Here is a 115,343-nt window from a genome sequence, read left to right on the forward strand (position 1 = left end):
ATCACTTTTCCAAACACAAATGAATGCATACCGGCCCAACGGATGTAGCTGATAACGCCAGTTCAGGTATGCAAAGTCCCTTCGAACAACCCTTCCGTAGCCCGGCGCGCAACGCTCCCAAAGCGCATCAACCTGTTCTCTTGCAGGCAGACTTGAGCGCACTTTAATACTTATTCCGGAGATTCCCGGCGCGGCGGAGAAAGCACGCATCAGCCGATTCAGCCACTGGAGAGTACTCAGCAACCAGCTACGAAGCCCCTTGCGCCGGCGCAGCATTCTGTAGCTTCTCACCGTTTCATCGGGCACCCATCCAAGGTGACGGAGCACATCACTGGCCTGGTTGCTTATTCCAAAGGCCATTACCACAGGCGCTTTTTTGTGCAGCTCATGTTTGATGGCACTACCCAGTCCCTGCCCTCGCCACTGCTCAGCCAGGTAAAAATCACAGCTCCATAAAACTGGAATATCTTTGCCCCGGTCGGTGGTACGAACGCCCATCCCGCCGTTGAACCCAACTACCCTATCCTCTTCGTCAACCAGTACAATCGGCGTAAACGGCAAGCCAAATGGATTGGACTCAAACTGCCACTGCCACAATTCGGCCTTGTAAGGCACATCCCTGAAGAGCCTGAGCACCCCCTCCCGATATTTCGTCTGCCAGGGCACGCATCGGGGCATCCTGTCACCACCTGCCGCAGCACTTACCTTTGTAACCTGTGTCATCTTCGGGGCACCATAACGCGATACAGCGCTTTCCAGACTACTGAATCAAGCGGCTCATTACGCAGCGCCTTTGCAATGGCGCTCATCGCCTCGCCACGGTCACCAACGCTGGTGAAGTACCTTGCTTTGCGACAATAAAAACGCGCCAGCCCCCAGCGGCGTTCTGCCGGAGAAAGAACACCACCATACCGCGCCAGAAATGTCAGGATAATGCGCTCGTTCGCGGCGAACCGCCGGCGTTTATCGGATGAAATCTGATCCGCCATCACCCGGTAGGAAGCAACGATGCCCGGCTCATAATAAAAACAATACCGGGCAGAAAACCTCAACCAAAGCTCGTAGTCATCAGCAACCCCAACCGAAGTATCGAAACCACCCATCTCATCGAAGCATCGCCGTCTCACCAGCGCCGTGGTAATACTCACGCTATTGTCAGCCAACAGCCTCCGCGTGATTCGGCCGGAATAACGCTTCATGTTCTCCAGGCTGATAACGGCACCCTGCTCATCAATCATGGCCTCATCACCATGAACGATATCAACCTCAGGCCTTTCTCGCAGAACAGCCAGTTGCTTCTCCAGTTTATCTGGAGACCAGAGGTCATCAGAATCGAGAAACGCAATAAAATCCCCGTCCGCGTGCTCGAGAGCGAGATTACGGGCATGGCTCTGACCCTGGTTTTCCTGGTAGAAATAACGAACACGACCGTCAGCAAAAAAAGGCTCGAGAACTTTGCGGGTATCGTCTACCGATCCGTCATCGACAATGATCAGCTCAAGGTCGGAGTAGGTCTGGGCCAAAACACTCGCAACCGCCTCCGGCAGAAACCGGGCCCTGTTGTAGGTTGGCGTAACCACACTCACCCTGACCATAAGTTCACCTCTTATTTCTCGAGCCCCAAACGATCCAACATCCAACTAGCAGTTAACTATCATTTTTTAAAACCCAATAAAAAAACCAATGACTTCAAGGTTACCCTTTCAAGTGGTTTATTCTTAAAGGCTTTGAGGAACTCTTTGATAGCGAGCATCCTTTCCCTTTTCTTTGAATAGTCAATAGATTTCAATGCATGAATTCTGCAAAATGCTTGTCTAAACCTATCATCACCAACCCGATCACCATGTTTTAAACGAAAATCTTCAATAAGCCTTAGATTGACATCCAGTCTACCTAGCGTATTTGACGATAATTGGTTTTCCATTACCCGGTATTCGGCAAGATACTGGCTAATATACAGGAACTTATACTGTGTAGAGAAACGTAGCCACAGCTCGTAGTCATCTGAACGTTTGTAAGACACGTCCATCAGCCCGAGATCTTCAAAACAGCGCCTGGGGATTAATGCTGTATTTATACTAACACAATTATCATAAACCAATTGCTCGGAAATATTACCCGAATAACGGCGCATGTTTTTTCGATGAATTTCCTTTCCGGCTTCATTAATTGTGATGATATCACCGTACGAGATATCAAACTCTGGATTTTCCATAAGCGCAGTAACGCCAGCTTCGATTCGCTCTGGCTTATAGCGGTTATCTGAGTCCAAAATTGCAATAAACTGGCCCTTAGACATCTCAAAACCGAGATTAAACGCAGAGGCTCTTTTCCCATTTTCTTTATAGTAGTAAGAAACACGAAGCTCATTTTTATAGGTCTTATTTATTAGTTCATCAGTAGCGTCAGTAGAGCCATCATCTACGATTATAATTTCGATGTTACTATATGTCTGATCAAGCGCGCTCTCCACTGCCTCGATTATAAAATCTCGACGGTTAAATGTCGTTATTATTATGGAAACCAGTGGTTTCTTACAACCTGCTACTAAAACTTCCATTTTTTCAGACCACCTAATATTAACTCACCATCGCTTTCAAACGATCGCCTAAATGTCATATGGGTGCGTAGAGGTCAAAAACCAACTTTGAAACATCAGAATACCCCACAACTCAAAACTGTAGTCTTCCCGGCCTGAAAGATGTTCATGCCACAACTGCCGTACCATGTCTGCTTTCCAATAGCCTTGCTCACGTAGGAGGGACGGTTCCAGCAACTCTTCCGCCCACTCCCGTAAAGCCCCCCTCAACCAAGCTGCTACCGGAACGGCAAAACCCTGTTTCGGCCGATCAATCAAGTTCCTGGGCACATGGCGGTATAATACGGACCGAAGCACCTGCTTACCGACCCTCCCGTTCATATTCAGGGATGCAGGCAGTCCCATGGCAAACGACACTACCCGATGGTCCAGCATGGGAATTCGAGTTTCCAGGCTGCAGGCCATGGCAGCACGATCAACCTTAGTCAGTATATCGTCTGGCAGATACCAATTCAGGTCGCGCCACATCAGGGTTTTCAGATCATTGTCCGGCACCTGGCCCGGAAGTGGTGTGGTCAGCCCATAACTGCCCTCACCCCGCTCCACTAACGCCAAAGCCGGATCGGACCAGACAGACACAGATTGCCGGTAGAACTCAGACAGGCTCCTGGCAGAGGCGATAGCTCTCGCCCGTGCGAGACGGAACCGAATTGCTTCGATACTGCGCCCTTTCTGGGACGGCACCAGGGCACGGATTGCCTGAGCGGTCATGCCGGGCTTCAGCCGACCGGAGAGTGCTTTCAATTGGGAACCAAACGAATTGCGCTGCTGCCACCCACGAAGCATACTTGGGTAACGAGTATACCCGCAGAACAATTCATCACCACCATCACCGGACAGTGCAACGGTAACGTGTTTGCGGGTCATTTCACTGACCAGATACGTGGGCAGCTGAGAAGAATCCGCAAATGGCTCATCGTAGATCTGCGGCAAACGGGGTACCAGATCCCTTGCGCTCTGCTCTGTTACATATAACTCAGTATGGTCTGTGCCAAGATGGCTCGCCACAGTCGCCGCGTGCACGGCTTCATTAAACCCCTCTTCATTGAAACCAATACTGAAAGTCCTAACGGGCTGACTTGCCTGCTTTTGCATCAGTGCCACAATAGTGGAAGAATCCACTCCACCGGACAAAAAAGCACCCAAGGGGACGTCCGAAACCATCTGATCACCAACCACTTCAGCAAGCAACGTTTCGAGATGGGAAGAGGCACCGTCCAAAGTCCATTCCAGGCCATCACCGAACTGATCTTCCAGGCGCCAATAGCGAGAGGGTTCAGGCAATTCCCCGGGCACTAGATGATCCAGATCGAGACTAATGAATGACGCGGGGAGAAGTTTATGGATACTGGAGTAGATGGAATGGGGCGCTGGAATGAGGTTATGACGCAACAACAGCGGCAATGCGCTACGATTAATCTCCCCTTTCCACGAGGGATGGCATGCAAGGGCCTTGAGCTCTGAACCAAATAGAAGGGTATGCCCCTGCCAGCCATAATATAGCGGCTTTTCTCCCATTCGGTCTCGGGCGAGATAAAGCTTGCGCTGGCTCCTGTCCGCCAAGGCAAAGGCAAACATCCCATTAAAACGGGCCAGTGCCTGCGCCACACCCCAAGCCTCGAATGCGGCAAGCATGACTTCCGTATCGGAATGGCCGCGAAACCGGGCGCCGGAACGTTCCAGTTCCACTTTCAGGTTGCGAAAATTGTAGATCTCACCGTTGAAGGAAATAACGTAACGACCGGATTCGGATGCCATGGGCTGAGCACCAAGTTCCGACAGGTCGATAATGGAAAGACGGCGGTGGCTCAGCCCCAAACGTAATTCCCCATCAAACCAAACACCGCCGGCATCTGGCCCCCGGTGCAAAATGGCCTGCCCCATGCGATCCAGTACCGTTTCACACTGGTCTCTGGTACCAGGCAACTCCAGCCCGGCAAATCCTGCGAAACCACACATTCAGCAAACTCCCTCTGTCATACGTTCCATCTGAAACGTGCTGGCATAATACGCATCAGCAATTCACGCTCCTCCTTCTTGAGGGCCATCAGCCAATATAGAAGGCAATACACAGCTCCAGACACCACCACGGAAAGAATAATATCGAGGTAACCCGAGAACCCATGCTCAACGCGCCACCACATCAGGACGGAGCCCATAACAGTCACAGGAAGAAGCGCTGGCCAAATTACTTGTTTCATGTACTGAAGCATTGTGATCTCCAGATTATTGGCCACAACCTTCAAAAATATGGGCATAACAACAAATACGGGCAACACCGAACCCAGCGCAGCACCAACCACGCCATATTCAAATACCAGCCAAATACTAAGGCCCAGATTGACCAACGCTGCGGGCGGCGCAACCTTGGCAAAAATTACATGCTTGTTTATAGCGGTTAGATAACGGCTTGCAAAAGGATTTAGCTTGGGCACAAGCATATAGACAACAAGCAAAACAACAATCGCATCGACGAGCGAAGGGTCGAATTCCCCTTCCAACCAAATGGCGATAAACGGCCCTCCGATAAGACTGATACCGATGCCCATCGGTATCACCAGCCCAACCACCAGTTTACTGGCCACCATATACACTGCCTTTATTTTTGCCTGTTGGTTGCGGGCATTGAGATCACTAAACAGAGGCATGAAAACATGGGTGAGGGTCATGGTGATGGTGGCCATGTAGCCCACAAGCGTTGACGGAATGGTATACACCGGTAAAGCAGCGGGGCCGAGGATTGAGCCGATCACCAACTTATCAGAAATACTTTCCACTTTAGAAGCAGCCCCTTGTATAAAAGACTTAAAACCAAAAGAAAGCATTTCACGCAACTTTGCCCTCGAGAAATACCTAATATTTGGATAAATATTCCCCAGTGCTGGCCTCATTAATATTAACCCAAAAATTATCAGCTTAACAACAACACTACAAGCGACCAAACCAACCAGCAATATCAAACCATTCTCTGGGGTCATATAGTTATACGCAATAACAGCAATTGTAATCGTGCTTAAAATATTAACAACATTCTTAAAGTAATACTTTTGAAGACCTTCAAGATAACTTGCTGTTACAAATTTTGGAAATACGAAAAATAACTGCGCGCCAACCAAGAGAAGAAAGAGAACATATTTATTCCCGCTTTCGCTCTCATTCGGATATATAATCTCTGGAAAGGTAAATGACCATACCCAGAAAAAGCTTGCGAGAAAGGTTCCAACTATTCCCATAAAAACCAGGCTGCATGCATAGACTGTCAGCAATGACTCACGATCTCTGTGAGCGTTATGCATGGATGCAAAACGGCTTATTGTAGGACGCATTCCCAAATCGAGCATTCCCATATAGCCAACGAATGCAAAAACCATTTCGCGAAGACCATAATCATAATGCCCCATCATCTCCAAATAAATGGGAGCCATTATAAACGTTACCGCCATGCTGACCAGCAACTGCACCATACTTGAACTAGTATTAACCAGAACGCGCTTTAACATATATTTAAGGCCTCCCCATTAATAAATAAATTACCCATATATTATTCATAAAAGCGGGAGACAACGCGATTAAAGCCACGTTTTATAAGAGACCCTGACTTTAACAAATACCAGACAATAGCCGGCAACGGATCGGCCAATAACCAGAGTGCATCAATAACCTTCCCCTTATCACCTGTCCTTTGGCGAACAGAATCCTTGCTTGATCTCGTACGAAGTTTCCTCAAAATAACCAAGGAGGCGTCCATCCAAGTCACTTTCCTATAAGACAATGGTGCGTAAAGCCCTCCTAAGCAGACTGCCTCAAGATAGGTAATGACCGACAAATTAACTCCAGCGGCTTGCGCCATTGCGTGGGTATTTTCCGGTCTGAAATTCGCTTCAATAAAGTAAAAGTCTCCCGTCAAGTCATGGCGTTTAAACTCTACTCCAAGCACACCTCCTACCGAAAACCCACGAAATGCCTTCTCTGACTCAATTTCCAGCAGTCGGTCATATACCGTCTCACCAATTCCTATACAGCCTCTGCCATCATCCATCAGTTTTCGTCCGGCTATTTTGCTACAAACATTGCCGCCTCTACTGCAGGCAACCAAGGTAAAGAAAATATTGTCTTGAGACCCAGGAATGTATTCTTGAATCAAGACCAATGCATCCCCTTTAGAAACCAAGCACCCAATTCGTTGACGAAGCTCTACATCGTTTTCTACGATAAGGGTCTTGCCGATGAAGGCTCCCTTTTTTGCCAACTCCGTCGGTTTACAAATCACAGGAAAACTGAAATCTCGTATCACGGACTCAAGGCTGCCGTCGCCCTCTACCACCCGGCTCAAAGGCACTTTTACGCCTGACGCTTTCATTTTCTCGATTTGAACTGCTTTATTATTCAGTTGACTCGACAGCTTAGGGTCGTTGGGTGCTAAAACCAAATCCCTGACATCCTCCCAGATCCTAGCAAGTAAACCGATCTCAAGATCTCCCGCCGTGTAAACCACGGGCTTTGCCGGGGAGGCCTGCGAAATAGCCTTAATGCACTCCACCACATGATCGTCAGTACAATTGCGGCAGTCGAACACCTCTCGGACATAACGGCTGGATCGCGCAATAACCGGCATCTCATCTCTGGTCAAGATACAGTCAACCGGCACACCACATTCACCGAGAGCCCTGACCTGGGCGAGCAGATTGACATTGGCCCTACCAATTACTACGGCTGGAGGGATAGGCCCGTTTATGAAAAGATCTACAGGAAACGAGGCCCGGAGAGAGCTCTCTACCAAAGGCGCTTTCGCGTTTATTGATCCAACTACTATAAAGCCAGACTCGAGCCAGAAAGCCAGAGACTCGAGGTCCTGACTTACTCGAGCAAGAATGACAATAGACGAGAACCCTTTCTTTTCTCCATCAAAATTAAAGGGCAGGAATTCATCTTCTTTCGCCTGCTGTCGAGTACGAGCTACGAGTTCCGCGACCAAGATTTCGCTGGCGTCTTCTGGAAACGAAAAGCCAAAATCAGGTATCGGACGCAGACGAAATCCTCTTTCCAGATTTAGCTCAGAGAGTAACGCTTCAACCAAACAAAGCCTATTGTCGAGTCGTCGAGCTAACACTAGTTCCTTGCGAAACATCTTGGGTGCTCCATCGCAGCGTTCCAGAAGAGCTCTTGAAAAGTTATCGAGAAGAACCAGCTAGGATCCAATCGTAAAGCTCAGCTAATTCATTTGCTGGACGCCTGATATTGAACTTGCTTACAGCCGTGCCTTGGAAGTCCAGAAAGACAGGTTTCCGCGCCAACATGTTCTGCGTCTCAAGTACGATTGCTGACTCCAATGCAGAAACATCTCCCACTGCTACTTTTTGGGCTGGCGAGCCCTCAAGCACCTCCCGAAGGCCGATACAATCAGAGCCGATGATTGGCGTGCCTGAGGCAAGTGCTTCCATTGCCAGCAAGCCACAGGCCTCCCACCGGGATGGCATTATGACTACGTCGACGCCTTTGAGGGCCGCGGCCATATCATCTGTCTGCTCGCACTGATGGAAATAATCGCCTAAACCTTTCTCTGTAAGGTAGTCATAGTCCTCACGGATAAATCCACCCCATCCGAAGGTGACAACATGGGGCAGAGTCTCAAGGGAGCGGGTTTGGCGCATTTCTTCAACCGCATCCACCAATAATCGGAAGCCTTTCTGCCCCATGAAGCGACCAAAAAACCCTAACAATGGAGTTTGCTCATCAATCCCGAATTCTGCCTTTAGCGCCCTCGGTCTTCCGTCACGGAAGTACTCAGTATCCACCCCGTGAAGTATTCCATGTACGCGGCAAGGCTCTATGGCTGGAAAGAACGCCAGCAAGTTGTCCCTGGCATCTTCAGTAACAGTATGGATTGCTGTTATTCGGCGAAACAGCAGCGACATCGCCAGGTGTTTCGCCCTACCCTTCCATCCTGCAAACTGAGCGGGTAGAAAAACATCATGGGCTGTCATCAGGTGAGGTAAATCGTAACCAATTCCGGCGAGCTCGGTTAACAGACCAGCAGAGAATCCATGGGAATGAACAAGTTGGAAATCGTAATCAGCAATAAACTCCCGAAGCTGTCCGACGAACGCTAAAGTGCCCTTCCGGGCGGGAACAACGGTGATACGGTCACCAGGAATATACGCAGAAAGGAAATCAGAAAGCCCCCTGTCCGGCGCAACAAGCGTAAAAGTACACTTACTGAAACAAGGTTGGCTGTAAATATAACGAAAGAACGTGCGAATGCCCCCACCGGGCTGAAGAGCAGACATAAGAATGCGCATTGCTGTTTCCATCCTGGATTTAGCGACAAACTAGGCCCCCACTACCAAACCCGAAATGGGGGGAGCAGAGCCGCCAACCGAAACCGCATTATGAGGCAAGCACCGTGGAATGTCATACAGGCGACGATAAACATAGAAAAATACTGCCTGGCGGAGTGCACACGTCGACTCCCACAGGAGAGTGCTCTGCACTTTCAGTGATATCTGTATGCACAAAAAAGACCATCACGGGGGATTCCCCCACCTCGTTTAGCGGCAACATGATTTAGCCTAAGAGTTTTGAAAAGAAACAACGCTCAGAGCTTAAATAAGCTTAAATAGAGGGAATTCAAACTCACCAGGCGATGCAAACTTAAATCGCTTAGCCATACGCCCCCCTTGCAACTGTTGGTGAATCAGCCCTAAAGCGCCACCTAACAAAGGATCGCCATAAACCGAAATCCTTTTCTCAAGCCAGGTAGGAGGCTTGTTCTCTACACCAAAACGCCGCACCAGTTTTTTTCTACCAGCGCTATTACTACCACGTAATGTAGAAAACTGGCTGGTAAACCCATACTCTGAGGCCAATTCGAACGCCCGGTTACTGAACAGGCCCTTTGGCCAGCACCAATGAATCGGGCACACCCCGATTTTGTCTTTCATCGCACGACGTGATGCTTCCAGATCATTCTTCAGGCCCACCAAATTCTCTGCCCATGAGCTTCCTTCATTCCACCATCGGCCATGGGTATTAGAATGACATCCAATACCCACGAGCCCTGTGTCTCTCGCCGCTATTAACTCAGACCATCGCATGGACACTTCATCACCTCTGCCGGTGCCCGCTAGCTCCATCGAGACCGTATGGGATTTTGGCTCCCACGCTTCCTCTTGTAATAGGTGATCTCGGACTTTGCCATCTCCCGGCCAGGACGTGACTACAAAAAAAATAGCATTCGCCTGAAACTCCTGAAGAATCGGAAACGCATACACCCAGTTATCGAGCCATGCGTCGTCAAAAGTCAAAAGAACCGAAGGCTGCCGAATATCAAGTTTTCCCTCTCGCCAGCAAGAAAATTCGTCGATAGACAAGATCCTTATATCCCGCTCACGCAGGATACTCAGATGTTTATGAAACATGTCAGGAGAGACCGTGTGCGCACCGTCAACTGGGGAAATATGGTGGTACATCAGCACAGGGACAGAAGATATCAGAGATTTAGGCATAGCACCTTCAACTTAAATCAATGACGGGCACTCTTTCGCCATATACACTAAATATATAGGAAACCGGTTTTACGGACTCCATTTTAACCTCCTCGATCAAGTCATCAAAGGAAAATTCAGCATGCAGTTTATTTAGAATACAAAATCTTTCATCAATACTATCTGCTACCTGGCCTGACTTTTCACCAATCAGCGGATCCAATATTAAAACACTATTTTCCGATTGATCAAAAAAACTCAATGTGGTGGAATCAATATCTGAACAATTGGCCAAGACAACTTTTACAGTAAAACCGAACCTTCGAAGATAAGAAACAACATACTTAAGCCTTTCAGCATCGTAACCCACCAAAATAATATGAGGAAGAAAAACCAGCCCTCTCAAATCGACAAATCTATTGATATATGTTCTGTTAAATCCAAGCACATTTATACGCATCTTCTCCCCAGCAATTCTAGATCCGGTTGAGAGATTCATATTTATTGATGCCTTCCGAGACCGCCACACGTAGGAGATAACATGGGTATATCCTCTAGCAGCCATTTTTTTTATGGCAGAACTGCGCATATAAGAACCCAGACCACTCCCTCTCTTCGAGGGTATAATAAATGTATTAACGAGTTCGAAACAACTTTTTCCGTTACTATTTATTAAATCACTCTTAACAGGTAAAGCCCAGGTTCCACCGACTATATCACCAGACTTATCCAACAAAACAAAACCAATATATTTCGAATTAAATCTCGATCGAACAAGCTCACTTCTTTTCCTGCTCGGCATGTACTGGTAAAACTCCTTAGGATAGAGTTTCAATATATCATCTATGTCGCTATATGAAGACTCACGAACAATGTAGCCATCATCAACATGGGGCGCCCCTAGTGGGCATTCCGTGTCTTTCTCAATTGGCAAAACGAATACAATCCATCGATAGATAGAAAATACTCTTATCGCTGCTCTCTCAAAATAATACAACACCCAACGGATAAGTTCGGGCAAAACAATACCTCATCAGTGATTTTAGCGCAGTTTTTTAGCCAACGAATAGCCAGATCGCCTAGACGCGCTATCAAGTCGCCTATTGTTCACATGCTCCTTTTGCACAGATGTATTTTCAGGTTCGGAAAACCCACGGGTAACGATTCGCCCGAATGCGATCACCAACCCTCCCAACAGATACCAGTAATACTGCGACAGCCCCCAATAATTGATACTATAAACAGCGTACATCCAGAACACCGCAATAAAGGATTTATTTAGTCTTGAATAATAGGATTGCTCACCGATTTTCAGGGCTGCAAAGTGTGATCGTACTACGGAGAGCTTCCTAGCAATCTGATAGAGAAAACGAAGATAAATCACAAGGCCGATCAGGCCGAGTTCAATAATTAACTCAGCGTAAAGATTGTGGCTTGCCTGCGTTGATCCCCGCTTATGGAACTTTGCTTCTTGAGTGGTTCCAAGACCGTGGCCAACAACTGGTCGAGTTAGGCCCAGCTTTAACTCCCCAAGCATGCCTCGCCATCGCCCCTCCACAGAGGCTGCGCCTTTAGTATCGCTATCAACCAGCGACAAATACCGGTCCTTCTGAATAGGAGTCATCACGCTGAGCGCCCCCACGACAATCACAGAAGCCATCACAATGAGCCCCATCTTATGCCGCGACTCTTTGAACACAAGGAACGCAACAACCAACAGAGCAATAAATCCGCCTCTAGACATTGTCAGAATCAGCGCATACAGCATCGCTGGCATTACAGCCAGGTACAGAAATTTGGACTTCCATCCCAAGGGCCATAGTAGGTAATGAACAAACGGGGTTGCAGTAGCAATCACAAAACCTAGTTCATTCGGGTTGATCACATCTGCCGGCGCACCTGCGAGCCGATTCGCGAAATCTCCCCCCCCCAGATGAGTGGCGCTTCCCCAGTATCCTTGTGTGATATTAAGATACAGTGGTTCCAACACACGGAACACTTGGCAAAACACAAACACAGCAATGAACCATTTGAGGCGCTTTTCCGTGTCGATAATCAGGGCGGTGAAGAACAGGAACACAACGGCTTTAATGAAGGGGTCAATATTTTCGCGAATAACACTACCAGGCCATTCCACCAACGGCAGGCTGATGACAATGTAGCCAAACAACACAAAAATCGCTTTGAAAATAGGGTCCTCAAAACGGCCTTTCAGTTTGTCGCGCTGCAGAAACAATAAAAGGCTGATTGAGGCGACCGCCAGTAACGTAGGCCTGATGGCGCCGTACCCAGGAATTCGCGAGGAGAACCTAAGAAAAAAGTCCACAATAAAATACAGATACAGCACAAAGCTGAACTGGCTTACGATTTGGGTGTCCAGCTTTGCAAGAACGCTGTGTTTTGCCTGCTGACCTGAGGCCATCATTTCCTGTTTCATGCGGCAGAGACATCCGATTCAAGCCGATATTCACGCCGAACCCGGTGTCCCAACAATTCGACACCAGATACAGCCTTGTAAAACTGAAACATATCATCACCACTAACGTGCCTGCGCATCAGATATCTATCGCTGATACCTAGCGCATCGGGGAACGCGGTAACGGCCCCCCAAAAGCCCGCCTCCCGGACAAGGTCCGGGAGAAACTGCTGAAAGTCTGATGGTTGGCCGTTAGGGTAACAAAAGGTGCGTTCCCGCTGGCCCAGGTTCTGATTCAACGCATCACGGCACCCGAATATTTCATCCCTTGCCTGGCTTTTGGTAACGCGACCCAGGGATGGGTGGGTGACCGTGTGCCCGCCAACCTCAATGCCTGCCCGTTGCATTTCCTTCAGCTCATCCCAACTTAAAGGCGCAAAGGCTTCCGGAATTTCCGCAGGGATTGAAAGACCAAGCTCGCATGCTAAGGAAGATATGAATTCATGTTTGTCTTGATCTGGCAACGAAAGGCAGTGGTCAATCCATCGTTTCCAGAAATCACTTCGCCTACCGTCGTTAATTTCACCGGCTTTGACGGTAATCGATCCAAGACTGAATTCCCGGTTGATATGAGTTAGCTGTTCCAACATCCAGGTGATTTTGTCAGGCCAAAGCCACAGTCGTCTTTCTATAAACCCGGTTGTTGCGAATAAAGTTGCCGGCACGCCATAGCGTTGAAGAATTGGAAAGGCATGCTTATAAAAGTCTTGGTATCCATCATCCACAGTAATCACCACGGCGTGCGGAGGCATACGGCCATGCTCAAGATGATATTTCATCAGCTCAACCAGTGAATAAGAGTTGTAGCGCTCCCGAATATGCCTGACCTGCTGCTCAAAAAACTCGGGGCTCGCCCAGCCTTTCACCGGTGAGGCTGAAAAACGATGGTACATAAGAATACGGGGCTGATTTCTACATATCTGCCGCGCGAGCTCATATCCGCCCACAGGGCCGAGCTTACGGATTGATTTGGACAACAGCCCCATTACCTGAGACTCCCAGGCCGAATGAGCCCGTCATAAATATTCTGATGCTTTGCCACCATGCTCTCCATACTGAAACGCTCCCTGGCACTCCTTTGGGCATTTTCGCCGATAAACTGGCGCAAATAACTACTGTCACTCAGCGCCTCAAGGTGCTTTGTCAGCTCCGCAATATCTCCACAGCGATAAAGATACCCGGTTTCGCCATGCGCAATTGCCTCCGGGTTTCCTCCTACATTACTGCAAACGACCGGCAAGCCCGCCTGCATATATTCGATTATGGCATTAGAAAAGCCTTCGGACTCTGAACATAAAAGACCAATGTCCAGAGCTTTTAGGCAGGCTTGCACATCTGCTCTGGGACCCAGAAAATGAACCCTGTCAGCTATTCCCTGCTCCGAGGCCAGCAATTGAAGATCTGCCTGGTTGCCGCCTCCTATCAATGCCAGATGCAAATCGTGGCCTTTCTGATGAAGCCGACTGACAGCCAAAACGGCATCTTCCATGCGCTTGATTGGACGAATATTAGCCACGAGCCCGGCAAACACGGCCTTGGGATGCTTAAACCTAAGTGCTGCGAGGTCAGCCGGTAAACCGCCAGATGTTTCCGCCAATGCATAGCCATTATAAACTACATGGACCTGAGACGCGGAGAGCGGCTCGGCCTTTGTTGTCACCTGCCTCACCGCATTACTGTTTGTGATAGCAGCAGCAACAAACCGTCCGGATATGGCCAGCATTGCACGATAGACCGGTGTGTACCAGTAACCCATATCACGCCTGGAGATAATGGTTTTAATGCCATTCAACCGGAAGACGGGTGGGCAAACAACGGATGGATCGTTAAAAAACACGTGGGCAAGCCGGACGCCGGAAGTTCGAAACCTACGAGCCATTTTCCATAGTGCTGCCCACGTTGCAGGAGAAAATAACCGGGTCTGCCCCAGGACATGATAGTTGCAAGGAAAATCGTGTTCCTGAAGGTATTCAGAATCTCGAAATACCAGAAGAACGGGCTCAAACCTAGCCCTGTCCAAACCTTTAATCAGATTGAACATCTGGCCTTCCGTGCCTGCGTTAGGATTTCGGAAATGGTCAATAACAAAAAGTATTGGCTGGGGTACATCCTGTTGTGACATCAACTCTGCATCCTGCTAAAACACCACGCGCAAAGTTCGACTCTAAACCCGCTCACGGCCAAAAACAACAGACAGGGCACGAACCGGGTCCAAGGCGCCGGAGACGAAGAGATGGGGCAACGCCTTTGCTTTGCATCCATCTCTCCAATAGGTTTGCCCCAACCGAAAGTGGAGAACAGCTTTGCGCTTGCGGATAGTGCTACTTCGGTAGGGATATCGCAGACGAGCTCGATCTAGAATTTCCATGCCGGTTTTCCAGCGACGCTCTAAACCTTTAGCGCTAATGGAATCTCCATGCTTTCTATAATAAAAAGCCAGCTCAGGTAGATAAACGGTTTTGGTGGCCTCCATTATTCTTAACGCCATATCGTGATCTTGCCCTGCGCGGAAAGCTTCCTCAAAAAAACCAACCTTTTCCAATACCGATTTCCGAATCAGCGCTCCGCCCGGAAGTGCCATATAGCAATCCAGCAACAAAAAGTTCGGATCACCAGTCTCAGTGTGACCATTTGCAGGAACTTCAAACAAAAATGCACCACTCGCATCGACCGCATGCCCCTGCCCATAGACCATTCCAACGTCAGGGTTAGACTTGAGAAACCGGGCCTGATGTTGCAGCTTACCTTGAGCAAACATGTCATCACTGTCCAGGATTGCAACCAAATCTCCCTTTGCCTCGCGAAGGCCTAAATTCAAGGCAGCCGACTGGCCTCGATTGGCTCTTCCGGGGTGAGTCAGAAGTTTTATGGCTCCCAGATCGTGATGTTCTTTGAGAATCTCATAGGTGCCATCAGACGACCCATCGTCAACGACAAGCACCTCTGTATTCGGATAGTCCTGATTAAATACGGAAGCTAACGCCTCCCCAATATAAGATGCCCTGTTAAATGCAGGAATAATGACGGAAATTAGTGGAGGAGTTTCCATGTGAGTCGGTGCGATACCTCAATTACTAGTTACGGTAGCCAGATTTTAACGCCTTGATCCGCCAAGTACTCATAGTCGGGATTCAACCTGTCCATGGCGCCCTCATCAAAGTAATAAAAGCTAAGGCGCATACTGTAAAAAGGCTCAATGTCCTTAGTCCAGTTCAAGCCGTTCTCCACGGACCAGTCAGCAAGCATTTTATTTAACTTCCTGCAATTAGCCTCAGCACTGATAGATTCACGAGCGATTTGACGAACTTTATCGTGATCCTTGAACTCCATGAATTCCATGACTCGCTCCTGCAATTCCGAAACAGAGTCTACCAATGCACCTACCTCGGGATTTATAAGGCTTTTTGTGCCGATATGTGCATTCCTGAACATTACGACTGGAGTGCCAGACATCAATGCTTCTGCGACCGCTATAAAAGAACCTTCACGGTAGGACATTGCGCAGAAGATTTTTGCTCGCTGAAAATAGAGTCTGAGATCCTCCTGGGGTGGATCCTCGACGATCGTTACCCGGTCTGCCACTCCATAATCATCCGCCTCCTGCATTATACTGTCTGCAGTTCGAGTACCAAGGGGCACGCCAACGCATACTGCAGATACTGATTCAGGCATACCAGTTAACGCTTTAAACAACACCCAATGACGCTTGAATCCTGAAAAATTTGCAACCATCAGGCAATCTATATCACGCTCTAATGCCTCTTTCTCGAAAAAATTCGGATTCACCCAGCTAGCTGCATTGAAAGGAAGTGAGATGCAGTTTTTTCCCAATAAGCTAACAACTGCGCGCTCATGTTTATGGACAGGTAGAACAAATATCGGATTCTTCCGGTCACTATAAGTGGCTAACTTAAAAAGAGCTGGAGAGAATAGCCCCGTCCATGAGGGAATAAAAATAATATGATATCTCTCCTGGATCACAGACAAAATTCCAGCGTCAAGAATCTTATCCAACTGATTCTCGAATGAAACCAAAAAAAGGCCTTTTTCGCTTGGTGAGACATAAGGCTTAATAATGAAAGAATAACTTAAAGCTACGGGCTCATTGCTTTTCGCCGACTCTATATGGCAGTCGGCTGCTAGAGTAAGCGCTTGATCAACAAGTTTCTTTGCTAAGCCAGACTTTGGGAAATGAGAGATAACTTCGGATATAAGGCGTAATTTCTCGTCGTCATTGGCGTTGACCCGAGCGATGAAATGCTTGAGAAGGCTCCTCCATCCGGATAGATTGGCCTCCCTTGCGTAGTTGAGCACTTCCCTGTGCAGCTTCCTTGCAATATTACTACTCAAATCCGTCTCCTAATGTGAAACTCAAGCTTATAATCTCAATCAACCAATAACTGAATCCTCGACGGCGGAATCGGACACTCGTCCCCGGTACACAAAGGGAATCCCTTATTGTTAACTACACCATCGATATCAAAAACATAAACATACAATTCTTCGTCGAAACTCAAAGATCCCAGATTTACAGCGATCTCAATATCAGTATTACTCCATTCCACAGGTCGCTGCATTTCGTGGTGAGTAACGTCGGAATAATTACTTGCATTACCGATTGCTACTCTCTGAAGTGAATTATCTACATATATCTCAGATATCCAAGACTGCTGCAATTTGAGCTGCTTACCATCGGTACCCAATAGTGCCAGCGTAGGGCTATATTTTCCTTTATAAATAGCATCTGGTGAAAAATATTCTTCGCCCATAATCTTTCCGTTCTCACGGATTCTTAATAAGCCCTTCTCAGTATCAATCTCATACTCAAGATGGACCCACTCATTCGACTCAAGACCAAGACGATAATACATTCGCGCAGACTCAGCGTAGGCATCGTGCAAAGCTACCGAAGAACGTATACCGTCAATTCCGTCCGGGTCATCCCAGATCCTGGCCAGCTTGGAACCCGGCATTTCGTATCCGTAACCTGATCCGCCCCGCGACTCTGAAGGGAAAATAGTCGTAGCACCAGAACTGACTCCTTTTATCGCCACACCCCTCAAGTCATTTGCATTCCTGTGACTATAAAGCGCCGCGTTATGTAAGCCGTCTTCATCGACGCCGGCATAGACTCCTCTAGACTTATCCCCAGTGAGGCCCTCAATAACCAACTCTTCGCCGACTTCAAATTCTCCTGTTTGACTGTCAGGCGAAAACCTCCAGTAATAAGTTGAATGATATCTATTCTTGTACCACCAACTAACGTATAACTGAGGGATATCAACAGGAGTGTCCCATCCAGCCGCCCCCCCGTATGCGACTGGTCTGCCGACCCACGCCTTCTCTCCCTCTAAAAAATATAATGCGCTAGAGTTCTGATGGCGCGTTGTGGTTTCGGTAGAGTACAAGAAACTACTTGTACTGGTTGCCCAAATAGCATCGGGATCGCCGGTAAGTCCCATCGGGATCCGCGACATCTCACCTAAGCCCGAATTTGGTTCTACTCTCTTCCCGTACTCAAAAGCCTGATCGACATAATCAACAAGCACAGGAGAAGCATTTGCTTTAGAACCAAATCCACTCCCTAAAATCTTAATTCTCGATCCTTGGTCAATTCTTTCGCCTTCTAAGAGCGAAACTTGGGAAATTAGGGGTTCTGCTACGGCAACTGAAACTCCGCCAAGTAAAACCACGCTCAGGAGTAAACATGACGCTCTACTCATTATGTGGATTTGATTAACCATTTTTCACTCCGCAAAAACCTGTATAAGTTTCAACCATACTCTTATCGCCATATTTTACGTAGACACTGTTCTACAGGTTGCAAATAGCATCAAAATTTTACCTCCAGTCACGTTACATTCTACGATATTTTTTCCTAGATTTCCTGATTCAACAGCAGCTAGATTCGACACAAGATACTTTACTAACCCGTTTGACCCTGCCCCTTAGTTTCAGTCCATTTAGAGCTGGAAAATCCGGCATGACAGAGCCTTGAGCAGAAGATCATGGAATGAAACGATCCCATTACACCGTAGAGCAGATAGCGCTTGCCCTGAAGCAAGCGGAACTGGGGACGCCCGTCCGGAAGACTGTCGCAAGATAGGCGTCTCGGACGCCACATTCTTCAACTGGCGCAAGAAGTACGGCGGCCTGAGCCCTCGGAGCTGAAGCGCCTGAAGAGGCTGGTGGCCGACATGAGCCTGTACAAGGCCGTGCTTCAAGATGTGCTGGCAAAAAAGCACTGAGACCGCCCCGTAAACGCCAATTGGTGGCTGAAACAGCGATATGGGTTTGCGAGCGCGAGGCGTGTTCGGCCGTGCAATTTTCCCGGGCGTCCTATCGATATCAGTCGGTGGCGAGAGACTCATCTGCGTTGTCAATTACCATCCGTGTGATCACTCTCATGCGGCTTCACGTGTACGTTCAGCCGCAACGAGAGGGTTGGGGCGATAACCATAAGCGGGTCTACCGACTTTGCCGTGACCACTGGCGCTCGCTCCATGTCAAGCGGCCAAAGCGCAACAAGGCAGCCAGGAACCCGCAGCTACTTCAGCAGACCAATCATCCCAACCACATCTGTGGCATGGACTTTGTGTTGGATGCGCTTTTTGATGCGCCGCCGATTTCGCCTGCTAACGATCATTGACCTGTTTACCCGGGAGTGCCTTGACATTGTGGTCGGACAAAGCCCAAAGGGGCAGGATGCCCAGGAAGCCCTGACAACGATTTGCACGCTTTCGGGGTAGCCCAGACGTGCTCAAGACCGACAACGGTTCGGAGTTTGCCGGCAAGGTTATGAATCGCTGGGCGAATGAGCGAAAGATTGAAATCGACTTCTCGCGACCTTGAAAGCCGACCGACAATGCGACGGTGGAATCCTTCAATGGACGACTCCGGCAGGAGTGTCTGAACGAAGGCCGGTTCTTTTCATTGGCGGACGCCAGAGAGAATCGAGGCGCGGAGGACCTTCTGGAAACAAGTCCGACCCCATTCCCCACTGTAGTGGTCCACGCCCTCTGACTACGACAGGAAACATACGGCTTCCCTACGAAAAAAGCACCAACCGGAGCCGGATTTTTCCAACTCTGGGTGGACCTAATACGGGGTCAGGGTCAGTTTTGCGAGGGGCACATTGTGACTATACTCCGTATGTGCAGGCATTACCGCACTAAGGTGTCTTTGCGCTTTTTGCCCAACACCACAGCTCGTAACACCGACGACTGAGGAATACGAGCAGATCCAACAGACTTCAAGGGAATTTTCTAGATCAATGAAATACAGGATTTGTTTACCAACTCACAAGTACTCATCAGATTATAGTTTCAGTTACTATTAAAGACGCGGCTAACGCCTCGTTCGGTGGAATGTGTTGTCGCTAAGGAAGGCACGGCCTACCGATTATTCATGTACTGAGCAAAACGAGGATGGAGATGAGAGGTACAGATGAGACAGTGCATCTTTTGTGGACAGGTGGATGGGATTCGACTTACAGGCTTTTATACCTTTTACGGGAGGGGAGAAAGGTTCAACCGCACTACATCATTGATCCAAGCAGACCGTCGTCGGGTCATGAACTTCGTGCGATGAAGACGATAAGCGATAGTATTGATAGAAACATTGAACAGCTACCGGGAACCCTGTTACCAGCTGAGATTTCTAGAAAAACATCTTCCGTGCAATGTAAGAAAGTCCAAGAAGCCTATAACGCCATCGTTCAGGAAATGTACATCGGTGAGCAATATATGTGGCTGGCAGATTACTGTGAGATACGGGGCATTAAGGGAATGGAGATAGGGATAGAGCAAAACCCCATCATCTTGAAGGCAGTCAATTCAACTGGATATCCCTACACCGAAATATTCGGAAAATTTTCCTTCCCCATCCTCTCTACTAGCAAATTAGAAATGAAAGAGTGGGCCGAAACTACCGGGATTTCGCCAATTTTAGACCTGACCTGGTTCTGTCATACGCCGACCGCAACCGGGGAGCCATGCGGGAAATGCCATCCCTGTGAAGTCACCATTAATGGGGGAATGGCTTACAGGCTGCCTTTGAGGTCTCGGATTAGATATCACTTTAGAGTTATACCAAGAGTCCGATCCCTAGTTAAGAAATTCCCGAGTTTCTATTACATTTTGTACAGCTTCAAACACAACAAATAGGTGATGGTTAGTATCATATTTGAATGTACAGCCTGCCGGCGGGATAGGCTATCCTTTAGGTTAACGACCCACTTACGATCAGGCACCACATAAGCAAGGCTACGTGGATTTCAAGCCGATCCGGCCCGAGTTTCAAAGGAGTGAAATGTCAATGATCCGTCGTATTCGGGAGGTGGCGTGGACCTACGTCTTCAAGTCGGCCCGCTTTAGTGGGCATCTCTTCCGGTTTTGGATAGCGTTTTTCTATAGCAAAAGGCTCAAGAATGTCTGCTTCATAGGCATTACCGGAAGCGCCGGGAAAACCACGGTTAAAGACCTCTCCGCAAGCATTCTTGGTGCAACTGCAGAGTGTTACAGCACTCCAAGATCAATGAATTATCCTGACGGCATTGCCAAAATTTTGCTCAGCGTCAAACCCCGAAACAAATACTGTGTTCTAGAAGTATCGGGAGGCAACCCCGGCGACCTGGATAGGCCACTTCGTTTGTTTACGCCCACCATATCCGTTCTCACACTAGTAGCACGGGACCACTTCAAAGCCCATAAGAGCTTACAAGCTATTGCAAGGGAAAAGGGCAAGCTGATTTCGGCTCTGCCCGCAGACGGTGTGGCGGTCCTGAACATTGACGACCCGCTTGTAAGGTCCATTGGTGAAGACTGTAACCGGCAAGTTATCTGGGTCGGAAAATCGGAAGGCGCGATTTTAAGGCTTGTTTCGGCGCGATCCAGATGGCCAAAGCCACTCATGCTTGACGTCGGATATGAAGGCGATATCCACGAGGTAAGAACAAGCCTTTACGGAAAACACCTTGCCTTGTCAGTCATTTCAGCTTTGGGAGTTGGTTTGGCTGCGGGCATACCACTAACAAAGGCAATATCTGCTGTTGCTGAAGTCAGACCACCCGAAGGAAGAATGGAAATCGTAACGAATGAGAACGGCGTAACATTCTTGCGAGATGACTGGAAAGCGCCCCATTGGTCGTTCCCTGCGCCTCTCGAATTTATGGCCGAGGCAGAAGCTCAAAGAAAAATCCTTGTTATCGGCACCCTTTCTGATTATTCCTTATCCGCATCCAAACTCTACCCCAAAGTAGCCAGGCAAGCGCTTGAGGTGGGCGACATTGTTATTTTCGTAGGCCCCCACGCACCGAGGGCAGCGAAGGCCAAGCGTGATACGGGTGCTGAAAACCTTCATGCTTTCAGCGAAATACGCGATGCAGCCATATTTCTGAACAGTCTTCTTGAACCCGGGGATCTGGTGCTTCTTAAGGGCTCAAACAAAGCAGATCATCTGGTGAGGCTGATGTACCACTGGCAAAGCCCGGTCAGTTGCTGGTTGAGCCAGTGCGGAATTCAGGACTTTTGCGGTGATTGCCCCAGATTGTACAAGCCGATGCCTTCCGACGCGGGAACTTCTGCAGAGGCTGAAAATACTCCTGAACTTGCTTCTATTCCGCTAACAGGTAGCAATTCAGAGCGGACAGTTATGGTGGGGTTGGGTAATCCAGGCGCGGAATATGAGAACACACCTCACAATGCCGGGTATCGAGTTCTCAATCGGATGGCGGCCAGGGCCAACGTATCGTGGGTTTCTTACCCGGAAGGACTGGGGTGCGACGTGGCTATCGCAGGAAAAACAGTAAGCTTGTTTAAGCCTGCGGCAAAAATGAACAACAGTGGCCCTCCAACCTTGCAGTTCCTCATTCGCAATGGCGCGGTTATAAACAACTGCTTGGTTGTCCATGATGAAATGGACCTCACCCTGGGCCAGGCAAGGCTCAAACAGGGAGGCGGTGACGCCGGGCACAGAGGTTTGAAGTCTATTATTGCAGCACTTGGCTCCCATGACTTCAAGAGGCTCCGGATCGGCGTGCGGGGTGCCAACGAGACGAAAGCCACTTCGACCTCTGTACTTCAGCCCTTTGCTGCCTCTGACAAACAGGCCCTCGAAACAGGCATTGATCGAGCGATAGCCTTGCTGATGGATGAGCTGAAAAACTCCGATATACCAGTTTCAAATATTGCATATTCTGACCAAAAAACTAACAATGCTGAAAAATCGAATCTGCACAAACAATGACTTACTAATGTACAGCTTTCCGAATGGATGGTTCTAACCAAAATGGAAGTACTGATTGTATACAAGGAAGACTATCCGTGGGATGTACGGGTAGAGAAACTTGCACTCGCACTCAAGGGTGACGGGCACAACGTTACCGTACTTGCACGCAATAGGGATCAGTTATCCACGATAGACGAAAGAGATGGAATTGCCATTCGTCGGCTGCCAGTAACTCGAAGATTTCCGACAGTTGTTCAGGTGGCCGTCAACCTGCCTTTTTGGTTCAACCCGTTTTGGTTATGGCTACTATTCAAGTCGTCCAGGAGTATGAAAGGAAACCGAGGCGTAATAATTGTCCGGGATCTCCCCCTTGTAAAAGCCGGGATAATAGTCGCTAAATTTCGAAAATCGAAAATGGTTTTCGATATGGCCGAATGCTATCCGGAAATGTATGAATCCGCTGCAAAGTTTTCTAATAGGTCACTAACAACAAGAATACTTAAAAGTCCATGGTTTGCTAAACAGTATGAACGGAACGTAGTGGGCATGGTAGACCACATACTAGTTATGATTCAGGAATCAAAAGACCGGCTGATATCAATGGGGGTAGATGAAGAAAACATATCGATTGTCAGCAATACGCCCTCGATAGATAAATTTAAGGGAAAAATACATGAGCATAACGGAAATCAACTTAGAATTGTGTATGTCGGCTTCCTGTCGAAACTCAGGGGCCTTGACCTGCTAATCGAAGGTGCTGCGCAGTATATAAAAACCCGCGAGTCCACCGACGCTATTCGTATAGATATCATAGGTAAGGGAGAACAGAGAGAACGATTAATCGCGCTGAGCAATGAACTTGGAATAGGTGAAAGCGTCAAAATTCATGGGTGGCTGGATCAGGACGAAGTAGACGAGTTGATGTCCTTAGCTAACGTCGGTGCCCTTACCTATCGCGTCTGCGGGCATTGGAACCACACGATACCCAATAAAATATTTGACTATATGCTAGCTGGTTTACCCGTGCTGGCCACGGAGGTCATTCCTATAGCACGTATATTAAAAGAAACTAATAGTGGGGTGATATGCAAAGACCTCGACTCAGTAGATATTGCAGAAAAACTGGTTCTTTTACGTGACCCGCACAAAAGAAGTTTCTTAGGCGAAAACGGCCGAAACGCTATCAAGTCAAAATACAACTGGGAGAATGACACAAAAATTTTGAGAGAAATTATAAACGACCTCCACCAATGATGGCGTTCGTCATCGCTCTGCCGAAATAATCGGAACAACCGAAAGCTAACTCTCTGAATCTCCCGATGGACACCAATGTAGTATTATTTAACCCTTAACTATTCGGACTATTATTAATCGGCCACAAGCCAACAACTCAGGTTCCGGTTATTCGCCTATAGCAGGTCCGGAGGAACGATTGAATAATAATCCCAAGCGGATATCGATAGATATTCCTCAGAAAATACCTGTATTTCCGGGGTCTGACAGTGGCCAGATTAGCCTTATATCGGGCCCGATACTCTTCCGGAGGCATCTTGATGATTGTATCAACGCTATGATCTCCAAAGGCCAATAGTTTCCTCACAGCGGCAGCCTGTTCCTGATTAGCCTTTCTCGGAAGAAATTTAGAATCAATATAAACCGGCCTGAAATCAACCTTTGGCGAGCCACCTTCAGGAATGGTAATTAATGCGACTACAGTCGGCTTCGTTTCCGGATGCCATAGATCAAACAGAAAATTACCGAGGCTATAGATGATCAAACCATTTTTATAGTATTCGAAAGGCTGTAGAACGTGCGGATGATGCCCTAGTATTACGTCTGCCCCTGCATCTACCAGTTTTCGACCTAGCTCTATTTGCTCGGGCCCTGGGTAGTCAAGGTATTCCAAACCCCAGTGCATAGAAACTATGATGGCGCCATCCACTTCCTTCCTGAAGCCCTCGACCTCTGAAATTATTGCATCAACCGACGCTCTATGGCTGTAAGGAATATCATCTTTGTTCCACTCTTCCGGCCTTATGGAGTAGCCAAGAAACACGTTGCGTCTGCCTGACTTCTCGAATACATAGGGAATGGTTTTTTTGGAATGCTCGTCGTCAACGCCAATCGATTCGATGCCCAATTCCTTTAGGTTGGCGACTGTGTCGTTAAAGGCAGCCGTGCCATGCTGTAGCGCATGATTGTTGGCGACGGTGAGAAGATTAAACCCTGCTTCTTTTAGAGTAGCGAGTGCACTGGGCTCGCCACGCATCTCATAAGAAGCCAGTTTTCCTGGCTTTAAGCCAACATCCGATGCCACCGTTTCAAGATTGCCAGTCACAATGTCGACATTAGCCCAATACTCTCTGACATCAGAACATAGATCAACGCCATGAGAGGCTATGGTCTTTCTCATTCCATGGCCAACACAAACAGGATGATCCCCCAGCGATATATCACCCACTGCTGCGATGGTAAGTGCTGTTTCAAGCGTCATGATTTGGTTCCATTGCCTGAATAAAATAACCTTTCTTTACGGATGACTCTGGAGCTATCTTTTCGCCAGCAGGTATGACGTCAACAGGCTTGCCAACCACATCGTAAAGATACCCGGAAATGTACCTGGACAGATCTTGCCGACCCTTTTTAGGGCTGATAGATGTCTCCAGTTCAAAACGCCCATACTCGTATTGGTACACCGTGAACTCAAATACCTCATCCGATACTGATTGGTAACGGTCCACCGCCCGGGCAAACTCCAGCGCATGGAATTTTTCATTTTTCGACAAAAAGGCAAAGCGGTTTATAGAACGACCTTCTAACTGATGAATGAATTCGGGGCTTCCCAGAAGGGGGCATTCTGTCGATTCCAAACTGACGTAGTCTCCCAGCTCATAACGGACCAGACTCTGGGATGTTCTGGATACATCAGTCACTATGCATCCTTTGTCTTCAGCATTCTCAACCAGCACCCAAGGATTGACAAGATGGCGGTGGCCGTCGATACACTCGAATGCAATAACGTCAAACTCCGTCGAACCATATTCTTCAGCTACTGGCGCCCTGAAAACTCTGGATATATAAGCCTTTTGGGCTGGAAGAACAGATTCCGCCGTGCATATCACGCATTTCGGAGGCTCAAACTCCATCTCCATGCCATCAAGAATTTGGGCCGCTTCGAGTAACAAAGACGCATAACCGTACAGATAATCCGGCTTCCAGCTTAACAGCGCTGCCACTTCATTCTTTGCTTCAGGACCTACCGGATGAAAAACCCGCCTGTTCATTACAAAGTTCTTGAGCCGGGATTTGATGCCGGCTTCTGGTCTGCCCCACAACCTCGCCTCTCGCTGACCCAGTTTTAAGCCATAGTGCCGGAAGCAGTAATCACGAACGGCCAGCATTCTGGCCAGCTCTTTTCTGTCAAGTGAGACTTGTGTGGGCTCCCCGGTTGTGCCTGCGGTATGGCGGCCAAACCTCGATTTTCCTCCATTCCTCTGCTTCTGCGCGGATTGATTGCGGAGTTGCGTCTTGTCTAATGATGGCGATGATTCCAAAGCTCCCAGACTGTTTACCTCTACGCCAGCCGAATTCAATGGGCCAATGCGAGCCAACAACCGGTTCAGACTCTTGGCCCTGACTTCTTTGCTGAAGCTCCATAGTTGCTCGACTTCCTTTCTGTAACGGGTGATGGGCAGCCCCATTGCCAGGAACAATAGTCGGGTCAGGAGAAACCGGGGCCAACGGATAATCATGGTGTACCGAGAACCCTTTCGTAGAATTCAAGGTAGCTGGCCGCCATTGCTGCAGAAGAGAAATCTTTGACCACTGCTTCATACGCCCATTCTGTTCTGAGGCGGGATCGTTCTTCGTCATTTATTGTCTGTTCAACAGCTCCGGCAATAGTGGATGGCTCCAGGTCCCTAAGGAGCTTACCGCCCTTTCCATCTCCCAGAACCTTCGGTATTTCGCCAACGGCGGAGGCAACTACAGGAACCTTTAACGATATGGCCTCAAGCAGAGTGATTGGCAACCCCTCTGTCAGGGAAGGCATGACCAGCACCTGGGACTGCCTGAGCAGCGCAGGCACGGTGCTGCAGTATCCGGGCATGAGCACATCGTCCTGAATATCCAGCTCGGCAATCAACGCCTCCAACTGATGTCGGAGCTTACCCTCGCCAACAATCACCAGGCCTGAAGTTGGGGAGTGTTTTCTGAACTCCGAAAAGGCTGAAATCAGCCGGTCGAAACCTTTCTCCCGGGAAAGCCTTCCAACCCCAAGAATCACGGATTCATGCTTGTCGAGGAAGGATTTGAATGGCTCATCCAGTAAACTCAGGGATGAGTCCTGAAGTTCTGAAATTTCCAATCCATTTGGAATAGTGATGACTTCGCCATTCGAGAGTTTTCCTGGCAACTCCTTCTTCATTGCCTCACCGACAAGGACCACCCCCTTCATACGGCGGATCGCGAAGCGATCAAGAGATTCGTAGACCCACATCTTCGAATACCGGGGGGCATGGACGTATCCATGTAAAGTAGTAACTATTGGTAAACCTCTGACTTTTTCCGGAAGCGCACCCAGCAGAACGTTGAACTTGAAGCCGTGAGAATGAAGTAGCTGGTATTTATTGGCCAGAGCCCAATTCCGGATCGTCCAGGATGCCTTCATATTGAAACCGGGCTTCATTCTCCATTCAGTAACGGGCAAACCCAATTTCTTTGCCTCAGCCTCTATAGCTTTTTCACCCACTTGAGGCTCACCAGCACTTAAAATCATGGGCTCGAGGCCCTGTTTCAGCTGTTCCTTTACCAGGCTCAGAAGCATCTTCTCAGCGCCGTACAAGCCTCCGCTGTCTATCAGGTGGAGGATCTTCAACTCGACCTCCCTCTATCAAATTCTCTGGGAATGTCATCGCGGGTGTTGACTACAGTACTTTCCTGATTGGATACGCCCCTGGCTTTTTCATATTTATGTTTAAGAGAGAGAAAACGTTTTTCTAACAAATGGTAAGAGAGTGCCGCTAAGGCACAACTGATGAAGATACCTGCAATGAGTTGCAAAGATTCAGGCAAAAAGTTCAGTTTATTGCCCGCCTGGATACCCCACATATGCCATAAGTATATGGGATAGCTGATCAGCCCTAGATAGACCGCCACAGGGTGATTGAGCCAGCCCCAAAATCGGCCCTGGCTCAATCGCATCAGTTGGATTAGCAATACTGCCAGCAATAGCGCATCCAGAGTAAAAGCCGGACCATACGCATAGTCACTACCGGGCACTTGGCGAGATACGGTAAGCAGCCCTAAGGTAATCAATGGCATCCAGAACTGACTGCTTACCCGATCTGCGAATTCCAGACAACGCCTTTTCTCAAGCAGAAAGGCCATCGCGCAACCAATCGCGAGATTATCAAAGCGAGTGTCAAACGCGTTATAAGCGTAAGAGGTTCCAAAATCCAGTATAGAAAAGCTGTAAGTTCTCCAGGCCATAACCATGAGGCTTACAATAAACAGAAAACCGATAACGAAGTTTCGACCCCGCTTTATCAGAAACATAAACACCATAGGCCACAAAAGGTAGAACTGCTCCTCAATGGCCAGTGACCAAAGGTGGGCCAATGACGAACTGGAATGCCCTTCCAGCGCATTGTGATAGTTCATCAGATAGAAAAGGCCGGGCAATATGACTTCCTTGATATCATCATTGCCTCGAAAAAGATCCCAGCTGATCGATGCAAAGAGAAAGGCGTAGTAAGCCGGAAATATTCTGAGTGAGCGTCGCATGTAAAAATCACGAAGCGATATGCGGCCGGCTTTCTCGTATTCTTTCAGCAACAACCAGGTGATCAGAAAGCCGCTTAGCACGAAAAACCCGGCCACGCCGTGGCGGGCTGAAAAGAACGACCCAACGCCAGAATGGGCCAGTACAACCGCCATAACCGCAATCATCCGGAAGCCATCGAGGCCCGGAAGCTTTCTCGACGCTAGAACGCTGTCCAGTTTAGGCAAGTCCACAAACTAACCCTTCCTTGGATTCCAGATCACCTTCTTCTCTCCCTTCAAAAAGGCAATGCTCGCTTTGTACGAAGCGACATTAAGAAGCATGAAGTAGTAAGGGATTGAATAAATCGCAGACAGCGATTGACCACCCGCTTCCCGCTTGTGCCCCGTCCAGGCGAGGGCCAGGAAGATAACCAGGCCCAGAAATGCCAAAGTGTATATGCCCCTTACAGGCGCCAGTAGCAGTGTTGCCAATGTTAGCGTCGCCAAAGGTATGAAGGCTGCATAGCGAAGCAATTTGTGAGAGATCAACTGCCAGGCAAACACCGGGTCACGGAATGGGTTCATCAGATGGCGCATGTCTTTAAGGGCCCACAAGGCGCGCAGGCTAACCCTCACCCGCATGCTGAATTCGCTATCGCCGTCGTTCAGTGCTTCTTCTTTCAGCAAAGCCTGCGGCTCGTAAACCACGCGGTAGCCCTGTTCAACCACTTTCAATGGCTGTACAAAATCCGGCAACTGGTCAGCGCGCAGGGGCTGGTAAAGCGTTTTGCGCATACCGTCGATACCGCCGTCCACACCTACCACTGAGCCAATGCTGGTTTCCTGTTCGCGCAGCCAGTTCTCGTACTTCATGTAGGCGCTACAGCCATCCCCCACCAATGAGCCGTCTTCATTTACATAGACCATCTTGCCGGTAACGTAGCCCACTTTCGGGTCCGCGAAGTTGCTGCAGAGCTTGCTGACGGCATGGGTATCCCACTGAGAGTTGGCATCGGAGAACAGAATAATCTCGCCGGTGGTTTCCGTAACCAGAATGTTCAGGCCGGCGGTTTTGCCCTGTCGTGATACTTGTCGGAAGAGGCGGATGGGAAGGCGGGAAGAGCTTGCCACGCGCTCTATGATGTCGTCGGTGCCGTCATCGGATTCGTCCGAGATGACCAGGATTTCAAGCTTGTCGGATGGGTAATCCAGTTCCAGTTTGTTCCGCAGGGTGGCTTCAATGTCTTGTGCTTCGTTGTAGGCGGCTATCAGTATCGAAACCTTAGGCTGGTGTTCGGTGCTTGTATTCACGGGATTCGGGCGCAGCCTGGCTAAAGCCCTTGCCATCAGCGGGTAACCGAAATAAATGTAAAAAAGCAGAATCAGGGACAGCCAGAACAGTGCGACTAGCATGGTGATGAAAATTCCATTTTCTCTTGGCCGGTGGTTCCCGGCTGCTCCGTTTCCAGCAGTTGCTGGTTTTTCAACACATCGCCCATGGCGGTAAACCGAAAATGACCCAGCAACTGGTCCAGCCGCTGTTCGCAAACCTCCAGGTTGTTGTAGTGACGGAAGCGTGAGAACCATTTTACGTCCAGCCTTGGCTGGCCCGGATCTACCTCCCAGGGGTGGAGGTAGAAGACGAATGGCTGGCCCTGGCGGTTGATGCTACCCAGCCCCCAGCGGCTGAACCAATACGGGAAAAGGCGGAAATAGCCGCCACCGGCGATTGGAAGCGTGTATCCGGGAAACTTCAGTGTGCTCAGGGGGAACTCGGCCAGCTCATAGCCCTTATCGGTGGTCAGGCGGTGGGGCCAACGCGGGGTACCCGGCATGCCGTAGCGGTCATGGTGCACAGGGAATATCGATGAGTCCCACACAAACCCTTCCTCGGCCAGTATATCCAGGGCCCAGCGTGACTGGCTGGTGATGGAATAACTGGCTGCGCGGTAACCGGTAATGGGCTCACCTGTTATATCCTCGAGTATCTGCTTTGAGCGGCGGGTTTCCTCACGGAATACCTCGGGGGTCTGGTTATAGATCAGCTGATGGCTGTAACCGTGGCTGGCGACTTCGTGTCCTGCTTTCTGGATGTCGCGAACCAGTTGGGGCGATTTCTCCGCCACCCAGCCCAGTGTAAAGAAGGTTGCACGAGTGCTGTGCTTGTCCAGCAACTCTAATAAGCGGTAGGTGTTAGCCTCAACCCGGTACTCCATGGAATGCCAGTCAGCACGATCAACCGCTTCGGCAAGGGCTGCCACCTGGAAGTAGTCTTCCACATCAATCGTGAGTGCGTTGACTTTCCCGGTGCTATTCGGATCGTTCGTCATCACCACGTCCGCCTACTCAGAAAAATCGATAGTTAAGGGAAACCGCAATCCAGTTCTCGTCATATTCCCTGGATGCAATGTCGCTGGTCTTTTGCCGGTGGCCGATGGCGGAACGAATGTCCATCCTGCTACTCAACCGGTAATCAAGCCCGACAGATAACGAGTAGAGGTCATCTTCTGACCCATCATCTTCAAAACGCTGATGCTGGTAGGCCGCATCGGTAAACCAGGAAAGCAACTCAGTTACCGGCCGCGAATATCGTAGGTCAACCCCGCTTTGGTCCTCACGTTCGTCGGTCTGAACATAATCGCTGCGACTGGCGGAGAGGCCGACGGTGAGTGTGGAGCCATTGCTAAACCGGTTGTTATACCCTGCGCGTATCGCTGTGACTTCCACAGCGGACGATTCGCTGAGATCAAAATTAAAGTCTTCGAACTGAAGGCCAAGAGTGGATGTCTGGTCCGTTAATCGTTGGTTGGCATAGAGGGTGAACTCGCTGCTGGGATTGATTTCCCGCACCAGGTTGAAGGTTCCAGTAATACCGTCGTTGGAGACCTCCTGGGTACCAAGCCGGGTTTCCAGACGGTTCACACCGAGGGAACCATTTACCCGAGTCGTCACCCAAACCTTATCAAAGGTCACAACGGCAGATTCACGATCCAGTTCCTCTTCGGTATCCAGCTCAGTGCGTTCAGCGCTTAAAGAAAGACCGCCCTGAAGTGTTTCGCTGAAATTATGGTTGTATGCGGCAGTGCCGGTAAACCTTTCGCTGTCGGGCTCTTCCGGCTCTTCAAATTCAGTGTTCTCGTAGGCAGCGGAGAACTGCAACTGGTCCACCTGGGTTAATTGCAGGGTGTATATCGGGCCGGTTCGGAATACGTTTTTGCGGGTCAGGTTGTCCTGGGTGTCGGCCTGGCGGGTATCCTGTGTTACTTGGCGGATAGTGTCCAAGGCCTGCCATGTCAATCTTGGGGTCAGCTCGCATTGTCCTTGCAGCGTGCCGTCGGTATAGATTTCGGAGTCAAAGGCGTCGTCGTGCCAATAGCCATAGCCCAACCCCATGTCCACGGCGGATGTGCATTGGCCCGGGTCACTCAGGTGCTGAAAGTTCAGGTTTACCCGGGCCTCAACATCGCTTTGTTCATTGGTCGATACACGACGGGCATTGTCGGAAAAACGGTTATCAATACCACCAGACAGACTGTTGGTGGCTGCAAGAGAGGGTCCTGCTGCAATTAAAAAGCCAGTGCCGATGGAGACAATCCACCGGATCGTCCCTGATCCGTAAACTTCATCCATTGATAACAGCTCCTACAAACTTCTCAGGATCAAACGCCTGGGCGGCGTTTTCCGCAGCGGTGGCGGTTATTTTGCCGTGTGGCACCACCAGCATAGAGTAGTCACACAGCTCGCCAAGAATGCGGGCATCCGGTGACTCACTGATGGGTGCGGTGTCCAGCACGATGAAGCGGTCCGGATAACGACGGCGGATAGCCTGAAGAAACTGCTTCATACGGAAGGAGGTAAAGAATTCTGACGGTGTTTCCCGTTGGCTTCCGGCAGGGATCAGTCTCAGACGGGGGATCCCTGTTGGATAGATAATGCGCCCGATATCGTAATCCGGATCCTCGAGGAAATCCGTCAGCCCAGTTTCCGCCGCTAGTTCGAGCTGGTAGTGCAGTGAGGGGTTCCGCAGATTACAGTCAATGATCAGAGCGGTTTTGGACTGGTCGAAGGCAAACGCTGCGGCCAGGTTCAGGGCCATAAAGGAGCTACCTGCGCCCTCACAGGCGCCGCTGACCACCATCGTGAAATTGTTGCCGCCAGAAAGCTCCAGCAATTTGGTACGCAGATGGCGGAACCGATTCACCAGGTCACGATTCCCGGATTCCGGATAGATGATTCGTCGCTCGTCCATGTCGTCTCGGGTGAGACGCCGCGGCTCCTGCATCTTGACGATCTGTTTGCTGATAACGTACTTATCGACAGCTCCGGCGCCAAGTTCCAGGGAGCTAGGCACCAGCATGCGGGAGTCGTCCCATTGCTGGAAGTCACTAGCCTGCCCGCTCTCTATTCTCTGCTGTTCAAAGCCACTTTCCTGATTCTGCAAATCACCGTTGCGCTCCTGTCCGTTGATATCCGCAGCACCGGATGATTTTTGGCGAGAGCGGACCCCAGCTTCCCTGGCTGCCCTTTTCTGTTTTTGCTCTGTCATTAAATAACTCCCATCAGAGCTGCACCGACTACGCCACCATAGCCAGCGACAACCAGAACTGCGCATACTGCAACCGAAACCGTTAACCAGCGGTCTTTGCGTTTCTCGTAGGGCGTTCGCACCTGCGGGATCTCTGCCAATACGGGCAGGCCAATCCCCTCTTCAAGCTGTTTGCGGGCCCTTATCCGTGGGTCGACTTGCAACACACCGGCTGCCAGACCAAAAGGAGCCAGGGCGCCGAGAATCAAGCCTGCTGACGCAAACATTTGGAACTGCGGCCCGGTCGGGTCCAGAGGATACTGAGCGGTTTCGTTGATTCTATAATTCAGGCCCTGGCCTTCAATGTCCAGGTGCATGGATACCCGGGCTTTCTCGCGACGTTTCAGCAGGTCGTTGTAGATCTGTTCGTTCACTTCCATGTCGCGGGTCAGTTCTGAATACTGGGCCTTGTTCTCCTGGATGCGCTCCATGCGCTTTTCCTGCGCAGCAATCAGGCTTTCGAGCGAATCAATGCGCGATTCCTGGGTGCGTACGCTCGCGCGGGTTTTTGCCACTTCTGCACTGATCTCCTGATACAGGGGGTTGACCAGTTGATCACCTTCACTGACCGGTTGGTCCAATTCACCGCTCTGGGATGCCCTGGCCCGCTGATTTCGCAGCTCGGCGATCTGTTCCTTCAATGCGATGATGTCCGGATATGTGTCGTGGTATCGCAGGCGCAAGTCGTCAAGCTGGGCTTCCTTCTCGCGGATTCGTCGGGTATAGGCATCCGCCGTGCGGCCCTGACTGAGCATCGGTTGCACATTCTGCAGTTCAGATTCGAGCGATTCGGCCCTTGCAATCAGTTCCGTCCGCTCCATCTCCGCCAGTTCCAGTTGGCGGCGCAAGTTGGCCATGCGCGAATTCGCTTCACCTTCTGTTCCATCCACATTCTCTGACAGGAACTTTTTCAATTTTTGTTCGACTTCCGCCAGGATGGATTCGTAGTTCTTCACCTGTTTATCGATGAAGTTGTAGGCGCTGCGGCTTTCCTTGCGCTTGTTCGCAGAATTCTCTGAAATAAACAGCTGCCCAAGGCGTTGCGCGATACGAAAAGCCTGCATGGGCGACTCAGAGGTGTAGCCAATGCTGAAGTAGCTGTCGCCACGGGGACGAACATTCATGCCGGAGCGGAGCATGCCAATTCGCCGCTCCAGGGCTTCGCCAGTAATCTGGTCTGCATTCTGGCCGAATATCTCTCTGTCTTGCGCAATCTGCACCATCAGATCCCTGGACCACAGCATTTCCTTGGCTGCCGATGTACGCTCGCTGATCTCAGTTGTGACGGCACTGCCCTCCATCAGCGGGCGGATGATATTCTGGTCATCCACAAATATCACAACCTGAGATTGATATTTGTAAGGGAAAATAAACCCTGCCCCCAGCACGGCGAAACTGACGACCGCAAACAGGAAGAATGCCAGCCACTTGCGTGACCGGACCTCTCTGATAATTTCTGAAGGGAGCTGACTTAGTGGAAGTGCCATCTTTCTTACCTATTCACCGGTTCCGAGGTTCGATTCAAACAACGGTTATCGCTTATCTCAGAAGTTCCGTTCCGGCACGGCCAGGATATCCCCGGGCCGCATGCGGTAATTGGTGGAGACATCCCCCGAGTTGAGAATATCGTCCAGACGAACAGGAATGGCCACCATCCTGTTGTCCAGGGCGCGGTAAAGCATGGCACTGTTCAGGTTTGCAAAAGGATTGGCTCCACCAGCACTGAGCATCATGTCCAGGACGGTCATACCCGGCCTGTGTGGCACAGAAATGGGCTGATTAACCGCGCCGGTTACCCGCACCCGGTCGCTGAATTCATGGCTACCCATCGATGTAACCACAACGGTAACCTGAGGCTCGCGGATATAGCTTGCCAGGCCCTGCTCGATCTCGTTGGCTAGCTGTTCCGGTGTTTTACCAGTAGCCATCACATCCCCAATGAGTGGCATGGAAACCCGGCCATCAGGTCTCACGGGAACGCCGATGCTGAGATCCTGATTGCGCCAAACCGAAATCTGGATTGAATCCGTAGGGCCGAGCACATATTCGTCAACACTCGTTGAAGTCTGCAGGCTGAGTGCTTCGTTAATGGCTTCCTGCGACGATGGCTGGGGGGCCGCACAACCCGCAACAAACGCTACCGCGACCAGGGACATCAGCAGGCCCTGCAGTGAATACTTCGATGACATTGTTATTCCTCTCTAATTCCGTGTCTGATTCCATGTTTCAGGGAGAGCGACTCCTGAAACTACCTTGATCCCTTTTTGAACAATACCACTTCTACTGTCTGAATTATAATCAATAAGTCCAAGAGAAGACTTTGATTCTTTATGTAATAAAGGTCATAGCGCAGCTTTTCCCGCGTATCTTCCTCGTTGTCTGCATAAGCAAAGCAAAGCTGTGCCCATCCGGTCAAACCCGGCTTCACACGATGACGCTCGGTGTAAAACGGAATCTTCGCTGATAGTTGCTCAACGAAAACTGGCCGCTCCGGTCGGGGCCCGACAAACGCCATGGTGCCATTCAAAACATTGAAGATTTGCGGCAATTCATCAATTCGGACCTTGCGAATAAATTCACCAACCCTGGTGACGCGAGCGTCGTTTTGAGTGGCCCAGACAGCACCATGCTTTTCAGCATCAGTAATCATTGAGCGGAACTTGTGAACATTAAACACAGCACCGTTGAGGCCAACCCGCTCCTGGCTGTAGAACACGGGTGCTTTGAAGCCATCTTCGATTTTGATGGCAATGGCTGTAAGGATCATTAACGGTAAACCCGCCAAGAGCAAAGTGCTGGCGGCAAGGATATCCAAAGACCGTTTGCCAAAACCAAATACCGAAGATACTGAGAATCCATCGGAGAACACCAGCCAGCCACGGGTAACCATTTCCAGCGCAACTTTTCGTGACTCCCGCTCATAGAAGCTGGCACCGTCAACAATCTTGACTCCCTCCATTTTGCACTCCAGCAGATCTTCCATGGGCAGGCCTTTGCGGCGATCGTCTACTGCTACAACGATTTCACTGACCGGGTGCCTGATGATGTATTGCTGGATTGTGGTGGGAATATTCAGCAGATCGCGTTCATTTATCTCAACCGGCTCGTCCGGCAGAGGGATAAATCCCACGAGGATAAAACCTTTGCGGTTCAAGGGAGTTTTCAGGTCTTCATGAATCTGCCTGGCACGGTAGCCCGCGCCCAGTACCAGCACTTTTCGTTTGAAAGCATCCTTGCCTACGGTGTTAATGAAGATTGAGCGAAAAATGCCCATCAGGAAAAAGCCGAACACAGATCCTGTCGTCAGAACAGCACTTGTACCGAGATACCACAACCAGTCCGATGCGAGAAGGTAGGCGAAACCACATAAAGGAATACTGACGATCAACGCCATGATGGTGCGAAGCATCATGCCCGACATACCTTCCTCTAGCCGGGACTGATGCACACCAAGTGCGACCATCATTAAGAGATTCGATCCAGCAAATACAACTGCTGAAGGCAACACAAAAGTCAGATTCTCCAGAAAGAAAGGAAGATCGCCAAAATAGCGAAAGAAAACCGTCAGGGCAAAGGCAAACACCAACAGCAGGAAATCAATCAGGCCAAGGATGACATAGGGAAGATGAATGTAATGTTTGAACAATCTGACGTGGGCCACGCCAACTCCTTTTGCTGCTGACAACAATGAATCAACGCATCCGATGCGTACACATACAGCATTTATTGAATACCAGTTTACTGTAAATTTCTGTAACTGCAATCGGCAGTAGGAAAAAGGGGAATTGCGTGGGTGTAAGGAAAACTGACGATCCTAACCAATAGGCTGCCAGTTTCCGTTTCGACGCTGCTATTTTTCTTGCCCGCGGCGATGAGCCAAATGATGGATGTTATTATTTTCATATCAGTACTGCCATTAACTGACGTAACTCGTCCTCACGAGAACTGAACGGATGGCTTATGCCATAACAAATTACTTTATTTTTCAATTGATTATGATAACCGAGCTTCCCTATGTAAATTTCTCTGACACCTCTGTGAACTTTTTGTATCACTTCATATTACGAACAAGGCCACAAACTCCTGGACAGGCATTTCCTCCAAGGCCTTCTGGTTTTTACAAATCTCAAATATCTGATCGCAACGCTGTCCCGGAAACCGGGTGGAAAGGTTGTTTCGAAACTTTTCTTCAAGAAGCGGAATCCCCTCTTTCCTTCGACGACGGTGTCCGATCGGATACTCAACCGCAACCTTGTCGGTACTGCTGCCATCGCTAAAGTAAACCTGAATGGCATTGGCAATCGAGCGCTTGTCCTCTTCCAGATATTCCCGGGTGTACTTTTCGTCTTCCACCACTTCCATTTTTTCCCGAATCTTGTCGATTACCGGGTTGGCCTCGTGGAAGCTGTCTTCATAGTGTTCTGCCGTCAGGCTGCCAAAAATCAACGGCACCGCTGCCATGTATTGAAGGCAGTGATCCCTGTCCGCTGCGTTCGCAAGTCTGCCCTGTTTGGAAATGATGCGGATGGCGGATTCGTGGGTGGTGATAACAATTCTTTCGATCTCGTCAAGCCGGTCTTTCACTTCTGGATGGAGTTTTACGGCCGCTTCTGCCGCCGTCTGGGCATGGAACTCCGCCGGGAAGGAAATCTTGAACAGGATGTTCTCCATCACGTAGGAACCCAAATCTTGGGGCAATGAAAACTGGCGCCTGTCCTCGGGCTTTAGCTTCTGGTCTTTATTGGTTTTGCTGAACAGTATGTCGTAGAAGCCCCATTGCGGAGCGGTCAGTGCGCTTGGAACTCCCATCTCACCCCGCATGGCAATATCTGCCAACCGAACGGCACGGGATGTCGCATCGCCAGCTGCCCAGGATTTCCTTGAACCGGCGTTTGGCGCGTGCCGGTAGGTCCGTAAGGCCTGGCCATCAACCCAGGCATGGGATAAAGCCGATAGCAGTTGCTCCCGGTTGGCGCCCATCAGTTTTGCGGTAACGGCAGTGGAGGCGACCTTCACCAATACGACATGGTCCAGCCCGACCCGGTTAAAGGAGTTTTCCAAAGCCAGAACACCCTGGATTTCGTGGGCCATGATCATCGCTTCCAGCACGTCTTTCATCGTCAGCGGCACTTTTCCTTCCGCCACCCGCTTCTGAGAGAGGTGGTCAGAGACCGCAAGAATACCGCCGAGGTTATCTGACGGATGCCCCCACTCCGCGGCAAGCCAGGTGTCGTTGTAATCCAGCCAACGGATGATGCAGCCAATATCCCAGGCGGCTTTCACAGGATCCAGGCGGAAAGGAGTTCCCGGAACACGGGCGCCATGGGGAACGATGGTACCCTCCACGAGTGGACCGAGGTGCTTTGTGCACTCCGGAAATCGCAGGGCCAGCAAGCCGCAGCCTAAAGTGTCCATCAGGCAGTTCCTCGCCGTGTTCCATGCTTCTTTACTCTTTACCCGGTAACTGAGGGTGTAATCGGCGATGGTCTGAATGAGCTGGTCGTAGTCCGGGCGTTCGTTAAGATCGAATGTAGCTGACATGCCAGCGGCTCCTTCAAGTTTTGTGACAGTTAGAGAGAGACTAGCGCACTGGACACCCAGCCCCAAAGAATAAAAAAGGGATGTAAATAAAACTGACACCGAAATTGGAAAAGGTGCAACTTTTTATTAACACATTCGTTATAAAAAAATAAATATAAAATCTATTTTATACCTAACCTTCTGATTTTTCTAGAAACGCATTTTTAATCTCTTAACTCCGATAGCAAGGTAAATACTTATCCACGCAAGCACCACAAAATTTGTTATTCGACCATCGATTTTTGTTTATTTTCATAAAGATAGTCGACGATTCGCATTGAAAGTAATTAGATTGGATTTTTTTAGCAGGACAAGAAATAACGCCACGTTAACTTGTTTTAATATGAAATACTGTACTGTATTTCTGCGATTTAACTGCAACTGGTTGTTTGCATTTTAGTTATTTAGAGCAGACTATTTTCAGAGCCGTAATACTAAAACGTGGTTTAACCAATGTTATCTCGCTTATACTCTTCCCGCGTTAAATGAACATACCGTTAGTACAATTTAACGAACCATTCATCGAAGTTACCGATAAACACCTTGGAAGCGCCAGTGAGTCGAACTGCTACTGAATCTGCAATTGAAGAATGGACCATCATTCTGGGCGAATCTGGAATTGTGGCAGCAGGCGAATCATCAGAGTATGGCGTCTCGACAACAGGCGCGAAGCGCGCCATCCCCGCAGTGCTTCGCCCTGAAAACCAGGAACAGGTTTCGGCGATTTTGCAGGTAGCACAGCGCTGGCAGGTTGCAATCTACCCGGTTAGCACAGGCAAAAACTGGGGCTATGGAAGTGCCAACCCGGTTGAAGACGACTGCGTGATCCTTGATCTTAGTCGCCTTGACCGTATTTCCGATTTCGATCCTGAACTGGGCGTTGTGACAGTACAACCCGGCGTCACACAAGGCGCCCTGAGGGAGTTTCTCGATCAGCACGATGGCAATTACCTGGTTCCCGTGACCGGGGCAGGCCCCACATGCAGCATTCTCGGTAACGCGCTTGAACGTGGTTATGGCATCACACCGATTACTGACCATTTTGCAGCGGTTACAAAGATAGAAGCGATCCTGCCTGATGGAACTCTATACCGGACACCACTAAGCGAGCTTGGCGGTGCAGAGGTCGACGGGCTCTTCAAATGGGGCCTTGGCCCCTACCTTGACGGTCTGTTCAGCCAGGGGAATTTCGGAGTCGTCGTGAATATAACTATCGCCCTTGCGCCTGCACCTGAGACGGTGACTGCATTTTTCTTTTCCACAAAAGACGACGCTAAACTAGAAGCGCTGGTTCCCACTGTCAGGGCAGTACTGCGAGCACTGGGCGGTTCCGTTGTGGCGATTAACCTGCTCAACAGCCAGCGCATGCTTTCAATGATGACCCCTTTCCCGGAACACAAAGCGATTGATGGTGTTCTGCCCTCCCACGAGGTGGACAGTCTTGCCAACAGCCATGGCGTTCCTGCGTGGAGTGGAGTTGGGGCGATTTATGCGTCAAAAGAGGTTGCCCGGGCCGCCCGGCGTACCCTGCGAAGACTTCTGGGGCCGGCCACCGATCGCCTTGTATTCATCAATCAGCAAAGAGTTAATCTTGCGCGGAATGTTGCAAAGGTGCTGCCCGGTAGGCTGGCAACTAGGATAAGAGGAATGGCCGACACCCTCTCGGGGGCGCTGGAAATCATGCACGGTACACCCAACGATGTCGCGCTGGCGCTGGCCTACTGGCGCTCCGGAACTCCGCCAGAGCAGGGGCAACCCAAAAATCCGGCACGGGATGGTTGCGGGCTCATCTGGTTTGCGCCATTGGTGCCAATACGGGGAAACGACGTTCGCCGATATATCAATATGATTGAACGGATATGTCCGGAATACGGTATCAACCCTCTTATTACTTTAACGACAGTAAACGATCGTTGCTTCGACTCGACCGTGCCCCTGCTGTTCGATCGCCGGGACGCAGTCGCAACCGCCCGGGCCAACCAATGTTATCACGCGTTGATCAAGGCGGGGCAGGAAGAGGGTTTTCTGCCCTACCGCCTCAGCATTGACGCGATGGACACGCTTGATAATGAGGGGTTTGCTTTCTCCAGACTTGCCAGCCAGCTGAAAGCCGCAGTTGACCCTAATTTCATCCTGGCGCCCGGACGCTACGTGCCCAGGGTCAGATATTCCGAGGTCTGATTCGCTGTTACCTCGATACACCCGTAGTACGCCGTCAGGGGATCGTAAGACGGTGCTTTTTCTTCATGGATCATCGCAATAACAGCTTCCCGAAAGGGAGAAATGAGGACCGGAAAATGCAGAATGGTTTTGCTTTCCAGAGTGGCAAAGAAGACAGAAGAAACCAGCAAACGTCCGACGACATCGGTGCCATTTTCCATTCGGTATTCAATGTTGAACTGGCAACCTCTGCGGAGGAAATCAATGAAGTTTTCGGGATTCGGTACCAGGTGTACTGTATCGACCGACCGTTCGAAGACCCCAATTGCTTCCTCGATAAAAAGGAACACGACGCATACGATGCCAGGTCTGCTCACGCTCTGATCCGGCATCGGAGAACGGGACACGGCATAGCAACCGTTCGTCTCATTATGGCGGGGGACACGCCCGATCAGTCCGATTTCCCCATGGAAGGTCCCTGCGTTCCCCGAATGAGTTTGCGTGCCCGGGAAGCAATCGCGAACGCCCGCCGAAGTGAGATTGCGGAAATCTCCCGAATGTCGGTAAGCCGGGAGTTTCGCCGGCGCCTCAACGAGAAAGACTCAATCTCCGGTGCCAGTGATGGCGCTTGTTACAGTGATTCGGAGAGCGGCAAGCGCGCCGTGCCCTACATCAGTCTCGGGCTTTTTACCGCGATTCTTCAGATGTCTGTCAAGCATGGAATAACCCACTGGATGGCGGTTATGGAGCCAGCCCAGTTGCGCCTGTTAAAAAGATTTGGGGTGGAATTTGATCACCTGGGACCAGTGCTGGAATATCACGGCCTTCGCCGTCCTGCCTTCACTGAAGCAGCGTCACTGATTGACCGCATCAAGAAGCGTCGTCCCGATGTCTGGTCTTTGATTACGGATGAGGGTCGATTCTTGCCAGAGAAACCTGGTAACGACTAAAAGAAAACCCCCGCTTCTCGGCGGGGGCTTCTTTTTTCAGCGCTGACATCTGAACGTTAAAACCGTTCAAATACTATGCCCGTGCTGCTTTTCTCCTGCGTGACAGACCCAAGCCGGCAAGGCCAAGACCCAGCAATGCGAGAGTGCCAGGCTCAGGTACCTTTGACGCGGTGATCCGGAAACTGGTGTCAAAGTTGTTTTCGGTATCCTCAAGAGTCAGAAGGCCGACACATCCAGAGCTGGCTCCTGCTGCTGCACAAGCGTCATCATCAAGGACAGCGAGGCCGGCCAATTCCAGAAACACCGTGTACTTGTAGTCGGCAATGACGAACGACTGAGCAAACTCGAAGCCTCCTTCACCATTATCGACGGCACCTAGCTCGTCGAAATTATCGATGGTGAAGATGTCATCACACCCAGAGGTTGATGGGAAAGTACAGTTTGCAGGGTTATCCCTATTCAGGGTTTCACTAAAGAAACTCATGAACGTCAGGGATGTTGGCGGCAATGCTGGCCCGACAGGATCGACGGGAGTCAATATCAGCGTGGACGTCAGATCAAAGCCTGTCAGCGACTGAAAATCTGCACTGATAACATTGTTGTCATGGGTAAAGGTTCCACCAGCCACGGTGTTCACATTGGTGAAAAGCCCGCCTGCCGCAGATACGTCCTCGATTGAAACAGAAGACCGATCCTCCGAAGTAGGATCAAGGCTGCCGCCCCATGATAATTCATTATCAGACTCAACAATCGTGCCGTCGTTATCGCCATCTGCTGCAGTGTATGACGTATTAGAGAAGCTACTGTCGACGTCATAGCCCCACTCTACGATCATCGCCGCACTGGCAGATGCCGCGCCGAGACTCAAAGGTAGGACAATCGTTGATAAAAGGGTTCTTTTAAGTGCTGTGTTCATAATTATCTCTCCTTGATTGTGAACGCTGGCAGCCGGAATTCAAGCCAGCGAGTCAGCGGTATGATGGAATCAGCATCATCCATACCAATTACTTAAAAGCACCATCTTTCAGACAGTTAAAATTAACGACATCCGGTTTCAAAATGAAGGTGTAAGCATATTCGACATCGAAGGATCGTGGTTGAATCGCCTTTGGCGTCATGTGTTTTATTATTAGGGTGTTTTCCAGAATTTGATCAAGATCCAAACATGCAGATACCGCTTTTTATGCCATGGGAGCATAAAAGAATACTTCTACCGCAACTTGGCAAGACGCTGCGTAAATTATGTTGACGGAACCCGGATAAAACCAAAGCCGAGCACAGCGTCAGAGAACCTCAGGCTTTTCAAAATGGTGACTTGGGGGTTGTTATCCAACCATTATCTGCTTACAAAAGATCTGTCCATTTATTTTACAGTCCGTGGTCTATACCCCTCCAGGTTCCCCTTACTTCATTATTGTTAAACGTTTTTCCCAGATGAGGTTTCATTCTTGCTATTACGCAACTGCGGAAATAATTTAAAAATCTGGAGCTTTACGATGAAGAAAATGAAGCAGTTCGTTTCTGGATCCGTCCTTGCACTTTTTGCAAGCGCAACGTCAGCAACAATCATTATCGATAACGATTCAACTGGGTGGTATAACAGCGGGCTCGGCGACCTTGCCTTAACCTACGGTCCCGGCTCGGATTTCTTTCCCGGTGCAAATGTTTCCGAAGGCGACCCGGTTGTTACAGGTCTTGCCGAACCTGACCTCTCCTTAACCACGAACCTTGGAAACTGGCTTAATGCGGATTTCTCGCTCGGCACCTGGACTGGCCCTAACTCGTCGATTCCCAAGAATTGGACAGTTAATGATGAGACAGCCATTGTTTATGAGTTCACGTTGACCGAATCATCAAGCATTACCGTTGATATTGGGGTGGACAATGGACTTTTTGCCTGGATCAATGGCGACTACACCTTTGGCGCAATGTCTAGCGGTGGATCGTTTCCGGGAGAATACTCATTTGGCACAACACTTGGGGCAGGCACCCACTATCTTCAGCTGCTCCGTGAAGATCATGGCGGCAGCACCGGATACGACATCAAAGTAACTGCCGTTCCGGAGCCTGCGACTATTGCATTGTTTGGGCTAGGCCTGCTCGGTATGGGCATTGCGAGGCGCAAGGCCTAACCCCTCAGATTAGGGTGTCCCCGGGCACCCTAACCCAACCTTCCATCAAAACCCGCGCACTGCGACTCATAATGGCTTTGGTTGCGGTCCATTGACCACCGACTTCCTTCGCTTCTGCCCCCACACGCAAAGTGCCGGAGGGGTGACCGAAGGTCACATGGGTTCTATCGCCACCGCCAGCGGCAAGATTCACCAGGGTTCCGGGAACCGCCGATGCCGTAGCGATAGCCACTGCAGCGGTGCCCATCATCGCATGGTGGAGCTTACCCATGGACAGAGCGCGAACCAGTACATCCACGTCCTCTGCCCCGATGCTCTTCCCGCTTGAAGAGACATAATCAGACGGTTTCGCCACCAAGGCCACTTTCGGGGTGTGCTGACGGTTGGCGGCTTCTTCGATGTTCTGGATCAGCCCCATTTTTACCGCGCCGTGGGCACGGATGGTTTCGAACCTGGCCAGGGCCGCAGGATCGGAGTTGATGTCGTCCTGCAGCTCGGTGCCTTTGTACCCAATGTCTTCGGCGTTGACGAAGATGGTCGGGATACCGGCGTTGATCATGGTGGCTTTCAGGGTGCCTACGCCCGGCACCTCAAGGTCGTCCACCAGGTTGCCGGTCGGGAACATGGAGCCTTCGCCATCGGCCGGGTCCATGAATTCCACCTGTACTTCGGCGGCTGGGAAGGTTACACCGTCCAGCTCGAAATCGCCGGTTTCCTGAACTTCACCGTTGGTGATAGGAATGTGGGCAACAATGGTCTTTTTGATGTTGGCCTGCCAGATGCGCACGGTGCAGGTGCCGTTCTCCGGAATCCGGTCTTTGGCAACGAAACCGCTGTTGATGGCGAAAGCGCCGACGGCGGCGGTGAGGTTGCCGCAGTTACCGCTCCAGTCCACAAAGGGCTTGTCGATGGAGACCTGGCCGAACAGGTAATCGACATCGTGATCCGGCTGGGTGGGTTCTGCCAGGATCACGGTCTTGCTGGTGCTGGAGGTAGCGCCTCCCATACCGTCGATCTGCTTCTGGTAGGGGTCGGGGCTGCCGATGACCCGCAGCAGGAGTTTGTCGCGGGCTTCGCCTGGGCTCTGGCAGGGTTCGGGTAAGTCCTGAAGGCGGAAGAAGACGCCTTTTGATGTGCCGCCACGCATGTAGGTGGCGGGGATTCTGATTTGTGGCTTGTTAGGCATGGGGTACCTTTTGGCTTTTTGTCGGATTACGGCTTCGCCTAATCCGACCTACTTGGGCCGGTTTTATTGTCGGATTACGCTTCGCTAATCCGACCTACGGGGTTTGGCGATAGCTATGGCGTAGGTCGGATTAGGCCCAAAGGGCCGTAATCCGACATTGCTTAGGTTACGCCGCACCCTCAGATTGCAGGAAATCCTCGGCAAACCGCTGCAACACGCCACCGGCGCTGTAGATAGACACTTCCTCAGCGGTATCCAGGCGGCAAGTCACGAGCACACGCTCGGTGCTGCCGTTCTTCCGATGGATAACGAGGGTGAGCTCGGCGCGGGGCGCCGGGGTGCCTTCCACGTCGTAGGTTTCGGTGCCGTCGATGCCCAGGGTCTTGCGGGTGGTGCCTTCCTCGAACTGCAGGGGCATCACGCCCATACCGATCAGGTTGGTACGGTGAATGCGCTCAAAGCCTTCGGCCACAATCGCTTCTACACCAGCAAGGGCAACGCCCTTTGCGGCCCAGTCACGGGAGGAGCCCTGCCCGTAATCAGCACCGGCGATGATGATCAGTGGCTGCTTGCGCTCCATGTAGGTTTCGATGGCTTCCCACATGCGGACAACCTTGCCTTCCGGCTCGATACGCGCCAGGGAGCCCTGCTTCACGTTGTCGTTCTCGTCCCGGACCATCTCGTTGAAAAGTTTCGGGTTGGCGAAGGTGGCACGCTGGGCAGTCAGGTGATCGCCTCGGTGGGTGGCGTAGGAATTGAAGTCTTCCTCCGGCACGCCCATTTTATGCAGATACTCACCGGCGGCACTGTTCATCATGATCGCGTTGGATGGCGATAGGTGGTCGGTGGTGATGTTGTCCGGCAACACCGCCAGCGGACGCATGCCCTTGAGGGTTTTCTCACCCACCATGCCACCTTCCCAGTACGGCGGGCGACGGATGTAGGTGCTTTGCGGGCGCCACTCATACAGCGGGTTGGTATTGGCCTGGGCATCCCGGGTGATGTCGAACATCGGGATGTAGGTGCTGCGGAACTGTTCCGGCTTCACGCTGGACTTCACGATCGCATCGATTTCCGCATCGTCTGGCCAGATGTCCTTCAGGGTAACGGGTTTGCCGTCCTGGTCGTAGCCCAGGGCATCTTTTTCGATGTCGAAGCGGATGGTGCCAGCAATAGCGTAGGCAACCACCAGCGGCGGCGAGGCCAGGAATGCCTGTTTGGCATAGGGGTGAATCCGGCCGTCAAAGTTCCGGTTACCGGACAGCACCGCAGTGGAAAACAGATCGCGATCCATGATTTCCTGGGCGATCTTGGGATCCAGGGCCCCACTCATGCCGTTACAGGTGGTGCAGGCAAAAGCCACCACGCCGAAGCCGAGCTGTTCCAACTCGGGCAGCAGTTTGGCTTCTTCCAGGTACATCTTGACGGTTTTGGAGCCCGGCGCCAGGGAGGTTTTCACCCAGGGCTTACGGGTCAGGCCCAGCTTGTTGGCGTTGCGGGCGATCAGGCCTGCAGCCACCATGTTGCGGGGGTTACTGGTGTTGGTGCAGCTGGTGATGGCTGCGATGATGCACGCGCCATCCGGCATCTTGCCTTCTTCCTGCTCCCATTCACCGGCAATGCCGCGTTCTGCCAGCTCGGAGGTCGGCAGGTGTGCATGGGGGTTGGATGGGCCAGCCAGGGTGCGCGCCACTTTGGACAGGTCAAACTTCAGCACGCGCTCGTATTCGGCGTTTTTCATGCTGTCGGCCCAAAGGCCGGTTTCCTTGGCGAAGGTCTCTACCAGAGCCACCTGATCGTCTTCACGACCTGTCAGTTTCAGGTAATCAATGGTCTGGCCGTCGATGTAAAACATGGCGGCGGTGGCACCGTATTCCGGAGTCATGTTGGAGATGGTGGCACGGTCGCCCACGCTGAGGCTGTCGGCACCTTCGCCATAGAACTCCAGGTATGCGCCTACCACTCGTTCCTTACGCAGGAATTCGGTGATGGCCAAGACCATATCGGTGCTGGTGATTCCCGGTTGCAGCTTACCTGTCAGCTCAACGCCAACAATGTCCGGCAGACGCATCATGGAGGCACGGCCCAGCATGACGCTCTCGGCTTCCAGACCACCCACACCCACGGAAATCACGCCCAGGGCATCAACCATCGGGGTGTGGCTGTCAGTGCCGACACAGGTATCCGGGAAGGCGACGTGCTTTCCTTCCCCATCCGGGCGGCTCTGAACCACCGGAGACATCTTTTCCAGGTTGATCTGGTGCATGATGCCGTTGCCGGGAGGGATCACATCCACGTTCTTGAACGCGGTCTTGGTCCAGTTGATGAAGTGGAACCGGTCGTCGTTTCGACGATCTTCAATCTGACGGTTCTTTTCGAACGCGTCCTTCTCGAAACCGGCGTGTTCCACGGCCAGAGAATGATCCACGATCAGCTGGGTCGGAACCACAGGATTGACCTTGGCGGGATCGCCGCCCTTTTCAGCAATGGCGTCACGCAGACCCGCCAGATCCACCAGCGCAGTCTGGCCGAGGATGTCGTGGCACACCACACGGGCCGGATACCAGGGGAAATCCAGGTCGCGCTTACGCTCGATCAGCTGCTTGAGTGAATCCGTGAGCACCTCGGGATCACAGCGGCGAACCAGTTGCTCCGCCAGGATCTTGGAGGTGTACGGAAGTTTGTCGTACGCGCCGGCCTGGATATCTTCCACGGCCTGGCGGGTATCGAAATAGTCCAGGTCGGTGCCTGGTAACGGTTTGCGATATTCGGTGTTCATGGCCGCTCCTCAATCGGAACCCATTTGGCATCCGCCGGGCCGGTGTAATCGGCGCTTGGGCGGATGATGCGATTGTTCTCGCGCTGCTCTTTCACATGGGCGGTCCATCCGGATACGCGGGACATCACGAAGATCGGGGTGAACAGTTCGGTCGGAATGCCCATGAAGTGATAAGCAGATGCGTGGAAGAAGTCTGCATTACAGAACAGCTTCTTCTCGCGCCACATAACGGCTTCACAGCGCTCGGATACCGGGTACAGCACGGTATCGCCCACCTCTTCCGCCAACTTCTTGGACCACTGCTTGATGATGGCGTTTCGTGGGTCCGATTCTTTATAGATCGCGTGGCCGAAGCCCATGATCTTTTCTTTCCGCTCAAGCATACCCATCAGGCCTTCTTCGGCCTCTTCGGGAGTCTTGAACTTCTGGATCAGGGCCATGGCTGCTTCGTTGGCACCGCCGTGCAGAGGACCGCGCAGGGAACCAATGGCGCCGGTCACACAGCTGTGGATATCAGACAGAGTGGAGGCGCAAACGCGGGCGGTGAATGTGGAGGCGTTGAATTCGTGCTCTGCGTACAGGATCAGCGACACGTTCATGACGCGCTCGTGGAGTTCGCTGGGCTTCTTGCCGTGCAGCAGTTCCAGGAAATGACCACCGATGGAGTCCACGTCGCTTTCGGTCTCGATACGAACGCCTTCGTGTGCGAAGCGGTACCAGTAGGTGATGATGGAAGGGAACACGGCCAGCATGCGGTCGATCTTGTCGTCCTGCTCGCTGAAATCTTCTTCGGTTTCCAGGTTACCCAGCATAGAGCAGCCTGTACGCATCACGTCCATTGGGTGCGCGTCTTTTGGGATCTGCTCAAGCACGGTTTTCAGGGCAGCCGGCAGGCCGCGGAGGCTCTGGAGCTTCTTGATGTAGGCGTCCAGTTCCTGGCGGTTCGGCAGTTTGCCGCGCAGAAGCAGGTAGGCGATTTCCTCAAACTGAGCTTTCTCAGCCAGATCTGCGATGTCATAGCCGCGGTAGGTCAGGCCAGCGCCGCTTTGCCCGACGGTACACAGGGCGGTTTCACCAGCTACCTGACCACGGAGGCCAGCGCCACTCAGTTGTTTTGCTTCAGCCATTGTTGTCTCCCATCTTTATCTTGTTTGGAGTGTCGGATTACGGCTTTGCCTGATCCGACCTACTGATATTTTGCTTAACTTTGGATTGGCTTGTCGGATTACGCCTTTGGCTAATCCGACCTACATTTCTGGTTTTTGGCATTGCTTGTCGGATTACGCCTGCGGCTAATCCGACCTACGTTACCAGTGCCGGAATTTTTGTAGGTTGGGTTAGCCGGAGGCGTAACCCAACAAACACATTAACCTTTGCTCTGCTGGAACAGCTGGTCCAGCTTCTGCTCGAAATCGTGGTAGTTCAGGAAATCATACAGCTCCATCCGGGTCTGCATCATGTCAACGACGTCTTTCTGGTCGCCCTTCTCCAGAATGCTCTGATACACAGTCAGGGCTGCCTTGTTCATGGCGCGGAAGGCGCTGAGCGGGTACAGAACCATGTCGGCGCCGGCTTCGGCCAGTTCCTTGCGGTTGTACAAAGGTGTGGCACCGAATTCGGTAATGTTGGCCAGGATGGGCACGTCGAGGGCTTCAGAGAAGGCCTTGTAGTGCTCAAGTTCCGTAACCGCTTCGGCGAAGATGCCGTCGGCGCCGGCTTCGATACAGGCCTTGGCGCGCTCGATGGCGGCTTCGAGGCCTTCTTTCTGGAACGCGTCGGTACGGGCCATGATGAAGAAGTCTTTGTCTTCACGGGCATCCACGGCGGCCTTGATGCGGTCGACCATTTCTTCCTGAGATACGATTTCCTTGTTCGGGCGATGACCACAGCGCTTCTGGGCTACCTGGTCCTCAATATGGACAGCTGCTGCTCCGGCACGCTCCATCTCGCGGATGGTACGGCCAATGTTGAAGGCGCCGCCCCAGCCAGTATCAATATCCACCAGCAGCGGCACGTCGGTGGCTGCGGTAATCCGGCGAACGTCCTCGACCACGTCGTTCATGGAGGTCATGCCCAGATCCGGCAGACCATAGGAGGCGTTGGCGACACCGCCACCGGAAAGGTAGATGGCCTGGTGACCCACTTTCTCGGCCATCATGGCGGCATAGGCGTTGATGGTGCCGACAATCTGCAGGGGCTGGTTATCTTTGAGCGCTTTGCGGAAGCGGGCGCCTGGGCTGAGTTTGTTGGACATGGTGTTGGCCTCTTCTGTTTTGGATTCTTGTTGTCGGATTACGCCTGCGGCTAATCCGACCTACGGGTTCTGATTATGTTTTGTCGGATTACGCCTTTGGCTAATCCGACCTACGTTAAATGGTTAGTTCGCCTTCCTGGATCTTTTTCTCGATGTTCTGTCTTGCTGCGTTGATATGGCGTTTCATCAGAAATTCGGCGAGTTCGCCATCGCGCTGTGCGATGGCCTCGACGATACGGCGGTGTTCACCGAGAGCCCGCTGGGGGCGACCGGTGGAAGTGCTTAGCCGGTAACGGTACATCCGTACCATGTAATAAAGATCACCCAGCAGCATCTGGGCAAGTTTGGAATTGCGGCTGCCGGTGGCGATCCTGTGATGGAAGTCGTAATCCCCTTCGGCCTGGTAATAGGCCTGGCCCTGGGCTTCGTCGATCATGCGTTCGTGGGTGTCGAGGGTTGCCTGAAGGTCGGCGATTTCCTGATCCGTCATGCGCTCGGCTGCCTGTCGAGCGGCCAGCCCCTCCATGACTTCGCGAATGCGGTACAGCTCCATGAGCTCCGATGCGCTGACTGAAACCACCTTTACGCCGGCATGGGGACGCCGCACCAGCAATCCACGGGATTCAAGTCGGCCAAGTGCTTCTCGAAGCGGGCCGCGAGTAAGGTTGAACCGAGAGCACAGCTCCAGCTCACCGATCTTTTCTCCCGGCGCCAGCTCGCCTTTTACGATTGCTGTTTGCAGACAATCAAAAGCTTCATCGGCGCGGGTGTAAGTGGTAGACAGTAACTCAGCCATAGTTTGTCAACAAAACCGGGTTTATTTTGAGCAAAGCTACGCTCGAGCGGCTATATTGTCAACAATATTGACTAAATTGAGCTTTCGATTGTTTACAATAGCTGTTATCAATCAATAGATCTGGCGTTGCTCAACCGGGGGCGGTGTGTACTGGTATAGCCAGGTTTCCGTGAGCGGCTCGCCGCCCAGCCTGAGGTAGAGGCGGATATTGATGGGTTCAACCGAGTCATCCGGCACCAAATCGAACATGGCTCGGTGGCCGTCGATTGCAGACAATGGTCTGGCGGACGTGATTTCAACCTCGCCCCTACTCACACTGATGACCGGCTCCACATCCGCATCCTTGCTGAGCATCGCCAGGGCGCCACCGGCGAAATCAACAGCAAAGCGCCATGAGAAGTAGGTCCGCTTCTGGCCTACCACACCGCCGAGCCCTGTCCGGGTTGCCCGCACCGTGGCCAACTCGTAAGGCTGTAACGGTGCTTGCTCGCCCCAGTGCAGGCGGTAGCTGTAAAGGTACTCCCGGCCCGGCAACAGGGGGTTTTCCGGGTGCCAGAAGGCAACGATGTTATCGAAGGTTTCATCCACAGTGGGGATTTCCACCAGATCAACACTGCCCCGCCCCCAGTCTCCCCGGGGCTCCACCCAGAGGCTGGGCCGGCGATCGTAAAACACGCCGTCATCCTGGTAATGGTCGAAATTCCTGTCCCGCTGCATCAGGCCAAAGCCGACAGGGTTGTTATCCTGGAAACTGTTGAACCGTAGATTCGCGGGATTCACCAAGGGCCGCCACAACCATTCGCCGCTGCCGTTACGTATGGCCAGGCCGTCTGAATCGTGTATTTCTGGCCGCCAGTCGTAGCCCATGCGATCGTCATTTTCACCCACCTGGTACATGCTGGTCAGCGGCGCAATCCCTGCCCGGGTGATTTCGGTCCTCGGGTAAAGCGCCACATCGACATCCATGACCATATTGCGCCCGGGGTCTAGAACAAATGCGTAGGCGCCGGTGGTGCTGGGAGAATCCAGCAGAGCCCATACCCGGAGCAGCTGACTGCCCGGTGCTGGCTTCTCCAACCAGAATTCGGAAAACCGGGGAAACTCTTCTTCGCGACCAGTGCCGGTATCAATGGCCAACCCCCTGGCCGACAGACCGTACTGCATCTCGGAACCCACCGCCCGGAAATAGCTGGCGCCCAGGAAGGCGGCCAGATCCAGGGCAAAGTTGTTGTGGTAATGAACCCGAAAGCCGGCGTAGCCAAGGTCTTCTGGCAGATCGCCCAGAGGCTGCTCTCCACTGTATCGGAACAGATCCTGTCTATAGGCCAGTTCATTGGCCTGGCCATCAATGACTTCATGGATTCTGACGGGTTGCTGGAAATACAGTCCGAGGTGGAAGAGCTGAATCTGAAAAGCGGTATTGTCGTCTTGCCAAAGCGCCTTATCTGCGCGGAAACCAATGGCCTGGTAATCGTCCCAGGAAAGATGTTTCAGGGATCGGGGCAATTCACCTTCATGGGATACATACGCCTCGACTGCCAGCGCCCGAGCGCGGCCCTTGAGCCAGGCGTAGCTGAATGCACGGGGCTTGCTGCCAGGTACCGGTTGCATTCCGGCACCATTCACCAGAGGCGCTAACGGCAGGAAACCGGCCCCTATCATTCCGGCCAACGCCTTGACCAGTGATCGTCTATCCACCATCGTGACCCCCTCCTTTTTTGGCTCCTGGCTCCGGCGTCCGGCTCCGTTAGCCAGGTATTGGTTCCTCCCCGGAAACCTGCTCATGACTTCTGCGGGTGATGCATTGGCCCCAGTAGCCCCGCTCAGGTGCACGCCAGGCGCCTTTGTGCAGATCAGCCAGGGACTGGCTGTCTCGAGCCAGGCCACTCAGTTCTGCACGACTCATCACCGCTGGTCCGTTCTTAAGGCACCGGTCAACGGCGGCCATGAGCTCTTCGCTCCGCATACCTCTGCGGTGATCTTTTGCCAGTGACCTGTGTAACCGGTTCAGGCCGGGATTGAGAACGGCCTGTTCAAAGGGACTCCATATAGAATCGCGAACGGGCTCCGAACGAAAAGTGCGCGCATCATCCAGCAATGGCATTGGAGCCTCGCGTTCCTCCGGTATTCTCAGAAGGCCCCACGCCTTTAGTACGCCGCCCGGCCCGATTCTGCTCAGATAAACGGCGGTTGGAGCCGCCACCAACAACGGGATGGCAACTGGCAATGACCAGAGGAAAAACAGTTTATCCAGGCTCAATGCAAACGCCGACCAGCACCCACCAACGAGCATTCCAGGAAACTGCGCAACCAGGGCTTGCCGCCAGGTTGTTTCCTCCGTGCGGTTCTGGCCAGACCAGGAAAGCGACAAATTGAGCAACGCCGCCACAACATACCGGCTGTGTGCCCACATTCTTACCGGCGCCAACAGGATCGAGATCACTATCTCGAGCAACACACTGGCGAATAGCCGAAAGAATCCTCCAAACTCCCGGGTGTAACGGTGGACAACAGCATCAAGAATGGCCAGAAATTTGGGCAGGAACAGCAGAGCGAAGGTGCTTAGCGCCAGCACCAGGGCCCAGTCCGGCCGCCATTCCGGCCAGAGCGGAAACGGCCCTTGATGACCTTCCGGAAAGTACTCGATTGGAGCCAGGGTCATGCTGGCCGCCTCTAAAGTGGTCAAAACAAGGAAGCCGAACCACAGTGGGGATGCGAGGTACGCCATTACCCCATTGAGAAATGCCATCCGGTGAGCAAAGCGCAGTCCCGGCTCACGAAACATCACCCAAAGATGCTGGAGGTTGCCCTTGGCCCAGCGGTTGTCTCGGGACAGTTCATCAGCAAGCGTGGGAGGAGATTCCTCAAAGCTGTTGCCGAGCCCTGTCTCGAGCCAGACTTCGTATCCCGCCCTACCCATGAAGGCTGCCTCGACAAAATCGTGGCTCATGATCGGGCCACCAAAAATGCCGAATCCGCCCAGTTTGGGTAAACCACAATGCTTCATGAATGGTTCGATCCGGAGGATCGCGTTGTGTCCCCAGAAAGCGGCGTCGCCCATCTGAATCGCGGCCAGGCCCGTAGCGAACAGCGTTGAATAGAACCGATTGGCAAACTGTTGAACCCGGGCAAACAGTGATTTCCCGTTGATGATGGTCGGATTGGTTTGCAGAATGCCGACCCCGGGCTCCCGTTCCATCAGCTGCACCATGCGCACAACCGTATCACCGCTGAGCAGGCTGTCGGCATCAAGCACCACCATATACTTGCACCGGCGACCCCAGCGCCGGAGAAAGTCCGCAACATTTCCGCTCTTGTAATTGAGGTTCACCGGACGCCGACGATAAAACAGCCTACCCTCTGCGCCCAGCTCTCGGGCTAGCTCATGCCACCGCTGCTGCTCCTCCAGCCAGACATCCGGATCACGACTGTCGGAGAGAATAAAGAACTCGAAATGCTCAATCCTGCCTGTTCGTTCAATGTCTCTGTACACCGCTTTCAGGCCGCTCAGGGTCCACTTTACCGGCTCGTGGTATATCGGCAGCAAAATCGCCGTTTTTGCCAATGGCGTAGCGGCAAGGGCTTCCGGAGTATGGCGCCGCAACAGCCCGTGCCGGTCGCCACCGGTAAGGCGCAGCACAAAACCGAATACCGCCGTCCAGAAACCGACTGCAATCCATGCGTAAAGAATGGCAAACAGCGCTGTCATACCCAGTTCAAGCCAGGTCCCTCCATGGTATGGAAGCACCCAGAGCAGGTAGTAGCTCGCGACGGCTGTTTGCCCCAGCACGAACAGGATCAGCAGGCTACGGCGAACGAATGCAATGTGTCGCCAGCGGTAGCCTTGACACAAGGTGGCGCCGGGAACTTCAGCCATGAGCGGGGTACCCGATGCTTCCGCGCAACAGCGGCGGAGCTGGCGCGGGAATCGTTTCCTCCACAAGTGGGAAGTAGTCGGGGAGGCGATCCATGGCGCGGGAGAGTAACTGCGCTTCGCTGAAATCATCGGCCACACCCTCCCCGACCGTCTCCGCGAGGGCATCATCCAGCATTTTCAGAAGCTTGCGGGACATGCTTCGGTTCATCGTTACGCCAGATTCCGTCAGGTAAGTGGATAATCGAGCGACTACCCGCTGTAGCGTCTGCGCTGTCATCGTTGCCTCCTTTCGTCCGCCGCCGTCACTCAGATTTCGCCCGCAATCCCGTAGCCGGTGGCAGTGAGTATGTCCATGTTTCGGTTAACGTCTCACTACCCAGGCTCAGGAATCCCCTCAATGACAGCGGCTCTTCTTCCGGGGGTCTTGCCAGAATCGAGAGCCTCCAGACATCAGTGGCAGGGATGTACTCGACAAAATGCTCTATTATCTCGACGCCTTTGCCACCCGATACCTGACTGACCACGGCATCCTCTGGCCCCAAGGCGCTCAGTTGTTTGCCCTGAAAGTCGACGATGAACCGATAGGCTCCAACCTCGTTGCCTCCGCCAGTGCGGTTTCCGTCTCCCACGAATGTGTGGATCGCGCGACCGGAAGGGTGGCTGGATACTGCTGGCCGTCCGACTGCCAGATCGTATTCGAATCGGCGGCTTTCCCCTTGCTTCACGTCTTGATCCGGTTTCCAGAAGGCCGCAACGTTGTCATTGGTTTCCGCACCGGAGGGAATTTCAACAAGTACGACTGAGCCCGGCCCCCAGTCTTTTGCTGGCTGAACCCAGGCGCTGGGGCGCAGATCGTAGCGTGCTTCACTATCCTGGAACTGCTGAAACTGCTGATTCCGCTGCATCAAGCCAAACCCCTTCAACTGCCCCACCTGATGAAAGCTCAGTTGCAGTTGAGATGGATTTAGAAGCGGCCGCCAGAGCCATTCTCCGGATTGGCCATCGTGAACCAGGAGTCCATCTGAATCATGCACCTGAGGCCGCCACTCGCCCCGGGGACGAAGGGTGTTTTCACCGTAATAGAACATGGAGGTGAGCGGCGCCAGGCCCAACTGCTGAATATCGTCCCTGAAAAAAAGTTCAGCGGTTACACGAATCCGTGTGCTTTCTCCTGGTTGAATCACAAAACGGTATGCACCGGTCAAACTGGGCCCGTCGAGAAGCCCGTACACCACCATCGTTTCGCTGTCTGCGGCCGGACGCTCCAGCCAGAACTCTGTGAAAGACGGGAACTCCTCTCCTGCGGGCAATCCGGTATCAATCGAGATACCACGCCCGGAAAGGCCGAACTGTTGCCCCTTGCCAATAGCACGGAAATAGCTGCCCCCGCCGAAAACCAGAAACTGGTTCTGAACGTTCTTGCGATCAAATGGAAAGGTAAGTTTAAAGCCTGCATACCCAAGATCAGCCGGCACGCGTTTGGCAAGTTCGGGAGTCGGGTAGTCGAAATCGGCTTTGTCGTATGTCACCGGCTTCACCCCCTCGCTATCAATCACGTGGAGTTTTACCGCGTGAGCGTAGAAACTGCCCTGAGGGATCATCATTATCTGGAACGGGGAGCCTCCAGAACGCCAGAGACTTGCCTCGGGTTTAAAGCGGATCCCCTGGTAAACAGAGTATTCCAACGTCTGGAGGAAATCCGGTGCAGGTTGTGGTTCCTGATAGCTTTTCCCGGCCAGCTCACTAGCCTTTCTAGCCACATCCTCAAAACCGAAGGCGTTCGCCAGATTCGAATGGCAGGCGAGGAAAAACATCATCAGACAAGTTGTTGGTAGTCCTGAACCTTTCATGCACAAAATCCCTTACATTCCGTTACTTGAATGTAGCACTTGGTAGGCGCATCACCTCAAGTGACATCTTCGTAACGGCCTTGAAAGGATTTTTGCCGGCTTTCCGGCGCAGGAATCAGATTCCCAGGGACATGGAAAGAGATACATCCGGACCCGCCGGACGTCGCATCGCGTCCCCTGAAAGATCCAGAATCTGTCCAACGTTCATGCTGGCATAAAATCCCCTGCCCTGGAGGCGAAGGGAGACTTCACCGGTACTGGCGCCGAAAGCCTGTCCGTCGGTTGCCGATGTCGGCGCCCACCCTTTGAGAACCGAAACCGAGACATAGGAATTGACCGAATTCAAAAAAGGCAGGGAATACCCCGGGCTCCGGACGTTCATGCGAACCCAACCACCCTCGGATACATACAGGGACTGGCCATTAAAGCCCTTCGACATCGAAGGCCCCGCGACTAAAAGGTATTCGGAGGAAGCAAGATCCTCCGGTGCCAACTGATATCGACCGTCCAGTCCGAGATCCCAGGCATAAAACGAACGGCTCAGGGATGCGCCCAGCGTGAGTTTGTGGAAGCGGGTGCGCTCAGAAGTAACCGTCGATACGCTGGTGGATTCACGACTTTCCAGCCCCCCCATTGCAGTGACGAGGGTGCCAGCCTGAAAACCACCGACCACTTCCGTCTTGCCTGAACATCGCACACCAAAACTGGACAGCTGATGAGATGTATCCGAAATCCAGACCGACTCTTCGTATCGGTGCCTTGTGCCACTGGAATGGCTGAATACGCTGTCCATTTCAAAGGCGTTCCATGACCACAATGCCCGACTTCCGGACAGACTCAGACCGCTGTATTCGCCACGAGCATCGAGTTGCTGCCCTGCTTTGGTGGTCACTCCTCCGTATTCTGAATCTTCAAGGGAGAGCGCAAAGTCAACGCCAGCCACCGGAAACGAGTATCGGAATGCAAGAGACTGAAAATCACCTCCGCTCCGGCGTGAAACCGAATCCCTGAAATCAAGCGAGATGTCGTGGCTGGACAAAATCATGTTGCTGCCGGCCACGCTAAGACTCCCTCCCGCTGAGTCGTTGGTATGGTCCGTAGCTCCGGAAAACTGGAGAGTTGAGGCGAGATAGCTGGTGACAGACCTGAGCAGGTCCGCCGGATACAGCTTCCAGTCTGCCGGATTGAGAGGCAGCGTCTCAGCCACGGAAACGGCACTGGCGGGCGCGCACCAAAGTAGTGCAACCAGACAATGAATTCGCAAATCAAACGCCTCGGCCGGTCAGGTTCAGGATGACCAACACTTTAAAAGACGTAGGCAGTTTGGGCTATGGTTTATTGCTAAAACTTACAATTTTAATCTTTCAAAAAAACAGAGTGTTATAGAGATCTGTGAAAGTTGTATCTTAACGTTTCGAACCACTCCCTGCTGGACACACAGAGATACTCACAGTTACAAATATGAATGCCCCCTGCATTTGTCTCAACAACTTGGGTAAACTCGGCACACTTTGTGAAAGAACAACCGTTCGTAGGCCAACGCAGAGGCGTTGATCAGCCCACAGGCCGTGAAACCGACCATCAAAGGACGAATAATATGATCAAAAAATGCCTGTTTCCCGTCGCCGGCTACGGCACTCGTTTTCTTCCGGCAACCAAGGCGATGCCCAAAGAAATCCTGCCGGTGGTGAATAAACCCCTGGTTCAGTATGGCGTCGAGGAAGCCGCGGAGGCCGGTATTCACGAGTTCGGTTTTGTGACCGGCCGGGGCAAACGGGCCATCGAGGACCATTTCGACATCAGCTACGAGCTTGAACATCAGATCGCCGGCTCTGGCAAGGAAGACCTGCTGACCTCAATCAGGGATCTGATCGACCACAACAGCTTTGCCTTTACCAGACAGAATGAAATGAAGGGCCTCGGCCACGCCATACTGACCGGACGCAACCTGGTAGGTGACAGTCCCTTTGCGGTTGTTCTGGCCGATGACTTCTGCATTGGCCCCGAAGGTGAAGATGGCGTACTGGCGCAGATGGTTAAACTCTACAACCAGTTCCGTTGCTCCATTGTTGCCATTGAAGAAGTGCCGGCTGACGAGACCCACAAGTACGGCGTTATTGCCGGTGAGTCCATGAAAGATGGGCTCTACCGCATCACCGATATGGTGGAAAAGCCGGCCCCGGAAGATGCCCCTAGTAACCTGGCGATTATTGGACGGTACATTCTCACGCCGGATATTTTCGACATTATAGAAAAGACCCCTGCGGGCAAAAACGGTGAAGTCCAGATTACCGATGCCCTTCTTGAGCAGGCGAAAAACGGTTGCGTGCTGGCCTATCAGTTCAAGGGTCGTCGGTTCGACTGCGGCAGCATTGATGGCTTTGTGGAAGCCACCAACTACGTCTACGAGAATATCTACAAGAAAGGCAAGTAAAGCATCTTGGGCGGGATCAGCTGCCCAGGATCTGAAGAATCATTCGCCGGTTTTCCGCGCTTGTCCTGCGGAACCGGCGAAGCAGTTCAACCTCTTCCCCGCTCAGCTCCACCTTTTCCAGCGCTTCCTCCAGCTCAGCCAGCGACTCCAGAAGCTCATCGCTCTTGTCCAGGGCAATACCGGGAAGCTCAAGTTGCCCATGGTCCTCGGGCTTCTCTGGCTCCCAGTGTTGAATGGGTTGCGCATGTTGCATGGCCATTTACCTCGTCATTCAAATCGGGATACCCGTCCCGATAATGCCCTGCGAAGTGAATCAATCTGGAAATGTAACGTACATATAGCTTTGCACACAATCTGCCTATACTAAAGGAGCCTCTGAATGCCTCCGAAGCACCTCTGAAGAACCCGGAGGGCGTACTCTGAGGACGTCACATGCTGTGTTGCAGCTCTTGCTAAGGGCTACGGCCATTAGCTGCGAACTGCGCCTTGCATCTGAAGTCCTCAGAGCACGCAGAGGCGCTCCGGAGGCATTCAGAGGCTCCTAGGCAACAACCTAACAGGCTATTTATGGCGGCAAGAACCCTGGATATCGACTCGGCATGGGAGTTGGTCCTTAGCGCAGTTAACCGCAGCAATGTGACACTGCCATTGCCGGGTACAAACAATGAAGCAGTCAAGCTCAACGGCCACGGCGCCTGGCACCTGATGCAACCCGCCACGGGGGAAGCGAAGGATCTGCTCTCCGTGTTCCTTCCCCTGTGTCGGCCAGTGCCAGATGATGGCCGCCCCAAAGTCATCGGCCAACTGGGCCAGAGCCTGGACGGGCGGATAGCAACAGTGACCGGCCGCTCCCGTTTTATCAATGGTGACGACGGCATTACCCATCTGCACCGGATCCGCGCGGTGTCCGATGCGGTCATCGTGGGTGCCGGCACAGCCTCCACAGACAATCCCCGCCTGACCGTGCGTCGTACCAGCGGCCGAAACCCGGTCCGTGTGATCATCGACCGTCACCATCGCGTGCCAGACAGCCATCACCTGTTTACCGATGGTGAAGCCCCGACCCTGCGTTTGGTGGCAGGCCAGTATGAGAAAATGGAAAACCCGTCTATCGGTTCGGGTGTTACAGAGATTCCCTGTCTTGGGGATGCGGACGCCGAGGAAGCCGTAGATCCAAAGTTGATCCTTCAGGTTCTGGCGGATTTCGGGTTGAAAAAGGTGTTCGTGGAAGGCGGCGGCGTCACCGTCTCCTCGTTTCTCAACGCAGGCTTGCTGGACCGACTGCACGTGATGGTCGCTCCCATGATCATCGGCAGTGGCAGACCGGCCTTCTCGCTTCCGGAGATTGATTTTCTGGACGACGCCCTCCGGCCCCGGGCGCAGCTGATTAACCTCGGCAGTGACATGCTCTTCGACCTGGATTTCTCCCGCGAAACGAGATTGGATTAGCGGCAGGCGTAGTCCAACTGGTTTTGTCGGATTACGCTTCGCTAATCCGACAACCAAACCGAAAATTCACCCCTTGGCCGGCTTGCCACCAAACAAAAAAAACACCCCGGGCAAACTCGAAACCAGCACTAATGCCCCATACCCTACGCTGAGTGCCACCCCCTGCTCCGCCGGCAATCCTGCCATCGGCCAGAGCACCGCTGCGGCGCCTTCCCGGATACCCCAGCCGGCAACCGTCAGCGGTATGACCATGCTCAGCAGCAGAATACTCGCCAGGCTGGCAATGATCACCACAGATTCCGCAGTATGGAGATAGCCTGCACCCCAGGCGAGGCAAAGAAACACCCCAAGATAGCTCGCCAGCACCATTAACGAAGAACCTAACTGGACCGGCAGCACCACGCGGTTCAACAACGACAGATACAGATCACGCCGGAGGCGCTGTAGGTAATCCGCAATACCCGCTGTCAGGGCGATCCAGAACAAGACGATAACAAGGACAATGCCGACACCTACCCACAACTCACCATTCCATTGACCAGTGGTAAGCTGCCCGGAACCGAAAAGCCAACCGACGGAAATGGCAACCACCAGCGCCAACACCAACTGGCCCGAGAGTCTCTCGATAGCCACCCCGTGCACGGCGGAGAGACGTTCACCGGCACCGGAGCCGTGGCGCCATGCCCGGTTGACGTCACCAAGGACGCCGCCGGGCAAAACCTGGTTCAGGAATGTGGCCAGATAGTACTCTCGGACAGCAACGCCGAAGTCCAGAGGCAATCCAAGCTTCTCTACAGTGTAACGCCAACGCCAGGCAGAGAGGGCCACCTGGACCACCGTAAGTGCCAATGCAGGGAACAGAACATAGGGGGAAAAACGGGCGAGCTCCTGCCAAAGCGCGCTGGCATCCACAGAGCGGATGACAAATCCGATGACCAATACCGTGAACAACCACCGGGCCGCCAGCCGCACCCGCTTTTGACGCAGTTCCGTCAAGGCTGCTCCCCGGGTGGCAGTGCCAGCAGGTCCAGGTGCCGAACGACAATGGTAAGATTGGCCTCGGACAGCTGCCGGGATCGGGTTTCAAGCCAGTGCGCCAGGCGGTCCCGGTCTTTCGGAGACTGCTCGATGGCCGCCTCGGTCCAGCCCTGCATGAGCATCTGAGCCAAGGCCCGATCCTCGCTGCCTAACGTCCAGGGGGATTCCGCCAATTCAACCCGGTAACCTTCCGCGGAAAGCAGTTCCTTCAGAACGATCGGTGCCTCGGGCCCAAGCGCCGCACCGGTGCCCTTGTCGCCGTGTTGATGCTCGTTCACCAGAGTCTGAAGCAGCTCATCATCGGGATGGCCGGGGGACAATTCAAAATGCCCTGCATAGCTCAGTACGATAAGCATCGCTGAGTCCCTGCGCACCGCCACCTGGCTGAGAGCTTTCAGCCATGACTCTGAAACGAGATCAATCAGTGCTGCCGCCGTGATCAGGGCAATCTCGGCAGGCAGGTGTTGCTCTATGTTCTCTGGCGATAACTGCACAGTGCGCGTCTCAAATGGAACGTCCAGTAAGTCCACACGCTGCCTGGCCTCGCGCAGTAGCGCATTATCCTGATCCAGGGCCAGCCAGGTTTGCGGTACCTGCAGCCCGGGCACCAGGAACAGGGCGTTGGAACCCCGGCCAGTGCCAATGTCGACGATCTGCATCGGGCAATGGCGTTCAGGCGGTAGCGCGTCGTAGCGGTTCAGCAACCATTGGTTCAACTCATCGGTCAGTGCCTTCGAGCGCGCACGATGATCTGCGGATTCCCGGGCCGCCAGCCATTCACTTTCGAATTCAGAATGCTGGTGCAGGTTTGCAGGAAAGCCACTGAAGTACCGCAACGCCTCGCTGACGTCCCTCGCGGTATCGGCCCATGAGCGAATCCGCCTCGATTCTCTGACAGCAAGCTTGCAGGCATGGTCGAACTGGTCGGGATGTTCCAGCCAGTTTCTGATCCGGGCCTCAAGGGCCCTGACGTCGCCGGCACGATACTGAACGACCCCCGGCCTCGAGGAAGTTATCGCAAGGGCGCCGCCATCAGATGAAATGACCGGCAGACCTTCCGCCAGGGCCTCATCAATCACCATCCCATAGCCCTCGTAGAGCGAGGGCAACACAAAGAAATCGGCCTTCCTGTAGAGATCGGCGAGCCCCGATTCTTCCACCTCCCCTACCAGCTCAACCCTGTCTTCAAGACCGGCCTTGGCAATTGCCAGGCGCACCTGTCGGCTGTATTCCGGATCACGACGGTCAGACCCCGCCAGCGCGCATTGCCACGGCAAGGCCTTCAGGCGTTCCAACGCTTCCACCAATTGGTGTTGGGCCTTGCGTGGTGACAAATGGGCGACGCACAGAATTTGGGGGGCATTGTTTACAGAGGACTCACCCCGAACTTGCGGGGTTTTGGTTCTGGTCACACCCGGCTCAGCGACCCGAATGGCCTCTGCCGGTACATCGTAATCCGCCAGACGGGCGGCCGTATGTTGGCTGGTGGTGATAACACCCTTTACAAATTCGAGCGCGTGTTTTTCGGTTTCTAGGAACCACTGCCTGTCGGCTTCACTGAGGCCCGTCTCGTCAGCGAGGGGGTGATGCACAAGGGCAAGCAGATTCAGGCGTTGGGTGTGCTTCTCGACGATCTCCGGCAGACCACCCATGGCAAGACCATCCAGGACCACAAAAGTGCCATCGGGAAAGCTCGCAAGCCTCTGATCCATGGCGTCCCGGGCGACCTGATCCGGGTGCGGGAAATGCCCGGGCAAACCGCTTACCCGGGCCATACACCCGTTCTCGCAAAGAGCCTCTACCAGCTTGCGGACATACCGGTAACCGCCGGTGTTCTGATCCGGATCGCCTGGCACCAGAAACTCGACGCATCCCGGTGGGTCAGATTCCGGCATGGTAGCTGGCCCAGGCAATGTGAGATTCAGAGAGGGTGACTTTGAGGCTGGAAATGCCTTTTCCGGTCTCACCCAGCCGGCCCCCGTGGATGGCTGCCGCCATCCGGTCGAAGACCAGTTTGGCCATGAATTCGGTGGTGGTGTTGCGCCCTCGCAGTTCGGGCAGTTCGTCCAGATTCTGCATGTTAAATTCGGAAAGTATGTTGTTGAGCAGTTCAGAGGCCAGGCCAATATCCACGACCAGATCATCCTGATCCAGCTGGTGACGCTCAAAGGTCACATCCACCACGTAGGTGGCCCCGTGGACCTTTTGCGCAGGACCAAAGATCTCTCCATTGAAGCTGTGGGCAATCATCATATGGTCCCGGACCGTCAAGCCGAACATAATCTCTCCTTCGCAGATGGTTTTGAATTTTCAGTACACAACTCGATGGCAGAGAGTCTCCCGGCCATCAATCAGAATTCCCGCCATGGATTTCGGCAGGTCATCGAACCGGCATTCGCCGGTAATCAGGGCGTCCAGCGCCTCATCCTGGAGCAATTCCAGCGCCAGCGCCAAGCGTTTGCGATAGTCCCACCTTGGGACTCGAGAGGGCACTATCTGGCCCACCTGACTGGATTTCAGGGTCAGGCGCCGCGGATGGAATGCAGCACCGAGTGGTGCGGATACCAGCTGATCACCGTACCAGCTCATTTCAACTATGGTTGCCTCCTGGCCAGCCAGTCCCAGCGCCGTCTCCAGGCCCGATGGGTGGCCACTGGAATGAATCACCAGGTCGTGGTCATCGGCGCCGGATTCGCTGCTGAAGGTTAGCCCCAGCTGTTCGGCAACGGCCTGCCTTTCGGGATTCGTATCGATTGCGGTTACTCGGGTTCCCGGGATGCGACTGGCCAACCAGGCCACGAGCAAACCAACCACACCGAGACCAACCACGGCAATTCGGTCACCGACCGCTGGAGCTCCATCCCAGAGGCCGTTGACGGCGGTTTCCATGTTAGCGGCAAGAATCGCTCGCTCGGCGGGCAGATCTTTCGGCAAAGGCGTTACTGCCGACACCGGCACCCGATAGCGATTCTGGTGCGGGTAAAGACAGAATACCGTTTGCCCAACCAACTCAGCCGGCCCTTCCACAACCTTGCCGACACTGGCATAGCCGTACTTCACCGGCCAGGGGAAATCTCCCCCCTGAAACGGTGCCCGCATTGCGGAGTACTCACTCCTTGGGACACGACCATGGAAAACCAGTGATTCGGTACCCCGACTGATGCCCGAGTAGAGAGCCTGGACAGTGACCAGTTTTCCTTCCTCTACATCATCGGGCTCCGCAAGCGGCGTTTCCTGAATCTCGCCCTTGCCAGCGCCGGTTATCCACCAGGCACGGGCCATTGTCTCGGTGTTGAGAACATCACGGTCGCGTTCCAAAAGGAGCTCCTTTACTTGGCGGTGTAATCAGCGGCATTGGTCGTCGCCCTTCCGGCGCTGAACCTTCAGGTCTGAACGCGGTCAATGCTCGTAAGCACACTCAGACATATCAACTATAGTCAGTGTACAGCGCATCCGGGGTGTTTAATGCCTGCAAACCTATACGCTGGAGTTCAGTGATGGATTCTAACGGCCATTCAGCTTCACTCAGGGTTCCACTAGCGCTGGACCTGGCCTGGGGTTTTGGTCTTGTCGCCCTGCTCTGCCTTGCCACAGGCTGGCTAACCACGCCGCCCGCTCTTTTCTATTTGCTGGCAACCGCACTGTACCTGAGCGTTTGTGGCTTGGTTATCCGGGCCTGGCCCGAAACCCGGGACTTCGGCTGGGCAAACCGGGCAACCCTTTTGAGGGGTGGCCTGGTAATTGTCTTGGTGGCTTTAGCCCCATTCGCCGAACACCTGACTGACAGCCTCTGGCTGTATGGCTGGATGGCGTTGCTGGCGCTGATTCTGGATGGAGTGGACGGCAAGGTTGCCAGAGCGACGGGATCGGAGAGCGACTTTGGCGCCCGATTCGACATGGAGCTGGATGCGCTGTTCATTCTCGGGCTGAGCATTGCCGTTCTGGCATTGGGCAAGGCAGGCATCTGGGTACTGGCCCTCGGCCTTATACGCTACGCCTTTGTTGCTGCCAGCCACTGCCTGGATTGGCTGAACGCCCCACTGCCGGACAGCTTCAGGCGCAAGACCGTCTGCGTCTGGCAGATCGTTACCCTGCTCGTGGCGGTGTTGCCGCCAGTCAATACGTTGTTTGCCAGTACCACGCTTGCAACCGCCCTTTTGTTGCTGGTGTGGTCGTTTTTCCTGGATATTCGCTGGCTTTACCAGAGGAGACATCCCCATGTTGTGCATTAACCAGAAAACCCTTTCCCGCTCTGCCCTTGCGCTACCTGCGGCTCTTGCATTGAGCCCGGTGGCAATCGCGGAGCCAGAAAACTATGTCGTGGATGACGAACACTTCTCGATGTTCTTTGAGATCATGCACATCGGCTACGCCCCAGTGATGGGCATGTTTCGGGAAGTCGAGGGTGAGTTCGTCTACGATGAGGAAGCCCGGGAGCTCAAATCCGGGAAACTGGTATTTCAGAGCGACAGCGTGTTTACCAACCACGAAAAGCGAGACGAACACGTTCGCAATGAAGACTTTCTCGACAGCGAACAGCATCCGGAGATCACCTTCACCGTTACCGACTTTGAAACCACCGGCGAGAACACCGGCAAGGTAACAGGCGACCTGGCGCTGCTCGGCCAGACCCGACCCGTGGTGCTCGACGTGACCCTTAACAAGGCTGACGTGTATCCCTTCGGCCACGAGGAATACACCCTTGGCATCAGTGCTTCGACTACACTGAAGCGCAGTGAATGGGGCATGACCTACGGCATCGATCAGGCAATGGTCGGTGATGAAGTCAAACTGCATTTCGGCTTCGAAGCCATTCGGGAGTCTGGCTGGCTCTGATTCTCGAACAACGGAAATGTGACCCACAGCACAACCCGGACACATTCTGTTACACAATCAGGCCGGATTTTTGGGGTGCGGCGTAAATCCCGTTATGTTTAAGGCTACAACAATAAACTAGGGACCTGCCGCATGCCCGGTAAGGCTGTTTTACTGCTGACAATGGTAACCGCCGGTGTGGTTGGCACCGGGTATCTGCTTTCCGCCGACAACAATACTCAATTCAGTTGGCTCACTGAGCTGGCCAGCAAAGACGAATCTGCGTCCGTTCAGAACACACCGCCGGCAAAGCAACCGCCCAACTCCCCTTCTCAGCAACCCGAGCCGCCAACGGAAAACGCCCTTGGCTTCATGCTGGCCAGCGTTGCCGATCAGTACGCCAAATCCACCCGATACCCAGCTTGGTCGGTGCCTCTCAGCCCGGAACGGGCCAGTGCCTACCGTGGCAATCACTACGAGCCGGTCAGCCTGCCGCTGGAGGGTAACGGGCAATTCACGGTCACGCTTGAAAAGTACCGGTTTACAGAGGGCGAGCAGATCCTTGTTGCTGCGGCTATCCAGGGTCCTCAGGTGCTTGGGCGCCCTCTCTCAGCAACCCTGGAGAGCCCCGAAAGCCGGGATGCCGTCGCCAGCACCACACTGGAGGAGGCCGGCTCGCCGGGTTACTTCGAGGGTGTTCTATCCGCCAGTCAATCACCGGGTGAATACCGACTGATCGTTGAAGCCCGTCTCGATGGTAAACCGGTTCGCCATGCCTCGACGCTGACCATTGAGCCCTACCTGGGTGAATTCGAAGGACTGGGCAATGCCCGCATCAGCAACAACAACCTCATCATCCCAGTTCGGTTCTCACCGGAAGATCCCGGCTTTTACGCGCTCTCGGCCCAGCTTTACGTTGGGCAGCGCCCGATTGCCCAACTGCAGGTGGAGAAAAGACTGGACAGCACCTCGGACACCATCAACCTGAAGGCACACGGTACGGTCCTGGCGAACCAAAAAGTAGATGGCCAACTTCAGCTGAAAAACCTGCAGATTCGCCAGCTTCCAGCCAGGCCAGGTGACAGAACCAATTACGCGTTCGGGCCCGACGAGGGCTACGCATTCACACCGCCGGACCTCGACAGCCTCACCGATACCCCGGCGGTGAACCCCGAATCGGAACAACGGGCGGCTCTGCTCCGGCAGCTTGCCGACAAGTTCTGATGGCAGAGCGTAAGCTCTGCGCCGGCTGACGCCGGGCTGTACCGCTGCAAATGGCGGAGAAACGTCTTGTGACAACAATAATTCAGCAAAGACGGAGCAACTATGAAAACAACAAAGATCGGAAGTGCCTGTAAGACCGCCCTGGCGGTCGCTATCACCGGCAGTTTGTTTGCCGGCACCGCCCAGGCCCAGCTGGCCGGGCACAATGTGATCCTGGTTCACGGTTTCCAGCAGGAAGACCTGGCCAACCCTCCCGCCAATCTGCAGGAAGTCAAAAACGCCGGCGAGGACTACTGGCGCACCTTCTGGCTGTCCCGTGCCGAAGCCCGAATTGACTGGGGCAGTGACGGACGCGTTGAAGGTGGCATTGCCCAGCAGGCCTATGAACAGATGAGGCAGATCAGTCAGCAAGGGCTGTGCAATGACTATTGCATTATCGTGTCTCACTCCACCGGCGATCTGGTTACCCGTTACCTTCTGGAAAACCAGGCGCGCTGGCTTCAGTCTGAGGGGCTTCAACCGCTGAAGATCCTGGCGGCGCTGGATTACTCAGGTGCCGGGGGTGGCACTGAACTGGCCAACCTTGCCCTGAGCCTTGCCTACAACGACAGCTGGTACAACTGGCCCCTCAGGGCGGCGGTAGAAGCCTTCACGGGCATTGAACCGGAGCCGGGCAAACTGGGCGTGGTTAACGACCTGCAGACCAACGCAGCGCGCAACCTGGCGGTGAGCCCGAATTCAATCCCCAGGCTGCGCTTCGTGGCCGGCGGCTCTTCCTACGGCGGCATCACCAAACCGTTCATTGCAGGAACAGACGATGGTGTGGTGCCCACCCATTCGGCCTGTGGTGCAACATCCGCCGCCGGGATCGATTCCTGCTCCTCCAGCATCAGCCTGGCGGGCAAGGTAACGAGCCAGAATGGACCGGGCGCTCTGTACTACAACCACTACCCGATACTGATGAACGAAGGCGCCACCCACAGCGGTGTGCTCGGCTCCGAGACGGGCAACATCTCCGTGCCGGTGGTCAACAACACCACCCTCAACGGTTTGCAGGTGGATTTCGCCAGCCGAACCTACAACAAGCGCGCGTGGTGGCAGTGGTGGGGTTCCGGTGAACAATACATCGAAGTGCCCGGCTCGGACCAGACAGATATGTCCAATCTGGTTTACACCACCCTGAACAACTGACCGCATCTGAAGAGGGCAAACGAAAGGCTCATGGAAGAGCCACTTCCTATCTCGGTAGTTCTACCCATCTTTTCTTTTTAGTTCGCAAACTATACATTGGTTCGCTTTCCCCGTTTGATTCACCCATTGCCGGCAAGCGATATCCGATGTCTGACACCCACAAATCCGATCTTCTACTGGTTGTTGTCACCCTGTTCGCAGCCATCAGCTGGATGTTTTCCAAAGAAGCGGTGCTTTTAATGCCTCCGCTGATGTTCATGGCAGCCCGGTTTTTGATTGCCGGCACCGTGCTCGCCCTTTTCGCCCGCCGCTCGCTGATGAAACTAAGCGTGGATCAGCTTCGTCGAAGTGTGGGTGTCGGCCTGGTGTTCGGCACGGCAATGACTTGCTGGGTGATGGGTCTGGTGCATATAACCAGCCTGGGCGAAGGAGCCTTCCTGACTAGCCTGGGCGTTGTGATTGTTCCCATTATTGCCCGGTTGGTGTTCAAGGAAGCCCAGCCTGCGAGTACTTGGCTGGCCATTCCGATTGCCGTTGCCGGGCTCGCGCTGCTCTCCCTTGAAAACGGATTCCGCCCCGAAGCAGGCCAGATTTTCTTCGTCATCGCAGCGACAATCTTCGCCCTGTACTTCAACCTCAATACCAGGGCGGCCAACCAGAGAACGGTGGTCAACCGGCTGGGCAAGACCGTGGAAAAGCATCGGGTACCCGCCCTGCCCCTGACCGCAATTGCGCTGCTCACGGTTGGCGTGCTGACCCTGATCGAGTCCATGATTATGGAACGTTGGCAGCCTACCCTGAACAACCTGTCCCCCTTGCTGATCTGGTGGGTGGTCGCCAGTGCGGTCATTGGCACGGCCGGACGTTTTCTGCTTCAGACCTTCGCACAGAGCCTGTCCGCAAACAGCCATGGCGTAGTGATTCTGGTATTGGAACCGGTGTGGGTAGCCCTGTTCGCTGCAGGTTGGTTTGGTGAGGCCATGACCAGCATTCAACTCGCAGGCTGCGGCCTGATTTTTGCCGCACTGATCGTCAACCGCTGGGCAGTTCTCAGCAAAGCCATCAAGGCAAAACTCAGGAACCGGAAAACCGTATAAAAGTGGTTGACCAGCATCGGCGAAATCCGTATATTTCCACCCCGTTGCAGGACATAGGACCATAGCTCAGTTGGTTAGAGCGCTACCTTGACATGGTAGAGGTCCCCAGTTCGAATCTGGGTGGTCCTACCAATTCTGCAAGAAAAAGAGTCACTTAGAGCGCAAGCCAAGTGGCTTTTTTTGTGTCTGGCCATCTGTGCCGTTGCGCTAGGAATTTGCCGCCATTCTCACCCTGGCGGGAACGCCTACGCCAGTTCGCGACCCGCCCTTGCTTAGAGACGCCACAATCAAACGTCGCTGATCGTGGCGCCACTTCTTGCCATGCCTCAGTTACCGTCGAAAGGCTCTATGTCGATCGAAGAAATGCCGAATTCCGCCGGCGGTACACCACCGAGCCACTCTTCCACGACTTCCGGCATTGGCACGTGCAGCGCAATGAGAATAATCCGCTCGTGCTCAATGTGTTCGAAGGTAAACGGTGCCTTGAAACTGTTCATATGGCGCAGAATGCGTAGCCCGTATTGACCGCCATCGGGAATATTGTACTTCTCCCTCAGTTTGCCGATTTCCTCCTCAAAATCGATCATTTGCCTCACGATCGGGTTAGCGCCCAATACCTTCTCCACCAATTGGTCGATGGGGCCCCCGAGGAAACTCACCTTGGCGCTGTGCCAGTCGTTTTCCACCGGCGCCATTGGGGCGTTGTCGAGGTTCAACTCCAGCCAACTGGTCCAGTTATCACGCTGGGATGTGCCGAGGGTGATAGACTTAATGAGCTGGCCGCGCAGCACACCTTTGACCAAAGGCCCGTTCTTGGTCTCACCGTCGACGTCATAGACACCGTAGGCTTCGAAATCCACTTCGCCGTACTGACTGACTTTCAGGATATCTTTCAGCCCCTTGGGAATGGCGAGCTCCGGACCCGAATCCTTCTTGGGATATAGCAGACGCATGCGCCATTGATCGGTAGGGTTCTTCCAGTAAGGGGCTGATGCATCCACCTGGCGCAGTTCCGGAAATTCGGAAAGCTGGATGACTACGCCTCTGTCGTAAGGATTTTCAGTCGGCAGGTCATCTGGCACCTGGTAGCCACGCTCGCGCAGGTAATCCGCCAGAGAACGGGCTTCACCGACGGCATTGATACTGAAGCTGGAGAACTCAGTACCATCAATCTGTACATCTGGTATCCCAAAATCACGGATGCCGTCCAGAGTCGACCTTGCGCGCTTCCATGAGAGTTCCGTGTTATAGGCATCTGAACCTGTTTTGCTGGTATAGGCAGCCGTTGAGTATGTGCCCAGAGCAGTGTTCTCTGTCATCAGGTGGCTGGCTGCCTGCAGGCCTTCCTTGTGGCCTGGTTTTAGCTTGCCGGATTCCACTGCAAAGTTGATCAGTATCAGCTCCCAAGCCCCGTAACCCAGCTCCGTCAGGAAGTAATGCGGTGCCTGGGATTCCAGTCTCCTCTGCTCTTCCACTTCTGCTGCGGTTGGCTCCGATGCGCCGGGCGTGGTGCCGGCTTGGCCTGATTCTCCACCCTTGTCAGGGTTCTTCACAGTAACGGTTCTGGAGCCGTCGGCGTCTTGCTCTGTGACGGTGACATCCTTGTCCTTGCCAAAGTTGTCGACAATGGATTTTGCACGGTCAGAGACGCCTTTGGCGGTTTTCTTACCCATCTCCGCAGCTTCTTTGCGCAGGGCTGCCTCGCCGTCTTCTTTTGAAATGGAGCCTTTTTCGACAGCGCGGTCTACAGCAGCGCGCTTCTTGTCAAAGTTCTTGCCGGCATCGCTTTCGGCCTTGAGCTCGGCAAGGCGCGCCTGAAGCGCAAAGCCACCAAATTGGCTGGCCAGGTTGGAGGCTGCATTCATGGCACCGAGGGCGTTCTTTTGCGTGCCTTCGAGGCCGGCCATGTCCCGGAAGGCACCGCTGCTGCCCAGAACACCCATGATGTCGCCAAAGCCCTGCGGTGCAGGAGCCGCCGGGGCATTCTGAAGATTGATGATAGAATCCGGCATGTCGGTAGGCGTCAGATTCTGGGGCTGACTACGGCGGGAGTCGAAGAAGTCACTGGGGAAATCTGCGAGTGCCGGATCTTTATCGTTTAATACCCAGTCGGTGGATCCCTCGTGCTCCTCGCAGGCATTGCACTCGTCCATAATAGCCTGGGCATAGAGACCATCAGTCGGCAGGCTGATGCGCATGGGCGCACTGGGCGCACCCTCGCCCTTGTAATAGTTGAAAGCCTCCTCGTAGCTATCGTGCCCATTCACTCCCAGGAAGGCCCCCGCTGCCACACGGAATACCAGGGCATTGCCCATGATGGCGATGGGGTTGCGCTCAACCACGGAGGCAATGGAGCGACCGTCGCTGGCGGAAATGGAGAAACCGTCCAGAAGCATGTAGAGCTCGTCTCGGTCCATGGTCCACCAGATAACCTTGTGGTAGTAATGCAGGTTGTCATTGATGTGCTCCAGAATCTTGCGATTTGCCTTTTCCGCTTCCCGCCGCATGTCCTGGTCTTCCCAATTACTGGCATTGAAATCAAGCGTGGCTGTTTCGGTTGGGGCTGGTCGGGTTGTCTCATCGTCATTCCAGGCGGGCGGTGAAATTAGGTCGTGGGTGCCTCTCGGAGCTCTGACCCGCCGTTGATAGTGAGTCGTGCGGAAGTTAATGGTTGCGCCCGTGACGTTTGCGACAGAGCCTTTGGGCAGGTGCTCAGTTGCCGAGAGGATCAGCTTTTCAATTTCGGTACGCTTGGTGTCCGAAACTGAATCTGACGGTACGGTAAAGTCGATTCTTACGGTCCGGTTAAAGCGGTATTCACCCACCAGTGTAAAGTCCGCGCCCTCCAGTTGGCCGCTATCGTTATCAATCCGAAGGCGGTCGGCCCAGCGGCGGGCCATGGCAGGGGCAATCTCTTTCTGAAAATACGTGTCTCGCTGAGCGGCAGAATAGCTGCGAATTCGAGCCACAATCTGCCCGACCGGGAATGGGAGCAGGCCGGCGTAGGTCTGCCAGACCTTGGTGGTAACCCGCTCACCCACGGCGCCATCTTCAGAAAGCTGGTCGTCTATTTCACCGGAGACCACTTCATCCCTTGGCCGCTCGATGCCCAGCTTGATATAGATCGACCCGCTCAGGCTTTCCAGAAATTGATCCTTTCGGGGACCTGCTGGAACTTCCGAACCGTTCCATCCGTTTATGATGTCGTCTGAGTATTTCAGGGCCCAGCGAAGCTCCCGTTTTTTCAGATAGCGCTCAAACACGTCTCGCCAGCGGGCCACCCGAGAGAAGGTGAATGGGCGTATTGAAAAGGGTACAAAAAGACATTCGCGCACCCCCGCCAACACCGTATCCACACGAATGTGGCGCAGTATTTCGTGGTAAATAACCGTCAGCGAATGGCAGTAGTTAGAGTTGCGAACCACTTCAGAAACGCCCTCAACGGTTTCCTCCTGGCTAACCTCCGTGACCACGGTGCTTTCGAACTGGCGCAGAGAATCACCGAACTGCCTGACTGAGTCTCTCAGGCTTTGCTCTTCGGCGGCGGCGACGCTGCGCCCCCCCTTTTGCCAGCTGCTGGAACTGGCGCGACCATGGGCTGCACCACCGCCGATTACGACAGGACCCATGGCAAAGCCAATACCCCCGGCGACGCCGGTTTGCTGGGATTTGCTACCACCCTTGCTCCATTCATTCAGGTTGGATCGTACGGCGTCACTGTAATCGCGCTCGCTAAACGTGCCTTGCTCTACCTGTTCCGAGAACTCAGTTCGCTCGCTGCGGGAGCTTGCCTCACGGCGGCGCCAGTCCATTTTCACAATGCGCCGGGTTTGTCGCGGTGCCAATGTGAGCGTGTGGGCCACATCACCGAGGGAGTAGCCATTTGAGCGCCATTGGAGGCGCCATTCCATTATGTGACCGCCCGCCACAGACAGCGCCTGGTATTGAGTGGAATCTCCGTCCCAGTCGATAGGGTTGTCTGGCCCGACAGGTTGCCGGCGATTTTTCCAGATCAACCCAGGTAACGGGAGGAAATCAATGGCTTTAACCGGTGGCATTACCGAGGCTCTGTCTCTCGGAACGAAGCGGTTAAAGCCACCGTCGTTATAGACATCAAGCGGCCCGATCGCGTTGTTCGCCATAGTGGCACGGCCAGTATTATCAACCATTGCACTCATCAGAATGGTATTGCCGAATGAGTCTTTGGGATGAATCAGCCCTTTGTAATCGGGTTTGTTGTTAGAGGTTGATTCAATTTCCGGTTGCTCGACGCGAAAGACTGTATGGAAGCGACGCTCACCCAATATTCTGGCGGGGTTACTGAATGGCCGACAATAGGACCCCGGATCATCACCAAAAAGATCAGGGTCGTGCAGCAGACTGTCTTCATCAACATCCAGCGGTGGATTGCCCGATGCCGCATCGGAGGATGAGGAATCCACATCTTCGCCAGCGCCTGGCTTGATGTCCTGCCAAGGCAGCATGATCCGCAGGCCATTCAGGGGCTTTGACAGAGAAGGATCTTCACGGTAACCGATAATGAGATCAGGGCCATTCAAGAGCCAGGCCCAACCCTGTGCTTCGGTGCGACTGTTGAAGGGGCGCTGGATGTGGAAAGAGCCATCAAACTTGAGGTCGGCGCCGGTAAGAGAAAAAGCACCGAGCTCTTCAGCGGACGCAGCATCCAGTGGCGCGTGTCCGGCATTATTTGCCAACTCACGGTCAGGGTTCAGTCCCATAAGGGAACGAAGCGCAGATGCTTTAGCAGCTGAGTCAACCAGATCCACACTGAGAGTGTAGTTGTCAAAGCGCCTTTCCGGCTGGCCCAGGCTTACAAATCGGCCAGACCGATCCAGCACAGGTTGTTCCTCTGGCGAGTTTCTTTCCAGTGCGGCTTTTAGATCTGCGGCGGAAATAGTAAGCGTGGCTGGCTCGCCTTCAGCAGCATGACCGATGTCGATACTACCAAGTGGGGCCAGTTCCAGGCCCTGGCGGTTCTCCAGAACGGCCGTAGCCGGCTTGTTGAGAGCAATGGGCCTAATGGTGACTTTTGCGCTAGCCCTGGAATCAAGGCGCATCAGATGGCTTGCCGGACGAAAGGAGACTTCCTCATCTTCGTTCTGAACCGGAATTTCATAGCTGATTCGAACCTGAAGCGACTCAGCACCACTAGCCTGGGGGGCCTGTTCGGGTTCGATCTGGAGTTCGAGCTGGTCTGACATGGTCTTGGCCTGTGGTTGCTTTGCGTCCCAGTCGCCCTAAGCAAACGCACCGGGGATACTCTGCATGCAATACAACCAGACTCGACCAATGGCAGGCCATTGGGGTGAGACAACCTTGTCTGTCAGGGCATCAGCGTGTCGTAATGGCTTGTGCCAGCGACTTCCTGAGGCGAAACTTACTTCCTTACAGGTAACAGTCTTGTCGCTAAACCTTCGTTTGTAAAATCTGAGATTAAGCGGGATCGTTCCGAACTTCACCGATCAGAACGTAATCCGGAGCCAAGCGAAGCATGGCCTGGGTGGCTCGAGCATAGTCAAGCTCATGAGACAGACCGACCTGCATCTCTATTCCGCGAGGGACTGGTCGACAATAATCAGTTCCTCCAAATCAAACCCCTCTGCCCCGGCCCGATCCTTGAACGCCTCGATCGCCTCTTCGGTCACTTCCGGAGTGCGCGAGAGAAACCAGAGGTAGTCGCGGTTGTAGCCTGTCACATAGGCATAGGAATATGCTTCCTGGTCGAGTGCGAACACGACGTAAGAGGCGTAAAAGGGCCCGAAGAAGGACACCTTCAGGTGACCGGTGTTTTCATCCTCCACAAACACCGCACGGCCGTCGGCCTCTTCCCACTTACCTTCTTCGACGTTAAAGCCGCGGTTGATGACTTTGATGCTGCCGTCATCATTGCGGCTGTATTCAGCGTGAACATTAGTGAGACCGCGCTCGAAGGAGTGGTCCAGGCGGGCGATTTCGTACCAGGTACCCAGGTAACGATCACTCTCAAAACCTTTGACTGGCTGAATGTTTTCCGGAAGGCTCGTGCAGCTGGCCAGGCCGATAAGCCCGGCAATCAGGAACCATCTTCTTAGCACTGCCATCATCGCTAACGCTCCATTGTCGAGTATCAGATACGAGAAGGGCCAGCAGTTGCTGGCCCTTGATTCATACGTTGTAGAAGTCCCGATACCAGTCAACAAACCTGGCAATCCCCTCCTCTACGGGAGTGTCTGGCTTGTAGCCTACGTCGTCGATCAGATCATCGACATTGGCGTAGGTAGCGGGCACGTCCCCCGGCTGCAACGGAAGCAGGTTTTTCTCCGCTTTCTTGCCGACTCGCTCCTCGATAATCTCGATGAAACGGGACAGCTCAACCGGATTGTTGCTGCCGATGTTGTACAAGCGATAAGGCGCTTTGCTGGTGCCGGGATCCGGGGCTGCGCCGCTCCACTGATCGTTGGGCTCGGCAACTTGATCCAGAGTCCGGATCACGCCTTCCACGATGTCATCGATGTAAGTGAAATCCCGACGGTGGTGGCCATGGTTGAACACGTCGATCGGCTCGCCGGCTAGGATCTTCTTCGTAAAGATAAACAACGCCATATCCGGCCGGCCCCAAGGACCGTAAACCGTGAAAAACCGCAGACCCGTGGTTGGCAGGTTGTACAGATGGCTGTAGGTGTGTGCCATCAGCTCATTCGCCTTCTTGGAGGCCGCATAAAGACTCAGGGGATGGTCCACGTTGTCGTGCACCGAGAACGGCATGGTCTCATTGGCACCGTACACCGAGCTGCTGGAGGCGTAGACGAGGTGTTTTACCTTGTTGTGCCGGCAGCCTTCAAGGATGTTCATGAAACCAACGAGGTTGGCGTCCACGTAGGCATGGGGATTCTCGATGGAATACCGGACACCTGCCTGGGCCGCCAGGTGCACTACCCTCTCAGGTTTATGCTTGGAAAAAAGCGCTTCCATGGTGGCCCGATCAGCCACATCCTCACGGACTTCGGTGAAGCCTGCCTTGCCAGTAAGGCGCTTTAGCCGGGCTTCCTTCAGGTTCACATCGTAGTAATCATTGACGTTATCAACGCCAATAACTTCATCGCCCCGGTCAAGCAGGCGATGAGCCAGATGTGAGCCAATAAAACCGGCAGTTCCGGTAACAAGAATCTTCACGTTTCTCTCCTTGGAACGAATGCCAGCCTCAGAACGACACGCCGGCACTCACAAACGGCCCGCCAATTTCGACATCCAGGCGGTCATTATCATCTTCGTAATCAATGGACATCTGACGATAGCCTGCACGGAACTGGATCAATGAGATCTCGTACTGGCCGTAGGCGTTGAAATCGTGCAACGAGTCACCATCGAAGCTGATGAAATTGCCTTCTGCGCCAACTGATACGCCAGTTAACGGCAGATCAAAACGGGCCGCCAGGTAGCCCATGGGGATAACGCCATCAATGCTCGTTTCGCTAGTGGCCAACCCATTCGCTTGCCGCACGATCAGGTCGCCCGCCAAATCGCGGGCGGTCAGGCCAAGGTCGAGATTTACCCAGTTATCAAGCACTTCGTAATACAGGGTCAGGTCCAACTGTTCCAGATCCAGATCAGACTGCACATCACCGGTAACACCGTCGAAGCCAGCCAGACCTACATCGCCTCGACCACTTTGTTCAACCAAAGTGTAGTTCAACCGAACATTGGGCAACACTGGCACCGGATGCTCAAGGTATAGAGAGGCATTGGCATTGGAATCACTATCCAGATTCAGATCGTTTTCCACATCGACAACGTCGTTATTGGTAGCAGCCTTACCGGTGAGATCAGAGTCCCAGTAACTTACGCTGGCACCCAGACCTACCACGTCTGCCTGGGACAAAGGCGCCACCAGGATCAGTGAACCACCTACAGCAAGCATCAGTTTACGCATGACACACCTTTTCATTTTGTTATAAATTTCAATCAGTCGAACTGGATTCCCAAACGGCGCCCGACTTCTTCATAAGTTTCAATAACGTCGCCCAGACCCTGGCGAAAGCGATCTTTATCCATTTTCTTGCGGGTTTCCTTGTCCCAGATCCGGCAACCGTCCGGGCTGAATTCATCACCCAGCACGATTTTCCCTTCACCGCGACCGAACTCCAGCTTGTAGTCCACCAGCAGCATGCCGGCGTCGTCAAACAGGGCCTTGAGCACGTCGTTTACACGGTAGGTCAGTTCTTTCATCTGCTCCAGCTCATCGGCTGCAGCCCAGCCAAAGCTGACGGCCAGGGATTCGTTGACCATAGGGTCGTGGAGCGCGTCGTTCTTCAAGAACAGTTCGTAGGTGGGCGGGTTGAGTTCCTGCCCTTCTTCTACGCCCAGACGGCGGCAGAGACTGCCAGCGGAAACATTGCGAACGACGCATTCGACCGGAATCATGTCCAGCTTCTTCACGAGCGATTCTGTGGAAGACAGCAGTCCCTCGAAATGGGTCGGTACGCCCGCCGCCTCCAGCTTTTCCATAATGAACGCATTGAACTTGTTGTTCACCATGCCTTTGCGGTTGAGCTGTTCCTTTTTTTCGCCGTCGAAGGCGGATGTGTCATCACGGAACACCAGCACGAACCGTTCAGGATCGTCAGTACGGTAGACGGATTTTGCCTTGCCGGCGTAAAGTTCTTCGCGTTTTTCCATTGGGGTTCTCCGAAAAGTGGCCGCCTGTGGCGGCCTCTTCCTGAATCAGTATAGGTAATCGAACAGTTGCGTGAGCAGATCCGGCGTCGTCCGGCTGCCAGCGTAACCCGGGACTTCCTCGGCAGAGATGACAATGGCGTCGCTCTGCTGGCTGAGGCTTACTGTGTGGGTATGCTGGGGGGCTTCCTTATCGCTAAACCAGCTGAACCATCCCGGATCCCGCTCGTCTTCGGTGCGGAAGTCGACATGGAACCAGCCTTCACTGCGGTTAAGATCGACCACAGGAATGGCGGAATCTGTCAGTGCCCGGCTGACTTCCGCCCAGGAGCGACCGTAATCAAGCTCCATGCGGATCGCGACCGCCTCATCGTTTTCCGAGATCAGGCGAACGAGGGGGTCGCTGACCATTCCGGATGCGGCACGGGAAAAGGACTTGGTTTCTTCCCGGGCTCTGAGAAAGTCACCCAGATCGGACAACAGGCGTTTCTGCAGCTCCAGTGCCTGCTCCGAAGGATCGGTCACTTCGGCCCAGGGAATCAGCTCGTCCGGCTGATCAGCCACTTCCAACCTGCGTACCTGTACTTCGGTGGTCTTGCGGCGGACGCCGGGGGCCATACGCACCTGAAGAACCACTTTCTGCTCGCCAGCTGACGGGTTATCCGACAACTCCACCAGATCCCGGGCGCGCTTGCTGAAGTTAGCAACTTCCGTTTGCAGAATCCCCAGTTGGGGGCTATCGAAGCCGACACCCAGGCTCCGCTCGGACAGGTAGCTGTTTACCGCGGGCCAAATTCTTCCCGGCACGTCATTGACCAGAAGCCAGAGCCGGCCATCAAGCTCTTCGATCACATAGTTTTCATCCAGGATATCCGAAGTCATATCTGGCGGAGGCGGAATATCGGACGGATACATCTTGCTGGCATCGGCCGACTGGACATCTCGGATTGGCATGGTCTGGCTGAAGCGGGAATCGTCGGCGGTTTCCGGCAACTCCAGTCGCTGCCCTTCAGTCGCATTCACATAACGTTCGGAACGATCCTCAACCAGACCGCATCCCGAAGCTGCCGCTAGAAGCAGCAGTCCGGATACGACAAAAACGGGTTTCAACATCAGGGTACTACCGGTTCCTTTTAGAACCTGCATCAGGTTACTCCGGGGATGGGATGATTTAAGCAAACTCAGAGTACACCTGAGGCCTTGAGGGCATCTTCCACTTCGCCATGAAACTTTTCACTAAGCGGAGTCAGCGGCAGGCGGATACCCTCTCCAATCATCCCCATGCGATGAAGAGCCCACTTCACCGGGATCGGGTTTGCCTCAAGAAACAACTTCCGGTTCAGGGGCATCAGTAGCTCGTTAAGACGCTCTGTTTCCTCGCGGTTACCGGCAACGGCCGCTTCGCACAGCTGCGACATTCCCTTCGGAGCAACGTTGGCAGTAACAGAGACGTTGCCCTTGGCACCGGCCAGCATAAGTTCCGCCGCAGTGGCGTCATCACCCGAATACACGGCCAGACGGCCATTCAACGCTTCGATCAGTTCTGCACCCCGGGGAATATTGCCGGTGGCGTCTTTGATACCCACAATGTTCGGAATATCGGCGAGCCGGAGCACGGTCTCGTTCAGCATGTCACAGGCGGTTCTGCCCGGCACGTTGTACAGCATCTGGTTCATGCCGGGGACGGCTTCGGCGATGGCTTTGAAGTGCTGGTACAGGCCCTCCTGCGTCGGCTTGTTGTAGTAAGGCACAACAAGAAGACAGGCATCGGCGCCAAGCTTGTGGGCCTCCGAAGTAAGTTCGATGGCCTCACGGGTGCTGTTCCCGCCAGTGCCTGCAATGACCGGGATCCGACCATCAACCCGTTTGATGATGTGACCGATGGTCTTGCAATGCTCTTTCGGGTCGAGCGTTGCGGATTCGCCGGTAGTGCCTACGGCAACAATGCCATGGGTCCCGTTTTCAATATGAAAGTCTACCAGCTTGTCCAGATCCTCCCAGTGGATATCACCGTTTGGATGCATGGGCGTGACCAGCGCGACAAGGCTACCCGTAATCATAAAAGCTCCGTCCGAATAAAACCGATATGGTAATGTTGGGCACGAACTGACACAAGGGAATTAAAGGAGATGTCATGCCATCCGTTGAGTTAAACAAACCCGTTCCGGATTTTGAAGCTCCCGCTACCGGAGACCAGACCATTAGGTTGGACAATCTGAAAGGTCAGAACGTGGTGATTTACTTCTATCCGAAGGACAACACCCCTGGCTGCACCACCGAAGGCCAGGACTTTCGGGACCGGATGAAAGAGTTTGAAGAGCTGGATACGGTCATTCTCGGGGTATCACGAGACGGCCTGAAAGCCCATGAGAACTTCCGGGCCAAGCATGAATTTCCCTTCCACCTGATTTCAGACAAGGACGAAGCCCTTTGCAACCTCTTTGACGTCATCAAGCTGAAAAAGCTCTATGGCAAGGAATACATGGGCGTCGATCGCAGCACCTTCCTGATCGACAAGGACGGCGTATTGACCGCTGAGTGGCGCAGCGTGAAGGTCAAAGGCCACGCCGACGAGGTCCTGGAGGCTGTAAAGGCGCTCTAAGCGCCTTTCAGGCGTCGCTGGTTTCGGTCAGCGGCGCAGACTCCTTCACCGGCCAGGCGGCAAACACGGCCTTGAGCATCGTTGCCAGCGGAATGGCGAAGAAAACACCCCACAAGCCCCAGATTCCCCCGAAGAACAACACCGCGACAATAATCGCCACCGGGTGAAGGTTGTTCACCTCCGAGAAGAGAATCGGCACCAGAACGTTACCGTCCAGAGCCTGGATGACGCCGTACACCACCATGACCCAGATGAAGTGACTACCCCAGCCGAAGGCAAACAGGGCAATCACCGCAACAGGAATGGTCACGACAGCGGCGCCAATGTAGGGAATCACCACACTAAGACCCACCAGCAGTGAGAGCAGCGCGGCGTAGGGCATGCCCAACAGTTTGAAGCCAATGTAAGTAGCACCACCAACGATCAGAATCTCGACCGCCTTGCCACGGACATAGTTGGCACACTGAAGATTCACCTCGTGCCAGATCTGCAGCATCATTGGACGCTGAGGTGGCAACAGTTTGGCGATGGAGTTGAGCAGAACCTCCCTGTCCTTCAGGAAGAAAAACACCAAGATTGGCACCAGCACCATATAGATCAGTAACGCCACCAGATCGGGAATGCTGGACAGCGAGAAAGACACCAGCCATTGGGTCATGTGGCCCACTTCGGTACTTACCTGACTATAGACAGTGCTGACGGCCTCTCCGGAGATCAGATGCGGATACTGCTGCGGCAGCAGCTCAAGATAAGACTGCAGCTCCCGAATGATTCGCGGCGCCTCACCGGCCAGGTTACTCAGCTGCGTCCAGATCAGCGGAAGCAAGCCGAACAGGAACCCCACAAGCACACCAAGAAACACCAGGAACACCCCGATGATCGAGATCGTCTCCGGCACACCCAGCTTGTTGAGCTTGGTCACCAAGCCCTGCAGAATAAAGGCGACGATCAAAGAGGCAATGGCTGGCGCAAGCATGGCACCGAACCAGATAACGAAGATGGTTCCTGTTACCAGTATCAGGAACAGGATGACGGCTTCTTCATCCGAGAAGTATTTGTGCGCGAGACCGCGTAGTGTCCTGATCATTTACAGCTCCGAAACCTTAACCGCCGCACTTTATCACAAACCGGTACTGCCCGGCGGTTTCAGAACTGCTCATCAACAGGTGATCAGACATCTGCAGGAAGGCCGGGATGTCACGGGCCGAACCAGCATCCGTGGCGATCACTTCGAGTTCTTCACCGGGCGCCATGCTGTTCAGTTCCAATTTGGTTTTCAGCAGCGGCATCGGGCAGCGCAACCCGGAGGCATCAAGCGTTCGATCAACCATACTAGCGATACACCATCACAAAAATAATAAGCGGATTTAACAAGCGGGCATTATGCCGACAGTGATAATGTATTGCATCACAATCCTCTTCAAGCGGGGGATCAGAACTTTTTATCGTAAACCGCTGTCAAATCGGCGATTCAGACCACAGGCATCCGGCACTACATGATTGTTAACCAACTCCAACCTCGAACGCTCCCGGCACTGGCCATCATCGCCCTGCTGGCACTGTTGCTCGTTTCCCTGCCGGGCCATGCCCAGGAAAGCAGGCTACCAAGCATTGGCGGTAACGGTGGAGGCCTGATTGCGGGTCAACAGGAATCGGATATTGGCCAACAGGTCATGGTGTCTATCCGCCGGTCAGCACCGCGAATCAGCGACCCTCTGGTTTATGATTACCTGAGCGCCATTACCTATCGCCTGGTGCCCTCAGCGCCACTCCAGAACCGAAACCTGACCCTCGCACTGATCGACAGCCCCGCCATCAACGCTTTCGCCGTGCCCGGCGGCATTGTTGGTGTCAACGGCGGCCTGTTCCTCAACGCAGCCACTGAGCAACAATTTGCCTCCGTTCTGGCCCACGAGCTTGCCCATCTCAGTCAGCGGCATTTCGCCCGACGCATGGAACAACAGGAAACCAGTGCGCCGCTCACACTCGCGGGCATGATTGCCGGCATTGTGTTGTCGGCGGTCACCCAGTCTGATATCGGTTTTGCCGCTATTGCGGGCACCCAGGCCCTGGCGGCTCAGAACATGCTTGCGTACAGCCGCGCCCATGAACAGGAAGCCGACAGGGTCGGGCTCGACATCCTGGCCAGTGCCGGAATGGACCCTCGTGGCATGCCAGAAATGTTTGAGATCATGATGCGCCAGAATCGCATGCAGGGAAATCGACTGCCCGAGTACCTGTCCACACACCCGTTAACCCAGAGCCGTGTGGCCGACACACGTAGCCGTGCAGAACAGTATCCGGACGAAGACATCCGGGACGGCCAGGAATATCACCTGATGCGCAGCAGGCTGCAGGTACACTACGCGCCCTCACCCGACGTTGCCGTGGAGACCTTCGAGGCCTACCTGGACCGACCCGATGCACAAAGAAACGACGCTATCCGCTATGGCTTGTCCGTGGCCTATCTCGAGGACAGGCAGTACGACAAGGCAGTAGACACACTGAATGATCTGCTAACCAAGAACCCCGGCCGGATCACGTTTCAGGTCACCCTGGCGGAAGTCAGACTGGCGCAGAATCGCATGGACCAGGCACGGGTTATCCTGAAAGACGCGCTGACGCGGAACCCGGGGAACTATCCAATCACCCACACGCTGGCCCGCACGGAAATAGCAGACGGCAATGGCGCGGCAGCGGCGGAATACCTTAAACAGCTCACCCGCCAACTGCCAGGACAAGAACACCTATGGCTAAAACTGGCAGAGGCAGAGGGTATGGCAAGGAACATCGTTGGGGTGCATCGCGCCCGCGCAGAATACGATGTCCTGATGGGCGATCTGGAGTCTGCCCAGCGTCAGCTCAGGCAGGCCCAGGAGAAGTTGCCGGCGGGCGCTCCACAACGGCAGATTGTGACCGAGCGACTGGCGGAAATCACCAGCCGCCTGCACGCCCGGGCCAACAGTTGATCAGGCGTTGCCAGCAGCCTTCAGATTCATGTTGGCGGTGAAATCCAGCATGCGCTCCAGAGGCTGCAGAGCTTTCTCTCTCAGTTCCGGGTCCACCAGAACTTCCTGATCACCCTGTTCCAGCACCTGTAGCAGATTCTTGAGGCCATTCATGGCCATCCAGGGACAATGGGCGCAGCTGCGACAGGTGGCTCCATTACCTGCAGTGGGCGCCTCAATCAGCGTTTTGTTCGGGGCCAACTGCTGCATCTTGTAGAAGATGCCGTTGTCGGTGGCAACAATGAACTTTTCGTTCGGCAAGGTCTGGACGGCGTGAATCAGCTGCGAGGTTGATCCCACAACATCCGCCATCTCAACCACGGCATCCGGCGATTCCGGGTGGACCAGAACCGCTGCGTCCGGATACAGCGCCTTCAAATCCTCCAGCCCGCGATATTTGAATTCCTCATGGACGATACAGGAGCCGTCCCAGAGCAGCATATCGGCGCCTGTGGTTTTCTGAACATAGTGTCCCAGGTGTTTGTCCGGCGCCCAGAGAATTTTTTCGCCGCGAGCATCCAGATCTTCAACAATTGCCTGGGCACAGCTTGAGGTGACCACCCAGTCTGCCCTCGCCTTCACCGCTGCCGAGGTATTGGCATAGACCACAACGGTACGGTCTGGATGCTGATCGCAAAACTCGGCGAATTCATCAGCAGGACAGCCCACATCCAGGGAGCAGGTTGCTTCAAGCGTCGGCATCAGAACACGCTTTTCCGGATTCAGAATCTTGGCGGTTTCACCCATGAACCTTACGCCGGCCACCACGATGGTCGAAGCTGAATGCTGGTTACCAAACCGCGCCATCTCCAGGGAATCGGCAACACAGCCACCGGTTTCTTCGGCAAGACGCTGAATGTCGGGATCGGTGTAATAATGAGCCACAAGCACCGCATCCTGATCCTTCAGGGCCGATTTGATACGAGCCTCCAGCTCAGACTTTTCGTCCTCACTGAGCGGCTTCGGCTCGGCGGCATGGGCCAGGTGTTCTTGAATCAGGATACGGTCTTCAGCGTAGGTCATTACTGCGTCTCTGTGTTGCGTGCACCGGGGCATTATAGCATTCATGCCCCGGCCTTAATGTTTCTGAAACAGTGCTATCACAAAGTTGTGATTGTTTTTTCTATTTCCTGTTTACCTAGGTAGGAACGTATACGCAAAAAAAAAGAGCCCGGAGGCTCTTTTTTCACAAAAACCCGCAGGTTCCTGTTATTTGGTGGGTCGTGAAGGATTCGAACCTTCGACCAATTGGTTAAAAGCCAACTGCTCTACCAACTGAGCTAACGACCCTGAACTGCCGACTGAAGCCGTGGCTTCAACCCATACCGAATGACTCAGCCCACCCGGTATTTCGTGTTTGGTGGGTCGTGAAGGATTCGAACCTTCGACCAATTGGTTAAAAGCCAACTGCTCTACCAACTGAGCTAACGACCCAAACGAGGCGCATATAGTAATGATTTTTGGCCGTTGATCAACCCCTTTGTCTCAGGTTTCTCAACATTTTTGCCACGCCCGGCAATCAGCCGTTCTGGGACTCAAGAAACTTCCGCGCCAGGTCCGCAGCACTGCTGGACGGGTAATCTTCAATCACCGTTTGCATGCTGCGCCGTGCTTGTTCCTTTTCACCCAGGCGATCATGGGTCACACCCAGCTTGTAGACGGCATCCGGAGCCTTGCGGTGATCGGCAAAGCGGGTAGCAACAATGGTGAACGCCTGCTTTGCCTGCTCCAACTGCGGCTTGACCAGGTACACCTCACCCAGCCAGTAATAGGCGTTCACAGTCAGATCGCCTTCCGGATATTCATCGATGAACTCGTATATCCGGCTGACGGCCTCATCGTATTGTTTCTGGTTACGGATCAGATCCTGGATCTGTTCGTAGGCCTTTCGCTCTTCCGCATCCGGCTGTCGGTATTCCTTTGCCGCCGGAGCGGATCCGGAGGCTGTAGAGCCGTTACCGACGCTGGTATCGGGAGCGGGTTGAGAGGCCACCTTTTCCGAGAGGTCCAGAATACGCTGGTCCAGATCGATATAGCGGTCACGCCCCTGCTGCTGCAGACGGTTAATCAAATGCCTCTGCTCCTCGACTTCGCCCTGGAGCCGCCTGACTTCACCCTGAAGCTGCTGGATCATGTAGAACAGTTCAGACGTCGCCTGGCTGCTATTGGCGCTGCGCTGATTGTCCTGAGCTGATTGCGCCAGGGTAACTCCCGCCTGCCCGAGGGCGAGCGGGAACACCACTGTCGCCATGAGGGTTTTTCTCATGGTCCTTCCTGTGTGATTACTCAAATACGAGTTCCACACGACGGTTCTGGGCCCAGGCACTTTCGCTGGAACCCATCACTGCCGGCTTCTCTTCACCATAGCTTACGGTTTCGAGCTGGCCACGTGAAGCGCCATTGACGATCAGGAAGCGCTGTACAGCGTTGGCACGACGCTCACCAAGAGCCAGGTTGTATTCCTTGGTGCCGCGCTCATCGGCGTGGCCCTCGATACGCACACTCTGACCCGGGTTATTGGCGAGGAAGCGAGCATGAGCAACCAGGACGTCGCGCGCTTCCTGCTTGATTTCAGCAGTGTCGAAATCAAAGTAGAACACGGTAACTTCGCGCAGAGCCTGCTGCTCTGCCTGCTCGCGCGCGGCCATGCGCTCTTCTTCGGTCATGGCTGACGAAGAAACACCACCCTGGTCATCACCGCCATAAACAGTGGAACCGCCTTCCTGGTCTACCGCAGCAACATCTGAGCCATACTCACCGCCTTCCTCTGGGGTACCACCGGTGGAGCTACAACCAGCTACCAGACCAACAGACAACAACAGCGCGAATGCTTTTGATTGAGCCGAAAAATTCATACTTCCTTCCTTTCAGTTGAGTGACGTAGTTAGTTGAACAATTGCCGACGCCGACAAGCCCCGGCAATCAGCGAACCAAAGGTCCCCAGGCAGGCTCACGGACATCCCCCTCGGATGCGGGCAAGCTGTATGCTGCCCCACCATCCGCAGAAATAACCGTGAGCACGTTGGTCCCGTTCTGCCGGGTGGCATAGATCAGCATCCGGCCGTTGGGAGCCACACTGGGAGACTCATCAGACTCCGTACGGGTAAGGATGGTTTCCTCACCGGTTTTCAGTTCGGTACGTGCAATGTGAAATGCCCGATCCCGCTGGTGAACGTAATAAACATACTGTCCATCATTGTCGGGCCTGGGTCGGGCGTTGTAGCGGCTGCCAAAGGTAATACGACGGGGCTCCGCACCTGGTGTTTCCATGTGGTAAATCTGCGGGCCGCCGGATCGATCCGAAGTGAAGAAAACGCCCTTGCCACTGGCGTCCCAGCTCGGTTCGGTATCAATAGCCCAATGGTTGGTCAGCTTGGTCAGTTGTCGACTCTCCAGATTCATCCGGTAGATCTCGGCATTGCCATCTTTCGAAAGGGTCATCAATAGCGATCTGCCGTCGTCCGACCAGGCCGGCGCCGAGTTCAGCCCAGGAAAATCAGCCACTTTGGTACGCTTACCAGTCCCAAGTTCATGAACAAAAATAACCGGCTTGCCAGTTTCGAACGACACATAGGCCAGCTTCTTGCCATCCGGTGACCAGGCCGGTGACAAAATGGGCTCCTGGCTTTCCAGCCGTATCCGGGCGCGCTTGCCATCAACGTCACTCACCTGCAGACGGTAACGGGGCTTGCCATTGGCAGTATCCAGCGTCACGTAGGCCAGCTTGGTTGAGAAAGCGCCAGGCACGCCAGTGATGGCTTCATAAACCTTGTCGCTGACATGGTGCGCCAGAGAGCGCATATTGGAAGCCGGTGCAGCGGCGGTTTCACCGAGAATCCGCTCCTCTCGGTTTACATCGAACAGCTCATAGCGGGCCTGGACACGGTCACCGCTTCGAGTGAGCGACCCGACCAGCACGTAGCGCTGGCCAAGAAGACGCCAATCCCGAAAATACACTTCTTCCCGCCGGGATGGCAGGCTCAGCATTTTCTCCGGAGGTAGGGTACGGAACTCCCCAGTCATGGACAGATCCGCCTGGACAATGCTGCCGGCTTTGTCTCCGGCCGGCATCTGTCCGGACTCAGCGAAGGGCACCACCGCAACAGGAATAGCGGCATCGGCACCTTCGGTAATCCGGATTAAAAGCTCGGCACGGGCTCCTGAAACCGCGAAGAAAATCAGGGCAATGGCGGCGAGCAGCGTTCTGGACGGTTTGTACCAAATACGATGTGTCATGGTGTTATCCGTATCCTTATCTCAACCGGCGTGGGTTGAATTCAATCGTAAACTGTCGGAAATACCGTTCAAAGGTATCCCGATCATTGGGTATCGGGTAACGGCTCAGTGAGCGCACTGCTCCCAAAGCGGAATTATCAAAAGCAGTGTTGCCACTGCTGCTGACCAAACGTACTCCGGCAAGCTCTCCGGTCGGTAACAGGTTGATCTGGAGCCGCGCGGTCATCTCTTCAGTGGCCGACGATGGCGGATACCACGCCTGGCTCAATCGCTCACGGATCAGTGCCTGGTACTTCTCACTATCCGACAGCATCTGAGCTTCCCGGGCTTTCGCGGCAGCCGCCTCTTGCTGGCGACGGGCTTGCTCTTCCCGAGCTTTTTGAGCCGCCTCCGCCTGAGCCTCAAGCTGCTGTTCCCGAAGCTTCCGCTCCGCCTCGAGACGTTTGCGCTCAGCTTCCTGGCGAGCCAGTTCCTCCTGGCGCTTGCGTTCGGCCTCTTCCCGCTTGCGCTGCTCTTCCTGCCTACGCTTCTCTTCTTCGGCCTTTCGTCTGGCCTCTTCTTGCCGGCGCTTCTCTTCCTCGGCTTTCTGTCGAGCACGCTCTTTGGCTTCCGCTTCCGCCTTTTTACGCGCCGCTTCCTCTTCACGCGCTTTCTGGGCTTCCCGTTCCTTCGCTTCGGCTTCCTGGCGCTCTTGTTCTTTCTGCTGCTGAAGTCGTTTCTGCTCTTCCTGGCGCTTCTGTTCGGCAATGCGGCGGGCCTCTTCCTCCTGCCTTTGCCGCTCTGCTTCTTCCCGGCGACGCTGCTCCTCGGCAAGGCGCTCTTCATCCCGCTTCTGTTGATCATCTGGCTCAACAACCGGGCTGGGCTCAGGCTCTTGCTGAGTAATCAACCGCGCAGAAATGCTTCTCGGCGGCGGCTCGTGATCGGTACTGGTCCAGGACCAACCTGCCAGCGCGATACCCAGAATCAACAGGTGCAGCGTTACCGAGAGCGCCACCGGTGATTTCCACGGAGACACGCCGGTTGTGGTTACTTCCCGCTGGTTATCTCTCACAACACTCCTGCCCGCACCACTATCAATTGTCGTCCCGGGGTGATTCAGTGATCAGGCCGATACTGCTCGCCCCGGCACCCTGTAGCTCTGCCATCAGCCTGACAACCGTGCCGTAAGGAACGTTTTCATCACCGCGAACCAGAACCTCGCTTGAAGCGCGCTGTGAAAGAATTTTGGAAATCTGCGCCCGTAAATCTGCCAACGTCATGGGGTCACTGCCCTCATCACCGATTTCCACGTAGTAAGCACCGTTCGCATCTACGGAAACGATTATGGACTCTACATCCTTATCAGCCTGAATCGGATCCGAGGTTGTCTGAGGCAAATCTACCTTGACTCCCTGGGTCAGCATCGGAGCGGTGACCATGAAAATAATCAGCAGCACCAGCATCACGTCAATGTATGGAACAACATTGATCTCTGACATCGGCTTGCGCCGGTTTTCCGGCATCATTCCCATGCCTTTCATAAAGCAGTGCTCCTAAGCTGATCCCCGCCCATGAATTCCACCACTGTCATGCAGCACCCTTTTCGCTCTGGTGAACGCGACGATGGAGAATGCTGGAAAACTCATCAGCAAAGGTTTCATAGTTCTTGAGCAGGGCATCCGACATGGCCGAGAACCGGTTGTAGGCGATAACGGCCGGTATTGCGGCGAACAGGCCCATGGCGGTCGCGATCAAGGCCTCAGAAATGCCGGGGGCCACCGTTGCCAGCGTTGCCTGCTGAACCTGAGCCAGGCCGCGGAAAGAGTTCATGATGCCCCAAACGGTACCAAATAGACCGACGTACGGACTGGTGGAGCCGACCGTGGCCAGAAACGGCAAACTGGCCTCAAGCCGCTCGTGCTCACGGGAAAAAGCCACACGCATAGCGCGCTGGGTGCCTTCCATGACCGCATCGGCATCCCGGCTTTGCTGGCGTAGCCGGGAAAACTCTTTGAAACCGGCCCGGAACAGGGATTCCATGCCGGAAAACGGCGTCGGATCGGCATTCACCTCGCGGTACAACTGGCCGAGATCCATGCCGGACCAAAAACGCTCTTCAAACGCCAGTTGAGCCCGCTTGGCTTTCCGGAATACCTGCAGGCGCTGGAAAATCAACGCCCATGACATGATCGACGCCAGGGCCAGCAAAAGCATGACCAGCTGTACCAAGACACCGGCATTTGCAATGAGGTACCAGACTGAAAGTTCTGAATCCACTTCTTACTCCTGGCTCGTTCTGTTTATCGGTTCAGTGGGCTGGACATTCCTGGCCAGCAATTCCTGCATGTTTTCGGGTAACCGGCGGGGACGACCGGAATCAAGCGCGATGCAGGCTACACGCACGTCACTGTCACTCAGCAGTTTTCGGTCTCCGACCCGAAAAACACGCTGCCGGAAATCCATCCAAACTCTGCCATAAGCGACCGGTTCCGCAGTGACCAGCAGTTCGTCATCAAGCTTTGCCGGTACCGCATAGTGAATGGTCAGCCGCTGCACAACATAACTGATGTTGTCTGCTAAACCCGCCCTGAGGCCAACTCCGCAACTGCGTACCCATTCGGTCCGGGCGCGCTCCATGTAATGGAGATATTTGGCGTGAAATACGATGCCACCGGCATCGGTGTCCTCAATATAGACCCGGATGGGCAGCTCGAACCTCGCCTCTGGCGTCTGCTCAACCAAAAAGATCGTCCTCCCTGCCCGACTTCGGCGGAATGACGCCAAAGTGCTGATAGGCGTTGGACGTCACCATCCGCCCCCTCGGAGTCCGGACCATATACCCCTGCTGGATCAGGAAGGGCTCAAGCACATCCTCGATGGTGCCGCGCTCCTCACTGATTGCTGCCGCAAGGCTCTCGACCCCCACGGGGCCACCGTCGAACTTTTCGATCATCGCCAGCAGCAGGCGACGATCCATATGGTCGAACCCCTGGTTATCTACTTTCAGCATGTTCAGGGCCTGATCGGCTATGTCGGAAGTAATCCGACCGTCGGCACGGACCTCCGCAAAATCCCGCACACGGCGCAACAAACGGTTGGCGATCCGCGGCGTGCCCCTTGACCGGCGAGCGATTTCAAATGCGCCTGCCTCATCAACGGAAACCGAAGACAGGCGTGCGGAACGCAGAATGATGCTGGTGAGGTCCTCGGTGTTGTAGAACTCCAGACGCTGGACAATCCCGAAGCGGTCCCGCAAGGGCGATGTCAGCAAACCCGCGCGGGTAGTGGCCCCGACAAGGGTAAAAGGTGGCAGATCCAGCTTGATGGATCGGGCAGCCGGACCCTCCCCGATCATGATATCGAGCTGGTAATCTTCCATCGCGGGATAGAGGACTTCTTCGACGGCGGCGCTGAGACGGTGAATCTCGTCAATGAAGAGGACGTCACCTTCTTCAAGGTTGGTCAGCATTGCCGCCAGGTCCCCGGCTTTTTCGAGCACCGGACCGGAGGTTGTCTTGATGGACACCCCCATCTCGTTAGCAACGATATTGGCCAGGGTTGTCTTACCCAGGCCGGGCGGGCCAAAGATCAGAACGTGGTCCAGCGCTTCCTGACGCCCGCGCGCGGCGGATATGAAAATATCCATCTGCTCACGCACCGTGGGCTGGCCAACGTATTCAGCCAAAAGCGTCGGGCGAATAGCCCTGTCCTGTACTTCCTCGTATTCACCGGCCCGGGCCGAGATCAACCGGTCGGATTCGATCATGGCATCACCCATAGTGTGGGAATCAACATCGTGCCTCACGTTTGCCCGCTATTTCAGCGCAGACCCAATTGTACAAAGGGGTTTGCAGGTGTCACGTTACGCTCTCTACAGGTTCGCGACAGGTCTTCGTGATCAGGCCGGGATCATGTTTCGCAGAGCCAGACGGATGAGGGTTTCGCTGGTCATACCCTCCTCGGCCACTTTGTTGATCGCCTTGGCAGCCTCCTGGGGCTTGTAGCCCAGTGAGATCAGCGCAGCCTCCGCTTCCTCGGTCGCTGCCGGCCCGCCAGATGGGCCTTGTCCGCCCACTTGATCCAGTCCTGTCGCCTCAGACGACGTTGGCACAAACTGCCCTTCAAGTTGCCCTATCCGGTCCGTCATTTCAATAAGAAGGCGTTCTGCGGTTTTCTTGCCAACGCCGGGTAGCTTGACCAGTGAGGCGGAGTCGCGGTTTTCAACGCAGCGAATGAATTGCTGGGCGTCCAGACCGGAGAGAATGCCGACCGCCAGTTTCGGGCCAACCCCGTTGACCTTGATCAGCAGGCGAAACAGATCCCGGTCCAGGCTGGAAGCAAAGCCATACAGGCTCTGGGCATCTTCGCGGACGGCGAAATGGGTATGCAGGGTCACTTCATCACCGGTTTCCGGCAGATGAAAGAAGGTGGTGTAGGGAATGTCGACTTCGTACCCCAGTCCGGCGCATTCCACCAGCGCCTGACCCGGAGCCTTCTCTACCAGAATACCTCGGATACGACCAATCAAGCTGAATCTCCTGTCGCTCCTGTGAGCGGTTTATTGTTGTCGCACGCGACCGCTTCTGACCTTTCCGGCGCCACTGGCCACCCGCAGAATACTTTGGCTCATGTGGGCGTGGCACATGGCAATTGCCAGCGCATCGGCCGCATCTGCCTGGGGCTTGCGTGAGAGCGAGAGCAATACCTGAACCATGTGCTGCACTTGAGACTTGTCAGCGCCGCCCTTGCCGACCACCGCCTGCTTAACCTGCCGGGCCGAGTATTCATGAACCGCCAGCCCACTGTTGGCGGCACTGACGATGGCCGCACCACGGGCCTGGCCAAGTTTCAGGGCGGAGTCAGGATTGCGAGCCATGAACACCTGCTCAATGGCGAATTCTTCCGGTCGGTACTCGCCGATCAGGGTGGCAAGGCTCTGGAAGATAGTCTGAAGGCGCTCCGCCATGGGCTTCTCGCCCACCCTGATACAGCCACTATCGATGTACTCGATGTGTCGACCATCAGCCCGGATGACGCCGTAACCGGTAATTCGTGACCCCGGATCAACGCCCAGAATTATCGCCACATCAATGCCCCTGACTGGTCACAGAGACTCCATAATCTCGCCGGAGATATCCGCGTTGTGATAGACATTCTGAACATCGTCCAGGTCTTCGAGCATATCTATGAGCTTGAGGATGGTTTCTGCGCCGTCCCGATCCAGCTCAGCCCGTGTGGAGGGAACCATGGTTACTTCAGCATTGTCCGGCACCAGTCCCGCATTGACCAGCGATTCCTTGACGTCCAGAAACTGCTCGGGTGTGGTAACTATTTCCCAGGAACCGTCGTCCTGGGCCGCAAGGTCCTCGGCGCCGGCACTGAGCACGGCTTCCACCAGCCGGTCCTCTTCCCACTCCGGACCGTAGCTGATGATACCTTGCTTGCTGAAGAGGTAGGCTACCGAACCGTCGGTGCCGAGGTTGCCACCCATCTTGTTGAAGGCGTGACGGATCTCGGCCACAGACCGGTTCTTGTTATCGGTCATGACTTCCACGAATATCGCCACACCACCCGGGCCATAGCCTTCGTAGGTCAGCTCTTCGTAGTTGTCATCATCGCCACCACCGGCGCCACGCTCGACCGCGCGCTCAATGGTGTCTTTTTTCATATTCGCGGTGAGCGCCTTGTCGATGACCGCGCGCAGACGGGGATTATCGTCTGGATTCCCCCCGCCCTGGCGCGCGGCTACGGTCAGCTCACGAATGATTTTGGTGAAGATCTTGCCCCGCCTGGCATCCTGTGCCGCCTTGCGGTGCTTGATGTTGGCCCACTTACTGTGACCCGCCATACAGCTCCTCCCTTAAATCACTGACTTACTCGTTACCCTCGCCGGATTCAGCTTTGTTGCCTTCGAGCGGCTTTGACGGTTTGCGCAGGCGGATGTGCAACTCACGCAGCTGCTTCTCGTCCACTTCGCCGGGCGCCTGGGTCATCAGGCAGGTGGCACTCTGGGTTTTCGGGAATGCGATGACGTCACGGATAGATGTGGCACCAGTCATCAGCATGACCAGACGATCCAGGCCGAACGCCAGACCACCATGGGGCGGGCAACCGAATTTCAGGGCATCCAGCAGGAAGCCGAACTTGGCCCGGGCTTCTTCCTCGCCGATACCCAGGATGCGGAAGACCGCTTCCTGCATTTTCTCATCGTGGATACGGATTGAACCGCCGCCCAGCTCGGTACCGTTCAATACCATGTCGTAAGCACGGGACAGTGCATTGGCGGGATCTGCGGCCAGATCTTCCGGGCTGCAGGAAGGCGCGGTGAACGGGTGGTGAATCGCGGTCAGGCCGCCGTCCGGGGTTTCCTCGAACATCGGGAAATCCACAACCCAGAGCGGTGCCCACTCGGCGGTCAGCATGTCCAGATCGTGACCGATCTTGATTCGCAGTGCGCCCAGGGCTTCGTTGACCACGTTGGTTTTGTCTGCACCGAAGAATACGATGTCGCCGTCTTCAGCACCCACACGCTCCATGATCGCCAGGGCTACGTCATCACCCAGGAACTTGATGATCGGAGACTGCAGGCCTTCTACGCCCTTGGACAGGTCATTGACCTTGATATAGGCAAGGCCCTTGGCACCGTAGATACCGACAAACTTGGTGTAGTCGTCAATCTGCTTCCGGGTCAGCTCACCACCCTTCGGCACACGCAGAGCCGCCACACGGCCCTTTGGATCCTTGGCGGGACCGGCGAAGACCTTGAAGTCCACGCCTTCAACCAGATCGTTCACGTCCAGCAGTTCCAGCGGAATACGCAGATCCGGCTTGTCGCTGCCGTAGCGCTGCATCGCCTCGGCATAGGGCATCTGCGGGAAAGACGGCAGTTCAACATCGAGTACATCTTTGAAAAGGGAACGAACCATATCTTCGTTCAATCCCATCAGGGTCTCTTCGTCAATGAAGGAGGCCTCAATGTCCACCTGGGTGAATTCCGGCTGACGGTCCGCACGCAGATCCTCGTCCCGGAAACACTTGGCAATCTGGTAGTAACGGTCAACACCAGACACCATCAGTAGCTGCTTGAACAGCTGGGGCGACTGCGGGAGCGCGAAGAAGGAACCTTCATGGGTGCGGCTTGGCACCAGGTAATCCCGCGCACCTTCCGGCGTGGCGCGGGTCAGGATGGGGGTTTCCACATCCATGAAACCGTTGCTGTCGAGGTAGTTACGGATATAGCTGGTTACCCGGGAGCGGAAACGCAGGCGATTGATCATCTCGGGACGACGGAGGTCCACAAACCGGTAGCGCAGACGCACGTCTTCGCCAACGTCTACGTGCTCGTCCAACGGGAACGGCGGCGTTGCTGCGGCGTTCAGGATGCTCAGCTCCTTACCCAGAAGCTCAACCTGCCCGGTCGGCATGTTGTTATTCTCCGTGCCGGCAGGACGACGACGCACTCGGCCGGTAACCTTGATCACGAACTCGCTGCGTACTTTTTCCGCGATCGCAAAGCTCTCAGGGGTATCAGGGTCAACAACCACCTGAGATATACCATCCCGATCCCGCAGATCCAGGAAGATAACCCCACCGTGGTCACGGCGGCGGTGTACCCATCCGCAAAGTGTGACTTCCTGATCGATGTGGGATTCGTTGATCCCACCGCAATAATGACTGCGCATACCGGTTCCCGTTACGTTTAATGTGTTCAAATATGGTGCGTGTTCTGGATCGCCTGAAAAATGGTGCGACCATAGCGGAAAAGCCGCCCATTATAAACACAATGACTCCGAAAATCAGGCGTGCTGACACGCAAATCAGGCAGTCGGGTGACTGCTGGTTAACCGGCAGCTAGAATGCCGTCTTTCATACCAAACAGATGGAGCCTGAACTTGGCCACCAGAGCGGAGCAGAAACTGAAAACCCGTCGGGCGCTGATGGATGCCGCACTCTCGCAGTTAAGCGCGGACCGGGGGTTTGGCAGTCTCAGTTTACGGGAAGTTGCCCGGGAAGCCGGGATCGCCCCTACCTCTTTCTACCGGCACTTTGCCGAACTCGATGAACTGGGTCTGGCTCTGGTGGATGAAGGCGGCGTTGCCCTGCGGCAGCTTATGCGACAGGCCCGTAAACGGATTGCCCGGGACGGTGGCAGCGCTATTTCGACATCCGTGGAAACGTTCATGGAGTATCTGGGCAACAACGCAAACCTGTTTCGGCTGATGCTTCGGGAGCGGACGGGGGTGTCGAAGCCCTTCCGGACAGCGGTAAAGGCCGAGATTGATCACTTTGTCACCGAACTGGCGGATGATCTTCGGCGAATCGCCGATGAACAGAACAAGCCACTTTCGGAGCCGAGACTGGTGGCCGAAGCCATGGTCACACTGGTTTTCAATCAGGGGGCCGAAGCGCTGGATGCAACGACCCCAGAGCGTGAGGAGCTGAAGGCCAAACTAAAAACCGAACTCAGAATGATACTGGTCGGCTCACAGACTCTGGCAAAACGCCACTAACCTGCCCTAACGACTAAACTCCTGCCTGAAGCTCGGCAAGCACCGGCGCCAGTCGTTGTCGAACCTGCTGCAGCTCCTCCTCGGAATAAGGTACCGGCGCCTGCTTGCCCCAAACCGGGCCAGGCCAAGCCGGATCGCCCTCAAACCGCACGATATGATGGAGATGGAGCTGAGGCACCATGTTGCCGAGAGCGGCGACGTTCATTTTGTCACCGCCGAACGCGCCCATCATGGCTTCACTGAGCACCGAAGACTCACGGACCAATTGGTGCTGCTGATCCGCCGACAACTGATAAACTTCCCTAATCCCGGCCACTGCCGGCACCAGCAGCACCCACGGCCAGGTGCTATCGTTCATCAATCGGATCTCACACAGCGAGGTGCTTCCAAGGCCCACAGTGTCGGCCTGCAGTCGATCGTGCAAGCTGAAAATCGCCGGCTCGCTCATGATCCCCCTCCGGTTATCTACAGTTACTCCGAGTGGAACTGGGTGCGGCCACGGCCAATGGCGTAGTAGATGAGACCGTAGCGCTCCAGCATTTCCGGCTCGTACAGGTTGCGGCCGTCAAAGACCACAGGCTCACGAATGGCGGCGGCAATGGATTCAAAGTCCGGCGAACGGAATTCCTTCCACTCGGTGCAGATAGCCAGTACATCCGCACCCTTGAGCGCCTGCTCCTTAGTACCGCAAAGAGTCAGGCCATCCTGATCACCATAGATACGCTGGGTTTCTTCCATGGCCTCCGGGTCAAAGGCCTGGACCCTGGCGCCAGCCTTCCAGAGATCTTCCATCAGGGTACGAGCAGACGCTTCTCGCATATCATCCGTATTTGGCTTGAACGCCAGCCCCCAGAGCGCAACGACCTTGCCGCTCAGATCGCCGCCGAAATAATGGCTGATCTTGTCAAACAGCACGTGCTTCTGGGCGTAGTTCACCGATTCAACCGCATTCAGCAGGCGTGCGTCGTAACCGCAGTCGCTGGCGGTTCGGGCGAGGGCCTGAACGTCTTTCGGGAAACAGGAACCGCCGTAGCCACAGCCGGGATAGATGAAGTGATAACCAATCCGCGGGTCGGAGCCAATACCCCGGCGCACGGCTTCGATATCAGCGCCCAGTCGCTCTGCCAGGTTGGCGATTTCGTTCATAAAGCTGATCTTGGTGGCCAACATGGAGTTGGCTGCATACTTGGTGAGTTCTGCGGACCGCAAATCCATAAAGATCATACGGTCGTGACTGCGGTTGAATGGGTAATAGACCTCCCGCAAAAGCTCAGCCGCCCGCTCGCTATCGGTCCCGACAACAATGCGATCGGGCTTCATGAAATCATTGATGGCCGCGCCTTCCTTGAGAAACTCAGGGTTGGACACCACATCAAAATCGAGCTCCAGGCCACGACGATCCAGCTGGGCACGAACCGCAGCACGAACCTTGTCGCCGGTGCCGACTGGCACCGTGGACTTGTCGACGACTACCTTGTAGTCCTCCATGTACTCGCCGATGGAGCGAGCCACAGCGGTAACGTATTGGAGGTCCGCGGAACCATCCTCGTCCGGGGGCGTACCCACGGCAATAAACTGCAGAGTGCCGTGGCGAACGGCTTCCTCCGTATCCGTTGTAAAGGAAAGGCGGCCCGCTTCAACGGTGTGCTTTACGATATTGTCCAGGCCGGGTTCGTAAATGGGAATCTGACCATTTTTCAGTTTTTCTATCTTGCCCTTGTCGACATCCATACACAGGACGTCATGACCAACATCCGCCAGACAGGCGCCGGTTACCAGACCTACATAACCGGTTCCAAAAATCGTTATTTTCATCCTTTAAATCCCGATACGAATACAGAAAAGTTATTGGCTATCTTCGGCTTTTTTCTTCTGCCAGATCGCTTCCCAGGCCAGAGCCGTGCCGACAATGGTATCCAGGTTGTCATGGTCCGGCTGCCAGCCCAAAGTCTGGCGAATAAGGGTGTTGTCCGCCATCAATGCTGCAGGGTCGCCGGCGCGACGGCCGGTTTCCGTGACCGGAAAATCAACGCCGGATTGCGCCTTGACCACATCAATCACCTCCCGAACCGTGAAACCGCGACCATAACCGCAGTTCATGACCTTCGAATGGCCACCGCCTGCCATGTAGTTCAGCGCCATCACATGGGCCTTGGCAAGATCTTCCACATGAATGTAGTCGCGAATGCAGGTGCCGTCCCGGGTATCGTAATCGGTGCCGAAGACACTCATACCCTCACGCTGGCCGGTCACGCATTCACAGGCCACCTTGATCAGATGCGTGGCTTCGGGTGTGGCCTGGCCCAGCAGTCCTTCCGGGTTGGCCCCCGCCACATTGAAGTAACGGAGAATCACGTAGTTGAGGCTGGAGGCTGCCGCCAGATCCATGATCATCCGTTCGCTCATCATCTTGGATGCGCCATACGGGTTGATCGGCGCCAGCGGCAGATCCTCGGTGAGCACCGTTTGCTCAGGCATGCCATAAACCGCCGCAGTGGATGAGAACACCATATAGGGCACCTGGTGCTTTTCGACCGCTTTCAGCAGGTTCAGGGTATTGCGGGTATTGTTGCTGTAGTACTTCAAGGGGTTGGCGACGGATTCCGGCACCACAATGTTGGCCGCGAAATGCAGAACCGCCTCAAACCGGTGACGGGAGAACAGATCCTCGATTGCCGCCTCGTCGGACAGATCTCCGACCACCAGCTCGCCAGCGGTCACCGCCCAGCGGTAGCCAGTGGAGAGATTATCGAAAACCACGATATCGTGACCAGCCTGGCCAAGCTGACGAACCACATGACTGCCAATATACCCGGCTCCGCCGGTAACGAGGACTTTCATAGGCGAGAACTACCCCTTCCCTGATTTCTGTTTGCGCAGACGCCGGATCTCTGCCCGCCGCCGGCTGAAAAACTCACTGATCACCTGGCTGCACTGGTCTGAGAGAACACCCCCAACCGCCGTCACATCCCAGTTAAGGTGGGGCTCTTCCAGCGTACGGCGGGCAGATTCTATCGCACCTGCCTTGGGCTCTCTGGCACCATAAACCAGTCGACTGATGCGGCCATGAACGATGGCACCCACGCACATGGTACAGGGCTCCAGAGTAACGTAAAGCGTGGCATCGGGCAGCCGATAATTGCCCACCCTGGCGGCGGCATCGCGCAGGGCCCGGATTTCCGCATGGGCCGTGGGATCGCAACCGGAAATCGGCGCGTTAAAACCAGCGCCGATTTCCTTGCCATCGAGGACCACGACAGCACCAACAGGCACCTCGCCCTTTTCTGCAGCCTCACCAGCCAGCTGCAGCGCGCGATTCATCCAAAATTCGTCAATTTCATTGCGGTCAGGCATTGAATGCGGCATTCCGTCGATTATTCACAATCGGCACTATTTGACCATGCCCTGTCAGGCAACGGGAGAATACCGTCCGCCTTTCCGGATTTCCACTTGAATAAAAAATTCGATTGGCCAGCCGTCGCTACCTTGAATAAGCTTTCGGCCCCGTCTATTTTCCCCGCCCCAATCGCTTTGCCGCCAATCCTGATTCGTGCGGATTCACGATAGCGAAACAATTTCCTTCCGCACTAGAATCAACGCTCACGCAATCCAACATCGACCGGTGTCCTGAACTATCAAGACCATGCCGAATAAGAGATCGACGTATCACAACAGACTGGATGAAGCGCTTGCCTACATCGCTCGCCACATGAAAGAAAGAATCCAGCTCGGTCATCTTTCTGAAGCGTCCGGTGTAAGCAAGCGAACGCTCGGTTATCTTTTTCTGCGCACCTACGGCATCACACCGATGGCCTTCTTGAAACAGGAGCGACTGAGAAAAGCCAGGATGCTACTTCAGCATGCTGACCCTTCCACAGCCACGGTTACGAGTATCGCCCGAGAGTGCGGCTTTGCACACATGGGCCAGTTTTCGCTCGACTACAAGCGGCTGTTCAGAGAATCACCTTCCGAAACCTTGAGCCAGAGCCAGACAGGCACGGGGAGCCCGGAGCGTTTGTAATCGACTGACGGCGCGCCCGTTCCGATAACGCTATGCGTTTTCTTGATAGCGACCGGACAGCTTTAGGGGAATAGTCAGACTATGAACGAGCAAGTTCTGACTTTCACACCGGATGTTATCAACGTCACGAGGTTCGATTGATGAAAAGCTTCCAACGACTATCCCTAGCTGGATTGGTTTTTTGTGCCAGCCTGGCTGGTTTACCCAGCCAGATCGCCACTGCGGCAACTCCGAGCGACGGCTCAGTATCAGCAACCTTTGAAAAACCCTCGTTTTCGGCCAGCCAGACCCGGACGGTCAGCGCTGTCGTGAAATCCATTAACTACGAGACTCGCGAAATCACCCTGATCGACGACATGGGTGAAACGCAAACGTTGATCGCCAGTGACGATGTCCGCAACCTGAAACAGGTTTCACCCGGAGACACTCTCGTTGCAGAGCATGTCCGCACTATTTCCATTGAAGTCATGGCGGGAGACGGTCTTGGACCAGATCAGGCCGAAATGCTGGCAGCTGCGCGTGCCGATGAAGGCGAAATGCCGTCAGGCATGGCTGTGGATTCCGTTGTCATTGTTTCGGTCGTAAAAGCCATCAATCTTGAAGATAACACCTTCATTCTCGAAGGGCCTGACGGAGAATTGCAGGAATATGTTGCGAGAAATCCCGACAACCTCAGGCGAGCTGAGGTCGGCGATATCGTTGCGTTAACGATTACTGAGTCTCTGGCAGTCGCCGTAGAGAAGGCCAAATAAGAGTCACGAAAACGCCCGCTAAAACCGACTGGCGCAAGGATTACGCATACACCCTCGCCGGATGGCCGGAGAACTGATGAAGAATTCAAAGCTACTTCTGCTAGCCCCCCTGGCCTTTCAAAGCGCAATGGCAGAAGAAGTCACTGGTGGTTGGCAATTTCAGTTAACGCCCTACCTTTGGTTGCCAACGATCAGCGGCAAGCTGAACTATGACATCCCCAGCAACAACAATAATGGTGGGTCCGCACGGGTTGATGTGGGACCGACCGACTGGCTTGACCTGCTGAACGGCGCGTTCCTCCTCCAGGGAGAAGCCCGAAAAGAACGCTTCCTTATTTTTTCAGATGTTATTTATCTGGGGCTGGAATCGGATGACGACCGAGTTGTGTCAGTCTTGTCAGGAACAGGCGACCGTCTTCCTGTAGATGCAAGCACAAACCTGAACACCAGTACCGACATCGATGGCTTCGCTGTGACTCTGGCAGGTGGTTATAACCTGCTCAGGGATGCTCGCTTATCGCTCGACGTTTTTGCAGGTACCCGTTACTTCAGCATTGAAGCAAAAACCAGCTGGAACCTGAGCGTTGACGTTGAGTTGCCAGGCGGAGGAACCGTTTTGGCCCGACAAGGATCCGTCGATTCCGACCAGGAATTCTGGGATGTGCTTGTCGGCACCAAAGGTGCGACCAACATTGGTAACGGCAACTGGTCTTTGAATTACTATCTTGATGTCGGAACCGGCGATGCTGACCTTACCTGGCAAGCACTGGCCGGCGCATCCTACGCATTCGGGTGGGGAGGCTTGATGATCAGCTATAGACACCTGGAGTATGATCTCGGTTCACAGGGTCTTATGCAGGATTTCAGTTTTAGCGGACCCATGTTTGGCGCCCGCTTCTCGTTCTAGCGACGAACCCTTGAACCTCTGGTAGCGACAGCACATTCCGCTCCAGCACTCAGGCACGATCATTCCCACTCAATCGTAGCCGGCGGCTTGGACGAGACATCGTAGGTCACCCGGGAAACCCCGGTGATCTCGTTGATGATCCGGTTGGAAACGATCTCAAGGAGATCGTACGGCAGATGCGCCCAACGGGCGGTCATGAAATCGATGGTTTCAACAGCACGAAGGGCCACCACGTATTCATAGCGGCGGGCATCCCCTACCACGCCCACCGACTTGACCGGCAGGAAAACCGCGAAGGCCTGGCTGGTCTTGTGGTAGAAATCCGCCCTGTGCAGCTCTTCTAGGAATATGGCATCGGCACGGCGCAGGATATCGGCGTACTCCTTTTTCACCTCGCCCAGGATACGAACGCCAAGGCCCGGTCCCGGGAACGGGTGGCGGTAAACCATGTCATACGGCAAGCCGAGCTCAAGACCGATGCGGCGCACCTCATCCTTGAACAACTCTCGCAGCGGCTCCACCAGCTTCATTTTCATGGTTTCCGGCAAGCCACCTACGTTGTGGTGGGACTTGATCACATGCGCCTTGCCGGTCTTGGACGCGGCAGACTCGATGACATCCGGATAGATCGTGCCCTGTGCCAGCCAGTTCACATCCTTAATATTGGCGGCCTCGTCGTCGAACACGTCGATAAAGGTATTGCCGATGATCTTCCGTTTCTGCTCGGGATCATTGACGCCTTTGAGCTTGGACAGGAACAGGTCTTCGGCATCAACCCGAATCACTTTTACGCCCATGTTGCTGGCGAACATGTCCATAACCTGGTCGCCTTCGTGAAGACGCAGGAGGCCGTTATCCACGAACACGCAGGTCAGCTGATCACCGATAGCACGATGCAGCAGTGCTGCCGTTACCGATGAGTCCACACCACCGGACAGGCCGAGCAACACCTTGTCGCTGCCGACCTGGGCTCGAATCTGCTGAACTGCGTCATCCACGATTTTGGCCGGTGTCCACAGGGCTTCACATTTACAGATAGTCAGGATGAAATGTTCGAGGATTCGCTTACCCTGGAGGGTGTGGGTTACCTCCGGGTGGAACTGAACACCGTAAAGATTTCGGCTGAGATCCTGCATCGCAGAAATCGGCGCACTTTCGGTGGAGGCCAGCAATTCAAAGCCTTCCGGCATTGCTACAACCTTGTCACCATGGCTCATCCACACGTCCAGCAGGGACTCACCAGCTGGTGTCAGGTGATCGGTAATGTCCGCCAACAGCGGGCCCTTGGCGCGCACCTTGACCTGGGCATAGCCGAACTCGCGTTTCTCGGAGCTGGCAACACGGCCTCCAAGCTGCTCTGCCATGGTTTGCATGCCGTAGCAGATGCCAAGTACCGGAATACCACGCTCAAAAAGTCCTTCCGGCGCTCGGGGACCGCCCAGCTGGGTTACCGACTCCGGACCACCGGCAAGAATAATCCCTTTAGGATTGAATTCATTGAGCTCTTCATCGGTAATATCGAACGCCTTGATCTCACAGTAGACGCCGATTTCCCGTACACGGCGGGCGATCAGCTGGGTGTACTGGGAACCGAAATCGAGAATCAGGATGCGGTGATCGTGAATATTCTGGGCCATGGAGTCCTCGGAGCTGAATAAACAACGCGGCCCTCTGGGGGCCGCGTCTGGTAGGGCAATGATTAACCGATACGGTAGTTTGGCGCTTCTTTGGTGATCGTCACGTCGTGAACATGGCTCTCGCGCATGCCGGCGTTGGTGATGCGCACAAATTCCGGCTTGGTCCGCATTTCTTCCATGGTGGCGCTACCGGTGTAGCCCATGGAAGCACGAAGACCGCCGATCAACTGGTGCACGATGTTACGCATCGGTCCCTTGCAGGCAACGCGACCTTCGATGCCTTCCGGCACCAGCTTCTCGATACCCTTGCTGGCATCCTGGAAGTAACGGTCACTGGAGCCCTGCCCCATGGCGCCGATTGAGCCCATGCCCCGGTAGGCCTTGTAACTACGGCCCTGGAACAGCTCAACTTCACCAGGAGCTTCATCCGTACCCGCAAGCAGGCTACCGATCATCACGCTGTGGGCGCCGGCAGCAATTGCCTTGGCGATGTCGCCAGAGAACCGGATACCACCATCGGCAATCAGCGGTACGCCACGATCCTTCAGGGCTGCAGCGACGTTGGAAACCGCAGAAATCTGGGGCACACCGATACCGGCAACGATACGCGTGGTACAGATGGAACCAGGACCAATACCCACCTTCACGGCATCCGCGCCGGCATCTGCCAGGGCGATCGCCGCGTGCGAAGTGGCAATGTTACCGCCAATTACCTGAACGTCCGGGAAATTCTGTTTGATCCAGCGAACACGCTCAATAACACCCCGGGAATGACCGTGGGCAGTGTCTACCACAATTACGTCAACGCCGGCTTCGGCCAGTGCGGTAATACGGGCTTCGGTGTCACCACCGGTACTGACGGCTGCGCCGACTCGCAGACGACCCTGATCATCCTTACACGCTAGTGGGTAATCTTTGGCCTTCTGGATGTCCTTGACGGTAATCAGTCCGCGCAGCTCGAAGTTATCGTTTACGACGAGAACTTTCTCGATACGATGACGATGCAGAAGCTCTTTCACTTCCTCGAGGCAGGCGCCTTCCTTGACCGTAACCAGCTTCTCCTTCGGCGTCATGATGTCTCGAACCAGTGTATCCATGCGGCTTTCAAACCGGATGTCACGGCCAGTCACGATACCGATCAGGTCGTGACCATCCACCACAGGCAGGCCAGAAATGCTGTTTGCCATGGTGATGTCCACCAGTTCGCGAACCGTTGTCTCTGGCGAGACTGTAATCGGATCCTTAACAACACCACTTTCGAACTTCTTGACCTTGCGGACAGCCGCCGCCTGTTGCTCAACAGTCATGTTCTTGTGCATGATACCGATACCGCCTTCCTGAGCCATCGCGATGGCAAGCTCTGCATCGGTAACGGTATCCATTGCGGAAGACAGAAGAGGGATATTGAGAGTGATACCCTTGGTCAACTGGGTCTGCAGGCTGACCTCGTGGGGCAGAACTTCTGAGTATCCGGGAACCAGCAGTACGTCATCAAATGTAAGGGCTTCTTCGGCAATTCGCAGCATTGGGATCCGCCTTTTGATCGTGCTAAGTTGGGAAATTCAATGCCGTACCCGCGGCGGTACGACAAAGCAAAATCCTTAATCGATCTATTATAATGGGGCTCTCGGGGACAGTAAACCGGCCCGTTTTTAAGGTTCCATTGCATCTTTTTGAAATTTCGCTATTTTTACCCTCCCTCTTTTCGGCTATTGCGTATGTATAACGACGGATCAGGACCGGCGACGCCGCATCTTCAGGACTCCCGCCCCCGGGCACTCAGTGTCAGTGAGCTGAACCACCAGGCCAGACACCTGCTGGAATCCAGCTTTATGCAGGTATGGGTGGAAGGTGAACTCTCCGGATTTTCACGCCCCTCATCCGGCCACTGGTACTTTTCGCTGAAAGACCGAAAATGCCAGGTTCGCTGCGCCATGTTCCGGGGAATGAATCAGCGTATCCGCACGCTTCCCAAGGAGGGTGACCAGGTCCGGATTCGCGGCAAGGTGACTCTCTACGAGAACCGGGGCGATTTCCAGATCATCGTGGAGCATATTGAACCGGCGGGGCTCGGCGCCCTGCAGCAGGCTTTTGAGGAGCTCAAGCGCAAGCTGCTGGCCGAGGGACTGTTTGAGCAGGGCCGTAAGAAACCGCTGCCCTCACTGCCAAGGCACATCGGGGTGGTGACTTCACCTACCGGCGCCGCGATCCACGACATACTGACCGTTCTTGCCCGGCGCTGCCCCGCTATTCCGGTGACACTCTACCCCACTGCCGTGCAAGGCAAAGCCGCCACAGCCGACATTGTCCGAGCCATTGAAACCGCCCAGAGCCACGGCGTTGCAGACGTGCTGATCATCGGCCGGGGCGGCGGCTCCCTGGAAGACCTGTGGTGCTTCAATGAAGAGGCGGTGGCCCGGGCCATTGCCGCTTGCCGGATTCCCACCGTCAGTGCGGTTGGGCACGAAGTGGATGTCACCATTGCGGATTTTGTGGCCGATCTCAGGGCGCCGACACCCTCGGCTGCAGCCGAGAAAATTTCACCGGATCAGTCCCATTGGCTCCAACAGATTCGCGAGCGGGAATCCCGGCTTTCCAATGCCATGAGCCTTGCCCTCAAGCGCCTGGCCACACAACTCGGACACCTGGGTGCCCGGTTGCGGGATCCACGAAGGGAACTTTTAGAGAAAACCCAGCGCATGGATGAGCTGGAGCTGCGACTTCAGAAGGCTATGCGACAGCGCCTTACAACCGTTGGCGTGCGCAATGATCACCTGCGCCAGAGACTGGTCATGCAGTCACCACGCCGCCAGCTTTCGGATAGCCAGGAAGGCCTCCGGCGCGTGAGCGAGCGATTGGTTTCTGTGATGCAACAGAATCTGAAGCAGCGTCGCGACTACCTGGAACACGCGGCGCAGACCCTGAATGTGGTCAGTCCCCTGGCGACGCTTGGACGAGGGTATTCCATTGTCCGCGACAACAGTGGAAACATTCTCCGGGATGCGTCCAACGTTAACCCGGGCGATGTCATTTCGGCCCGCGTTGCGCGAGGTGAAATGACTGCGAAGGTGACTTCAGTCAAATCTGGTGAAGAAACTGGCCCCTGAAGCCCCCAGTCTAAGCCAATGGTCTACTAGTCCATGATTTCAAACGGCCTAAAGTTGTCAGGAAACAGACTAAAACAACAACAGGCACGATGAGGTGGAATGTATGTACTACCACTCAGAGTTCCGGCGGTCGATAGACAAACCGGACGACTTCTGGCGTGAACAGGCGGAAAAAATAGACTGGATTGAACCGCCGAAAACCATCTGGCAGCCAACCGACAATGGCCACGGACAGTGGTTCCCTGACGGCACCCTGAACAGCTGCGATGTTGCCCTGGATGCCAACATCCGGGCGGGCCGAGGCGAACAGAAAGCCCTGATCTACGATTCCCCGGTAACCGACACCCAGCGCTCCTACACCTACAACGAACTCACCGACGAAGTTGCCCGGTTCGCCGGCGCCCTGAAAGACCGTGGCATCACCAAAGGTGACCGGGTCATCATCTACATGCCGATGATTCCTGAAGCAGTCGTTGCGATGCTGGGCTGTGCGCGCATCGGGGCCATTCACTCCGTCGTCTTTGGCGGATTTGCCGCTCACGAACTGGCCGTGCGCATCGACGACGCAACTCCCAAGGCACTGATTACTGCTTCGTGCGGCATAGAAGTCACCAAAGTGATCGAGTATAAGCCTCTGGTCGACAGGGCCATCGATCAGGCCAGCCACAAACCGGAAACCTGCATTGTTTACCAGCGCCCCCAGGCGAAGGCCGACCTTCAGGCTGGCCGGGACCATGACTGGAACGAGTTGATGAAAGCGGCTGAACCAGCCGACCCGGTGCCCGTAAAATCAACGGATCCGCTGTATATCCTGTACACCTCTGGCACTACCGGAAAACCGAAGGGTGTGGTTCGGGATAATGGGGGCCACGCGGTCGCGCTGAACTACAGCATGAAGCTGGTCTACGACGCCAAACCCGGCGATGTATACTGGGCCGCCTCCGACGTTGGCTGGGTCGTTGGCCACAGCTATATCGTTTACGCCCCACTGTTCGCGGGCTGCACTACCATCATGTACGAAGGCAAGCCTGTCAAAACGCCGGATGCCGGTGCCTTCTGGCGAGTGGTGCAGGACCACAAGGTCAACATGCTGTTTACCGCCCCGACGGCATTCCGCGCTGTCCGCAAGGAAGACCCGGAAGCCGATCAGCTGTCACGCTATGACATCAGCTCACTGAAACGCCTGTTCCTGGCCGGCGAACGCCTGGATCCAGCCACCTATGAATGGCTGAAGGAACATACCAGCCTGCCGGTTCTTGACCACTGGTGGCAGACCGAAACCGGGTGGGCCATTTGCTGTAATCCGGTGGGTATCGAAATGATGGCCACCAAGCCAGGCTCGGCGACCGTGCCCTCCCCCGGCTACAACGTCCAGGTGGTGGACATGAAAGGCAGCCAGATGCCTGCAGGCGAGCAGGGGCAGATCGCCGTAAAACTACCACTGCCGCCGGGCTGCATGATGACAGTCTGGGGCGACGACGACCGCTTCCGAAAAACCTATCTGGAGCCCATTGCGGGGTTCTACAGTTCCGGCGACGGCGGATTTATAGACGATGACGGGTATGTGTTCGTCATGGGCCGTACCGATGATGTTATTAATGTGGCTGGCCACCGGCTTTCCACTGGCGAGATGGAAGAAGTGGTAGCCTCCCATCCAGCCATAGCCGAATGCTGCGTGGTCGGCGCTCACGACGACATGAAAGGGCAAATCCCCATCGGCCTGGTTCTCATCAAGGATGGCGCAACCATCGACCATGATGAACTGGAAGATGAACTGGTGGAGATGGTTCGCGATAAAATCGGTGCAATCGCCTGTTTCCGGCGTGCCCTGGTCGTCGATCGCTTGCCCAAGACCCGTTCCGGCAAAATCCTCAGACGGGTTATCCGACAGATTGCCGATGGCGAGGACTACTCGGTACCCAGCACCATTGATGACCCGGCCATTCTGGAAGAAATCAGCGAGCAATTTCGCCACTGATAGAAGCGCCCTGAACCGTGCCCGCCTCCGGAAAACGGATGGCGGGCACTTTTTGTTCAACCAAATCCCAAGCCGTTGTTTTTGCCGAGAATAAAACCTGCACTAAAGGTGCAAAAATTTCGTTGACGCCCCCCAAAGTCGGTCTATACTGAAATTGCTGTGAAAATACAGCGGTATTTGGTGAATGCGTTTCAACGTCCTGCCGAAGTGCTCTTCGTTGCCCCTTCCTCAGTACTCTCTGGATTTCTCAGCAACGATTCCATGTGGAATTTTGAAGGTCCCGTGAGGGCAAATTACAGAAAGACAGGAAAGATCAATGTCCGATACTAAAACCGGCCACGTTAAGTGGTTTAACGAGTCCAAAGGCTTTGGCTTCATTGCTCAGGACGGTGGCAGCGACGTGTTTGTTCACTACAGCGCAATCAATGCAAGCGGTTTCCGTACCCTGACCGAAGGCCAGCAGGTACAGTTCACCGTAACACAGGGCCCGAAAGGTCCGCAGGCGGAAAACGTTACCCCGGTCTGAGGGTCTACGCTCCGTCCTTTGCCCCTCACGGGCATCGGAAAACCAACAAGCCGGCACTCGTGCCGGCTTGTGTCGTCAGGGCGGTGCGCTATTACACACCCGCCGCTTCGGCCTCCATTTCTTTCCTGGGCATTTCAACACCCACCGCCTGGGCAACAGCCGAGAACAAGGCCTGCAGGGTGGCAGACGTGGTGTCCTCGGCAAGTGCCGCTGCACTGCAATGCATACCGCTTGCGGTCAAGCGAATACAGGCCAGTGCGTTGGCGTTCGTGCCCTCACCCAGTGCAAACTCATCGTAAGCCTCCACTGCGATGGATATGCCAAACCGCTTCTCAAGCGCCTCTGACACCGCCTCTACAGCGCCCAATCCATGACCATCCAGGCGTACTGGAGAAGCCTCACGACCCACCGACACCTCGGCGTGAACGCCTTCTTCGTCCCGATGCAGGTCATAGGAGCGCAGCGCCCAATCGGCGTGGACTTTCAGGTAGCGATCCTCGAACAGGCGATGAATGGTCAGTGAGTCGATCTCACCGCCGTTGGTTTCTGCTTCTCGCTGAACCACCTTGCTGAACTCGATCTGCAACCAGCGTGGCAGGCTGATGTTGTAATCCCGCTCCAGCACATAAGCGACTCCGCCTTTACCGGACTGGCTGTTGATGCGCACCACTTCCTCATAGCGACGGCCGACATCAAACGGATCGATGGGCAGGTAAGCGACGTTCCAGGTCTCTCCTTCCTTGCGGCGCGCCAGACACTTACGGATAGCGTCCTGATGGCTCCCGGAAAAGGCGGTAAAGACCAGTTCGCCGGCGTAGGGATGACGGGGATGGGTAGAAATCTCGGTACAGGCTTCAACAACCTCGGTGATCTCTGCCATGCCGGACAAATCCAGAGTCGGATCAATGCCCTGGGAATAAAGGTTCATGGCCATGGTCACGAGGTCCATGTTGCCAGTGCGCTCACCGTTGCCCATCAGGGTGCCCTCGACCCGGTCGGCTCCGGCCATGACCGCCAGTTCGGCAGCGGCCACGGCGCAGCCACGATCGTTGTGAGTGTGCACGCTGATGCTGATGTGCTCGCGGCGCTGAATGTTGTCGCAGATCCATTCGATCTGGTCTGCGAACACATTGGGTGTCGCCATTTCAACAGTCGCAGGCAGATTGATGATCATCGGCTGCCCCTCTTCCGGGCGCCAGACCGCGCTCACGGCATCAATCACTTCCGCGGCGAAATCCAGCTCGGTACCGGTAAAGCTCTCCGGTGAATACTGGAAGGTCCACTCGGTTTCCGGGTGGCGGGCGGCAATGTCACGAACCAGTTTTGCACCATTGACGGCAATATCCCTGATGCCATCGCGATCCAGGCCAAACACCTGCTCCCGCTGGACCGTGGACGTGGAATTGTAGACATGGACGATCGCCTTGCGGGCGCCGGACAGTGCTTCGTAGGTGCGCTCGATCAGTTCAGGGCGAGCCTGGGTCAGCACCTGGATCTTAACGTCCTCGGGAATACGATTTTCTTCAATGAGTTTGCGGCAGAAGTCGAAATCCGGCTGGCTTGCAGCAGGAAAGCCAATCTCGATTTCCTTGAATCCCAGCTTGACCAGCAGCTCGAACATCCGCGTTTTCTGGGCGACAGACATGGGCTTTACCAGCGCCTGATTGCCATCCCGAAGGTCCACGGCACACCAGGTCGGCGCCTTCTCGATGACCTTGTTCGGCCAGCGACGGTCGGTTTTGGCAACAGGTTTGAACGCAACGTATTTGCGATGATCGAAAGCCATGCGTGTAATTCCTTGCGGTTTCGGGAATGGAATCTTCAGTGTGTACAGGTTAACGCAATAAAGCTGGAATTTGATTGCGAACTCTCAACAGAAGGCGTACTTTTTAATTCATAAATTGCTGGTTAAACCCGATTAGCGGAATATTATGGCCGAAAATCAGAAAACCCTCGTCAAAATCGACAAGATGGACCGTCGCATCCTCGAACACCTCCAACAGGATGGCTCCCTGACCAACCAGGAACTGGCAGAAAAGGTCGGGCTGTCACCTTCACCCTGCTTGCGCCGTGTGAGGGCTCTTGAGGATGCTGGCATTATTGTCAGCACCGTCACTATTCTGGACCACAAGAAGCTTGGCCTGTCACTGACGGCGATTATACTGATTGGTATGGACCGGCACACACCAGAGCGATTCGCGGCGTTTGAAGAGCAGGTGGCCGAGTACCCGGAGGTGCAGGAGTGCTATCTGATCACCGGCCAGGACGCCGATTACATGCTCAAGGTGGTGGTACCGGACATGGACCACTACCACCATTTCCTGTTGAACCGTATCACCCGCATTCAGGGAGTCAGCGGCGTGCATTCCAGCTTTGTACTCCGGAGAGTGATCGACAGCACCGCCCTGCCCCTGGGTTATCTTTCCTGAATCACACCACAAGCTCGCGAACGTAGGCCCTCGCCATGCATTTGAGTTCTTCCACAAGCTGCCGCCCCTGGGCTTCAGGGAGGGTTACCGCCAGCCGCAGCACAGTGCCGGCGGACCTTGGCAGCAGCAGGCTTGCAGTCCAGCGGCGGTCTTCCGGGATCTGGGGGCACTCTTCTCTGAGCTTCTGGTCCAGGTCACGGGCGTTGCTGTATAGCTCTCTCAGGTCCAGCTCCCTGAGTTCGGGCATGGCCTCCACGCCGCTCCAGATAGCCGAGTAGGCAGGCTCATCGCGGTAGAACTCGTAGAATTGATCAATCAGAACGTCCACCGCATCAACCAGGTTCAGCTCCTGCAAACGCTCACGCAGGGCTCGTTCCATCTTCTCCACGTGCTGTTCAGCAATGGCATGAACGATGGCCGCCTTGTTGGGAAAATATCGGTAAAGGGAGGCCAGAGACATGCCCGACTGCCTTGCAATGGCTGACATGCTGACGGCGTCGACACCGGTCTCGTGAAAAATGGTGGCGGCATGGCGAAGGATGGTGTTGACGCGTTCCCGGCTGCGCGCCTGAACCGGCCGGCGCCGCGGGGCCACATCAATAGATTCGTCGGTCATCATCTGTACCTTGTGCAACAGGCTCCGTACAATAATGGCCACTTTACGACAAATAAAGGCTTCGGCGGGCCAACCGCCGCCTGTCCATTAGTCTAACACTTCAGATTTATTACAAACGGAAGACACGATGCGAGCAAGCCGCTACCTGATTGCCACCCAGAAAGAGACCCCCGCCGACGCCGAGATCATCAGCCATCAGCTGATGTTGCGTGCCGGCATGATCCGCAAACTGGCCGCCGGGTTATACACCTGGTTGCCAATGGGCCTGCGTACCCTGCGCAAGGTCGAGCGGATTGTTCGCGAAGAAATGGACAAGAGTGGTGCTCAGGAAGTCTTGATGCCGGCGGTTCAACCGGCCGAACTCTGGGAGGAATCCGGGCGCTGGACCCAGTACGGCGGCGAACTGCTGCGAATGAAAGACCGGCATGGCCGGGATTTCTGTTTCGGGCCGACCCACGAAGAGGTGATTACCGACCTGATCCGGAACGAGCTGAGCAGCTACAAGGAACTGCCGGCCAACTTCTATCAGGTCCAGACCAAATTCCGGGATGAGCGTCGCCCCCGGTTCGGCGTCATGCGGGCCAGGGAATTCCTCATGAAGGATGCCTACTCCTTCCACCTGAACGCAGAATCCCTGAACGAAACCTATGAGCTCATGCATCGCACCTACTGTGCCATTTTCGACCGGTTTGGCCTGGATTACCGTCCGGTACAAGCGGATTCAGGCGCCATTGGCGGCAGCGCGTCCCACGAGTTCCATGTGCTCGCGTCCTCCGGCGAAGACGACATCGTATTCAGCACCGAGAGCGATTATGCGGCCAACATCGAGAAAGCTGAGGCGGTAGCCCCGAGCGGTACCCGCCCTGCCCCGGCCGAGGAGCTGAAGGAAGTCGCCACGCCAGACCAGAAAACCATCGAGGCGGTGTCAGCGTTGCTGGGCATTGATGCCACGCGCACAGTCAAGACTTTGCTGGTGAAGGCCGAAGCGGACGAAAACGGCAACTCCGGCCTGGTTGCACTGGTGCTGCGTGGTGATCATACCCTCAACGAAATCAAGGCTGAAAACCTGGCCGGCGTCGCCGAGCCTCTGACCATGGCCACCGATGAGGAAATCGAACAGGCCGTCGGGTGCAAGGCCGGTTCGATCGGACCGGTAAAAATCAATGTGCCGGTCATTGTTGACCGCAGTGCTGCCCACCTTGCGGACTTTGTCTGCGGCGCGAACCGTGAGGGTTTCCACCTGACCGGGGTGAACTGGGAGAGAGACGCAGCGCTTCAGCGTGTGGAGGACCTGCGCAACGTGGTTGAAGGAGACCCCAGCCCGGATGGCAAGGGCACTCTGGAAATCCGACGCGGTATTGAGGTCGGCCATATCTTCAAACTCGGGAACAAATACAGTACCGCCATGAACGCTACGGTTCTGGATGAGAATGGCAAAACCGTGATCATGGACATGGGCTGCTACGGCCTGGGCGTTTCCCGGGTTGTGGCCGCAGCCATCGAACAGAACCACGACGATAATGGCATCATCTGGCCCGACGCCATTGCGCCTTTCCAGGTGGCCATCGTCACTCTTAACGCCCACAAGTCCCCCACGGTGGCCGAAGCCGGCGAGAAGCTTTATGAGCAGCTGCGCCAGGCCGGCTACGACGTGCTTCTGGATGACCGCAAAGAGCGTCCGGGTGTGAAGTTCGCCGATATGGAGCTGATCGGTATACCGCATCGGTTCGTGGTGTCCGAGCGCGGCCTGGCTGCGGGGACCCTGGAATACAAGGGCCGAAGGGATGCAGAAAAACAGGATATTCCGGTGGCTGAAGCGCTGCCATTCCTGGTAAATGCCTCGCCCCGCAAAGGTCTTTGAAAAGATCTTTGAATCCGTGCCCGCCTCAGGCGGGCTTACCTCTGGCTACCCACGATCCCCGGCTCCATTTCCAGCGTTACCCCGAACCGCTCCGCCACCGATTGACGGATCGTCTCGGCTAGCTCGAGTATGTCGGCGCCGCTGCCGCCCGAGTGGTTAATCAGAACCAGGGCCTGCCGGTTATGAACGCCCACCCGGGCATTTCGGAACCCTTTCCAGCCACTTTGGTCGATCAGCCAGGCCGCGGCCAGCTTAACGCCCTGCTCCTGAGGGTACGCCACGATATCGGGGTTCCGTTCCCTGAGAGATTCAAAGGTTGCGCGATCAACCACCGGGTTCTTGAAGAAACTCCCGGCATTCGGAATGATGTCCGGGTCCGGCAGCTTGCGTCGACGGATGGCCATAACGGCCTCCGCAACCTGCAGAGGATCAAGGGCGGTTTCCGGCGCATCACCGAGGTACTCCTGAAGATCGCGATACCCCAGCACCAGTGGTCTTAAGCGGGACAGGCCCAGACGGATTTCGGTGATCACGTAGCGGCCCGGCGTCTGT

General features: G+C 54.3%; 99 protein-coding genes, 3 tRNA genes and 1 pseudogene (2 of these 103 running past the window's edge). 25 read left to right on the forward strand and 78 right to left on the reverse strand.

Translation table 11 applies throughout. The features are described 5' to 3' along the window. The 15 genes from FMN52_RS02835 to FMN52_RS02905 form a co-directional block, all read right to left on the reverse strand. A protein-coding gene (locus tag FMN52_RS02835) for a GNAT family N-acetyltransferase (RefSeq protein WP_148607206.1) crosses the window boundary here: on the reverse strand, positions 1–723 show its 5' portion. Its footprint begins 378 nt before the window's first position; only the first 723 of its 1,101 coding nucleotides appear in the window; the start codon lies at positions 721–723; its stop codon lies off the left edge, out of view. Continuing rightward, a complete protein-coding gene (locus FMN52_RS02840; RefSeq protein ID WP_148607207.1) occupies positions 720–1,595 on the reverse strand; it encodes a glycosyltransferase in 876 nt (291 codons plus the stop codon). Before FMN52_RS02840 ends, FMN52_RS02835 begins: the two co-directional genes overlap by 4 nt. 59 nt (positions 1,596–1,654) lie before the next feature. Continuing rightward, complete coding sequence (locus tag FMN52_RS02845) at positions 1,655–2,560, reverse strand: glycosyltransferase (protein WP_148607208.1); 906 nt, start codon at positions 2,558–2,560, stop codon at positions 1,655–1,657. A 48-nt stretch (positions 2,561–2,608) separates the two neighbouring features. Continuing rightward, positions 2,609–4,558 (reverse strand): asparagine synthase (glutamine-hydrolyzing), encoded by a 1,950-nt coding sequence (gene asnB, locus FMN52_RS02850; RefSeq protein WP_148607209.1) that lies wholly within the window; start codon positions 4,556–4,558, stop codon positions 2,609–2,611. Positions 4,559–4,575: 17 nt separating this feature from the next. After that, positions 4,576–6,099 (reverse strand): oligosaccharide flippase family protein, encoded by a 1,524-nt coding sequence (locus FMN52_RS02855; protein WP_148607210.1) that lies wholly within the window; start codon positions 6,097–6,099, stop codon positions 4,576–4,578. A 41-nt stretch (positions 6,100–6,140) separates the two neighbouring features. Next, on the reverse strand, positions 6,141–7,727 hold the full coding sequence (locus FMN52_RS02860) for a hypothetical protein (RefSeq protein ID WP_148607211.1): 1,587 nt from the start codon (positions 7,725–7,727) through the stop codon (positions 6,141–6,143). Positions 7,728–7,770: 43 nt separating this feature from the next. Then, on the reverse strand, positions 7,771–8,898 hold the full coding sequence (locus FMN52_RS02865) for a glycosyltransferase family 4 protein (protein WP_162525017.1): 1,128 nt from the start codon (positions 8,896–8,898) through the stop codon (positions 7,771–7,773). Between the two features lie 303 nt (positions 8,899–9,201). After that, entirely contained in the window at positions 9,202–9,969 is a 768-nt protein-coding gene (locus tag FMN52_RS02870) for a polysaccharide deacetylase family protein (RefSeq protein WP_162525018.1), read from the reverse strand. Positions 9,970–10,111: 142 nt separating this feature from the next. Then, positions 10,112–11,104, reverse strand: a complete 993-nt coding sequence (locus tag FMN52_RS02875) for a GNAT family N-acetyltransferase (RefSeq protein WP_148607214.1) — start codon at positions 11,102–11,104, stop codon at positions 10,112–10,114. Between the two features lie 21 nt (positions 11,105–11,125). Further along, a complete protein-coding gene (locus FMN52_RS02880; protein WP_240339375.1) occupies positions 11,126–12,520 on the reverse strand; it encodes an O-antigen ligase family protein in 1,395 nt (464 codons plus the stop codon). Continuing rightward, positions 12,517–13,545, reverse strand: coding sequence for a polysaccharide deacetylase family protein (locus tag FMN52_RS02885; protein ID WP_148607215.1), 1,029 nt, complete (start codon positions 13,543–13,545; stop codon positions 12,517–12,519). The genes FMN52_RS02880 and FMN52_RS02885 overlap by 4 nt, the downstream gene beginning before the upstream one ends. Further along, positions 13,545–14,681 (reverse strand): glycosyltransferase, encoded by a 1,137-nt coding sequence (locus FMN52_RS02890; protein ID WP_148607216.1) that lies wholly within the window; start codon positions 14,679–14,681, stop codon positions 13,545–13,547. The genes FMN52_RS02885 and FMN52_RS02890 overlap by 1 nt, the downstream gene beginning before the upstream one ends. A gap of 42 nt (positions 14,682–14,723) precedes the next feature. Beyond that, positions 14,724–15,608 (reverse strand): glycosyltransferase, encoded by an 885-nt coding sequence (locus FMN52_RS02895; protein WP_148607217.1) that lies wholly within the window; start codon positions 15,606–15,608, stop codon positions 14,724–14,726. Between the two features lie 29 nt (positions 15,609–15,637). After that, complete coding sequence (locus FMN52_RS02900) at positions 15,638–16,909, reverse strand: glycosyltransferase (RefSeq protein ID WP_148607218.1); 1,272 nt, start codon at positions 16,907–16,909, stop codon at positions 15,638–15,640. A gap of 35 nt (positions 16,910–16,944) precedes the next feature. Next, positions 16,945–18,303, reverse strand: coding sequence for a hypothetical protein (locus FMN52_RS02905; RefSeq protein WP_148607219.1), 1,359 nt, complete (start codon positions 18,301–18,303; stop codon positions 16,945–16,947). A 269-nt stretch (positions 18,304–18,572) separates the two neighbouring features. On the opposite strand from FMN52_RS02905, the pseudogene FMN52_RS02910 reads away from it, so the two are divergent. The 3 genes and pseudogenes from FMN52_RS02910 to FMN52_RS02920 all read left to right on the forward strand — a co-directional run bounded on the left by FMN52_RS02910 (position 18,573) and on the right by FMN52_RS02920 (position 24,040). Then, a pseudogene (locus FMN52_RS02910) lies at positions 18,573–19,565 on the forward strand (IS3 family transposase). A 1,310-nt stretch (positions 19,566–20,875) separates the two neighbouring features. Then, positions 20,876–22,804, forward strand: coding sequence for an aminoacyl-tRNA hydrolase (gene pth, locus FMN52_RS02915; RefSeq protein WP_162525019.1), 1,929 nt, complete (start codon positions 20,876–20,878; stop codon positions 22,802–22,804). A 42-nt stretch (positions 22,805–22,846) separates the two neighbouring features. Further along, entirely contained in the window at positions 22,847–24,040 is a 1,194-nt protein-coding gene (locus FMN52_RS02920; RefSeq protein WP_162525020.1) for a glycosyltransferase family 4 protein, read from the forward strand. A gap of 136 nt (positions 24,041–24,176) precedes the next feature. Here the strand turns inward: FMN52_RS02920 and FMN52_RS02925 are convergent, their stop codons facing one another. From FMN52_RS02925 to prpD, 12 genes are all read right to left on the reverse strand, one after another. Beyond that, positions 24,177–25,280, reverse strand: coding sequence for a CapA family protein (locus FMN52_RS02925; RefSeq protein WP_148607222.1), 1,104 nt, complete (start codon positions 25,278–25,280; stop codon positions 24,177–24,179). After that, positions 25,270–26,538 carry a CoF synthetase gene (locus tag FMN52_RS02930; RefSeq protein WP_148607223.1) on the reverse strand — a complete coding sequence of 423 codons (1,269 nt, stop codon included), beginning with the start codon at positions 26,536–26,538 and terminating at the stop codon, positions 25,270–25,272. Before FMN52_RS02930 ends, FMN52_RS02925 begins: the two co-directional genes overlap by 11 nt. Then, entirely contained in the window at positions 26,535–27,662 is a 1,128-nt protein-coding gene (locus FMN52_RS02935; RefSeq protein ID WP_148607224.1) for a glycosyltransferase, read from the reverse strand. Before FMN52_RS02935 ends, FMN52_RS02930 begins: the two co-directional genes overlap by 4 nt. Next, the gene (locus tag FMN52_RS02940) at positions 27,659–28,801 is read right to left on the reverse strand and encodes an acyltransferase (protein ID WP_148607225.1); all 1,143 of its coding nucleotides are present in this window, start codon (positions 28,799–28,801) and stop codon (positions 27,659–27,661) included. The genes FMN52_RS02935 and FMN52_RS02940 overlap by 4 nt, the downstream gene beginning before the upstream one ends. A 3-nt stretch (positions 28,802–28,804) precedes the next feature. Continuing rightward, positions 28,805–29,962 carry a glycosyltransferase family 2 protein gene (locus FMN52_RS02945; protein ID WP_148607226.1) on the reverse strand — a complete coding sequence of 386 codons (1,158 nt, stop codon included), beginning with the start codon at positions 29,960–29,962 and terminating at the stop codon, positions 28,805–28,807. Beyond that, complete coding sequence (locus FMN52_RS02950) at positions 29,956–30,879, reverse strand: XrtA system polysaccharide deacetylase (protein ID WP_148607227.1); 924 nt, start codon at positions 30,877–30,879, stop codon at positions 29,956–29,958. The genes FMN52_RS02945 and FMN52_RS02950 overlap by 7 nt, the downstream gene beginning before the upstream one ends. Before the next feature lie 16 nt (positions 30,880–30,895). Continuing rightward, on the reverse strand, positions 30,896–32,179 hold the full coding sequence (locus FMN52_RS02955; RefSeq protein ID WP_148607228.1) for an outer membrane beta-barrel protein: 1,284 nt from the start codon (positions 32,177–32,179) through the stop codon (positions 30,896–30,898). Then, entirely contained in the window at positions 32,172–33,095 is a 924-nt protein-coding gene (locus FMN52_RS02960; protein ID WP_240339377.1) for a polysaccharide biosynthesis protein, read from the reverse strand. Before FMN52_RS02960 ends, FMN52_RS02955 begins: the two co-directional genes overlap by 8 nt. After that, entirely contained in the window at positions 33,095–34,621 is a 1,527-nt protein-coding gene (locus FMN52_RS02965) for an XrtA system polysaccharide chain length determinant (protein ID WP_148607229.1), read from the reverse strand. The genes FMN52_RS02960 and FMN52_RS02965 overlap by 1 nt, the downstream gene beginning before the upstream one ends. Before the next feature lie 57 nt (positions 34,622–34,678). Then, positions 34,679–35,323, reverse strand: coding sequence for an XrtA/PEP-CTERM system exopolysaccharide export protein (locus FMN52_RS02970; protein ID WP_148607230.1), 645 nt, complete (start codon positions 35,321–35,323; stop codon positions 34,679–34,681). Between the two features lie 59 nt (positions 35,324–35,382). Next, positions 35,383–36,795 (reverse strand): TIGR03013 family XrtA/PEP-CTERM system glycosyltransferase, encoded by a 1,413-nt coding sequence (locus FMN52_RS02975; RefSeq protein WP_148607231.1) that lies wholly within the window; start codon positions 36,793–36,795, stop codon positions 35,383–35,385. Between the two features lie 395 nt (positions 36,796–37,190). Beyond that, positions 37,191–38,675 carry a 2-methylcitrate dehydratase gene (gene prpD / locus FMN52_RS02980; RefSeq protein WP_148607232.1) on the reverse strand — a complete coding sequence of 495 codons (1,485 nt, stop codon included), beginning with the start codon at positions 38,673–38,675 and terminating at the stop codon, positions 37,191–37,193. Positions 38,676–39,269: 594 nt separating this feature from the next. Between prpD and FMN52_RS02985 the strand changes: the two genes are divergently transcribed. After that, on the forward strand, positions 39,270–40,895 hold the full coding sequence (locus tag FMN52_RS02985) for an FAD-binding oxidoreductase (protein WP_148607233.1): 1,626 nt from the start codon (positions 39,270–39,272) through the stop codon (positions 40,893–40,895). Between the two features lie 65 nt (positions 40,896–40,960). Further along, positions 40,961–41,824, forward strand: a complete 864-nt coding sequence (locus tag FMN52_RS02990; protein ID WP_240339378.1) for a PEP-CTERM/exosortase system-associated acyltransferase — start codon at positions 40,961–40,963, stop codon at positions 41,822–41,824. 73 nt (positions 41,825–41,897) lie between these two features. Here the strand turns inward: FMN52_RS02990 and FMN52_RS02995 are convergent, their stop codons facing one another. Continuing rightward, entirely contained in the window at positions 41,898–42,740 is an 843-nt protein-coding gene (locus tag FMN52_RS02995; protein ID WP_148607234.1) for a THxN family PEP-CTERM protein, read from the reverse strand. A 580-nt stretch (positions 42,741–43,320) separates the two neighbouring features. Here FMN52_RS02995 and FMN52_RS03000 point away from each other — a divergent pair. Next, positions 43,321–43,956 (forward strand): PEP-CTERM sorting domain-containing protein, encoded by a 636-nt coding sequence (locus FMN52_RS03000; RefSeq protein WP_148607235.1) that lies wholly within the window; start codon positions 43,321–43,323, stop codon positions 43,954–43,956. A gap of 4 nt (positions 43,957–43,960) precedes the next feature. Here FMN52_RS03000 and prpF read toward each other — a convergent pair whose 3' ends face one another. The 10 genes from prpF to FMN52_RS03050 all read right to left on the reverse strand — a co-directional run bounded on the left by prpF (position 43,961) and on the right by FMN52_RS03050 (position 57,905). Beyond that, a complete protein-coding gene (gene prpF / locus FMN52_RS03005) occupies positions 43,961–45,142 on the reverse strand; it encodes a 2-methylaconitate cis-trans isomerase PrpF (RefSeq protein ID WP_148607236.1) in 1,182 nt (393 codons plus the stop codon). Positions 45,143–45,308: 166 nt separating this feature from the next. Next, positions 45,309–47,921 carry a Fe/S-dependent 2-methylisocitrate dehydratase AcnD gene (gene acnD, locus FMN52_RS03010; protein ID WP_148607237.1) on the reverse strand — a complete coding sequence of 871 codons (2,613 nt, stop codon included), beginning with the start codon at positions 47,919–47,921 and terminating at the stop codon, positions 45,309–45,311. Continuing rightward, complete coding sequence (gene prpC / locus FMN52_RS03015) at positions 47,918–49,048, reverse strand: 2-methylcitrate synthase (protein WP_148607238.1); 1,131 nt, start codon at positions 49,046–49,048, stop codon at positions 47,918–47,920. The genes acnD and prpC overlap by 4 nt, the downstream gene beginning before the upstream one ends. A gap of 239 nt (positions 49,049–49,287) precedes the next feature. Beyond that, positions 49,288–50,175, reverse strand: coding sequence for a methylisocitrate lyase (prpB, locus tag FMN52_RS03020; RefSeq protein ID WP_148607239.1), 888 nt, complete (start codon positions 50,173–50,175; stop codon positions 49,288–49,290). A 115-nt stretch (positions 50,176–50,290) separates the two neighbouring features. Further along, positions 50,291–50,971, reverse strand: a complete 681-nt coding sequence (locus FMN52_RS03025; protein ID WP_148607240.1) for a GntR family transcriptional regulator — start codon at positions 50,969–50,971, stop codon at positions 50,291–50,293. Positions 50,972–51,082: 111 nt separating this feature from the next. Further along, positions 51,083–52,669 carry a glucan biosynthesis protein gene (locus FMN52_RS03030; protein ID WP_205424891.1) on the reverse strand — a complete coding sequence of 529 codons (1,587 nt, stop codon included), beginning with the start codon at positions 52,667–52,669 and terminating at the stop codon, positions 51,083–51,085. A 49-nt stretch (positions 52,670–52,718) separates the two neighbouring features. Beyond that, on the reverse strand, positions 52,719–54,848 hold the full coding sequence (gene mdoH / locus FMN52_RS03035) for a glucans biosynthesis glucosyltransferase MdoH (RefSeq protein ID WP_148607241.1): 2,130 nt from the start codon (positions 54,846–54,848) through the stop codon (positions 52,719–52,721). Beyond that, positions 54,841–55,125 carry a hypothetical protein gene (locus FMN52_RS03040; RefSeq protein WP_148607242.1) on the reverse strand — a complete coding sequence of 95 codons (285 nt, stop codon included), beginning with the start codon at positions 55,123–55,125 and terminating at the stop codon, positions 54,841–54,843. Before FMN52_RS03040 ends, mdoH begins: the two co-directional genes overlap by 8 nt. A gap of 25 nt (positions 55,126–55,150) precedes the next feature. Further along, positions 55,151–56,698: a glucan biosynthesis protein G gene (locus FMN52_RS03045; RefSeq protein ID WP_240339379.1), complete on the reverse strand. Its 1,548-nt coding sequence runs from the start codon at positions 56,696–56,698 to the stop codon at positions 55,151–55,153. 115 nt (positions 56,699–56,813) lie between these two features. After that, complete coding sequence (locus FMN52_RS03050; RefSeq protein WP_148607243.1) at positions 56,814–57,905, reverse strand: ShlB/FhaC/HecB family hemolysin secretion/activation protein; 1,092 nt, start codon at positions 57,903–57,905, stop codon at positions 56,814–56,816. Between the two features lie 390 nt (positions 57,906–58,295). On the opposite strand from FMN52_RS03050, the gene galU reads away from it, so the two are divergent. Next, positions 58,296–59,132, forward strand: a complete 837-nt coding sequence (galU, locus tag FMN52_RS03055; protein WP_008171948.1) for a UTP--glucose-1-phosphate uridylyltransferase GalU — start codon at positions 58,296–58,298, stop codon at positions 59,130–59,132. Between the two features lie 16 nt (positions 59,133–59,148). On the opposite strand, the gene FMN52_RS03060 is transcribed toward galU, so the two are convergent. Next, on the reverse strand, positions 59,149–59,385 hold the full coding sequence (locus FMN52_RS03060) for a hypothetical protein (RefSeq protein WP_008171950.1): 237 nt from the start codon (positions 59,383–59,385) through the stop codon (positions 59,149–59,151). A gap of 314 nt (positions 59,386–59,699) precedes the next feature. Between FMN52_RS03060 and FMN52_RS03065 the strand changes: the two genes are divergently transcribed. Further along, positions 59,700–60,581 carry a RibD family protein gene (locus tag FMN52_RS03065; RefSeq protein ID WP_148607244.1) on the forward strand — a complete coding sequence of 294 codons (882 nt, stop codon included), beginning with the start codon at positions 59,700–59,702 and terminating at the stop codon, positions 60,579–60,581. 66 nt (positions 60,582–60,647) lie between these two features. Here FMN52_RS03065 and FMN52_RS03070 read toward each other — a convergent pair whose 3' ends face one another. Genes FMN52_RS03070 through FMN52_RS03085 form a run of 4 tightly spaced genes read right to left on the reverse strand, consistent with a single transcriptional unit; the run spans position 60,648 to position 64,937 of the window. Then, positions 60,648–61,577 carry a lysylphosphatidylglycerol synthase transmembrane domain-containing protein gene (locus FMN52_RS03070; RefSeq protein ID WP_148607245.1) on the reverse strand — a complete coding sequence of 310 codons (930 nt, stop codon included), beginning with the start codon at positions 61,575–61,577 and terminating at the stop codon, positions 60,648–60,650. Beyond that, positions 61,574–63,514, reverse strand: a complete 1,941-nt coding sequence (locus FMN52_RS03075; RefSeq protein ID WP_148607246.1) for a glycosyltransferase family 4 protein — start codon at positions 63,512–63,514, stop codon at positions 61,574–61,576. The genes FMN52_RS03070 and FMN52_RS03075 overlap by 4 nt, the downstream gene beginning before the upstream one ends. Continuing rightward, positions 63,501–63,899 (reverse strand): 6-carboxytetrahydropterin synthase, encoded by a 399-nt coding sequence (locus FMN52_RS03080; RefSeq protein WP_148607247.1) that lies wholly within the window; start codon positions 63,897–63,899, stop codon positions 63,501–63,503. Before FMN52_RS03080 ends, FMN52_RS03075 begins: the two co-directional genes overlap by 14 nt. 30 nt (positions 63,900–63,929) lie before the next feature. After that, the gene (locus FMN52_RS03085; RefSeq protein WP_148607248.1) at positions 63,930–64,937 is read right to left on the reverse strand and encodes a zinc-binding alcohol dehydrogenase; all 1,008 of its coding nucleotides are present in this window, start codon (positions 64,935–64,937) and stop codon (positions 63,930–63,932) included. 179 nt (positions 64,938–65,116) lie between these two features. Here FMN52_RS03085 and FMN52_RS03090 point away from each other — a divergent pair, with 179 nt between their 5' ends. The 6 genes from FMN52_RS03090 to FMN52_RS03115 all read left to right on the forward strand — a co-directional run bounded on the left by FMN52_RS03090 (position 65,117) and on the right by FMN52_RS03115 (position 70,078). After that, positions 65,117–65,851, forward strand: a complete 735-nt coding sequence (locus FMN52_RS03090; protein ID WP_148607249.1) for a CDP-alcohol phosphatidyltransferase family protein — start codon at positions 65,117–65,119, stop codon at positions 65,849–65,851. Then, complete coding sequence (locus FMN52_RS03095) at positions 65,838–66,455, forward strand: YceI family protein (protein ID WP_148607250.1); 618 nt, start codon at positions 65,838–65,840, stop codon at positions 66,453–66,455. The genes FMN52_RS03090 and FMN52_RS03095 overlap by 14 nt, the downstream gene beginning before the upstream one ends. Positions 66,456–66,587: 132 nt before the next feature. After that, the gene (locus FMN52_RS03100) at positions 66,588–67,658 is read left to right on the forward strand and encodes a hypothetical protein (protein WP_148607251.1); all 1,071 of its coding nucleotides are present in this window, start codon (positions 66,588–66,590) and stop codon (positions 67,656–67,658) included. A gap of 102 nt (positions 67,659–67,760) precedes the next feature. After that, a complete protein-coding gene (locus FMN52_RS03105; RefSeq protein WP_148607252.1) occupies positions 67,761–68,849 on the forward strand; it encodes a hypothetical protein in 1,089 nt (362 codons plus the stop codon). 146 nt (positions 68,850–68,995) lie between these two features. After that, complete coding sequence (locus tag FMN52_RS03110; RefSeq protein WP_148607253.1) at positions 68,996–69,946, forward strand: EamA family transporter; 951 nt, start codon at positions 68,996–68,998, stop codon at positions 69,944–69,946. Positions 69,947–70,001: 55 nt separating this feature from the next. Then, positions 70,002–70,078: transfer RNA gene (locus FMN52_RS03115), tRNA-Val, on the forward strand. A 194-nt stretch (positions 70,079–70,272) separates the two neighbouring features. Here FMN52_RS03115 and FMN52_RS03120 read toward each other — a convergent pair. The 8 genes from FMN52_RS03120 to dapA form a co-directional block, all read right to left on the reverse strand. Further along, positions 70,273–75,168 carry an OmpA family protein gene (locus tag FMN52_RS03120; RefSeq protein ID WP_148607254.1) on the reverse strand — a complete coding sequence of 1,632 codons (4,896 nt, stop codon included), beginning with the start codon at positions 75,166–75,168 and terminating at the stop codon, positions 70,273–70,275. A gap of 232 nt (positions 75,169–75,400) precedes the next feature. Then, entirely contained in the window at positions 75,401–75,511 is a 111-nt protein-coding gene (locus tag FMN52_RS03125; protein ID WP_148607255.1) for an ATPase, T2SS/T4P/T4SS family, read from the reverse strand. A gap of 2 nt (positions 75,512–75,513) precedes the next feature. Further along, a complete protein-coding gene (locus tag FMN52_RS03130; protein ID WP_148607256.1) occupies positions 75,514–76,050 on the reverse strand; it encodes a lipocalin family protein in 537 nt (178 codons plus the stop codon). A gap of 61 nt (positions 76,051–76,111) precedes the next feature. Continuing rightward, entirely contained in the window at positions 76,112–77,119 is a 1,008-nt protein-coding gene (locus FMN52_RS03135; protein WP_148607257.1) for an NAD-dependent epimerase, read from the reverse strand. A 28-nt stretch (positions 77,120–77,147) separates the two neighbouring features. Then, positions 77,148–77,876: a TIGR04219 family outer membrane beta-barrel protein gene (locus tag FMN52_RS03140; protein ID WP_148607258.1), complete on the reverse strand. Its 729-nt coding sequence runs from the start codon at positions 77,874–77,876 to the stop codon at positions 77,148–77,150. A 32-nt stretch (positions 77,877–77,908) separates the two neighbouring features. Then, positions 77,909–78,622, reverse strand: coding sequence for a phosphoribosylaminoimidazolesuccinocarboxamide synthase (purC, locus tag FMN52_RS03145; protein ID WP_148607259.1), 714 nt, complete (start codon positions 78,620–78,622; stop codon positions 77,909–77,911). Between the two features lie 45 nt (positions 78,623–78,667). Continuing rightward, positions 78,668–79,765 (reverse strand): outer membrane protein assembly factor BamC, encoded by a 1,098-nt coding sequence (gene bamC, locus FMN52_RS03150; protein ID WP_148607260.1) that lies wholly within the window; start codon positions 79,763–79,765, stop codon positions 78,668–78,670. Positions 79,766–79,800: 35 nt separating this feature from the next. Further along, on the reverse strand, positions 79,801–80,679 hold the full coding sequence (gene dapA / locus FMN52_RS03155; RefSeq protein ID WP_148607261.1) for a 4-hydroxy-tetrahydrodipicolinate synthase: 879 nt from the start codon (positions 80,677–80,679) through the stop codon (positions 79,801–79,803). 74 nt (positions 80,680–80,753) lie between these two features. Between dapA and FMN52_RS03160 the strand changes: the two genes are divergently transcribed. Then, positions 80,754–81,221, forward strand: a complete 468-nt coding sequence (locus FMN52_RS03160) for a peroxiredoxin (RefSeq protein WP_148607262.1) — start codon at positions 80,754–80,756, stop codon at positions 81,219–81,221. Between the two features lie 7 nt (positions 81,222–81,228). Here the strand turns inward: FMN52_RS03160 and FMN52_RS03165 are convergent, their stop codons facing one another. Both FMN52_RS03165 and FMN52_RS03170 read right to left on the reverse strand, forming a co-directional pair. Then, a complete protein-coding gene (locus FMN52_RS03165; RefSeq protein WP_148607263.1) occupies positions 81,229–82,308 on the reverse strand; it encodes an AI-2E family transporter in 1,080 nt (359 codons plus the stop codon). Positions 82,309–82,324: 16 nt separating this feature from the next. Next, positions 82,325–82,552 carry a sulfurtransferase TusA family protein gene (locus tag FMN52_RS03170; protein WP_148607264.1) on the reverse strand — a complete coding sequence of 76 codons (228 nt, stop codon included), beginning with the start codon at positions 82,550–82,552 and terminating at the stop codon, positions 82,325–82,327. A 165-nt stretch (positions 82,553–82,717) separates the two neighbouring features. Here FMN52_RS03170 and FMN52_RS03175 point away from each other — a divergent pair, with 165 nt between their 5' ends. Beyond that, a complete protein-coding gene (locus FMN52_RS03175; RefSeq protein ID WP_148607265.1) occupies positions 82,718–84,190 on the forward strand; it encodes a M48 family metalloprotease in 1,473 nt (490 codons plus the stop codon). Here the strand turns inward: FMN52_RS03175 and nadA are convergent, their stop codons facing one another. The 15 genes from nadA to aspS all read right to left on the reverse strand — a co-directional run bounded on the left by nadA (position 84,191) and on the right by aspS (position 96,129). Next, positions 84,191–85,252, reverse strand: a complete 1,062-nt coding sequence (gene nadA / locus FMN52_RS03180) for a quinolinate synthase NadA (protein ID WP_148607266.1) — start codon at positions 85,250–85,252, stop codon at positions 84,191–84,193. A 191-nt stretch (positions 85,253–85,443) separates the two neighbouring features. Further along, positions 85,444–85,519, reverse strand: a tRNA-Lys gene (locus FMN52_RS03185). A gap of 68 nt (positions 85,520–85,587) precedes the next feature. Beyond that, positions 85,588–85,663, reverse strand: a tRNA-Lys gene (locus tag FMN52_RS03190). A gap of 85 nt (positions 85,664–85,748) precedes the next feature. Continuing rightward, positions 85,749–86,495 (reverse strand): tol-pal system protein YbgF, encoded by a 747-nt coding sequence (ybgF, locus tag FMN52_RS03195; protein ID WP_148607267.1) that lies wholly within the window; start codon positions 86,493–86,495, stop codon positions 85,749–85,751. A 16-nt stretch (positions 86,496–86,511) separates the two neighbouring features. Beyond that, entirely contained in the window at positions 86,512–87,084 is a 573-nt protein-coding gene (gene pal, locus FMN52_RS03200) for a peptidoglycan-associated lipoprotein Pal (protein ID WP_148607268.1), read from the reverse strand. 67 nt (positions 87,085–87,151) lie between these two features. Further along, positions 87,152–88,465 carry a Tol-Pal system beta propeller repeat protein TolB gene (gene tolB, locus FMN52_RS03205; RefSeq protein WP_148607269.1) on the reverse strand — a complete coding sequence of 438 codons (1,314 nt, stop codon included), beginning with the start codon at positions 88,463–88,465 and terminating at the stop codon, positions 87,152–87,154. 16 nt (positions 88,466–88,481) lie between these two features. Then, positions 88,482–89,462: a cell envelope integrity protein TolA gene (tolA, locus tag FMN52_RS03210; protein WP_148607457.1), complete on the reverse strand. Its 981-nt coding sequence runs from the start codon at positions 89,460–89,462 to the stop codon at positions 88,482–88,484. Between the two features lie 79 nt (positions 89,463–89,541). After that, positions 89,542–89,988 carry a protein TolR gene (gene tolR / locus FMN52_RS03215; protein ID WP_104321445.1) on the reverse strand — a complete coding sequence of 149 codons (447 nt, stop codon included), beginning with the start codon at positions 89,986–89,988 and terminating at the stop codon, positions 89,542–89,544. Between the two features lie 46 nt (positions 89,989–90,034). Next, a complete protein-coding gene (gene tolQ / locus FMN52_RS03220) occupies positions 90,035–90,724 on the reverse strand; it encodes a protein TolQ (RefSeq protein ID WP_148607270.1) in 690 nt (229 codons plus the stop codon). Positions 90,725–90,727: 3 nt separating this feature from the next. Further along, complete coding sequence (locus FMN52_RS03225) at positions 90,728–91,189, reverse strand: YbgC/FadM family acyl-CoA thioesterase (RefSeq protein ID WP_148607271.1); 462 nt, start codon at positions 91,187–91,189, stop codon at positions 90,728–90,730. After that, a complete protein-coding gene (gene ruvB, locus FMN52_RS03230) occupies positions 91,182–92,213 on the reverse strand; it encodes a Holliday junction branch migration DNA helicase RuvB (protein ID WP_148607272.1) in 1,032 nt (343 codons plus the stop codon). The genes FMN52_RS03225 and ruvB overlap by 8 nt, the downstream gene beginning before the upstream one ends. A gap of 132 nt (positions 92,214–92,345) precedes the next feature. Beyond that, positions 92,346–92,975 (reverse strand): Holliday junction branch migration protein RuvA, encoded by a 630-nt coding sequence (gene ruvA, locus FMN52_RS03235; RefSeq protein ID WP_148607273.1) that lies wholly within the window; start codon positions 92,973–92,975, stop codon positions 92,346–92,348. Positions 92,976–93,005: 30 nt separating this feature from the next. Further along, on the reverse strand, positions 93,006–93,533 hold the full coding sequence (gene ruvC, locus FMN52_RS03240; protein WP_014577393.1) for a crossover junction endodeoxyribonuclease RuvC: 528 nt from the start codon (positions 93,531–93,533) through the stop codon (positions 93,006–93,008). 18 nt (positions 93,534–93,551) lie between these two features. Next, a complete protein-coding gene (locus FMN52_RS03245) occupies positions 93,552–94,295 on the reverse strand; it encodes a YebC/PmpR family DNA-binding transcriptional regulator (protein ID WP_148607274.1) in 744 nt (247 codons plus the stop codon). Between the two features lie 25 nt (positions 94,296–94,320). Beyond that, positions 94,321–96,129 (reverse strand): aspartate--tRNA ligase, encoded by a 1,809-nt coding sequence (aspS, locus tag FMN52_RS03250; protein WP_148607275.1) that lies wholly within the window; start codon positions 96,127–96,129, stop codon positions 94,321–94,323. A gap of 210 nt (positions 96,130–96,339) precedes the next feature. On the opposite strand from aspS, the gene fabR reads away from it, so the two are divergent. After that, entirely contained in the window at positions 96,340–96,957 is a 618-nt protein-coding gene (fabR, locus tag FMN52_RS03255; RefSeq protein ID WP_148607276.1) for an HTH-type transcriptional repressor FabR, read from the forward strand. Positions 96,958–96,970: 13 nt separating this feature from the next. Here fabR and FMN52_RS03260 read toward each other — a convergent pair whose 3' ends face one another. From FMN52_RS03260 to tadA, 4 genes are read right to left on the reverse strand one after another with little or no spacing between them, the layout of a single operon-like run. Further along, on the reverse strand, positions 96,971–97,405 hold the full coding sequence (locus tag FMN52_RS03260) for an HIT family protein (RefSeq protein ID WP_205424886.1): 435 nt from the start codon (positions 97,403–97,405) through the stop codon (positions 96,971–96,973). 23 nt (positions 97,406–97,428) lie between these two features. Next, the gene (locus FMN52_RS03265) at positions 97,429–98,772 is read right to left on the reverse strand and encodes a UDP-glucose/GDP-mannose dehydrogenase family protein (RefSeq protein WP_148607277.1); all 1,344 of its coding nucleotides are present in this window, start codon (positions 98,770–98,772) and stop codon (positions 97,429–97,431) included. Positions 98,773–98,802: 30 nt separating this feature from the next. Beyond that, complete coding sequence (gene galE, locus FMN52_RS03270; RefSeq protein ID WP_148607278.1) at positions 98,803–99,798, reverse strand: UDP-glucose 4-epimerase GalE; 996 nt, start codon at positions 99,796–99,798, stop codon at positions 98,803–98,805. A gap of 9 nt (positions 99,799–99,807) precedes the next feature. Further along, positions 99,808–100,311, reverse strand: a complete 504-nt coding sequence (gene tadA / locus FMN52_RS03275; protein WP_148607279.1) for a tRNA adenosine(34) deaminase TadA — start codon at positions 100,309–100,311, stop codon at positions 99,808–99,810. Positions 100,312–100,600: 289 nt separating this feature from the next. Between tadA and FMN52_RS03280 the strand changes: the two genes are divergently transcribed. Next, positions 100,601–100,978 (forward strand): helix-turn-helix domain-containing protein, encoded by a 378-nt coding sequence (locus FMN52_RS03280; RefSeq protein ID WP_148607280.1) that lies wholly within the window; start codon positions 100,601–100,603, stop codon positions 100,976–100,978. A gap of 124 nt (positions 100,979–101,102) precedes the next feature. Here the strand turns inward: FMN52_RS03280 and FMN52_RS03285 are convergent, their stop codons facing one another. Beyond that, positions 101,103–101,297: a hypothetical protein gene (locus FMN52_RS03285; protein ID WP_148607281.1), complete on the reverse strand. Its 195-nt coding sequence runs from the start codon at positions 101,295–101,297 to the stop codon at positions 101,103–101,105. On the opposite strand from FMN52_RS03285, the gene FMN52_RS03290 reads away from it, so the two are divergent. Together FMN52_RS03290 and FMN52_RS03295 are read left to right on the forward strand one after the other, a co-directional pair. Continuing rightward, complete coding sequence (locus FMN52_RS03290) at positions 101,287–101,730, forward strand: hypothetical protein (protein WP_148607282.1); 444 nt, start codon at positions 101,287–101,289, stop codon at positions 101,728–101,730. The two genes, FMN52_RS03285 and FMN52_RS03290, sit on opposite strands and share 11 nt — an antisense overlap. A gap of 76 nt (positions 101,731–101,806) precedes the next feature. Then, positions 101,807–102,637, forward strand: a complete 831-nt coding sequence (locus FMN52_RS03295; protein WP_148607283.1) for a hypothetical protein — start codon at positions 101,807–101,809, stop codon at positions 102,635–102,637. 59 nt (positions 102,638–102,696) lie between these two features. On the opposite strand, the gene guaA is transcribed toward FMN52_RS03295, so the two are convergent. Both guaA and guaB read right to left on the reverse strand, forming a co-directional pair. After that, on the reverse strand, positions 102,697–104,274 hold the full coding sequence (gene guaA, locus FMN52_RS03300) for a glutamine-hydrolyzing GMP synthase (RefSeq protein WP_148607284.1): 1,578 nt from the start codon (positions 104,272–104,274) through the stop codon (positions 102,697–102,699). Between the two features lie 62 nt (positions 104,275–104,336). After that, the gene (gene guaB / locus FMN52_RS03305) at positions 104,337–105,800 is read right to left on the reverse strand and encodes an IMP dehydrogenase (protein ID WP_148607285.1); all 1,464 of its coding nucleotides are present in this window, start codon (positions 105,798–105,800) and stop codon (positions 104,337–104,339) included. A 192-nt stretch (positions 105,801–105,992) separates the two neighbouring features. Between guaB and xseA the strand changes: the two genes are divergently transcribed. The 3 genes from xseA to FMN52_RS03320 all read left to right on the forward strand — a co-directional run bounded on the left by xseA (position 105,993) and on the right by FMN52_RS03320 (position 109,885). Beyond that, positions 105,993–107,381: an exodeoxyribonuclease VII large subunit gene (xseA, locus tag FMN52_RS03310; RefSeq protein ID WP_148607286.1), complete on the forward strand. Its 1,389-nt coding sequence runs from the start codon at positions 105,993–105,995 to the stop codon at positions 107,379–107,381. Between the two features lie 103 nt (positions 107,382–107,484). Next, positions 107,485–109,359 (forward strand): propionyl-CoA synthetase, encoded by a 1,875-nt coding sequence (locus FMN52_RS03315; RefSeq protein WP_148607287.1) that lies wholly within the window; start codon positions 107,485–107,487, stop codon positions 109,357–109,359. Between the two features lie 316 nt (positions 109,360–109,675). Then, a complete protein-coding gene (locus FMN52_RS03320) occupies positions 109,676–109,885 on the forward strand; it encodes a cold-shock protein (RefSeq protein WP_008169155.1) in 210 nt (69 codons plus the stop codon). A 91-nt stretch (positions 109,886–109,976) separates the two neighbouring features. On the opposite strand, the gene leuA is transcribed toward FMN52_RS03320, so the two are convergent. Continuing rightward, positions 109,977–111,671 (reverse strand): 2-isopropylmalate synthase, encoded by a 1,695-nt coding sequence (gene leuA / locus FMN52_RS03325; RefSeq protein ID WP_148607288.1) that lies wholly within the window; start codon positions 111,669–111,671, stop codon positions 109,977–109,979. A gap of 145 nt (positions 111,672–111,816) precedes the next feature. On the opposite strand from leuA, the gene FMN52_RS03330 reads away from it, so the two are divergent. Beyond that, positions 111,817–112,314, forward strand: coding sequence for an Lrp/AsnC family transcriptional regulator (locus FMN52_RS03330; protein WP_148607289.1), 498 nt, complete (start codon positions 111,817–111,819; stop codon positions 112,312–112,314). Between the two features lies 1 nt (position 112,315). Here the strand turns inward: FMN52_RS03330 and FMN52_RS03335 are convergent, their stop codons facing one another. Then, a complete protein-coding gene (locus tag FMN52_RS03335; protein ID WP_148607290.1) occupies positions 112,316–112,930 on the reverse strand; it encodes a TetR/AcrR family transcriptional regulator in 615 nt (204 codons plus the stop codon). A 127-nt stretch (positions 112,931–113,057) separates the two neighbouring features. Here FMN52_RS03335 and FMN52_RS03340 point away from each other — a divergent pair, with 127 nt between their 5' ends. Then, complete coding sequence (locus FMN52_RS03340) at positions 113,058–114,791, forward strand: proline--tRNA ligase (RefSeq protein ID WP_148607291.1); 1,734 nt, start codon at positions 113,058–113,060, stop codon at positions 114,789–114,791. 35 nt (positions 114,792–114,826) lie between these two features. Here FMN52_RS03340 and murB read toward each other — a convergent pair whose 3' ends face one another. Then, positions 114,827–115,343, reverse strand: the 3' portion of a protein-coding gene (gene murB / locus FMN52_RS03345) for a UDP-N-acetylmuramate dehydrogenase (protein ID WP_148607292.1). It continues 518 nt past the right edge of the window; the window shows 517 of its 1,035 coding nt (coding positions 519–1,035); its start codon lies off the right edge, out of view; the stop codon is at positions 114,827–114,829.

The organism is Marinobacter sp. BW6, assembly GCF_008107725.1.
In the GTDB taxonomy this organism is placed as follows: domain Bacteria; phylum Pseudomonadota; class Gammaproteobacteria; order Pseudomonadales; family Oleiphilaceae; genus Marinobacter.

What these genes read in the sequence shown, in the direction of transcription:
- FMN52_RS02840 (WP_148607207.1), bottom strand. Translation starts at nt 1,595, where the DNA reads ATGGTCAGGGTGAGTGTGGTTACGCCAACCTACAACAGGGCCCGGTTT.
- FMN52_RS02845 (WP_148607208.1), bottom strand. Translation starts at nt 2,560, where the DNA reads ATGGAAGTTTTAGTAGCAGGTTGTAAGAAACCACTGGTTTCCATAATA.
- asnB (WP_148607209.1), bottom strand. Translation starts at nt 4,558, where the DNA reads ATGTGTGGTTTCGCAGGATTTGCCGGGCTGGAGTTGCCTGGTACCAGA.
- FMN52_RS02855 (WP_148607210.1), bottom strand. Translation starts at nt 6,099, where the DNA reads ATGTTAAAGCGCGTTCTGGTTAATACTAGTTCAAGTATGGTGCAGTTG.
- FMN52_RS02860 (WP_148607211.1), bottom strand. Translation starts at nt 7,727, where the DNA reads ATGTTTCGCAAGGAACTAGTGTTAGCTCGACGACTCGACAATAGGCTT.
- FMN52_RS02865 (WP_162525017.1), bottom strand. Translation starts at nt 8,898, where the DNA reads ATGCGCATTCTTATGTCTGCTCTTCAGCCCGGTGGGGGCATTCGCACG.
- FMN52_RS02880 (WP_240339375.1), bottom strand. Translation starts at nt 12,520, where the DNA reads ATGAAACAGGAAATGATGGCCTCAGGTCAGCAGGCAAAACACAGCGTT.
- FMN52_RS02885 (WP_148607215.1), bottom strand. Translation starts at nt 13,545, where the DNA reads ATGGGGCTGTTGTCCAAATCAATCCGTAAGCTCGGCCCTGTGGGCGGA.
- FMN52_RS02890 (WP_148607216.1), bottom strand. Translation starts at nt 14,681, where the DNA reads ATGTCACAACAGGATGTACCCCAGCCAATACTTTTTGTTATTGACCAT.
- FMN52_RS02895 (WP_148607217.1), bottom strand. Translation starts at nt 15,608, where the DNA reads ATGGAAACTCCTCCACTAATTTCCGTCATTATTCCTGCATTTAACAGG.
- FMN52_RS02905 (WP_148607219.1), bottom strand. Translation starts at nt 18,303, where the DNA reads ATGGTTAATCAAATCCACATAATGAGTAGAGCGTCATGTTTACTCCTG.
- pth (WP_162525019.1), top strand. Translation starts at nt 20,876, where the DNA reads ATGATCCGTCGTATTCGGGAGGTGGCGTGGACCTACGTCTTCAAGTCG.
- FMN52_RS02920 (WP_162525020.1), top strand. Translation starts at nt 22,847, where the DNA reads ATGGAAGTACTGATTGTATACAAGGAAGACTATCCGTGGGATGTACGG.
- FMN52_RS02925 (WP_148607222.1), bottom strand. Translation starts at nt 25,280, where the DNA reads ATGACGCTTGAAACAGCACTTACCATCGCAGCAGTGGGTGATATATCG.
- FMN52_RS02930 (WP_148607223.1), bottom strand. Translation starts at nt 26,538, where the DNA reads ATGATTATCCGTTGGCCCCGGTTTCTCCTGACCCGACTATTGTTCCTG.
- FMN52_RS02945 (WP_148607226.1), bottom strand. Translation starts at nt 29,962, where the DNA reads ATGCTAGTCGCACTGTTCTGGCTGTCCCTGATTCTGCTTTTTTACATT.
- FMN52_RS02950 (WP_148607227.1), bottom strand. Translation starts at nt 30,879, where the DNA reads ATGACGAACGATCCGAATAGCACCGGGAAAGTCAACGCACTCACGATT.
- FMN52_RS02955 (WP_148607228.1), bottom strand. Translation starts at nt 32,179, where the DNA reads ATGGATGAAGTTTACGGATCAGGGACGATCCGGTGGATTGTCTCCATC.
- FMN52_RS02960 (WP_240339377.1), bottom strand. Translation starts at nt 33,095, where the DNA reads ATGACAGAGCAAAAACAGAAAAGGGCAGCCAGGGAAGCTGGGGTCCGC.
- FMN52_RS02965 (WP_148607229.1), bottom strand. Translation starts at nt 34,621, where the DNA reads ATGGCACTTCCACTAAGTCAGCTCCCTTCAGAAATTATCAGAGAGGTC.
- FMN52_RS02970 (WP_148607230.1), bottom strand. Translation starts at nt 35,323, where the DNA reads ATGTCATCGAAGTATTCACTGCAGGGCCTGCTGATGTCCCTGGTCGCG.
- prpD (WP_148607232.1), bottom strand. Translation starts at nt 38,675, where the DNA reads ATGTCAGCTACATTCGATCTTAACGAACGCCCGGACTACGACCAGCTC.
- FMN52_RS02990 (WP_240339378.1), top strand. Translation starts at nt 40,961, where the DNA reads ATGGATCATCGCAATAACAGCTTCCCGAAAGGGAGAAATGAGGACCGG.
- FMN52_RS02995 (WP_148607234.1), bottom strand. Translation starts at nt 42,740, where the DNA reads ATGAACACAGCACTTAAAAGAACCCTTTTATCAACGATTGTCCTACCT.
- FMN52_RS03000 (WP_148607235.1), top strand. Translation starts at nt 43,321, where the DNA reads ATGAAGAAAATGAAGCAGTTCGTTTCTGGATCCGTCCTTGCACTTTTT.
- prpF (WP_148607236.1), bottom strand. Translation starts at nt 45,142, where the DNA reads ATGCCTAACAAGCCACAAATCAGAATCCCCGCCACCTACATGCGTGGC.
- acnD (WP_148607237.1), bottom strand. Translation starts at nt 47,921, where the DNA reads ATGAACACCGAATATCGCAAACCGTTACCAGGCACCGACCTGGACTAT.
- prpC (WP_148607238.1), bottom strand. Translation starts at nt 49,048, where the DNA reads ATGGCTGAAGCAAAACAACTGAGTGGCGCTGGCCTCCGTGGTCAGGTA.
- prpB (WP_148607239.1), bottom strand. Translation starts at nt 50,175, where the DNA reads ATGTCCAACAAACTCAGCCCAGGCGCCCGCTTCCGCAAAGCGCTCAAA.
- FMN52_RS03025 (WP_148607240.1), bottom strand. Translation starts at nt 50,971, where the DNA reads ATGGCTGAGTTACTGTCTACCACTTACACCCGCGCCGATGAAGCTTTT.
- mdoH (WP_148607241.1), bottom strand. Translation starts at nt 54,848, where the DNA reads ATGGCTGAAGTTCCCGGCGCCACCTTGTGTCAAGGCTACCGCTGGCGA.
- FMN52_RS03040 (WP_148607242.1), bottom strand. Translation starts at nt 55,125, where the DNA reads ATGACAGCGCAGACGCTACAGCGGGTAGTCGCTCGATTATCCACTTAC.
- FMN52_RS03045 (WP_240339379.1), bottom strand. Translation starts at nt 56,698, where the DNA reads ATGAAAGGTTCAGGACTACCAACAACTTGTCTGATGATGTTTTTCCTC.
- galU (WP_008171948.1), top strand. Translation starts at nt 58,296, where the DNA reads ATGATCAAAAAATGCCTGTTTCCCGTCGCCGGCTACGGCACTCGTTTT.
- FMN52_RS03060 (WP_008171950.1), bottom strand. Translation starts at nt 59,385, where the DNA reads ATGCAACATGCGCAACCCATTCAACACTGGGAGCCAGAGAAGCCCGAG.
- FMN52_RS03065 (WP_148607244.1), top strand. Translation starts at nt 59,700, where the DNA reads ATGGCGGCAAGAACCCTGGATATCGACTCGGCATGGGAGTTGGTCCTT.
- FMN52_RS03075 (WP_148607246.1), bottom strand. Translation starts at nt 63,514, where the DNA reads ATGCCGGAATCTGACCCACCGGGATGCGTCGAGTTTCTGGTGCCAGGC.
- FMN52_RS03080 (WP_148607247.1), bottom strand. Translation starts at nt 63,899, where the DNA reads ATGTTCGGCTTGACGGTCCGGGACCATATGATGATTGCCCACAGCTTC.
- FMN52_RS03090 (WP_148607249.1), top strand. Translation starts at nt 65,117, where the DNA reads ATGGATTCTAACGGCCATTCAGCTTCACTCAGGGTTCCACTAGCGCTG.
- FMN52_RS03095 (WP_148607250.1), top strand. Translation starts at nt 65,838, where the DNA reads ATGTTGTGCATTAACCAGAAAACCCTTTCCCGCTCTGCCCTTGCGCTA.
- FMN52_RS03100 (WP_148607251.1), top strand. Translation starts at nt 66,588, where the DNA reads ATGCCCGGTAAGGCTGTTTTACTGCTGACAATGGTAACCGCCGGTGTG.
- FMN52_RS03105 (WP_148607252.1), top strand. Translation starts at nt 67,761, where the DNA reads ATGAAAACAACAAAGATCGGAAGTGCCTGTAAGACCGCCCTGGCGGTC.
- FMN52_RS03110 (WP_148607253.1), top strand. Translation starts at nt 68,996, where the DNA reads ATGTCTGACACCCACAAATCCGATCTTCTACTGGTTGTTGTCACCCTG.
- FMN52_RS03120 (WP_148607254.1), bottom strand. Translation starts at nt 75,168, where the DNA reads ATGTCAGACCAGCTCGAACTCCAGATCGAACCCGAACAGGCCCCCCAG.
- FMN52_RS03125 (WP_148607255.1), bottom strand. Translation starts at nt 75,511, where the DNA reads ATGCAGGTCGGTCTGTCTCATGAGCTTGACTATGCTCGAGCCACCCAG.
- FMN52_RS03130 (WP_148607256.1), bottom strand. Translation starts at nt 76,050, where the DNA reads ATGATGGCAGTGCTAAGAAGATGGTTCCTGATTGCCGGGCTTATCGGC.
- FMN52_RS03140 (WP_148607258.1), bottom strand. Translation starts at nt 77,876, where the DNA reads ATGCGTAAACTGATGCTTGCTGTAGGTGGTTCACTGATCCTGGTGGCG.
- purC (WP_148607259.1), bottom strand. Translation starts at nt 78,622, where the DNA reads ATGGAAAAACGCGAAGAACTTTACGCCGGCAAGGCAAAATCCGTCTAC.
- bamC (WP_148607260.1), bottom strand. Translation starts at nt 79,765, where the DNA reads ATGCAGGTTCTAAAAGGAACCGGTAGTACCCTGATGTTGAAACCCGTT.
- dapA (WP_148607261.1), bottom strand. Translation starts at nt 80,679, where the DNA reads ATGATTACGGGTAGCCTTGTCGCGCTGGTCACGCCCATGCATCCAAAC.
- FMN52_RS03160 (WP_148607262.1), top strand. Translation starts at nt 80,754, where the DNA reads ATGCCATCCGTTGAGTTAAACAAACCCGTTCCGGATTTTGAAGCTCCC.
- FMN52_RS03165 (WP_148607263.1), bottom strand. Translation starts at nt 82,308, where the DNA reads ATGATCAGGACACTACGCGGTCTCGCGCACAAATACTTCTCGGATGAA.
- FMN52_RS03170 (WP_148607264.1), bottom strand. Translation starts at nt 82,552, where the DNA reads ATGGTTGATCGAACGCTTGATGCCTCCGGGTTGCGCTGCCCGATGCCG.
- FMN52_RS03175 (WP_148607265.1), top strand. Translation starts at nt 82,718, where the DNA reads ATGATTGTTAACCAACTCCAACCTCGAACGCTCCCGGCACTGGCCATC.
- nadA (WP_148607266.1), bottom strand. Translation starts at nt 85,252, where the DNA reads ATGACCTACGCTGAAGACCGTATCCTGATTCAAGAACACCTGGCCCAT.
- ybgF (WP_148607267.1), bottom strand. Translation starts at nt 86,495, where the DNA reads ATGAGAAAAACCCTCATGGCGACAGTGGTGTTCCCGCTCGCCCTCGGG.
- pal (WP_148607268.1), bottom strand. Translation starts at nt 87,084, where the DNA reads ATGAATTTTTCGGCTCAATCAAAAGCATTCGCGCTGTTGTTGTCTGTT.
- tolB (WP_148607269.1), bottom strand. Translation starts at nt 88,465, where the DNA reads ATGACACATCGTATTTGGTACAAACCGTCCAGAACGCTGCTCGCCGCC.
- tolR (WP_104321445.1), bottom strand. Translation starts at nt 89,988, where the DNA reads ATGAAAGGCATGGGAATGATGCCGGAAAACCGGCGCAAGCCGATGTCA.
- ruvB (WP_148607272.1), bottom strand. Translation starts at nt 92,213, where the DNA reads ATGATCGAATCCGACCGGTTGATCTCGGCCCGGGCCGGTGAATACGAG.
- FMN52_RS03245 (WP_148607274.1), bottom strand. Translation starts at nt 94,295, where the DNA reads ATGGCGGGTCACAGTAAGTGGGCCAACATCAAGCACCGCAAGGCGGCA.
- aspS (WP_148607275.1), bottom strand. Translation starts at nt 96,129, where the DNA reads ATGCGCAGTCATTATTGCGGTGGGATCAACGAATCCCACATCGATCAG.
- FMN52_RS03260 (WP_205424886.1), bottom strand. Translation starts at nt 97,405, where the DNA reads ATGAGCGAGCCGGCGATTTTCAGCTTGCACGATCGACTGCAGGCCGAC.
- FMN52_RS03265 (WP_148607277.1), bottom strand. Translation starts at nt 98,772, where the DNA reads ATGAAAATAACGATTTTTGGAACCGGTTATGTAGGTCTGGTAACCGGC.
- galE (WP_148607278.1), bottom strand. Translation starts at nt 99,798, where the DNA reads ATGAAAGTCCTCGTTACCGGCGGAGCCGGGTATATTGGCAGTCATGTG.
- tadA (WP_148607279.1), bottom strand. Translation starts at nt 100,311, where the DNA reads ATGCCTGACCGCAATGAAATTGACGAATTTTGGATGAATCGCGCGCTG.
- FMN52_RS03280 (WP_148607280.1), top strand. Translation starts at nt 100,601, where the DNA reads ATGCCGAATAAGAGATCGACGTATCACAACAGACTGGATGAAGCGCTT.
- FMN52_RS03285 (WP_148607281.1), bottom strand. Translation starts at nt 101,297, where the DNA reads ATGGATTTCACGACAGCGCTGACCGTCCGGGTCTGGCTGGCCGAAAAC.
- FMN52_RS03295 (WP_148607283.1), top strand. Translation starts at nt 101,807, where the DNA reads ATGAAGAATTCAAAGCTACTTCTGCTAGCCCCCCTGGCCTTTCAAAGC.
- guaA (WP_148607284.1), bottom strand. Translation starts at nt 104,274, where the DNA reads ATGGCCCAGAATATTCACGATCACCGCATCCTGATTCTCGATTTCGGT.
- guaB (WP_148607285.1), bottom strand. Translation starts at nt 105,800, where the DNA reads ATGCTGCGAATTGCCGAAGAAGCCCTTACATTTGATGACGTACTGCTG.
- xseA (WP_148607286.1), top strand. Translation starts at nt 105,993, where the DNA reads ATGTATAACGACGGATCAGGACCGGCGACGCCGCATCTTCAGGACTCC.
- FMN52_RS03315 (WP_148607287.1), top strand. Translation starts at nt 107,485, where the DNA reads ATGTACTACCACTCAGAGTTCCGGCGGTCGATAGACAAACCGGACGAC.
- FMN52_RS03320 (WP_008169155.1), top strand. Translation starts at nt 109,676, where the DNA reads ATGTCCGATACTAAAACCGGCCACGTTAAGTGGTTTAACGAGTCCAAA.
- leuA (WP_148607288.1), bottom strand. Translation starts at nt 111,671, where the DNA reads ATGGCTTTCGATCATCGCAAATACGTTGCGTTCAAACCTGTTGCCAAA.
- FMN52_RS03330 (WP_148607289.1), top strand. Translation starts at nt 111,817, where the DNA reads ATGGCCGAAAATCAGAAAACCCTCGTCAAAATCGACAAGATGGACCGT.
- FMN52_RS03335 (WP_148607290.1), bottom strand. Translation starts at nt 112,930, where the DNA reads ATGACCGACGAATCTATTGATGTGGCCCCGCGGCGCCGGCCGGTTCAG.
- FMN52_RS03340 (WP_148607291.1), top strand. Translation starts at nt 113,058, where the DNA reads ATGCGAGCAAGCCGCTACCTGATTGCCACCCAGAAAGAGACCCCCGCC.